Annotated in this window: 108 protein-coding genes (1 of these 108 running past the window's edge); 44 read left to right on the forward strand and 64 right to left on the reverse strand. The window is 72.1% G+C overall.

What is annotated here, in order from left to right; all coding sequences use genetic code 11:
- The 4 genes from ABZ312_RS13945 to ABZ312_RS13960 all read right to left on the reverse strand — a co-directional run.
- Positions 1 to 559: the beginning of an ABC transporter substrate-binding protein gene (locus ABZ312_RS13945; protein ID WP_500437710.1), read on the reverse strand. It extends 1,154 nt beyond the left edge of the window; only the first 559 of its 1,713 coding nucleotides appear in the window; the start codon lies at positions 557 to 559; the stop codon falls past the left edge of the window.
- A gap of 160 nt (positions 560 to 719) precedes the next feature.
- A complete protein-coding gene (locus ABZ312_RS13950) occupies positions 720 to 836 on the reverse strand; it encodes an Ms4533A family Cys-rich leader peptide (RefSeq protein ID WP_500327966.1) in 117 nt (38 codons plus the stop codon).
- A gap of 40 nt (positions 837 to 876) precedes the next feature.
- Positions 877 to 2,268 (reverse strand): DUF3152 domain-containing protein, encoded by a 1,392-nt coding sequence (locus ABZ312_RS13955; RefSeq protein ID WP_500437712.1) that lies wholly within the window; start codon positions 2,266 to 2,268, stop codon positions 877 to 879.
- Between the two features lie 4 nt (positions 2,269 to 2,272).
- A complete protein-coding gene (locus ABZ312_RS13960) occupies positions 2,273 to 3,241 on the reverse strand; it encodes an alpha/beta fold hydrolase (protein WP_500327969.1) in 969 nt (322 codons plus the stop codon).
- 185 nt (positions 3,242 to 3,426) lie between these two features.
- Here ABZ312_RS13960 and ABZ312_RS13965 point away from each other — a divergent pair, with 185 nt between their 5' ends.
- The 4 genes from ABZ312_RS13965 to ABZ312_RS13980 all read left to right on the forward strand — a co-directional run bounded on the left by ABZ312_RS13965 (position 3,427) and on the right by ABZ312_RS13980 (position 5,169).
- Positions 3,427 to 3,645, forward strand: a complete 219-nt coding sequence (locus tag ABZ312_RS13965) for a hypothetical protein (RefSeq protein WP_499513808.1) — start codon at positions 3,427 to 3,429, stop codon at positions 3,643 to 3,645.
- A 100-nt stretch (positions 3,646 to 3,745) separates the two neighbouring features.
- Positions 3,746 to 4,381, forward strand: a complete 636-nt coding sequence (locus tag ABZ312_RS13970; protein ID WP_499513807.1) for a TetR/AcrR family transcriptional regulator — start codon at positions 3,746 to 3,748, stop codon at positions 4,379 to 4,381.
- 134 nt (positions 4,382 to 4,515) lie between these two features.
- Positions 4,516 to 4,746 carry a DUF3107 domain-containing protein gene (locus ABZ312_RS13975; RefSeq protein ID WP_499513806.1) on the forward strand — a complete coding sequence of 77 codons (231 nt, stop codon included), beginning with the start codon at positions 4,516 to 4,518 and terminating at the stop codon, positions 4,744 to 4,746.
- Positions 4,747 to 4,893: 147 nt separating this feature from the next.
- A complete protein-coding gene (locus ABZ312_RS13980) occupies positions 4,894 to 5,169 on the forward strand; it encodes a hypothetical protein (protein WP_500327971.1) in 276 nt (91 codons plus the stop codon).
- Between the two features lie 60 nt (positions 5,170 to 5,229).
- Here ABZ312_RS13980 and ABZ312_RS13985 read toward each other — a convergent pair whose 3' ends face one another.
- Positions 5,230 to 5,964, reverse strand: coding sequence for a ferritin-like fold-containing protein (locus ABZ312_RS13985; protein WP_499513804.1), 735 nt, complete (start codon positions 5,962 to 5,964; stop codon positions 5,230 to 5,232).
- A gap of 485 nt (positions 5,965 to 6,449) precedes the next feature.
- Between ABZ312_RS13985 and ABZ312_RS13990 the strand changes: the two genes are divergently transcribed.
- Positions 6,450 to 8,117, forward strand: a complete 1,668-nt coding sequence (locus tag ABZ312_RS13990) for a DEAD/DEAH box helicase (protein ID WP_500437714.1) — start codon at positions 6,450 to 6,452, stop codon at positions 8,115 to 8,117.
- A gap of 128 nt (positions 8,118 to 8,245) precedes the next feature.
- A complete protein-coding gene (locus ABZ312_RS13995) occupies positions 8,246 to 9,127 on the forward strand; it encodes an alpha/beta fold hydrolase (RefSeq protein WP_500327973.1) in 882 nt (293 codons plus the stop codon).
- On the opposite strand, the gene ABZ312_RS14000 is transcribed toward ABZ312_RS13995, so the two are convergent.
- The gene (locus ABZ312_RS14000; protein ID WP_431960347.1) at positions 9,124 to 10,032 is read right to left on the reverse strand and encodes an NYN domain-containing protein; all 909 of its coding nucleotides are present in this window, start codon (positions 10,030 to 10,032) and stop codon (positions 9,124 to 9,126) included. The two genes, ABZ312_RS13995 and ABZ312_RS14000, sit on opposite strands and share 4 nt — an antisense overlap.
- A gap of 231 nt (positions 10,033 to 10,263) precedes the next feature.
- Here ABZ312_RS14000 and ABZ312_RS14005 point away from each other — a divergent pair, with 231 nt between their 5' ends.
- Positions 10,264 to 10,404: a DUF8834 family protein gene (locus ABZ312_RS14005; protein WP_086020735.1), complete on the forward strand. Its 141-nt coding sequence runs from the start codon at positions 10,264 to 10,266 to the stop codon at positions 10,402 to 10,404.
- Between the two features lie 107 nt (positions 10,405 to 10,511).
- Here ABZ312_RS14005 and ABZ312_RS14010 read toward each other — a convergent pair whose 3' ends face one another.
- The 4 genes from ABZ312_RS14010 to ABZ312_RS14025 form a co-directional block, all read right to left on the reverse strand.
- Positions 10,512 to 11,126: a MarC family protein gene (locus tag ABZ312_RS14010; RefSeq protein ID WP_499513801.1), complete on the reverse strand. Its 615-nt coding sequence runs from the start codon at positions 11,124 to 11,126 to the stop codon at positions 10,512 to 10,514.
- A gap of 35 nt (positions 11,127 to 11,161) precedes the next feature.
- Positions 11,162 to 12,031: a PHP domain-containing protein gene (locus ABZ312_RS14015; RefSeq protein WP_500437716.1), complete on the reverse strand. Its 870-nt coding sequence runs from the start codon at positions 12,029 to 12,031 to the stop codon at positions 11,162 to 11,164.
- Between the two features lie 82 nt (positions 12,032 to 12,113).
- Complete coding sequence (locus ABZ312_RS14020) at positions 12,114 to 12,752, reverse strand: DUF6758 family protein (RefSeq protein ID WP_500327976.1); 639 nt, start codon at positions 12,750 to 12,752, stop codon at positions 12,114 to 12,116.
- A 163-nt stretch (positions 12,753 to 12,915) separates the two neighbouring features.
- Positions 12,916 to 13,506, reverse strand: coding sequence for a suppressor of fused domain protein (locus tag ABZ312_RS14025; protein ID WP_500327977.1), 591 nt, complete (start codon positions 13,504 to 13,506; stop codon positions 12,916 to 12,918).
- Positions 13,507 to 13,947: 441 nt separating this feature from the next.
- Here ABZ312_RS14025 and ABZ312_RS14030 point away from each other — a divergent pair, with 441 nt between their 5' ends.
- Positions 13,948 to 15,063: a magnesium and cobalt transport protein CorA gene (locus ABZ312_RS14030; RefSeq protein WP_499513797.1), complete on the forward strand. Its 1,116-nt coding sequence runs from the start codon at positions 13,948 to 13,950 to the stop codon at positions 15,061 to 15,063.
- A gap of 11 nt (positions 15,064 to 15,074) precedes the next feature.
- Here ABZ312_RS14030 and ABZ312_RS14035 read toward each other — a convergent pair whose 3' ends face one another.
- Positions 15,075 to 16,019, reverse strand: coding sequence for a DMT family transporter (locus ABZ312_RS14035; protein WP_500327979.1), 945 nt, complete (start codon positions 16,017 to 16,019; stop codon positions 15,075 to 15,077).
- Between the two features lie 136 nt (positions 16,020 to 16,155).
- On the opposite strand from ABZ312_RS14035, the gene ABZ312_RS14040 reads away from it, so the two are divergent.
- Positions 16,156 to 16,683 (forward strand): hypothetical protein, encoded by a 528-nt coding sequence (locus tag ABZ312_RS14040; RefSeq protein WP_500437718.1) that lies wholly within the window; start codon positions 16,156 to 16,158, stop codon positions 16,681 to 16,683.
- 9 nt (positions 16,684 to 16,692) lie between these two features.
- On the opposite strand, the gene ABZ312_RS14045 is transcribed toward ABZ312_RS14040, so the two are convergent.
- Positions 16,693 to 17,394 (reverse strand): hypothetical protein, encoded by a 702-nt coding sequence (locus ABZ312_RS14045; protein WP_500437720.1) that lies wholly within the window; start codon positions 17,392 to 17,394, stop codon positions 16,693 to 16,695.
- Between the two features lie 173 nt (positions 17,395 to 17,567).
- Between ABZ312_RS14045 and ABZ312_RS14050 the strand changes: the two genes are divergently transcribed.
- From ABZ312_RS14050 to ABZ312_RS14060, 3 genes are all read left to right on the forward strand, one after another.
- Positions 17,568 to 18,827: a magnesium transporter MgtE N-terminal domain-containing protein gene (locus tag ABZ312_RS14050; protein ID WP_500327982.1), complete on the forward strand. Its 1,260-nt coding sequence runs from the start codon at positions 17,568 to 17,570 to the stop codon at positions 18,825 to 18,827.
- On the forward strand, positions 18,791 to 19,318 hold the full coding sequence (locus tag ABZ312_RS14055; RefSeq protein ID WP_499516935.1) for a DUF1003 domain-containing protein: 528 nt from the start codon (positions 18,791 to 18,793) through the stop codon (positions 19,316 to 19,318). The genes ABZ312_RS14050 and ABZ312_RS14055 overlap by 37 nt, the downstream gene beginning before the upstream one ends.
- 79 nt (positions 19,319 to 19,397) lie before the next feature.
- Entirely contained in the window at positions 19,398 to 20,555 is a 1,158-nt protein-coding gene (locus tag ABZ312_RS14060; protein WP_500327984.1) for an Mrp/NBP35 family ATP-binding protein, read from the forward strand.
- Positions 20,556 to 20,644: 89 nt separating this feature from the next.
- Here the strand turns inward: ABZ312_RS14060 and ABZ312_RS14065 are convergent, their stop codons facing one another.
- The 5 genes from ABZ312_RS14065 to sigE all read right to left on the reverse strand — a co-directional run bounded on the left by ABZ312_RS14065 (position 20,645) and on the right by sigE (position 25,210).
- Positions 20,645 to 21,256: a hypothetical protein gene (locus ABZ312_RS14065; protein WP_499513791.1), complete on the reverse strand. Its 612-nt coding sequence runs from the start codon at positions 21,254 to 21,256 to the stop codon at positions 20,645 to 20,647.
- 78 nt (positions 21,257 to 21,334) lie between these two features.
- Positions 21,335 to 21,772, reverse strand: coding sequence for a sec-independent translocase (locus ABZ312_RS14070; RefSeq protein WP_500327985.1), 438 nt, complete (start codon positions 21,770 to 21,772; stop codon positions 21,335 to 21,337).
- Positions 21,773 to 21,905: 133 nt separating this feature from the next.
- Positions 21,906 to 23,402: a S1C family serine protease gene (locus tag ABZ312_RS14075; RefSeq protein WP_500327987.1), complete on the reverse strand. Its 1,497-nt coding sequence runs from the start codon at positions 23,400 to 23,402 to the stop codon at positions 21,906 to 21,908.
- Between the two features lie 69 nt (positions 23,403 to 23,471).
- Positions 23,472 to 24,437, reverse strand: a complete 966-nt coding sequence (locus tag ABZ312_RS14080; RefSeq protein ID WP_500327988.1) for an anti-sigma factor family protein — start codon at positions 24,435 to 24,437, stop codon at positions 23,472 to 23,474.
- The gene (gene sigE, locus ABZ312_RS14085) at positions 24,434 to 25,210 is read right to left on the reverse strand and encodes an RNA polymerase sigma factor SigE (RefSeq protein WP_500327989.1); all 777 of its coding nucleotides are present in this window, start codon (positions 25,208 to 25,210) and stop codon (positions 24,434 to 24,436) included. The genes ABZ312_RS14080 and sigE overlap by 4 nt, the downstream gene beginning before the upstream one ends.
- Positions 25,211 to 25,345: 135 nt before the next feature.
- Here sigE and ABZ312_RS14090 point away from each other — a divergent pair, with 135 nt between their 5' ends.
- A complete protein-coding gene (locus tag ABZ312_RS14090) occupies positions 25,346 to 26,011 on the forward strand; it encodes an O-methyltransferase (RefSeq protein WP_499516934.1) in 666 nt (221 codons plus the stop codon).
- Between the two features lie 109 nt (positions 26,012 to 26,120).
- On the opposite strand, the gene ABZ312_RS14095 is transcribed toward ABZ312_RS14090, so the two are convergent.
- On the reverse strand, positions 26,121 to 26,288 hold the full coding sequence (locus ABZ312_RS14095) for a DUF3117 domain-containing protein (RefSeq protein ID WP_018561471.1): 168 nt from the start codon (positions 26,286 to 26,288) through the stop codon (positions 26,121 to 26,123).
- Positions 26,289 to 26,550: 262 nt separating this feature from the next.
- On the opposite strand from ABZ312_RS14095, the gene chcB reads away from it, so the two are divergent.
- The gene (gene chcB, locus ABZ312_RS14100; RefSeq protein WP_500328046.1) at positions 26,551 to 27,342 is read left to right on the forward strand and encodes a 2-cyclohexenylcarbonyl CoA isomerase; all 792 of its coding nucleotides are present in this window, start codon (positions 26,551 to 26,553) and stop codon (positions 27,340 to 27,342) included.
- A gap of 37 nt (positions 27,343 to 27,379) precedes the next feature.
- On the opposite strand, the gene ABZ312_RS14105 is transcribed toward chcB, so the two are convergent.
- Positions 27,380 to 27,970, reverse strand: a complete 591-nt coding sequence (locus ABZ312_RS14105; RefSeq protein ID WP_499513786.1) for a DNA-3-methyladenine glycosylase I — start codon at positions 27,968 to 27,970, stop codon at positions 27,380 to 27,382.
- Positions 27,967 to 28,347, reverse strand: a complete 381-nt coding sequence (locus ABZ312_RS14110) for a cell division protein DivIVA (RefSeq protein ID WP_499513785.1) — start codon at positions 28,345 to 28,347, stop codon at positions 27,967 to 27,969. Before ABZ312_RS14110 ends, ABZ312_RS14105 begins: the two co-directional genes overlap by 4 nt.
- 123 nt (positions 28,348 to 28,470) lie before the next feature.
- On the opposite strand from ABZ312_RS14110, the gene folP reads away from it, so the two are divergent.
- Entirely contained in the window at positions 28,471 to 29,331 is an 861-nt protein-coding gene (folP, locus tag ABZ312_RS14115) for a dihydropteroate synthase (protein ID WP_499513784.1), read from the forward strand.
- 10 nt (positions 29,332 to 29,341) lie between these two features.
- Here the strand turns inward: folP and ABZ312_RS14120 are convergent, their stop codons facing one another.
- On the reverse strand, positions 29,342 to 30,139 hold the full coding sequence (locus tag ABZ312_RS14120) for an LOG family protein (protein WP_500327991.1): 798 nt from the start codon (positions 30,137 to 30,139) through the stop codon (positions 29,342 to 29,344).
- 81 nt (positions 30,140 to 30,220) lie between these two features.
- Entirely contained in the window at positions 30,221 to 31,288 is a 1,068-nt protein-coding gene (gene dapE / locus ABZ312_RS14125) for a succinyl-diaminopimelate desuccinylase (protein ID WP_500356702.1), read from the reverse strand.
- 64 nt (positions 31,289 to 31,352) lie between these two features.
- Here dapE and ABZ312_RS14130 point away from each other — a divergent pair, with 64 nt between their 5' ends.
- Together ABZ312_RS14130 and ABZ312_RS14135 are read left to right on the forward strand one after the other, a co-directional pair.
- The gene (locus ABZ312_RS14130; RefSeq protein WP_500327993.1) at positions 31,353 to 32,354 is read left to right on the forward strand and encodes a VldE C-terminal domain-containing protein; all 1,002 of its coding nucleotides are present in this window, start codon (positions 31,353 to 31,355) and stop codon (positions 32,352 to 32,354) included.
- A gap of 285 nt (positions 32,355 to 32,639) precedes the next feature.
- Entirely contained in the window at positions 32,640 to 33,056 is a 417-nt protein-coding gene (locus ABZ312_RS14135) for an ATP-binding protein (protein WP_500327994.1), read from the forward strand.
- 79 nt (positions 33,057 to 33,135) lie between these two features.
- Here the strand turns inward: ABZ312_RS14135 and dapC are convergent, their stop codons facing one another.
- Together dapC and fdxA are read right to left on the reverse strand one after the other, a co-directional pair.
- The gene (gene dapC / locus ABZ312_RS14140; protein ID WP_500327996.1) at positions 33,136 to 34,248 is read right to left on the reverse strand and encodes a succinyldiaminopimelate transaminase; all 1,113 of its coding nucleotides are present in this window, start codon (positions 34,246 to 34,248) and stop codon (positions 33,136 to 33,138) included.
- Positions 34,249 to 34,342: 94 nt separating this feature from the next.
- Positions 34,343 to 34,663, reverse strand: coding sequence for a ferredoxin (gene fdxA, locus ABZ312_RS14145; protein ID WP_018561461.1), 321 nt, complete (start codon positions 34,661 to 34,663; stop codon positions 34,343 to 34,345).
- Positions 34,664 to 34,776: 113 nt separating this feature from the next.
- Here fdxA and ABZ312_RS14150 point away from each other — a divergent pair, with 113 nt between their 5' ends.
- A complete protein-coding gene (locus tag ABZ312_RS14150; protein WP_500328047.1) occupies positions 34,777 to 35,802 on the forward strand; it encodes a GNAT family N-acetyltransferase in 1,026 nt (341 codons plus the stop codon).
- 10 nt (positions 35,803 to 35,812) lie between these two features.
- Positions 35,813 to 36,637 (forward strand): transglutaminase family protein, encoded by an 825-nt coding sequence (locus tag ABZ312_RS14155; protein ID WP_500327997.1) that lies wholly within the window; start codon positions 35,813 to 35,815, stop codon positions 36,635 to 36,637.
- Between the two features lie 80 nt (positions 36,638 to 36,717).
- On the opposite strand, the gene ABZ312_RS14160 is transcribed toward ABZ312_RS14155, so the two are convergent.
- From ABZ312_RS14160 to ABZ312_RS14195, 8 genes are all read right to left on the reverse strand, one after another.
- A complete protein-coding gene (locus ABZ312_RS14160; RefSeq protein WP_500327998.1) occupies positions 36,718 to 37,326 on the reverse strand; it encodes a response regulator in 609 nt (202 codons plus the stop codon).
- Positions 37,256 to 38,503: a sensor histidine kinase gene (locus tag ABZ312_RS14165; RefSeq protein WP_500356697.1), complete on the reverse strand. Its 1,248-nt coding sequence runs from the start codon at positions 38,501 to 38,503 to the stop codon at positions 37,256 to 37,258. Before ABZ312_RS14165 ends, ABZ312_RS14160 begins: the two co-directional genes overlap by 71 nt.
- Positions 38,504 to 38,516: 13 nt before the next feature.
- Positions 38,517 to 39,230, reverse strand: coding sequence for an ABC transporter permease (locus ABZ312_RS14170; RefSeq protein WP_500437723.1), 714 nt, complete (start codon positions 39,228 to 39,230; stop codon positions 38,517 to 38,519).
- The gene (locus ABZ312_RS14175) at positions 39,227 to 40,141 is read right to left on the reverse strand and encodes an ABC transporter ATP-binding protein (protein ID WP_500328001.1); all 915 of its coding nucleotides are present in this window, start codon (positions 40,139 to 40,141) and stop codon (positions 39,227 to 39,229) included. The genes ABZ312_RS14170 and ABZ312_RS14175 overlap by 4 nt, the downstream gene beginning before the upstream one ends.
- 136 nt (positions 40,142 to 40,277) lie before the next feature.
- Entirely contained in the window at positions 40,278 to 42,350 is a 2,073-nt protein-coding gene (locus ABZ312_RS14180) for a VanW family protein (RefSeq protein ID WP_500328002.1), read from the reverse strand.
- Between the two features lie 194 nt (positions 42,351 to 42,544).
- The gene (locus tag ABZ312_RS14185) at positions 42,545 to 42,901 is read right to left on the reverse strand and encodes a DUF6113 family protein (RefSeq protein WP_499513773.1); all 357 of its coding nucleotides are present in this window, start codon (positions 42,899 to 42,901) and stop codon (positions 42,545 to 42,547) included.
- On the reverse strand, positions 42,898 to 43,791 hold the full coding sequence (gene mshB / locus ABZ312_RS14190; RefSeq protein ID WP_500328003.1) for an N-acetyl-1-D-myo-inositol-2-amino-2-deoxy-alpha-D-glucopyranoside deacetylase: 894 nt from the start codon (positions 43,789 to 43,791) through the stop codon (positions 42,898 to 42,900). Before mshB ends, ABZ312_RS14185 begins: the two co-directional genes overlap by 4 nt.
- Positions 43,792 to 43,841: 50 nt before the next feature.
- Positions 43,842 to 44,036 carry a hypothetical protein gene (locus ABZ312_RS14195; protein ID WP_431950994.1) on the reverse strand — a complete coding sequence of 65 codons (195 nt, stop codon included), beginning with the start codon at positions 44,034 to 44,036 and terminating at the stop codon, positions 43,842 to 43,844.
- A gap of 188 nt (positions 44,037 to 44,224) precedes the next feature.
- Here ABZ312_RS14195 and ABZ312_RS14200 point away from each other — a divergent pair, with 188 nt between their 5' ends.
- Complete coding sequence (locus ABZ312_RS14200; protein WP_500328004.1) at positions 44,225 to 46,357, forward strand: S9 family peptidase; 2,133 nt, start codon at positions 44,225 to 44,227, stop codon at positions 46,355 to 46,357.
- Here ABZ312_RS14200 and ABZ312_RS14205 read toward each other — a convergent pair.
- A complete protein-coding gene (locus ABZ312_RS14205; protein ID WP_500328005.1) occupies positions 46,354 to 47,370 on the reverse strand; it encodes a hypothetical protein in 1,017 nt (338 codons plus the stop codon). The genes ABZ312_RS14200 and ABZ312_RS14205 overlap by 4 nt on opposite strands.
- Before the next feature lie 435 nt (positions 47,371 to 47,805).
- Here ABZ312_RS14205 and ABZ312_RS14210 point away from each other — a divergent pair, with 435 nt between their 5' ends.
- The 5 genes from ABZ312_RS14210 to ABZ312_RS14230 all read left to right on the forward strand — a co-directional run bounded on the left by ABZ312_RS14210 (position 47,806) and on the right by ABZ312_RS14230 (position 53,995).
- The gene (locus tag ABZ312_RS14210; protein WP_500328006.1) at positions 47,806 to 48,834 is read left to right on the forward strand and encodes an ABC transporter permease; all 1,029 of its coding nucleotides are present in this window, start codon (positions 47,806 to 47,808) and stop codon (positions 48,832 to 48,834) included.
- A gap of 86 nt (positions 48,835 to 48,920) precedes the next feature.
- The gene (locus ABZ312_RS14215; RefSeq protein ID WP_500437725.1) at positions 48,921 to 50,702 is read left to right on the forward strand and encodes an ABC transporter substrate-binding protein; all 1,782 of its coding nucleotides are present in this window, start codon (positions 48,921 to 48,923) and stop codon (positions 50,700 to 50,702) included.
- Between the two features lie 80 nt (positions 50,703 to 50,782).
- A complete protein-coding gene (locus ABZ312_RS14220; protein ID WP_500328009.1) occupies positions 50,783 to 51,760 on the forward strand; it encodes an ABC transporter permease in 978 nt (325 codons plus the stop codon).
- Positions 51,761 to 51,797: 37 nt separating this feature from the next.
- On the forward strand, positions 51,798 to 52,889 hold the full coding sequence (locus ABZ312_RS14225; RefSeq protein WP_500328010.1) for an ABC transporter ATP-binding protein: 1,092 nt from the start codon (positions 51,798 to 51,800) through the stop codon (positions 52,887 to 52,889).
- Positions 52,890 to 52,924: 35 nt separating this feature from the next.
- Positions 52,925 to 53,995, forward strand: coding sequence for an ABC transporter ATP-binding protein (locus ABZ312_RS14230; protein WP_500328048.1), 1,071 nt, complete (start codon positions 52,925 to 52,927; stop codon positions 53,993 to 53,995).
- A gap of 86 nt (positions 53,996 to 54,081) precedes the next feature.
- On the opposite strand, the gene ABZ312_RS14235 is transcribed toward ABZ312_RS14230, so the two are convergent.
- Genes ABZ312_RS14235 through ABZ312_RS14255 form a run of 5 tightly spaced genes read right to left on the reverse strand, consistent with a single transcriptional unit; the run spans position 54,082 to position 59,685 of the window.
- Positions 54,082 to 55,131 (reverse strand): ABC transporter ATP-binding protein, encoded by a 1,050-nt coding sequence (locus tag ABZ312_RS14235; protein ID WP_500328011.1) that lies wholly within the window; start codon positions 55,129 to 55,131, stop codon positions 54,082 to 54,084.
- Positions 55,115 to 56,140 (reverse strand): ABC transporter ATP-binding protein, encoded by a 1,026-nt coding sequence (locus ABZ312_RS14240; protein ID WP_500356691.1) that lies wholly within the window; start codon positions 56,138 to 56,140, stop codon positions 55,115 to 55,117. The genes ABZ312_RS14235 and ABZ312_RS14240 overlap by 17 nt, the downstream gene beginning before the upstream one ends.
- Positions 56,140 to 57,141, reverse strand: a complete 1,002-nt coding sequence (locus ABZ312_RS14245) for an ABC transporter permease (RefSeq protein WP_500437727.1) — start codon at positions 57,139 to 57,141, stop codon at positions 56,140 to 56,142. The genes ABZ312_RS14240 and ABZ312_RS14245 overlap by 1 nt, the downstream gene beginning before the upstream one ends.
- Complete coding sequence (locus tag ABZ312_RS14250) at positions 57,134 to 58,057, reverse strand: ABC transporter permease (RefSeq protein WP_500437729.1); 924 nt, start codon at positions 58,055 to 58,057, stop codon at positions 57,134 to 57,136. Before ABZ312_RS14250 ends, ABZ312_RS14245 begins: the two co-directional genes overlap by 8 nt.
- Positions 58,058 to 58,062: 5 nt before the next feature.
- On the reverse strand, positions 58,063 to 59,685 hold the full coding sequence (locus ABZ312_RS14255) for a peptide ABC transporter substrate-binding protein (RefSeq protein WP_500328016.1): 1,623 nt from the start codon (positions 59,683 to 59,685) through the stop codon (positions 58,063 to 58,065).
- Between the two features lie 409 nt (positions 59,686 to 60,094).
- Between ABZ312_RS14255 and ABZ312_RS14260 the strand changes: the two genes are divergently transcribed.
- The 5 genes from ABZ312_RS14260 to ABZ312_RS14280 all read left to right on the forward strand — a co-directional run bounded on the left by ABZ312_RS14260 (position 60,095) and on the right by ABZ312_RS14280 (position 67,038).
- Complete coding sequence (locus ABZ312_RS14260) at positions 60,095 to 61,075, forward strand: ABC transporter permease (RefSeq protein WP_500335013.1); 981 nt, start codon at positions 60,095 to 60,097, stop codon at positions 61,073 to 61,075.
- Positions 61,076 to 61,129: 54 nt separating this feature from the next.
- Entirely contained in the window at positions 61,130 to 62,116 is a 987-nt protein-coding gene (locus ABZ312_RS14265) for an ABC transporter permease (protein WP_500437731.1), read from the forward strand.
- Positions 62,113 to 64,185, forward strand: a complete 2,073-nt coding sequence (locus ABZ312_RS14270) for an ABC transporter ATP-binding protein (RefSeq protein WP_500328018.1) — start codon at positions 62,113 to 62,115, stop codon at positions 64,183 to 64,185. The genes ABZ312_RS14265 and ABZ312_RS14270 overlap by 4 nt, the downstream gene beginning before the upstream one ends.
- Before the next feature lie 31 nt (positions 64,186 to 64,216).
- Entirely contained in the window at positions 64,217 to 65,914 is a 1,698-nt protein-coding gene (locus ABZ312_RS14275; RefSeq protein WP_500328019.1) for an ABC transporter family substrate-binding protein, read from the forward strand.
- A gap of 155 nt (positions 65,915 to 66,069) precedes the next feature.
- Complete coding sequence (locus ABZ312_RS14280) at positions 66,070 to 67,038, forward strand: phosphotransferase enzyme family protein (protein ID WP_500328020.1); 969 nt, start codon at positions 66,070 to 66,072, stop codon at positions 67,036 to 67,038.
- Between the two features lie 63 nt (positions 67,039 to 67,101).
- Here the strand turns inward: ABZ312_RS14280 and ABZ312_RS14285 are convergent, their stop codons facing one another.
- The 7 genes from ABZ312_RS14285 to ABZ312_RS14315 form a co-directional block, all read right to left on the reverse strand.
- Positions 67,102 to 68,214, reverse strand: coding sequence for an ABC transporter ATP-binding protein (locus ABZ312_RS14285; RefSeq protein ID WP_499513755.1), 1,113 nt, complete (start codon positions 68,212 to 68,214; stop codon positions 67,102 to 67,104).
- Entirely contained in the window at positions 68,207 to 69,262 is a 1,056-nt protein-coding gene (locus ABZ312_RS14290; protein ID WP_500356686.1) for an ABC transporter ATP-binding protein, read from the reverse strand. Before ABZ312_RS14290 ends, ABZ312_RS14285 begins: the two co-directional genes overlap by 8 nt.
- Positions 69,263 to 69,273: 11 nt before the next feature.
- Positions 69,274 to 70,236, reverse strand: coding sequence for an ABC transporter permease (locus ABZ312_RS14295; protein ID WP_500328023.1), 963 nt, complete (start codon positions 70,234 to 70,236; stop codon positions 69,274 to 69,276).
- Positions 70,229 to 71,161, reverse strand: coding sequence for an ABC transporter permease (locus ABZ312_RS14300; protein WP_500328025.1), 933 nt, complete (start codon positions 71,159 to 71,161; stop codon positions 70,229 to 70,231). The genes ABZ312_RS14295 and ABZ312_RS14300 overlap by 8 nt, the downstream gene beginning before the upstream one ends.
- A gap of 154 nt (positions 71,162 to 71,315) precedes the next feature.
- Entirely contained in the window at positions 71,316 to 72,950 is a 1,635-nt protein-coding gene (locus ABZ312_RS14305) for a peptide ABC transporter substrate-binding protein (protein WP_500356684.1), read from the reverse strand.
- A 705-nt stretch (positions 72,951 to 73,655) separates the two neighbouring features.
- Complete coding sequence (gene typA, locus ABZ312_RS14310) at positions 73,656 to 75,551, reverse strand: translational GTPase TypA (RefSeq protein WP_499513750.1); 1,896 nt, start codon at positions 75,549 to 75,551, stop codon at positions 73,656 to 73,658.
- Positions 75,552 to 75,801: 250 nt separating this feature from the next.
- Positions 75,802 to 77,562 (reverse strand): ABC transporter family substrate-binding protein, encoded by a 1,761-nt coding sequence (locus tag ABZ312_RS14315; RefSeq protein WP_500356683.1) that lies wholly within the window; start codon positions 77,560 to 77,562, stop codon positions 75,802 to 75,804.
- Between the two features lie 352 nt (positions 77,563 to 77,914).
- Between ABZ312_RS14315 and ABZ312_RS14320 the strand changes: the two genes are divergently transcribed.
- From ABZ312_RS14320 to ABZ312_RS14335, 4 genes are read left to right on the forward strand one after another with little or no spacing between them, the layout of a single operon-like run.
- Positions 77,915 to 78,208: an Rv0250c family protein gene (locus ABZ312_RS14320; protein WP_499513748.1), complete on the forward strand. Its 294-nt coding sequence runs from the start codon at positions 77,915 to 77,917 to the stop codon at positions 78,206 to 78,208.
- Between the two features lie 9 nt (positions 78,209 to 78,217).
- Entirely contained in the window at positions 78,218 to 79,063 is an 846-nt protein-coding gene (gene sdhC / locus ABZ312_RS14325) for a succinate dehydrogenase subunit SdhC (RefSeq protein ID WP_500356681.1), read from the forward strand.
- Positions 79,063 to 80,976: a fumarate reductase/succinate dehydrogenase flavoprotein subunit gene (locus ABZ312_RS14330; RefSeq protein WP_500437733.1), complete on the forward strand. Its 1,914-nt coding sequence runs from the start codon at positions 79,063 to 79,065 to the stop codon at positions 80,974 to 80,976. The genes sdhC and ABZ312_RS14330 overlap by 1 nt, the downstream gene beginning before the upstream one ends.
- On the forward strand, positions 80,973 to 81,740 hold the full coding sequence (locus ABZ312_RS14335) for a succinate dehydrogenase/fumarate reductase iron-sulfur subunit (RefSeq protein ID WP_500328032.1): 768 nt from the start codon (positions 80,973 to 80,975) through the stop codon (positions 81,738 to 81,740). The genes ABZ312_RS14330 and ABZ312_RS14335 overlap by 4 nt, the downstream gene beginning before the upstream one ends.
- Positions 81,741 to 81,774: 34 nt before the next feature.
- On the opposite strand, the gene ABZ312_RS14340 is transcribed toward ABZ312_RS14335, so the two are convergent.
- The 9 genes from ABZ312_RS14340 to ABZ312_RS14380 all read right to left on the reverse strand — a co-directional run bounded on the left by ABZ312_RS14340 (position 81,775) and on the right by ABZ312_RS14380 (position 93,076).
- Positions 81,775 to 84,393 carry a SpoIIE family protein phosphatase gene (locus ABZ312_RS14340; RefSeq protein ID WP_500328033.1) on the reverse strand — a complete coding sequence of 873 codons (2,619 nt, stop codon included), beginning with the start codon at positions 84,391 to 84,393 and terminating at the stop codon, positions 81,775 to 81,777.
- A gap of 145 nt (positions 84,394 to 84,538) precedes the next feature.
- Positions 84,539 to 87,160, reverse strand: a complete 2,622-nt coding sequence (locus ABZ312_RS14345; RefSeq protein WP_500328034.1) for a SpoIIE family protein phosphatase — start codon at positions 87,158 to 87,160, stop codon at positions 84,539 to 84,541.
- A 140-nt stretch (positions 87,161 to 87,300) separates the two neighbouring features.
- Entirely contained in the window at positions 87,301 to 87,717 is a 417-nt protein-coding gene (locus ABZ312_RS14350; RefSeq protein ID WP_499513742.1) for a (deoxy)nucleoside triphosphate pyrophosphohydrolase, read from the reverse strand.
- Between the two features lie 50 nt (positions 87,718 to 87,767).
- Positions 87,768 to 87,935: an SPOR domain-containing protein gene (locus ABZ312_RS14355; RefSeq protein ID WP_326572633.1), complete on the reverse strand. Its 168-nt coding sequence runs from the start codon at positions 87,933 to 87,935 to the stop codon at positions 87,768 to 87,770.
- Complete coding sequence (locus ABZ312_RS14360; protein ID WP_500328035.1) at positions 87,932 to 88,369, reverse strand: RpiB/LacA/LacB family sugar-phosphate isomerase; 438 nt, start codon at positions 88,367 to 88,369, stop codon at positions 87,932 to 87,934. Before ABZ312_RS14360 ends, ABZ312_RS14355 begins: the two co-directional genes overlap by 4 nt.
- A gap of 253 nt (positions 88,370 to 88,622) precedes the next feature.
- The gene (locus ABZ312_RS14365) at positions 88,623 to 89,378 is read right to left on the reverse strand and encodes a GntR family transcriptional regulator (RefSeq protein ID WP_500328037.1); all 756 of its coding nucleotides are present in this window, start codon (positions 89,376 to 89,378) and stop codon (positions 88,623 to 88,625) included.
- Positions 89,379 to 89,468: 90 nt separating this feature from the next.
- Entirely contained in the window at positions 89,469 to 90,755 is a 1,287-nt protein-coding gene (locus ABZ312_RS14370; protein ID WP_500328038.1) for a M14 family zinc carboxypeptidase, read from the reverse strand.
- A 162-nt stretch (positions 90,756 to 90,917) separates the two neighbouring features.
- Positions 90,918 to 91,883 (reverse strand): LAETG motif-containing sortase-dependent surface protein, encoded by a 966-nt coding sequence (locus ABZ312_RS14375; RefSeq protein ID WP_500328040.1) that lies wholly within the window; start codon positions 91,881 to 91,883, stop codon positions 90,918 to 90,920.
- Positions 91,884 to 92,035: 152 nt separating this feature from the next.
- Positions 92,036 to 93,076, reverse strand: a complete 1,041-nt coding sequence (locus ABZ312_RS14380; protein WP_500357274.1) for a carboxymuconolactone decarboxylase family protein — start codon at positions 93,074 to 93,076, stop codon at positions 92,036 to 92,038.
- A 211-nt stretch (positions 93,077 to 93,287) separates the two neighbouring features.
- Between ABZ312_RS14380 and ABZ312_RS14385 the strand changes: the two genes are divergently transcribed.
- A complete protein-coding gene (locus tag ABZ312_RS14385) occupies positions 93,288 to 94,493 on the forward strand; it encodes a sensor histidine kinase (RefSeq protein WP_500357276.1) in 1,206 nt (401 codons plus the stop codon).
- Positions 94,490 to 95,194: a response regulator gene (locus ABZ312_RS14390; protein ID WP_500332257.1), complete on the forward strand. Its 705-nt coding sequence runs from the start codon at positions 94,490 to 94,492 to the stop codon at positions 95,192 to 95,194. The genes ABZ312_RS14385 and ABZ312_RS14390 overlap by 4 nt, the downstream gene beginning before the upstream one ends.
- Here the strand turns inward: ABZ312_RS14390 and ABZ312_RS14395 are convergent.
- Positions 95,133 to 96,203 carry a DUF4190 domain-containing protein gene (locus ABZ312_RS14395; RefSeq protein WP_500332256.1) on the reverse strand — a complete coding sequence of 357 codons (1,071 nt, stop codon included), beginning with the start codon at positions 96,201 to 96,203 and terminating at the stop codon, positions 95,133 to 95,135. The genes ABZ312_RS14390 and ABZ312_RS14395 overlap by 62 nt on opposite strands.
- A gap of 128 nt (positions 96,204 to 96,331) precedes the next feature.
- Here ABZ312_RS14395 and ABZ312_RS14400 point away from each other — a divergent pair, with 128 nt between their 5' ends.
- Positions 96,332 to 97,480, forward strand: a complete 1,149-nt coding sequence (locus ABZ312_RS14400; RefSeq protein WP_500437734.1) for an SMI1/KNR4 family protein — start codon at positions 96,332 to 96,334, stop codon at positions 97,478 to 97,480.
- Positions 97,477 to 97,971 (forward strand): hypothetical protein, encoded by a 495-nt coding sequence (locus tag ABZ312_RS14405; RefSeq protein ID WP_500437735.1) that lies wholly within the window; start codon positions 97,477 to 97,479, stop codon positions 97,969 to 97,971. Before ABZ312_RS14400 ends, ABZ312_RS14405 begins: the two co-directional genes overlap by 4 nt.
- Positions 97,972 to 97,992: 21 nt before the next feature.
- On the opposite strand, the gene ABZ312_RS14410 is transcribed toward ABZ312_RS14405, so the two are convergent.
- From ABZ312_RS14410 to ychF, 3 genes are all read right to left on the reverse strand, one after another.
- Entirely contained in the window at positions 97,993 to 98,400 is a 408-nt protein-coding gene (locus ABZ312_RS14410; RefSeq protein WP_500332253.1) for a hypothetical protein, read from the reverse strand.
- Positions 98,401 to 98,483: 83 nt separating this feature from the next.
- Positions 98,484 to 99,464, reverse strand: coding sequence for a class I SAM-dependent methyltransferase (locus tag ABZ312_RS14415; RefSeq protein ID WP_500332252.1), 981 nt, complete (start codon positions 99,462 to 99,464; stop codon positions 98,484 to 98,486).
- A 217-nt stretch (positions 99,465 to 99,681) separates the two neighbouring features.
- The gene (ychF, locus tag ABZ312_RS14420; protein WP_500437736.1) at positions 99,682 to 100,770 is read right to left on the reverse strand and encodes a redox-regulated ATPase YchF; all 1,089 of its coding nucleotides are present in this window, start codon (positions 100,768 to 100,770) and stop codon (positions 99,682 to 99,684) included.
- A 190-nt stretch (positions 100,771 to 100,960) separates the two neighbouring features.
- Here ychF and ABZ312_RS14425 point away from each other — a divergent pair, with 190 nt between their 5' ends.
- Positions 100,961 to 101,506 carry a DUF6542 domain-containing protein gene (locus ABZ312_RS14425; RefSeq protein ID WP_500332251.1) on the forward strand — a complete coding sequence of 182 codons (546 nt, stop codon included), beginning with the start codon at positions 100,961 to 100,963 and terminating at the stop codon, positions 101,504 to 101,506.
- 40 nt (positions 101,507 to 101,546) lie between these two features.
- On the opposite strand, the gene ppgK is transcribed toward ABZ312_RS14425, so the two are convergent.
- From ppgK to ABZ312_RS14440, 3 genes are all read right to left on the reverse strand, one after another.
- Positions 101,547 to 102,290 (reverse strand): polyphosphate--glucose phosphotransferase, encoded by a 744-nt coding sequence (ppgK, locus tag ABZ312_RS14430; RefSeq protein WP_500332250.1) that lies wholly within the window; start codon positions 102,288 to 102,290, stop codon positions 101,547 to 101,549.
- A gap of 29 nt (positions 102,291 to 102,319) precedes the next feature.
- The gene (locus ABZ312_RS14435; protein WP_499513726.1) at positions 102,320 to 103,315 is read right to left on the reverse strand and encodes a 4-hydroxy-3-methylbut-2-enyl diphosphate reductase; all 996 of its coding nucleotides are present in this window, start codon (positions 103,313 to 103,315) and stop codon (positions 102,320 to 102,322) included.
- 125 nt (positions 103,316 to 103,440) lie between these two features.
- Entirely contained in the window at positions 103,441 to 103,632 is a 192-nt protein-coding gene (locus ABZ312_RS14440) for a hypothetical protein (protein ID WP_500332249.1), read from the reverse strand.
- 162 nt (positions 103,633 to 103,794) lie between these two features.
- Here ABZ312_RS14440 and xseA point away from each other — a divergent pair, with 162 nt between their 5' ends.
- The 3 genes from xseA (at position 103,795) to ABZ312_RS14455 (ending at position 106,056) form a co-directional block, all read left to right on the forward strand.
- On the forward strand, positions 103,795 to 105,003 hold the full coding sequence (gene xseA, locus ABZ312_RS14445) for an exodeoxyribonuclease VII large subunit (RefSeq protein WP_500332248.1): 1,209 nt from the start codon (positions 103,795 to 103,797) through the stop codon (positions 105,001 to 105,003).
- Between the two features lie 75 nt (positions 105,004 to 105,078).
- A complete protein-coding gene (locus ABZ312_RS14450) occupies positions 105,079 to 105,321 on the forward strand; it encodes an exodeoxyribonuclease VII small subunit (RefSeq protein ID WP_500437737.1) in 243 nt (80 codons plus the stop codon).
- 141 nt (positions 105,322 to 105,462) lie between these two features.
- The gene (locus ABZ312_RS14455) at positions 105,463 to 106,056 is read left to right on the forward strand and encodes a malonic semialdehyde reductase (RefSeq protein WP_500332246.1); all 594 of its coding nucleotides are present in this window, start codon (positions 105,463 to 105,465) and stop codon (positions 106,054 to 106,056) included.
- Between the two features lie 60 nt (positions 106,057 to 106,116).
- On the opposite strand, the gene ABZ312_RS14460 is transcribed toward ABZ312_RS14455, so the two are convergent.
- Positions 106,117 to 106,653, reverse strand: coding sequence for a DUF4245 domain-containing protein (locus tag ABZ312_RS14460; protein ID WP_500332245.1), 537 nt, complete (start codon positions 106,651 to 106,653; stop codon positions 106,117 to 106,119).
- A 161-nt stretch (positions 106,654 to 106,814) separates the two neighbouring features.
- Here ABZ312_RS14460 and glpX point away from each other — a divergent pair, with 161 nt between their 5' ends.
- Entirely contained in the window at positions 106,815 to 107,858 is a 1,044-nt protein-coding gene (gene glpX, locus ABZ312_RS14465) for a class II fructose-bisphosphatase (protein WP_500332244.1), read from the forward strand.
- A gap of 78 nt (positions 107,859 to 107,936) precedes the next feature.
- On the opposite strand, the gene ABZ312_RS14470 is transcribed toward glpX, so the two are convergent.
- Both ABZ312_RS14470 and ABZ312_RS14475 read right to left on the reverse strand, forming a co-directional pair.
- Positions 107,937 to 108,290: a WhiB family transcriptional regulator gene (locus tag ABZ312_RS14470; protein ID WP_018561404.1), complete on the reverse strand. Its 354-nt coding sequence runs from the start codon at positions 108,288 to 108,290 to the stop codon at positions 107,937 to 107,939.
- Between the two features lie 243 nt (positions 108,291 to 108,533).
- Positions 108,534 to 109,211, reverse strand: coding sequence for a DUF1707 SHOCT-like domain-containing protein (locus ABZ312_RS14475; RefSeq protein ID WP_500332243.1), 678 nt, complete (start codon positions 109,209 to 109,211; stop codon positions 108,534 to 108,536).
- 129 nt (positions 109,212 to 109,340) lie between these two features.
- Between ABZ312_RS14475 and ABZ312_RS14480 the strand changes: the two genes are divergently transcribed.
- Positions 109,341 to 110,999 (forward strand): fumarate hydratase, encoded by a 1,659-nt coding sequence (locus ABZ312_RS14480; RefSeq protein ID WP_500332242.1) that lies wholly within the window; start codon positions 109,341 to 109,343, stop codon positions 110,997 to 110,999.
- Positions 111,000 to 111,089 lie beyond the last annotated feature (90 nt).

Genomic DNA, 111,089 nt, shown 5'->3' on the forward strand with positions numbered 1-111,089 from the left:
TCAGGTGGAAGACGATGGTCTTCGCGTCCGGGGTCTCGATGGAGGCCAGGCCGCCCTTGTCCTTGTACGGGCCCTGGTACTCCTTGCCGCCGACCAGCCAGTCGCGCAGGTAGGGGGCGCCGCCGGACAGCTCGGCGGCGAAGGAGCGCTCGATGCCGTACTTGACGTCGGCGGTGGTGATCGCGCTGCCGTCCTCGTACTTCAGGCCGTCCTTGAGGTGGTACGTCCAGACGGTGGCGTCCTGGTTGGGCGTGCCGGTGTCGGTGGCCAGGTCGGGGACGACCTTCGCGCCGTCCGCGCCGTTCTCGCGGTTGCGGGTGGTCAGCGTGCGGAAGACCAGGCCGGGGACGTTGCCGCCGCCGGAGGTGTAGAGCCGCGCCGGGTCGAAGTCCTCCTGCGGGGACTGGTTGAGGACGTAGAGCGTGCCGCCCTTGGCCGGCTTGCCGTCGGCCGCCTTGGCCCCGCTGTCCTCCGGGCCGCAGGCGGCGGCGCCGCCGGTGATCGCCAGGACGACGGCTGCCGCTGCGAGGCGGCGAGGTGTGACGGACAGGTGAGACATCGAAGATCCCTTTCGCGGCTGCGAGGTGGAGAGGGCGGGGCTGGGGAAGGCCCGCAGGCAGCGGCGACGGCCTCATGAGGAGGCCGTGAAGGATCGATCGAATGTCGAGCACTGTGCCCACGGGCGGGAAGGTCCGGGGCGGGAGGGAAGAACGTGCCCTTTACGCGCCCGGCACCGTGGTGCGCCGACACAGGATGTCGGCCACGCTGTGCCCGGCCACGCCGATGAGCGCCAGCTCGATGCTGGCGTCGGCGTCTGTGGCGGGGCTGTGCGGCATGCCGAAAACATTGAACGATTAATCGCCCGATGTCAAAAAGCTAGCCCCGGGGGTAGGGCCAGGCGTTGGGCTTGCAGGTCAGGCCCCCGTAGGAGAGGAACTTCGTCTGCTGCATCATCACCGGGGCGAGGGCACCCTGCTTGGGGCAGAGCACATGGTCGTAGCCGAGCCGGTGCCCGACCTCGTGGTTGATCAGCATCTCGCGGTAGGCGGGCATGCGGTCCGGGCCGTAGGTCTCCGACCCCTGCGCCCAGCGGTACGCGTTGATCATCGTCCGGGGAGTCGACGCCGCGTCACATGACACGTTGTCAACCGTCGTGTCCAGGCCGGACTTCGCGCACCAGGTGGCCGTGGTACCGGGACTGGCCAGGGTGATCACGATGTCGGCCGGGCCCGTTGAGACCCGCTCGAAGGTGCGGGACCCGGCGTGCGCCCAACTCCGCTTGTCGTTCAGCGTCTTGTAGACCGCGTCGGCGAAGAGCCGGCCGTCCAGCGGCAGGCCCTTCTCGACGTCCACCCGCACGCGCAGCAGCTCGCCCTTGCCGGGGGCCTTCTCGTGGCCGGCCACGGTCTGGAACTTCCCCGCCAGGCTCAGGTCCTGGTCGAGCGGGTAGCGCCGGACCATCGCCTGGTCGTAGGTGAGCGGGGCGGTGACCGCGGACGGTGAGGTCGAGGGGGTCGCCCGGCCCTGGGAGCGGGACGCGGAGTCGTCGGTGCCCCGGCTGCCGCCCGGTGCCGCGGCGGCGGACGAGTGACGCTTCTCACCTCCGGCGGCCATCTGGCCCGCGACGACGACGGCCAGCACCGTCACGACCGCCGCGGCGCCGGCGCCGCTGAGCGCGCGAGTCCTGACGCCCTTCTTGGGCCGTTCGGGTTGTCCGTCGCTCTCCCCTGCCTCCGCGGCACCCTCCACGGGTGCCCCGGGTCCCGTGGTGGCGGAGGGTGCGTCGAAGGCCGCGACGAAGTCCCGCCGTGGACCGGGGCCGCCACGGGCTCCCGTGCCGGGCGCCCGGCGCTGGCGCGGGAAGCCCGGTATTCGGGGCGCGGTGAAGAGGTCCGCGTCGAGGGGGTCGTCGTCCTCCGGGTACTCCGTGCCGAGCGCGGTGTCCGCCAGCTCCGCGGGCCGGGTCCCGCGCGGCGTGCGCGGCGGGGCCCAGGAACCGGCCCGGCCCCAGGCCGAGTGCTCGCGGTGCTCGGGGTGGGAGTGGCCCGGGACGTCCTCGTGACCGTGCCCGGCGTCCCCGGGCCGGAAGCCGTCCCGCCCGCCCGGCACGGAACCACCGGGCACCTGGCCCGGTCCGCCCGGCCGCTGCGGGGTCGTCGTCCCCGGGCCGGAACGCCGGCGGCGGCCGGTGCCCGAGTTGCCGCCGGCTATGCCCGGTACGTCGTCGCGGCGGCCGTCGCGGCCGCCCGGTGCGCTGTGCCTGCCCATGAAGTCAGTGATCCGTCCGCGCGTCCGTGGCGTCCAGCAGTTCGCGGAAGGCCCGCTCCACCGCATCGGGGTGCTCCATCATCGCGACGTGCCCGCTGTCGGGGAGCGTCAGCAGCCGCGAGTCACGGAACGTCCGGGCGGCACGGTACGCCATCCGGGGGGCCACCAGCTTGTCCTTGCCCCCGTACACCAGCAGTGTCGGCGCGAGCACCCGCTCGGCCTGCCGCCACAGGTTGTGCTGGCCGCCCAGCGTGTAGGCGTCCACGATGCCGCGCGCCGAGCGGGTCAGCGCGTCCCAGAAGTACGGCAGCGCCAGCCGGCGCTCGTACTCCGTGGCGTGCTCGGCGAAGGACTCCTCGCTGACCTGCGACGGGTCGCCGTAGCAGAGCCACAGCAGCTGCCGGGTCCGCCGTTCCACGGACCAGTCGCGGGTGGCGCGGGCCACCAGCGCGGTCGCACCCGGCAGCCCCAGGAACGCGGTCGGCCAGGCGCCGTACTGGGGCGGCACCTCCGGCAGCGCGGGCGAGATCAGCGTCAGGGTGCGGACCAGGTCGGGCCGGGCCGCGGCGACCTTGGTGACGACGGCTCCCCCCAGCGAGTTGCCGAAGAGGTGCACGGGCCCGCGCCCGGAAGCCTCCAGCAGGCGCACGACGGCGCGCGCGTGCCCCCCGATCGAGTAGTTGCCGTCGTCCGGCGGCGGGGAGTGCCCGAAACCGGGCAGGTCCAGGGCCTCGCAGGACACCCGGTCCGCCAGCAGCCGCATCAGCGCCGACCAGTTGGAGGACGACCCGCCCAGGCCGTGCACGAAGAGCGCGGGCGGCAGCCCTTCGGCCTGCTCCGCCCGCGATCGTACGGTCAGCGTCCGGCCCGGCAAGGCCACGGTCCGCACCGTCTCCCCGTCCCCGGCTCTGGCTCCCGAAGGCGGTACGGGCACGGCGGCGAACGCGGCTTCAGGCGACTCCGTCGAGGACATGGGGCAATGTTACGAGGTGATCACGCGTGCGCTCGTGTGTTCGCACTCACACGCGTCGTGGGGATTTTCCGCCCCATCCGTCACTCTGCACACCCCGTCCCTGTCTCCTACGCTCGCAGAAGGGGAAAGAGGGGGACAGTGGTAGCAGCGGGGGACGGCAGCGCACGACCAGACGGGAGGTGCCCGTGTCCGACGACATCGAGACCTTCGACGACGACGTCATCGACGACCTGGAGGATGCCGAGACCGACATCGAGGCGCCCGAGGCGGACATCGCCGAACAGCACCTCGAACTGCTGCAGCACCGCGATGTCCCGATCACCGAACGCCCCGACGACGCCGATCCGGCGGACGTGGCCGAGCAGCGCAGGGTGGTGGAACTCGACGAGGACGACTATCGCTGAGTTCCACTTGGTGAGAATGTGCGTTCGCACAGCGCATGCCCCCGCTACCGAAAAGTACGATGGCACCCGCAGCGCAGAACGACATCACATGGGAGGCGGCGTGACAGCCATCGAGCAGACTGAGGCGCGCCCTCGCGGCACACGCCTGCCGCGCCGGGCCCGGAGAAACCAGCTGCTGGGCGCAGCCCAGGAGGTGTTCGTCGCCCAGGGCTACCACGCCGCCGCGATGGACGACATCGCGGAGCGCGCGGGCGTCAGCAAGCCCGTGCTCTACCAGCACTTCCCCGGCAAGCTCGAGCTCTACCTGGCCCTGCTGGACCAGCACTGCGAGGCCCTGCTGGACGCGGTGCGCACCGCCCTGGCCTCCACCAGCGACAACAAGCAGCGCGTGGCGGCCACCATGGACGCCTACTTCGCGTACGTGGAGGACGAGGGCGGTGCCTTCCGCCTGGTCTTCGAGTCCGACCTCACCAACGAGCCGGCCGTCCGCGAGCGCGTCGACAAGGTCGCGCTGCAGTGCGCCGAGGCGATCAGCGAGGTCATCGCCGAGGACACGGGGCTGACCACCGAGCAGTCCATGCTGCTCGCCGTCGGCCTCGGCGGCGTCTCGCAGGTCGTGGCCCGTTACTGGCTCTCCAGCGGCAGCTCCATGCCCCGCGAGACCGCGGTGCAGTTGCTGACGTCGCTGGCCTGGCGCGGCATCGCGGGCTTCCCGCTGCACGGCGCCGAGCACTGACCCTCCGCACGACGGCTGTTCGCTCTGGGCGTGCCCGTCGGCCGGTGCCCCGGTGCCGGGCGCGGCTAATGTGTCCTGCGTACGGCGCGATTTCCAACCGCGCACACCGCAGACCGTTCGGAGGGACAAAAGCCGTGGAGGTCAAGATCGGCGTGCAGCACGCGCCGCGCGAGATCATCATCGAGAGCGCGCAGACGGCCGAGGAGGTCGAGAAGGCCGTCGCCGAGGCGCTCACGGGCACCGCCAAGCTGCTCAGCCTCACCGACGAGCACGGAAAGCGCGTGCTCGTGCCGGCCGAACGGCTGGCCTACGTGGAGATCGGTGAGCAGGCGGCGCGCCGGGTGGGCTTCGGCGCCCAGCTCTAGGGCAGGGCAGAGCAGGTCAGAGCCTCGCCGCTCGCGCACCGGGACGACGCACGGCGGGTCACCCCCGAATGGGGTGACCCGCCGTTTCGCTGTGCGGGCCCGCGGGGTAGGACCCGTGCGACCGAAGTCTCCGGGAGGGGCCGCACGATGATGTGGGAAGCGCTCGCGTTCGCCGCCGTCGGACTGTCCGTCGCGTACGCCGCGACCCGGATGCTCCCCCGGCGCCTTCTTCCCGCGGCGACGCTGGTGCTCGCCACGGGAACGGTCGCCGCCGTCCTCGGCGGTCTCGTCACCCGCACCGTCCTCGGCTCGGACCGGTTCCTGATCAGCCTCGCCGTGTCGGTGGGGGTGGCGGCCGCCCTGCTCTCGCTGCTGGTGCGCCCGCCGCGGAGCGCCCGCCGGTCGGCGCCGCGCACGGCCTGAGCCGCACGGCCTCCGTACGGCTGCTCCCCACGGCTCCCCCACGGCTACGGCCCGGACCGCTCAGGCGGCCAGGCCCAGCGCCGCCATCCGCTTGGTGTGGGCCTCGGTGATCCGGGTGAACATCCGGCCGACCTCCGCGAGGTCGAAGCCGTCCGCGACCCCGCCGACCAGCATCGTGCTGAGCGCGTCGCGGTCCGCCACGACCCGCTGCGCCTGCGACAGCGCCTCGCCCATCAGCCGGCGCGCCCACAGCGCGAGCCGCCCGCCGACCCGCGGGTCGGCCTCGATGGCGGAGCGCACCTTCTCCACCGCGAAGGAGGCGTGGCCGGTGTCGTCCAGCACGGCCAGCACCAGCTCGCGGGTGTCGGCGTCGAGGCGGGCGGCGACCTCGCGGTAGAAGTCGGACGCGATGGAGTCGCCGACGTACGCCTTGACCAAACCCTCCAGCCAGTCCGACGGCGCGGTCAGGCGGTGGAACTCGTCCAGTGCGGCAGCGAAGGGCTCCATCGCCGCGGTCGGGTCCGCCTCGACGGTGGTGAGCCGCGCGCGGAGCTGCTCGAAGTGGTGGAACTCGGCGGACGCCATCGCCGCGAGCTCCGCCTTGTCCTCCAGGGACGGCGCGAGCTTGGCGTCCTCCGCGAGCCGCTCGAAGGCGGCCAGCTCGCCGTACGCGAGTGCCCCGAGCAGGTCCACGACCGCCGCGCGGTACTGCGGGTCCGCGGACGCGGCGGCCCAGTCCTTGGCGGCGATGGTCGTCTCGGCGGGGGTGTCGGCGGGGGTGTCAGGCGTCTCCATGCTGCGCACAATAGCCAACCCCACCAGCGCGGCAACCATCCCGTGCGGGCCCGGCGCGCGGAAGCCGCGGCGTGACCTGTCCCACGTACCCCGAAATCCATCCGCCGCAGGTGTGTGATTCCGGGGTACAGTGATATGGACCCGCCAGGTGACCCGGCGGGTCACGCATGAATGGATGCCCGGTCGGTGGCCCGATCGGCTCCTACCGACCGCCCTCCCCACGTGGGGAGGGGCCCGTATCGCGGCGCGCGCGAGGGCAGCGGTCCCGCGCACCTCGGCCACCCAGGGCCGTACGACACCTCGCGCGGTCAGCGCAGTTCCCTGCGCTCGACCCTCCCCCGTTCACACGCTCAGCGCCGCGTCCCAAACAGAAGAGGCAGAGCATCCTGACCACCATCACGACTTTCCGTGACCTGGGGATCCTCCCCGAGACCGCCGAGGCCCTCGAGGCCGTCGGCATCACCACCCCCTTCCCGATCCAGGAGATGACGCTCCCGGTCGCCCTCGCGGGCAACGACGTCATCGGCCAGGCCAAGACCGGCACCGGCAAGACCCTGGGCTTCGGCCTCCCGATCCTGGAGCGGGTCGTCGTCCCGGTCGACGTCGAGGCCGGGCGCGCCAAGCCCGAGGACGTCGTCGACGGTCCCCAGGCCCTGGTGATCGTCCCCACCCGCGAGCTGTGCACGCAGGTCACCAACGACCTGCTCACCGCCGGCAAGGTGCGCAATGTGCGCGTGCTGGCGATCTACGGCGGCCGCGCGTACGAGCCGCAGGTCGAGGCCCTGAAGAAGGGCGTCGAGGTGGTCGTCGGCACCCCGGGGCGTCTGCTGGACCTCGCGGGCCAGAAGAAGCTCAACCTGCGCAACGTCCGCGCCCTCGTCCTCGACGAGGCCGACGAGATGCTCGACCTGGGCTTCCTCCCCGACGTCGAGAAGATCATCGAGATGCTGCCGGTCAAGCGGCAGACCATGCTCTTCTCCGCGACGATGCCCGGCGCCGTCATCGGCCTGGCGCGCCGGTACATGTCGCAGCCCACGCACATCCGCGCCACCTCGCCGGACGACGAGGGCGCCACCGTCGCCAACATCACCCAGCACGTCTTCCGCGCCCACTCGCTGGACAAGCCGGAGCTCGTCTCCCGCGTCCTGCAGGCCGAGGGCCGCGGTCTGGCGATGATCTTCTGCCGTACCAAGCGCACCGCGGCCGACCTCGCGGAGCAGCTGGAGCAGCGCGGCTTCGCCTCGGGCGCCGTCCACGGCGACCTCGGCCAGGGCGCCCGCGAGCAGGCGCTGCGCGCCTTCCGCAACGGCAAGGTCGATGTGCTGGTCTGCACCGACGTAGCCGCCCGCGGCATCGACGTCGAGGGCGTCACCCACGTGATCAACTACCAGACGCCAGAGGACGAGAAGACCTACCTCCACCGCATCGGCCGCACCGGCCGCGCGGGCGCGTCCGGCACGGCGATCACGCTGGTCGACTGGGACGACATCCCGCGCTGGCAGTTGATCAACAAGGCGCTGGACCTGCCGTTCAACGCCCCGGAGGAGACGTACTCCACCTCCACCCACCTCTACGAGCTGCTCGGCATCCCCGAGGGCACCAAGGGCGTCCTGCCGCGGGCGGAGCGCACCCGGGCCGGCCTCGACGCGGAGGAGATCGAGGACCTCGGCGAGACCGGCGGCCGCGGGCGCGGCCGTGGTGGCCGCAAGTCCGGCCCGGCCGCCTCGGCCGAGGCGGAGGAGCGTCCGGCCCGCACCCGTACGCCGCGCCAGCGCCGCCGCACCCGCGGCGGACAGGCGCTCGACGGGGCGTCCGCCGAGGCGGAGGCGGTCGTCGAGACCGTCGAGGCCCCGGCCGCCGAGGCTCCGGCTCCGCGCCGCCGTCGCCGCACCCGTACGGGCTCGGGCACGTCGGGCACGTCGGGCGCCGAGACCGTCGCGGCCGCCGCGGCCGCCGCCCCGGTGGCCGAGGAGGTCCCGGCCCCCCGCCGTCGCCGTACGCGGTCCGGCGCCGCCACCGGTGCCGAGACTGCGGCCGCCGCCGAGGCGGCGACCCCGGAAGCGGCTCCCGCAGAGGGCGAGGGCGCGGCCAAGACCGTCCGCCGCCGTCGCCGCACACGGACGGCCAAGCCGGCCGACGAGGCCACCGGCTGACGCGACACCCGTACCCGGACGGCCGGGCGCCCCTCGTGGGGCGCCCGGCCGTCGGCGTTCGCCCGCGCGGCGCCGGAGGTCGGGGCCCGCGTCGTGTGGGGGCAACCCGGCCCGGCTAGCCTCGGCGCATGAGCCGACCGCCGTTCCTGACGCTGCCCGAGAACGCCACCGCGTACCCCCTGGAGACGGCCCGCGGCCCCTTCGCCGTCCTGGACGCCGTCCCACCGGCCGGCACGCCGCGGCGCGGCACGGCCCTGCTGGTGCCCGGGTTCACGGGCAGCAAGGAGGACTTCGTCGCGCTGCTCGAACCTCTCGCGGCCGCCGGCTACCGCACGGTCGCCGTGGACGGCCGGGGCCAGCACGAGTCGCCGGGCCCGCGGGACGAGGCGGCGTACGCACAGGCCGAACTGGCCGCCGACGTCGTCGCGCAGACCGCCGCACTGGGCACCGCTCCCGGCGAGCCGGTGCACCTGCTGGGGCACTCGATGGGCGGCCTGGTCGTCCGCGCCGCCGTTCTGGCCGAGCACGGCGACGGCGCCGCCCTGCCCTGGGCGTCGCTCACCCTCATGAGCTCCGGCCCGGCCGCCATCGAACCCGCCCAGCAGGCCCGTACGAAGCTGCTGCTCGAGGCGCTGTCCGCGATGGACATGGAGGGCGTGTGGCGCGCGATGCGCGAGCTGGACGCCGAGGACCTCGAAGGCACGGCGAACGCCGAGGGCGCGGTCGAGGAGTTCCTGCACCGCCGCTGGCTGGCGACGGCGCCCGAGCAGCTGACGGCCACGGGCCGGCAGCTGCTCGACGAGCCGGACCGGGTGGCGGAACTCGCGGCCGTACCGCTGCCGAAGCTGGTGCTCTCCGGCGCGGTGGACTACGCCTGGCCCGTCCCGTGGCTGGACGCGATGGCCGAGCGCCTCGGCGCCCGCCGCGTGGTGATCGAGGGGGCCGAGCACTCCCCCAACGCCGAGCAGCCGGCCCGCACCGCCGGCGCACTGACCGGCTTCTGGGGTTAGAGCCGCGCCTGCAGGTGCTCCCAGAACCCGTCGCGCAGCACGCGCCGCAGGTCGGCGTGGCCGCGCAGCGAGATGTTGAGCATGCCCTCGGCCTCGACGAGCAGTTCCTGGTCGTAGGCGGGCGGCAGGTACGGGTGGCCGGGCAGCAGCTCGGCCAGGGAGTCCCGGCCGCGCGTCGCCAGCCACTGCGAGGCGACCCGGGCCCCGACGAAGTGCACGTCCTCACGGGTCGGGATGGGCCCGGTGGGGATCGGCGCGTCGCCGTAGACGGGGGCCGTGCGCCGGGTGATGTACGGCTTGCAGAAGTCGAGGTCGAGGGTGCGCAGGCTGTCGACCTCCCACAGCAGGGGGTCGGCCTGGTTGCGGCCGTCGGCGGCCTCGATGCCCCACAGGTGGACACGGGCGCCGTAGCCCTGGGCGGCCTCGACCGCGGAGACCAGGTCCTCGTCGCCGCCGATCAGGACGGCGTCGCTGATGGCGCGGTGCCGGGCCAGTGACTCCAGGTCGCTGCGGATCAGCGAGTCGACGCCCTTCTGCTGGCGGCTGGCGTTGAGGTTGCCGAGCCGCACCTTGACGTCGGGGAGCTCGGCGATGCGTTCCTGCTCGGCGGTGTGGATGCGGCGGCGGGCACCGTCGTACCAGTAGACGCGCAGCAGGCGGCTGTCGGCGAAGAGGGTGCGGGCCCGGTCGATGAAGGCCTCGATGATGCCCTCGGCGTCGAGTTCGAAGGCCCTCCGGTCCTCGGTGCCCGCGACGAGGCGACCGGCCGCGGCGTACACGTACCCGGCGTCGACGAACACGGCGTGGGTCGCCGGGGTCGTGGCGACCTCGGCGAGCACCCGCTGCAGGAGCTCGTTCGTGCGCTCGATGCCGGCGGCGATGGCGGAAAGGGCGTCGTCGTTCATAGAGATCACATTGTCCGGCGGTTCCGTCCGCACACACAACCGGAACCAGGACCGCCGGTACCGGTGGCTACCCACCGGTAGATGCGTGGGAAAAATTTTCTTTAGGACAGGGAAGGTTTTCGCGGGGGCAACTGTTGTTGATACATGAATGACCCAGGCAAGTAACGGCTGCGAAGCAGCCCCGTACTCCAATGGAGGAGTGCCCGGACGAAGGGAGAAGCCGTGAACACCATGCGCTTCGAGATCATGCGCCTCAACGACCAGGACGGTCGTGCCGTCGACTGCACGGTCGTGGACGCCGCCTCCGTCGACCAGATCGTCCAGCAGGCCGCCGCGATCGGCCAGCGCATCTACATCCGCCCGGCCCAGTAAGGCCCCGTCACCCCGGCGTGGCCGCACGGCCGGACGCCATGAACGCGAAGGGCCCCGTGCACCACGGTACGGGGCCCTCGTCGCGTCCGGATTCCGCCGACGGTCCGTCAGCCCTCGCCGCGGATGAAGCCGAAGACCCCGTTGGCGATCTGCTGCACCGCGATCGCGGAGAGCAGCATGCCGGAGAGCCGGGTGACCAGCACCACACCGCCGTCCTTGATCAGACGGATGATCACCAGCGAGTAACGCATCGTCAGCCAGAGCACCACGTGCATCGCGACGATGGCGACCCACACCGACAGCTGCTGCCCGAACCCGTGCGCGCGCTGCACCGCGAGGATCACCGTCACGATCGCGCCCGGCCCGGCGAGCAGCGGCATGCCGAGCGGCACCAGCGCGACGTTGACGTCCTTGGTCTGGGTGGGCTCGTCCGCCTTGCCGGTGAGCAGGTCGAGGGCGATGAGCAGCAGGAGCAGACCGCCGGCGATCATCAGGGCCGGCACCGAGACGTGCAGGTAGTCCAGGATCTGCTGGCCGCAGATGCCGAAGACGGTGATGACGCCCAGCGCGACGGTGGCGGCCTGCCAGGCCATGCGGCGCTGGACCTTGGCCGCGCGGCCGGAGGTGAGGGCGAGGAAGATCGGGGTGATCCCGGGCGGGTCCATGATCACGAAGAGCGTGACGAAGACCGACCCGAACAGGGTGAGGGAGAACAGATCCATGGGCCTTGCGAAGGGTTGCGGGGGTGGGTGGGGGTTCAGGGACGGGTGAGGGGCGCCGCGCCGGTGGCCCGGCGGACGAGCTCCCGGTAGACCTCGGGGTCGGTGGTGTACTCACCGAGCCGGACGGTCTTGCGGGTGCCGTGGTAGTCGCTGGACCCGGTGGGGAGCAGTCCAAGCTCCGCGGCGAGGGCGCGCAGGTGGGCACGGGCCGGCTCGTCGTGGTCCATGTGGTCCACCTCGATGCCGTCGAGCCCGGCCGCGGCCAGGTCGTGGATGACGCCCTCGGGCACGCAGGTGCCGCGCTTGACGGCGGCGGGATGGGCGAAGACCGTCACCCCGCCCGCGTTCTTGACGAGCCGAATCGCCTCGAAGGGGTCGAGTTCGTGCTTCTCGACGTAGGCGCGCCCGCCCGGCCCTATCCACTCGGGCGTGAACGCCTCGGCGATGCTGTCCACCAGTCCCGCCTCGATCAGCGCCTGGGCGATGTGCGGCCGGCCCACGGCACCGTCGCCGGCGATCTCGGCGACGCGGTCCCAGGTCACCGGCACCCCGTGCTCGCGGAGCCGGGCGACCATGGCCATGGCGCGGGGCACCCGGTCGTCGCGCACGAGCTCGCGCTCCCGGTGGAGCTCCGGTTCCTGCGGGTCGAAGAGGTAGGCGAGCATGTGCAGGCCCACCCCGTCGATGCGGCAGGAGAGTTCGGCCCCGGTGACCAGGACCGGCGCCGCTGCGCCCGCGGCGTGCAGTTCGGCCAGCGCCTTCTCGGCCTCGGCGTAGCCGCCGACCGTGTCGTGGTCGGTCAGGGCGACGACGTCCAGTCCGGCCGCGGCCGCGGCCCGGACCAGCTGAGCGGGGGTGTCCGTGCCGTCGGAGGCCGTGGAGTGGGTGTGCAGATCGATTCGCACGCAGGTCACTCCAGGCGCTCGGTGCTCGGACGGATTCAGGGGTTGTGATTACCAGGATAACTGCCCGGACAACCTGTGAATCTCAGGAGAGCAGGCGAGGGGAGAGCGCCCCGCACGGTACGAGATCGACTTCGGCGCCGGCCTCGCGCAGATCGGTCAGTATCAGCTCGTCGTACATGAGCAGGCCCGACTCCTCCGGCCACACGACCGCCCAGAGCCAGAGCCCGAACGACTCGCCCGCGAAGACCGCGCGGTCCGGTGGCGTGCCGTTCACATGCCACAGGCCGGTCGGCCTCCCGGCCGCGATCACCTTGGCGGCCGGTGGCTTGCCGATGCACATCGCCGGACCGGGGTCCGGCCCCGGGATCCCGGCGAACCTCGCCCCGAGCCCGACCCCGAGCTCCTCCGCCACCAGCACCATCTCGCCCTGCCCGCCGAGCGGCCCCGGACCCGAGCACGCCACCGCCGTGGCCCGTCCGCCGCTGCGGTCGTCCCCCGCGGACGCGACGCCGGTGAACAGCCAGCCCACCGGCAGCGGCCAGGGCATCCACACCGGGACGCGCGACCGGCTCACGACCACGCCGAGGGCTTCCACGCTCGGTGGCACGACAGGCTGCAACGGATACACGGCGCCGTGCTCGTCGCACTGCCAGGAGTCGGCGAAGAGCCCGGGCGCTCGGACCCGGCCACCGCACTTCGGGCAACTGGGTTCGCCCCTCATAACGCCCCACGGTCCTCCGGCGGCGTGCCCGCGTCAAGGACGATCACCCGTCCGAGTTCGACGCGTGGCGTCGCCGCACGGCACACCTCCCCCGCTGGTCACACCTGTCGCCCGGCGGTGGTCCCTCGGGGACCGCTGAGGGGGCGTCACCGACCGCCGGGGCTCAGTCCGTCAGCGGGACCGCCGCGCGCTGCGGGTCGCGCAGGTCGGTGCCCGCCTGCAGCCAGCGCTCCTGGAGCGCCCCGGCGCCGCGCACCCGCTTCCAGGCGGCCTCGTTCGCCGTCATCGGCAGGAGCGGGAAGAAGCGGACCGGGTCCATCGGGTCGTCGAGTTCCAGGTCCTCCACCAGACCACCGGGCTCGGCGACCAGGACGGCCGAGAACGCCGCCCCGGGCCACAGCGGTTCGCTCACGTCCAGCGAGTTCCCCGGCGCGACGACGACGCCCTCGACCTGGGGGCTGGCGGCCAGTACGGCGAGCGGCCGCAGGACCTTGTCCGTGTCGGCGCCGCGCCCGCCGCGCAGGGTCAGCACGAGCTCCGCGCGCGGGCCGCGCACCGGGTCCGCGACGACGGTGACGGGGTCGTTCATCGGTGCGCGCGACATGCCCAGGGTGACGTACCGCAGCAGCTCACCCTCGCGGAAGCGCAGCACCTCGATCCGTTCGGTGCCCAGGAAGGTGACCGCGGCGCGGGCGTCCGGCTCACCGAAGGCCATGTGCAGCCGCGCCTCAACGAGCCCCAGTACGTCGACCATGAAGTGAGCATAGAGCGCGTATGGAACGTGCAAAGCCGCGGCTTCGCGCAGGAGGCGCCTGATAAGGTGGGCCGTCGGCTACGCCGGTAGAGGCGTGCCATTTTCCCCCAGCGGGGATCGGCCGGAGGAGGTGGGGCTGCAATGGATCCTAGTCGACCGTGCAGTACTGGCAGCTCTTCCGCCCGGCAACCCTCCTGATCCCCCGCGTTCCGTACCCGGTCACCCGGGCGTGAAACCAAAGAACCACGGAACCGACGGGGATTCTCGAATTCTCCACGAGCACGAGCACGAGCGCGTGACGGCGCCGCGTGTCCGCTCGAACGGCCTGCCCGGGTCCGCCCTGCCGCCTCCGGAAGAGCTCCCTGAACTGCGCAGTGATCAACGGTGATCACCCTGCCCTGATCCGCATTTCAGCCCGGCCAGTCCGTGAAGGAGCTTGCCATGTCGATGATCCGCGACCTGCGCGCGGTCGTCCGCCCCGCCCTGCGCAAGAGCAGCACGTCATACGACTACGGCCCGGACCGCTCCCGCACCTCGTCCGCCGTGCCCAGCTCGGTCGTGGACTGCGCCGTCTACCGGGACGGCCGCCGCGGCAGCGACCACATCTCGCCGCGCGAGGCCCTGGAGAAGGTGCGCGGCGGCAACGAGGGCTTCGTCTGGATCGGCCTGCACGAGCCGTCGGAGCGGGAGTTCGCGGAGATCGCCGAGGTGTTCGGACTGCACCCGCTGGCCGTGGAGGACGCCGTCCACGCCCACCAGCGTCCGAAGCTGGAGCGCTACGACGACACGCTCTTCATGGTCTTCAAGACCATCCGCTACGTCGAGCACGCCGAACTCACCGCCACCAGCGAGGTGGTGGAGAGCGGCGAGGTGATGGTCTTCACCGGCCGGCACTTCGTCATCACCGTCCGGCACGGCGGCCACGGCTCGCTGCGCGCCCTGCGGCACCGCCTGGAGGACGACCCCGAGCTGCTCGCCAAGGGCCCCTCCGCCGTGCTGCACGCCATCGCCGACCAGGTCGTGGACGACTACCTGGCGGTCAGCGAGGCCGTGCAGGACGACATCGACGAGGTCGAGATCGACGTCTTCTCCGCCCAGGGCAAGTCCCCGCGGGCCACCGACGCGGGGCGCATCTACCAGCTCAAGCGCGAGGTGCTGGAGTTCAAGCGGGCGGTGTCCCCGCTGCTGCGCCCGATGCAGATGCTCAGCGAGCGGCCGATGCGCGTGGTGGACCCGGAGATCCAGAAGTACTTCCGGGACGTCGCCGACCACGTCGCCCGCGTCCACGAGATGGTGGTCGGCTTCGACGACCTGCTCAACTCCATCCTGCAGGCCAACCTCGCCCAGGCGGCCGTCGCGCAGAACGAGGACATGCGCAAGATCACCTCATGGGCGGCGATCATCGCGGTCCCGACCATGATCTGCGGCGTGTACGGCATGAACTTCGAGCACATGCCGGAACTCCACTGGCGGTACGGCTATCCGATGGTGCTGGTCGCGATCGGCGGGATCTGCCTCGCCATCCACCGCATCCTGCGCCGCAACGGCTGGCTGTAGGCCCGAGCCGGCTAGGCCTTCCTGCGGTCCGCCAGGATCACCAGGGCCAGCCCGGCGAGGATCACCGCGAGCGCCGGGTAGGCCGCCACGGGCGGGGTCTGGCCCAGCCAGACCGCCGCCACCAGGGCGGCGCCCGGCGTCTCCAGCAGGATCGCCGTGGACGTGGTCGACGCCCCGAGCCCGCGCACCACGCGGTTGAGCAGGCTGTGGCCGAGCAGTTGCGCGGCCACGGTCAGGGCGACGAGCTTCGCCCAGGTGCCGCCGTCGTAACCGCCGAGCGCCGAGCCCGAGGCCAGGCAGACGGCCAGCAGGGCCACGGCCGTGGTGGAGTAGCAGACGTAGGTGTACGCGGTCGTGCTGACGGTCCGTCGCACCTCCGCGCCGAGCAGGACGTACCCCGCCGCCGCGATGCCGCCGCCCAGCGCCAGGGCGTCCCCGACCAGGGCGCGCGGTGACAGCGACAGGTCGACGCCGGTCAGCAGGACCACGCCGGCGACCGCCAGCGCGGAGCCCAGCCACACCATCCGCGGCGGCCGGTGGCCGCGCATGAACAGGATCAGGGTGGTCCACACCGGCGTCGTCGTGCCCAGCGCCGTCGAGGACGCGACCGAGGTCATGGTCAGGCTCGGCAGCCACAGCCCGAAGTGCAGCGCCAGCACCAGGCCGGACGCGATCGACAGCCAGAACGCCCGGCGGCCCATCCCCCGCAGTTCCCGCCGGTGCCGCAGCCAGGCGAACGGGCTCAGCACGCCCACGGCCATGGCGTTCCGCCAGAAGGCGATGGCCAGCGCGGGCGCGGCGGTGGCGGCGATCAGCGGCGCGGACAGGGAGACGCCGGCGATGGCGACGGCCAGGAGCGCGAAGTCCAGTGGCGGCTTCCCGTGCGGGGCTGCGCCGGAGTCGGTGTCCGCCTTCGGTACGGCGGGCGTGGTGCTGGCGGACGGCGCGGCGGACACGCGGTGGCTCCTCGGGGCACGGTGGGACGGTGGCCTCCTTAGCGTAAGGCCCGTCCGGGCCCCGAGCTCCTGTCGTCTCACCATGTGTGCGGCACCACGGCGGCGGCCCGCACGGCCCACGCCATAGGCTGGGCGCATGACGGACACCGTGACGCAGCCGCAGCTGGACCAGGCCCTGATCGAGGAGGCCGTGAAGAAGTCCGGTCTGCTGTGGGCCGACGGTCAGGCCCTGTGGCACGCCTGGGTCGACGGTGCCGTGGTGGTCGTCGGCGGCGGCCCCGGCGAGCAGCCGCTGCCCGGGCCCGGACTCACCGACGGCGGCACCGCCACGGTCACCGTCCGCAGCAAGGACAAGGGCGGCCGGCTGGTCGTCTTCCCGGTCCGGGTCACCGAGCTGCGCCCGGACGGCGAGGCGTGGACGGCCGCGGTGGAGGAGCTCAAGGGCAAGCGGCTGAACGCGCCGGACGCGGAGACGATGACCGGACGCTGGGCCCGCGAGTGCCGCGTGCTGCGCCTGGAGCCCGCTGGCGAGCCCCTGGAGCGCCCCGGCGCGATGACGGACGCCAGTGGCGCGGCGGCCCCGGTGCCGACGGCCGCGACCACCCGCCACCCGATCCCGGCCGGTCTGCCGAAGCTGCTGCTGCGGCGCCGCAAGAGGGCCTGAGCCCCGGGCCTACTGCGTCACGGCCTTGCCGTAGTCGACGACGTCGTCCTCGTCCGGCGCGCGCAGCGTGAAGTCCTTGCCCCAGTCGGCCATGGTCAGGGTGCCGGCGCCGCCCGCGCGTTCGTAGCGCAGCGGGTACGGCTTGCCCTCCAGGGACACGTCGATCGTGCCGCCGTTGCCGCCGTCCGCGGTGACCGCGATGGTGCGGACGCCGCCGACCGAGCGGTGGTCCCCGACGGCGAGCTCGCCGTGCAGGACGAACAGGCCCTCCAGCAGCACCTCCTTGTCGGTGAAGCCGCTGAACTGGTCGTACGTGGGGTCCCCGGCGGGCACCTTGACGTACTTGTTCTTGAGCTTGGCGCCGACCTGGTCGCCGTAGAAGCCGGCGCCCGCCTTGAGGTAGAGGTCGTCGCCCACCCGCAGCAGTTCGTAGGTGCTGCCGTCGGAGGTGACCTCGCCGAGGCCTCCGTTGCCGCGCAGCCGCATGTCGAGCGTGTAGGTACGCCCCTTGCTGATGACGGTGCCGGACAACCGCACCGTGTCGGCCGCGGCGGCGGCGGTGCGGGCGCGCTTCTCGATGGTCCCGGGCGGCAGCTTGCCGACACCGTTGGTCCCCGCGTCCGGATCGCCCGCGCACCCTGTCGCTCCGGCGAACACCAGGACCGCGCCCAGAAGGCTCACGAGGACGGCTGACCTGCGGCCGGGGATCACGTGTTCTCTTCCTCCTGCAGTTGTACGCACCCGTCACACGAGGGCGGCGGCGAAGCGGAGCCGAAGCTACCGCAGCGTACCGCTGGCCGGGTGAACGGCTGTGAACGCGGTGCGAAGCCCCCGTGGAGCATTACCGCGCGCCCGGGGGGCGGGGGCGGCGTTAGCCTGGCGGCATGCCAGCGGGAACCTCCCGGGTCTTCGTCTCGCACCTCTCCGGGGTGCGGGTCTTCGATCCCAACGGCGACCAGGTCGGCCGGGTCCGGGACGTGGTCGTGATGCTGCGGGTCGGGGGCCGGCCGCCGCGTGTGCTGGGCCTGGTGGTGGAGGTCGTCAGCCGGCGCCGGATCTTCCTGCCGATCACGCGGGTGACGGGCGTGGAGTCCGGTCAGGTGATCACCACGGGTGTCGTCAACATGCAGCGCTTCGAACAGCGCCCGACCGAGACCCTGGTCCTCGGCGAGCTGCTTGACCAGCGGGTGACGCTGGTCGAGACCGGCGAGGACGTGACCGTGCTGGACGTGTCCATGGTGCGCCTCGCGGCGCGCCGCGACTGGGAGATCGACAAGGCCTTCGTGCGCCGCGGCAAGGGCGGCCCGCTGCGGCGCAGCGGAGAGACGCTGACCGTGGTGTGGTCCGCGGTCACCGGCTTCGCGCTGGACGAGCACGCGCAGGGCGCGGAGGCGCTGCTCGCCACCTTCGACCAGCTGCGCGCGGCCGACCTGGCGAACGTCCTGCACCACCTGTCGCCCAAGCGCCGCGCCGAGGTCGCCGCGGCCCTCGACGACGACCGCCTCGCCGACGTTCTGGAGGAGCTGCCGGACGACGACCAGGTGGAGATCCTCGGCAAGCTCGAGGAGGAGCGGGCCGCCGACGTGCTGGAGGCGATGGACCCGGACGACGCCGCCGACCTGCTGGCCGAACTGCCGAAGGAGGAGCAGGAGCGGCTGCTGGGACTGATGGAGCCGCACGAGGCGGCCGACATGCGCCGGCTGATGTCGTACGAGGAGCGCACCGCCGGCGGTCTGATGACCACGGAGCCGATCGTGCTGCGCCCCGACGCCACCGTCGCCGACGCCCTGGCGCGGGTCCGCAACCCGGACCTGTCCCCCGCGCTCGCCGCCCAGGTGTACGTCTGCCGGCCGCCGGACGAGACCCCGACCGGCAAGTACCTGGGCACGGTGCACTTCCAGCGGCTGCTGCGCGACCCCCCGTTCACCCTGGTCAGCGCGCTCCTCGACAGCGACCTGCAACCACTGTCGCCGGACACCCCGCTGCCGGCGGTCACCAGCTTCCTCGCGACGTACAACATGGTGTCCGTGCCGGTCGTCGACGACAGCGGATCGCTGCTGGGCGCCGTCACCGTCGACGACGTCCTGGACCACCTGCTGCCGGAGGACTGGCGCGAGACGGAGCTGCACGAGGCGGCGCAGTGAGCGACGAGCGCCCCCGCGTCCGCCTCGACCAGCCGCGGGTACCGCGGATCAGCTTCCTGCCCTCCTACGACCCGGAGGCGTTCGGGCGGCTGTCGGAGAAGATCGCCCGCTTCCTGGGGACCGGGCGGTTCATCGTCTGGATGACGGTGGTGATCATCGCGTGGGTGGCGTGGAACGCGCTGGCGCCCCGCCACCTGCGCTGGGACTCGTACCCGTTCATCTTCCTCACCCTGATGCTGTCGCTTCAGGCCTCCTACGCCGCCCCGCTGATCCTGCTGGCGCAGAACCGGCAGGACGACCGCGACCGGGTCAACCTGGAGCAGGACCGCAAGGCGAACGACCGCAGCATCGCCGACACCGAGTACCTGACCCGCGAGGTGGCCGCGCTGCGGCTCGGCCTGGGAGAGGTCGCCACACGCGACTGGATCCGCTCCGAACTGCAGGAGCTGCTGAAGGACATCGACCAGCGGCAGCGTGCCGAGGCGGAGTGACCGCCGGGGGCGTCCCGCTGCCGTGTGAACCCGCCCACCGGGGGTCCTGCGGGCACGGTGCGGGACGTACCATCGACGCATGGCTACCGAAGCGTACGGCTCCTCCCCTTCGCCCGACGCGGTGCGCGCCGCGCTCGCGACGGTGAACGACCCCGAGATCCACAAGCCGATCACCGACCTCGGCATGGTCAAGTCGGTCGACATCGCGGACGACGGCGCGGTGCGGGTCGGCGTGTACCTGACGGTGTCGGGCTGCCCGCTGCGGGACACCATCACCAACCTGGTGACCACCGCCGTGTCGAAGGTCGCCGGGGTCACCGCGGTGACCGTCGAACTGGACGTGATGAGCGACGAGCAGCGCCGCGAGCTGACCACCTCGCTGCGCGGCGGGCAGGCGGAGCGGGAGATCCCCTTCGCCCAGCCCGGCTCGCTGACCCGGGTGTACGCGGTAGCCTCCGGCAAGGGCGGCGTCGGCAAGTCCTCGGTGACGGTGAACCTGGCCGCCGCGATGGCCGCCGACGGCCTCAAGGTCGGTGTGGTCGACGCCGACATCTACGGCCACAGCGTGCCGCGGATGCTGGGCGCGGACGGCCGTCCGACCCAGGTCGAGAACATGATCATGCCGCCCTCAGCCAACGGTGTGAAGGTCATCTCCATCGGCATGTTCACCCCGGGCAACGCCCCGGTCGTGTGGCGCGGACCGATGCTCCACCGGGCGCTGCAGCAGTTCCTGGCCGACGTGTACTGGGGCGACCTGGACGTGCTGCTGCTCGACCTGCCGCCCGGCACGGGCGACATCGCGATCTCCGTCGCGCAGCTGGTCCCGAACGCCGAGATCCTCGTGGTCACCACGCCCCAGCAGGCGGCGGCCGAGGTCGCCGAGCGGGCGGGCACCATCGCCGTGCAGACCCACCAGAAGATCGTCGGCGTCATCGAGAACATGTCCGGGCTGCCCTGCCCGCACTGCGGCGAGATGGTCGACGTCTTCGGCAGCGGCGGCGGCGAGCGGGTCGCCGAGGGCCTGACCCGCACCACCGGCGCGACCGTGCCGGTGCTCGGCCAGATCCCCATCGACGTGCGGCTGCGCGAGGGCGGCGACGACGGCCGCCCGGTCGTCCTGACCGACCCGCAGTCCCCGGCCGGCTCGGCGCTGCGGGCCATCGCGGGCAAGCTGGGCGGGCGTCAGCGCGGACTGGCCGGCATGTCGCTGGGCATCACGCCGCGCAACAAGTTCTGAACCGGCGGGCCGGCCGCGACCGGCCCGCCGAACGGCTCAGGGGCGCCCTCCCGGTCCGGGAGGGCGCCCCTGAGCCGTTGCTCACGGCCTCACGGCCGGTACGTGGTGATGTCCTTCACCTGGGCCAGGCCGAGGCCGTAGGCGCTCATCCCGCGCCCGAAGGCACCCAGGTGCACCCCGCGCGCCGATCCGGCCATCACCCAGCCGTACTCCGACTCCCGGTAGTGGAACGGCGTGGGGACGCCGTCCACCGGCAGGCTGAGCGCCGACCAGTCGGGGCCCTCGAGGTTGTCCGCGAGGTCCCAGGCGATGGCGGTCTGCTGGTCGAGCCAGTTCTGCCGCAGGTGCCGCTCCATCTGGGTGGGCCAGGTGCAGGTCAGCAGTCCGGAACCCGCCAGCCAGGCCGCCGAGGCGACCGAGGTGGCGTCCAGCACGCCGGTGCCGTCCGAGCTGCGCCGGACCGGGCGGTCGGCGACCGTGACGACCACCACGAAGCGGCGGTGGTCGGGGGTGGGCTCGACCTTGACCGACGGTTCGTCGCCGTGGCCGGTGGAGCCGTGCTCGACCGTGCCGTCGGCGCTCATGCCGACCGGGGCGAGCCAGCGGTCGCCGGTGAACGCCTCGTCCAGTCCGTACCAGGTGAAGTCGGCCTTGAGATAGCCGCCGGTCGTACGATCCGCCGGATCAGCTGTGGTCTCCATACGCGCGGCGCCTCCTCCATAAGGGCAAACAAAGGGAGAATAGCCACTCGCGCTACGTGATCGGGGCAGGCCCCTGCATCAGGTGGCGTCGGAGTCGAACGGCGGGGCCTCGCCGGGCGTCAGGCCGTCGCGCTTGCGCAGCCGGTCCGGGGTGCCCGGGGAGCCCGCGGCGGAACCCGAGCCGCCGCTGTCGCGGCCGTGCACGGCGTCGGTGACCGCCGACATCTCCTCCTTGAAGTCGAATCCGTTGCGGATCTCCTTCAGGCCCAGCTCGTCGTTGTCCAGCAGCTGCTTCCGGACGAAGTTCTTCGGGTGCAGGTCCTCGAATTCGAAGTCCTTGAACTCCGGGCCCAGCTCGCTGCGGATGTCCGCCTTCGCGCTGTCGGAGAACTCCCGCACCTTGCGGACGAACTGCATCACGTCCTTGATGACCTTGGGCAGCTTGTCCGGCCCGAACACGAGCACGGCAAGGATCACGAGCGCGACGACCTCCAGCGCGCCTATGTCTGAAAACACCGTGCAGCTCCTCGTGGTCCTCGGCCGGCGGACGGAATCCGGCGGATCTCACCGTACCTGCCCCAACCGTCCGCACGGGAGTGGGCAGGGTCAACAGTAGGTCGCGCCCCGGTAAATCCCGAATGCGCCGTGCTCAGTTCCCGCTGGCCGAGCCCAGGGTCAGCTCCATGGCGCGCTGCTTGCCGTCCCGCTTCACGGTGAGCTGCAGCGTGTCGCCGGGCCGGTGGGCGCGGATCCGCACGATCAGCTCCTCGCCGTTGTGCACCCGCTTGCCGTCGATGGCGGTGATCACATCACCGGGTTCGATGCCCGCCTTGGCGCCGGGGCCGTTCGGGGTCACCGAGTCCCCCTCGCCCTGGCCCTCGGGGCTGACCTGGGCGCCGTCGCCGGAGTACTGCAGGTTGATGCTGACGCCGATCACCGGGTGGGTGGCCTTGCCGTCGTTGATCAGCTGCTCGGCCACCCGCTTGGCCTGGTTGACCGGGATGGCGAAGCCGAGGCCGATGCTCCCGCCCTGGGTGCTGTTGCCGAAGGGGTCGGAGCCGCTGTCCGCCGAGCGGATGGCGCTGTTGATCCCGATGACCAGGCCCTTGGCGTCCACCAGCGGACCGCCGGAGTTGCCGGGGTTGATCGGGGCGTCGGTCTGGATGGCGTCGACGTAGCTGACGTCGCTGCTGTTGGTCTCCCCGCCCGCGGTGATCGGGCGCTGCGTGGCGCTGATGATGCCGGAGGTGACGGTGCCCTCGAGACCGTACGGGGCGCCGATGGCGACGACCGGGTCGCCGACCTGGGCGGCGTCGGAGTCGCCGAGGGTCAGCGGGTGGAGCCCCTTCACCCCGCTGACCTTGATGACCGCCAGGTCGTAGCCGGTGTCCCGGCCCACGATCGTGGCGGGCTTCACCTGGCCGCCGTTGAAGGTCACCGAGATGGTGCCGCTCTTGGCGACGCTCTCCACCACGTGGTTGTTGGTGAGGATGTGGCCCTCACCGTCCAGCACGAACCCGGTGCCGGTGCCCTCACCGGCGTCGCCCTTGACGTGGATGTAGACGACGCCGGGCAGGACCTGGGCCGCGATGCCCGCGATGCTGTCCGGGGCGCGGGTGCCGGCCTCCGCGGTGGCCTGCGGCAGGGTGACCTCCGGCGTGCCGCCGCTGTCGTGCACGTAGGCGCCCAGCGCCCCGCCGACGCCTCCGGCGATCAGGGTGACGGCGATCAGGGCGGCCGCCAGCGGGGCGCGCCGGCTCCCCGTGCGCCGGGCGGTCGGCTGCTGCCCCGTGGAGCCGCCCGGGGGCGCCCAGGGGTCGTAGCGGTGCCACTGGCCGACGGACAGCGGTGCCGGGGGTCCGGGCGGGCCGCTCGGCGGCGGGGGCGGGGGCGCGGGCTGGTGCGGCGGTGGCGCCGCGCCGGCGGGAGGTTGTACGGGCGGCGCGGGCGCGAAGGGGCCGGGTTCGCCGTACGGCGGGGTGTCGTACGGGTCCGGGGTGTGCCGGGGGGCCGCTCCGGCGGGGGGCCCTGCGGGTGCGTCGGGGACCGTGTCCGGGGCGGGCCGGTCCCGCGGCTCAGGGGGAACCGGCGCGACCGTCTCCGGCCGGCTCCACCACTTCGGCCCTTCGGCCTTCCCCTCGTCCACGGTGCTCCCCTACGACGACCAGTCCTCCCTGGATTGAACCAGGAGTCGGCGCCGCCCGCAGCCGACCGCTCAGCGGGTCACGGGGAAGTGGCCGACCAGGGGGACGACCGAGTCGAACGGAACGGGCACGGCCGGCGAGGCCGTCGCGCCGCTCGACGAGGCGGGCGAAGCGGAGGGACTCGCGGTCGCCGGCGGGGCCAGGGCGGGTGCCGGGGTGACCCCCGGGACCGCGGACGCGGCCGAGCCGGTGACCGACCGGTCGTCGCCGGACAGACCCAGCGGCCGGGTGACGGTGCCGGCGGGCACCCGGCCGTCCGTGCCGACGCCGAACGGATGCATGCCGCGGGAGTCGGGGTGCAGCAGGTCGCTGGTGGCCGTGCTCCACACGTCGGCCGCCGCGCGGGCGGTCGCGCCGCTGAACGGCGTCGCGGGGGCGCCCGGGCCGCTGCGGGAGAGCGGGGTGCCGCCGGCTCCGTCGACCGCGGCGTCCAGCGGCAGCGCGCCGCCGAGCGCGATGGCCGCCATGGAGACCGCGCCCGCCGCGGCGAAGGCGAACCGGCGCCGGCCGCGGGCCGCTGCGGCGGACGAAGCGGGGCCGACGGGCGCGACCGCCGCGCCGGAGCGGCCGCTCTCGTGGATCCGGAAGCCGCGCGACGCGGACGCGGACAGGGGAAGCGAGAACTCCTCGCGCGCCTTCCCGAACAGACCGCCGCCGAGGCGCTCACCGCCGAGGCTGGCCGTCTCCATCAGTCCGCCGTCCCCGAAGGGCCCTCTTCCGCCGTCCCCGTCACCCCCGGGCAGCTCCTGGAGGCGGGCGAGCAGGCCTGCGGAGAGGGCGGGCGGCGCCGAGGCGGCGACCACGTCCTTCATCCGGCGCTGCTCGTCGGCAGCGGCCTTGCAGTCGGGGCAGGTCGCCAGGTGCGCGAGCACCCGGTCGCGGGCGTCGTCGTGCAGCTCGCCGTCGACGAAGGCGGCGAGGTGGTCGCCCAAGTGCTGGTCGGCACACGTGAGATGCCGGCTGACACCGCTGCTCACGTGCTCCCGCCCTCCAGGGCCGGCCGGCCGGTGGCCAGGACGGGCGCGCGGCCCGCACGGGCGGCCGGCGCACGGTGCTCCAGCGCCTTGCGCAGGTGCGAACGACCGCGGTGGATACGGCTGCGCACGGTGCCCAGCTTCACGCCGAGCGTCGCGGCGATCTCCTCGTAGGACAGTCCCTCGATGTCACAGAGCACGACGGCCGCACGGAACTCCGGGGCGAGGGTGTCCAGCGCCTGCTGGATGTCCGCGTCGAAGTGGGTGTCGGCGAAGTGCTGCGCCGGGGACGGCTCGCGGCTCGGCAGCCGCTCCGCGGCGTCGTCGCCCAGGGCGTCGAAGCGGATGCGCTGACGGCGGCGAACCATGTCGAGGAAGAGGTTGGTGGTGATGCGGTGCAGCCAGCCCTCGAAGGTGCCGGGGGTGTACGTCGACAGCGAGCGGAAGACGCGGACGAAGACCTCCTGGGTGAGGTCCTCGGCGTCGTGCTGGTTGCCGGTGAGACGGTACGCCAGGCGGTAGACCCGGGCACTGTGCGTACTGACGATCTCCTCCCACGAAGGGGGGGTCCACGCCTGGTTGTCCCCGTCGGTGGCGAAGGTCGCGTTGGCGGCCACAGTCACGGACTCGTCGTTGCGCGGACGGTCGTCAGCTGTATCGGTCACGGATTTCGGCTCGCCGGCCGACCTGCGGAAGCGCGACAGCACTCCCCGGTGACCCGCCGCAGCCGCACCTCCCCTGTCGGCTCTGGTGGTGTCCAGTAGAGCCCCTACCATAGCCACCTCGCCCGTTAGCTCCGGATAAGTGCCGGGCGCATCGCTCCCGGCCCTGACGTTCAGGTCCGTCGCAGGTACCAACGAGCGGTCCCATCTGCGGGTTCCCGACCGCAACGGATACAGTCGCCAGGCGGGCTGCAACCGTCAGGCGGACAGGAGAGGGCAATTACCGGCAACCGGCAGGCGAGCTGGGCGTTCGCGGACGCTTTCGTCGCCGAGGACGACGCGCTGATACGAGCCCGCGGGCGAGCTCGTGAGGCAGGCGTGCGCCCCGTCTCCCCCGGCACCGGCGCGGCACTGCGACTGCTGGCCGCCGCCACGGACGCCAAGGCGGTGGTGGAGATCGGCACCGGCACCGGGGTCTCCGGCATCCACCTGCTGCAGGGCATGCGCCCCGACGGCGTGCTGACCACCGTCGACACCGAACCGGACCGCCAGCAGCACGCCCGCACCGCCTACCGGGAGGCGGGGTTCGCGGGGAACCGCGCCCGCTTCATCCCCGGCCGGGCGCTGGACGTCCTCCCCCGGCTCGCCGACGGCGGCTACGACCTGGTGTTCTGCGACGGGGACCGGCTGGAGTACCCGGACTACCTGGGCGAATCGTTGCGCCTGCTGCGCCCCGGGGGGCTGGTCTGCTTCGAGGGGGCCTTCGCGCAGGGCCGGTCCATGGACGCCGCCCACTCCGAACCGGAGGTCATCCGGCTGCGCGAACTGATGCGGACGGTACGGGACAACGCGGCCCTCGCCCCCGTCCTGCTGCCGACCGACGACGGCCTGCTCTGCGCGGTACGGCGCGGCTGACAATTTCCCCGCCCGGAATGCACCTGTTTCCGGAGCGGCGCGCAAACGGACAAACAAGTGGGCCCCCGGCGCATGCCGCCAGGGGCCCAAGGCTTGGATTGGCCGGTTGTCAGGCGATGGCCTTCTTCAAAGCCTCGCCGAGTGCATCCGCCTCGTCCGGAGTCAGCTCGACGACAAGCCGTCCGCCGCCCTCGAGCGGAACGCGCATGATGATGCTCCGCCCCTCCTTGGTCACCTCGAGCGGGCCATCACCCGTCCGCGGCTTCATGGCCGCCATGCTCGTTCCCCTTCCTGAAACCAGCTCTTCGCACACGGTGGCCCAGGCGCCACCGGACTCGAACACATTGGTTCTCGGCCATTATCCCGCATCGGGTGACCCGATGACCAACATCGGTTCCCATCCGTTCGAGAACCCGGTCCCGCAAAACCGTCCATTTCGGTGATCGCACTCTCGGCCGCGTTTGATGGGGGTCACATGTCCGTGCCCGGCGATCTCCGGCATGCTGGCCCCGAACGTGAGCCGCGACGAAGGGGACCACATGGCCGACACCGTGCTGTACGAGGTGAGTGACGGGCTCGCCACCATCACCCTGAACCGCCCCGAGGCGATGAACTCGCTGAACGTGGAGACCAAGGTCGCCCTGCGGGACGCCCTGGAGGCGGCGGGCGCCGACCCCGCGGTGCGGGCCGTGCTGCTGACCGCGAACGGCAAGGCCTTCTGCGTCGGCCAGGACCTCAAGGAGCACGTCGCGTTCCTCCAGCAGGAGGGCGGCGGGCCTGCCATGTCCACGGTGCGCGAGCACTACAACCCGATCGTCACCGCGATCGCCACCATGCCCAAGCCCGTCGTCGCCGGGGTCAACGGGGTCGCCGCAGGCGCGGGCGCCGGCTTCGCCTTCGCCTGCGACTACCGCGTGGTCGCCGACACCGCCGCCTTCAACACCTCCTTCGTCGGCGTCGCCCTGACCGCCGACTCCGGGGCCTCCTGGACGCTGCCCCGGCTGGTGGGCCGCAGCCGCGCCGCCGACCTGCTGCTCTTCCCGCGCACGATCAGCGCGCAGGAGGCCTTCGAGCTGGGCGTCGCCAACCGCCTGGTCCCGGCCGGCGAGCTGGCCGCCGAGGCCGCCTCGGTCGCCCGCACCCTCGCCGAGGGCCCGACGGTCGCCTACGCGGCGGTGAAGGCCTCCCTGGCGTACGGCGAGGGGCACTCGCTGGTCGACACGCTGGCCAAGGAGGACGAGCTGCAGACGGCCGCCGGCGCCTCCGAGGACCACCGGATCGCCGTCGACGCGTTCCTGAAGAAGGACAAGCCCCGCTTCCTCGGCCGCTGAGCCGCGGCGGGCGGGGCGGCCGGGACGGGCGGGACGCTCAGCGGCGGGCGCAGCAGTCGGCCAGGTGGTCGTCCACCAGGCCGCAGGCCTGCATCAGCGCGTAGGCCGTGGTGGGGCCGACGAAGCGGAAGCCGCGCTTCTTGAGGTCCTTGGCCAGCGCGGTGGACTCCGCCGTGACGGCCGGCACGTCCGCGACCGTGCGGGGTGCCGGGCGTCCGGCGGGGTCCGGCGCGTACGACCAGACCAGGGCGTCCAGACCGCCCTCGTGGGCCTCGCGCAGCGCCAGGGTGGCCTGCGCGTTGCCGATGGAGGCGTCGATCTTGGCGCGGTTGCGGATGATGCCGGTGTCGGCGAGGAGCCGCTCCCGGTCGTCGTCGGTGAAGGCGGCGACCGCCTCCGGGGAGAAGCCGGCGAAGGCCTTCCGGAAGCCCTCGCGGCGGCGCAGGATCGTGATCCAGGACAGGCCCGACTGGAAGGCCTCCAGGCACAGCCGCTCGAAGAGGGCCGCCTCGCCGTGCACCGGGCGCCCCCACTCGGTGTCGTGGTATTCGACGTAGTCGTCGGTGGACAGCCCCCACGGACAGCGGGCCAGGCCGTCCGGCCCGGTCACCACGCCGCCGTCGCTCACAGCCCGCTCCCGGGGGCGCGCGGGTCCTCGGGGGCCCGCGGGGCCTCGTCGGCGTCCTTGAGTAGCGAGTGGCCGCCGAGCCGGGTGGCGTGGGCGCCGGCCAGCGCGGCCTCCAGGTCGGCGATGTGGGCGTCGCGCTGGGCCAGTTCCGCGCCGAGGCGCTCCAGCACGTCGTCGACGTCCACCATGCGGTAACCGCGCACGGTCACCGGCAGGCGCAGCCGCTCGACGTCCGCGCGGCCCACCGGCCGCTGCGGCGGCAGCCGGTCCTCCACCCGGTCCGGCTCCACGTCACGGAGCACCCCGCCGTCGCCGAGCACCGCGAGGGCGACCGCGGCGACCACCGCGACCAACGCGATGAGCATGAACCAGAACAAGACCTCTCCCGGGGTCGGCCCGACGTGTACGCCACGATCGTGCCACGTCGCGCCGTGCGCGCGGTGTGCGGTCGGCGACTATCTTCGATCGGCGTACGACATTTCGAGGGAGGCAGGCGCGACATGCTGCGGCTGGGCACACGGGAATTCGGCGAGCACGAGCCCGTGATCATGGCGATCGTGAACCGGACGCCGGACTCGTTCTACGACCAGGGCGCCACGTTCACCGACGCACCGGCCCTCGAACGCGTCGGGCGCGCGGTCGCGGAGGGCGCCGCGATCATCGACGTCGGCGGGGTGAAGGCGGGCCCCGGCGAGGAGGTCTCGGCGCAGGAGGAGATCCGCAGGACCGCCGGTTTCGTCGCCGAGGTGCGCCGGCGCCACCCCGACGTGGTGATCAGCGTCGACACCTGGCGCCACGAGGTCGGCGAGGCGGTCTGCGAGGCCGGGGCGGACCTGCTCAACGACGCCTGGGGCGGCGTCGACCCCCGGCTCGCCGAGGTCGCCGCGAAGCACGGCGTCGGCCTGGTCTGCACCCACGCGGGCGGCGCGCTGCCGCGCACCCGGCCGCACCGGGTCGGCTACGAGGACGTGATGGCCGACATCCTGAAGGTGACGGTGGGCCTCGCGGAGCGGGCGGCCGCGCTCGGGGTGCGGCGGGACGCCATCCTCATCGACCCCGGCCACGACTTCGGGAAGAACACCCGGCACTCGCTGGAGGCGACCCGGCGGCTGCCGGAGATGACGGCCACCGGCTGGCCGGTGCTGGTCTCGCTGTCCAACAAGGACTTCGTGGGCGAGACCCTGGACCGCCCCGTCAAGGAGCGGCTGATCGGCACCCTGGCGACGACCGCCGTCTCGGCGTGGCTCGGCGCCCGGGTGTACCGGGTGCACGAGGTCGCCGAGACCCGTCAGGTGCTGGACATGGTGGCCTCGATCGCGGGACACCGGCCCCCGGCGGTCGCCCGGCGGGGGCTGGCGTAGGGGCCGCGGTTCAGTCGCCGGTCTCCTTGGTCACCAGGGCGACCGCCTCGTCGACGTCGTCCGTGACGTGGAGGAGTTCCAGGTCGACCGGGGACGCCTTGCCGCCGTCCACGACGGTGTCGCGGACCCAGTCGACCAGGCCGCGCCAGTAGGCGGAGCCGAACAGGACGATGGGGAACTGCGTGACCTTGCGGGTCTGGACCAGCGTGAGGGCCTCGAAGAGCTCGTCGAGGGTGCCGAAGCCGCCCGGCAGGACGATGAACCCGGAGGCGTACTTCACGAACATCGTCTTGCGGACGAAGAAGTAGCGGAAGTTCACGCCGATGTCGACGTAGGGGTTGAGCCCCTGCTCGAAGGGGAGCTCGATGCCCAGGCCCACCGAGACCCCGCCGGCCTCGCAGGCACCCCGGTTGGCCGCCTCCATGGCCCCGGGGCCGCCGCCGGTGATGACGGCGAAGCCCGCCTCGGCCAGGGCGCGGCCGATGCGGACGCCAATCTCGTAGTCGGCCGAGCCCTCCGCCATACGGGCGGACCCGAAGACGCTGACCGCCCTGCCGAGTTCGGCGAGCGCACCGAAGCCCTCGACGAACTCCGACTGGATGCGCATCACGCGCCACGGGTCGCCGTGCACCCAGTCCGAGGGTCCACGGGTGTCCAGCAGCCGCTGGTCGGTCGTCGACTTCTGCACCTGGCCCCGGCGTCGTACGACGGGACCGGTGTGGCGCTCGGGCCAGCCGCGCCCCGTGGGGCTGCTGCCCTCCGCCGCGGCTGTCTCGGCGGCGGACGCCTCCTCCGCGTCACTGTCCATGTCGCGCTCCTTTCGCTGCCGTCCGGTCAGGGTACGACCGCGTCCGCCGGGCGGATCAAGAACGCGCCGCTGAATTGCTCGTTACGACAGCCAGGCGCGCAGCTTCTCCTCCGCATCCAGGACGGCGGCGACGGCGACGTGCTCCTCGCGGGTGTGGGCGAGCCGGGGGTCGCCGGGGCCGTAGTTCACGGCCGGGACGCCCAGCGCGGAGAAGCGGGCCACGTCGGTCCAGGCCTCCTTGGGCGCGGGCTCGGTGCCGATGGCCTCGACGAAGGCGGCCGCCGCCGGGTGGGACAGGCCCGGCAGGGCGCCGGGGGCGCTGTCGGTCAGCCGCACCTCGTAGCCCTCGAAGACCTCGCGGACGTGGGCGAACGCCTCGGCCTCGGAACGGTCGGGGGCGAAGCGGAAGTTGACGATCACCGCGCAGGAGTCGGGGATCACGTTCCCGGCGTGACCGCCCTCGATCATGACGGCGTTGAGGCCCTCGCGGTAGGTGAGGCCGTCGACGACCGCCCGCCGCGGCTCGTAGGCGGCGAGCCGGGCCAGCACGGGCGCGGCCTTGTGGATGGCGTTCTCGCCCAGCCAACTGCGCGCGGAGTGGGCGCGACGGCCGGTGGTCTCCACCCGGAACCTCAAGGTGCCCTGGCAGCCGCCCTCGACCTTTGCGTCGGTGGGCTCCAGCAGGACGGCGAAGTCGCCGGCGAGCCACTGCGGGTGGTTCTCGGCGAGCCGCTTGAGGCCGTTGTGCTCCGCCGCGATCTCCTCGGCGTCGTAGAAGACGAAGGTCAGGTCGCGGTTGGGCTCGGTGAGGGTCGCGGCGAGCCGCAGCTGGACGGCGACCCCGGACTTCATGTCGGAGGTGCCGCAGCCCCACAGGACGCCGTCCTCGTCGAGGCGGGAGGGCACGTTCGCGGCGATCGGCACGGTGTCCAGGTGACCGGCGAGTACGACGCGCTCGGGCCGGCCGAGCCGTGTGCGGGCGACGACGGCGTCCCCGTCCCGGTCCACCGTGAGGTGGGGCAGGGCGCGCAGGGCGCTCTCCACGGCGTCCGCCAGCGGCTTCTCGGCGAGGCTGACGGAGGGGATGTCGACGAGCTGCGCCGTCACGGCGGCGGCGTCCTGACTGAGATCGAGCACGGGCCGTTCCATGCCGCCGACCCTACCGGGGGCCTGACGAGGCCACCGGCACAGCGGGCTTCGGTACGGTGTGCGCGTGCCGAAGCCACCGTCGACCTCGACACCCGCCGCAAGCGCCCCCCGCAGGCGGGGGCGCGCAGCCCGTCTGATCACCGCAGGACTGGTCCTGCTGGGGGTCGCGGGCTACTCCGCGTACCACCTGGCCGGCGTCGGCGGCGGTCCGCGCCATCCGGCCTGCACGGTCACCACGGAGGCCGGCAGCCTGACCCTGGAGCCCCAGCAGGCGGCGAACGCCTCCACGATCGCCGCGGTGGCGACCTCGCGCGGGCTGCCGGAGCGGGCGGTGACGATAGCGCTGGCCACGTCCATGCAGGAGTCGGCGCTGCGCAATCTCGACCACGGGGACCGCGACTCGGTGGGCCTGTTCCAGCAGCGCCCTTCGCAGGGCTGGGGCACGGCCGCGCAGATCATGGACCCGGTCTACGCCTCCAACGAATTCTTCGACGGCCTGGTGAAGATCCACGGCTATTCCCGGCTGCCCCTCACGGTGGCCGCGCAGAAAGTGCAGAAGAGCGGCTTCCCGCAGGCGTACGCCAAGCACGAGGCGGACGCCGCGCTGCTCGCCGGCGCGCTGACCGGCCGGCACGCCGGGGCGCTCACCTGCGTCACCCCCCTGGCCGCGGGGACGGTCTCCGGGGGCGACCCGGCGAAGGTGCGGGAGCGGCTGGTGCGGGAGTTCGGGGCCGACGTGGCGCCGCGCACCACCGAGACGCCCGCGGACCCGGACGGCGAGGCCGCGCGGGACGCCAAGAACGGTGCGCGGGGCCGGGGTCCGGCGCGGCGCACGGTGGCCGTGCCGTCGGCCCCGGCGGGGAACGAGGCGCGCGGCGACGAGGGCCGGCGGGGCTGGGAGCTGGCCCAGTGGGCGGTGGCGCACGCCCATGAACTGAAGGTGGAGAAGGTGTCCTTCGGGAACCGCGAGTGGTCGGCGGAGGCCTCCGACCGGGGCTGGACGGCATCGAATTCCGACGCCGCGCACGGGGCCGGCGGCGACGTCAGGATCACCGTCGCGCAATAGTGCGGGCATTCACCCCCAGGCGGGTGATTGATACGCCAAAACCATCAGATGCGAATCCGCTCGTTCGGGGGTGCGAAAAAAGCTCCTGATCAAGGGCTGTGACGTTTCCGCGGCACTTCCGGCCCCGTCCGAATTGCTCCGCTTTACCGTCCCGGGAATCCTTTCGCATTACCAATTCTTTACTCTTGGGGGCCGCAACCTTCGGCCCCCTTCACGCGGTAGTCACGACGTCCGCCCCGCGGACATGTCACGTCGAAACCGTCGTCTCTCCGTAAAAGGAGCACCATGTCTCTCCCCCTCGCGCGTCGGATCGCCCGGGCTGCCCTGCTGGTCGGCGCGGCCGCGGCTCCTCTCATCGGTGCCGGTGCCGCGTCCGCCGCAGCGCTGCCGCAGGTCGGCGACCTGGGTGGGCTGACCAACGTGGACAAGACCCCCGAGCTCACCGGCACCGTGAACGGCGTGGCCAAGCAGTCCGGCGCCGTGAAGACCGTGCAGGAGGCGCTGCCCGCGACGACCGACACCGTCAGCGACCTGGCCAAGGACGCCCAGCCCGCCGTCAAGGGCGCGGCGACGCAGACCGCCAGGACCGTCGGCGGCACCGCCCAGGAGCTCGGGAAGACCGCCGCCAAGGGCTCCGGGCTGCCGGGCGGGCTCCCCTCCACCGGGCAGCTGCCCCTCCAGGGGCTCCCCATCGGCGGCTGACCCCCCACAGCCGCACCGAAAGGGCCCGGGGAGCGGTGCTCCCCGGGCCCTTTGCGCCCGCGTCGTGGCCGCCCGCGCCTCAGGAGGACAGCCGGCGCACCGCCGCCGCCACCCGCTCGTCGGTGGCCGTGAAGGCGATCCGCACGTACCGCTCCCCCGCCGCGCCGTAGAAGTCGCCGGGCGCCACGAGGATGCCGTGCTTGGACAGGTCCGCGACGGTGTCCCAGCAGGACTCGTCACGCGTCGCCCACAGGTACAGGCTCGCCTCGCTGTGCTCGATGCGGAAGCCGGCCGCCTCGAAGGCCTCGCGCAGGGACGCCCGCCGCCGCGCGTAGCGCTCGCGCTGCCGGGCCACGTGGGCGTCGTCCCCGAGCGCGGCGACCGTGGCGGCCTGCACCGGGGCGGGCGTCATCATGCCGCCGTGCTTGCGGATCTGCAGCAGCTCGCCGAGCACGGCCGGGTCGCCCAGGAGGAACGCTGAGCGGTAGCCGGCCAGGTTGGAGCGCTTGGACAGCGAGTGGACGGCCACGATGCCCTCGTAGGAGCCGCCGCAGACGTCCGGGTGCAGGACCGACACCGGGTCGGCGTCCCAGCCCAGCTCCAGGTAGCACTCGTCGCTGAACACCAGCACGCCGTGCTCGCGCGCCCAGGCGACGGCACGGGTCAGCTCGTCCTTGGACAGCACGCGACCGGTGGGGTTGGAGGGGCTGTTGAGCCACAGCAGCCGCAGCCCGGCCGGGTCGGGCTCGGTCGGTTCGTCGTAGACGACCGCCTCGGCGCCCGCCAGCCGCGCGCCGACCTCGTAGGTCGGGTAGGCCAGCCGCGGGTACGCCACCTTGTCGCCCGCGCCGAGACCCAGTTGGGTCGGCAGCCAGGCGACCAGTTCCTTGGAGCCGACGACCGGCAGCACGTGCGCGTCGGTCAGGCCGGTGGCGCCCAGCCGGCGGCCGGCCCAGCCGGTGATGGCGGCGCGCAGCTCGGGCGTCCCCCACACGGTCGGGTACCCGGGGCTGTCCGCGGCCCCGGCCAGGGCCCGCTGCACGATGTGCGGGACCGGGTCGACCGGGGTGCCGACCGACAGGTCGACGATGCCGCCGGGATGGGCGGCGGCCGTGGCCTTGTACGGTTCGAGCCGGTCCCAGGGGAAGACGGGGAGCCTGGACGAGACTGGCTGCGCCACGGTGGTGCTCACTTTCCGTTCCTCGCAGGCACGCGGCCTGCCACTACCTGAAACACGGCGGTCCCGTACGGCGGTGTGCCGTACGGGACCGCCCGCAACGGTCGGGTCACTCGCCCTGCGGCGGCAGGGCGGCGATGAAGGGGTGGTCGCGCTCGATCAGCCCGAGCTTGGAGGCACCACCGGGCGAGCCGAGCTCGTCGAAGAACTCGACGTTCGCCTTGTAGTAGTCCTTCCACTCCTCCGGGGTGTCGTCCTCGTAGAAGATGGCCTCCACCGGGCAGACCGGCTCACAGGCTCCGCAGTCGACGCATTCGTCCGGGTGGATGTACAAGGACCTCTGGCCCTCGTAGATGCAGTCGACGGGGCACTCCTCGATGCACGCCTTGTCCTTGACGTCGACACAAGGCTGCGCGATGACGTAGGTCACGCTGTCGTTCCTCCTCGGTAGGGCTGTCTCGCGCGGGAGCGCGGCGTCGTCGATGCCCGCCCCTAGTATCTCCGTTCTTGGGCAGCAGACGAACAGGAGGGGCGGTCATGAGCATGGATTTCACCGCCGGAGGCCGGCTCGAGGTACGCATAACCCCTTCTGACGTGGGCAAACGCGTTTCGGTCCGAAGGATCGCGGAGATCGTCGAGGGGCGGCCGGTGTTCGCCGACGCCGTCGGGATTCTCACATCGTGGAACGAAGGGGTGCTTGTTGTCACCCGTCGGGACGGGGAGACCGTCCGCATCGCGGAATCGTCCCTGGTCGCGGGCAAGATCGTGCCCGACGCACCGGCGCGCCGCGGCGCCCGTGCGCCCCGCGCGACGGCCAGGGAGCTGCAGGAATCGGCCTCCCGCTGCTGGCCCGCGCAGGAGGCCGCCCGGCTGGGCGCGTGGACGCTGCGGGCGGCCGGCGGCTTCACCCGGCGCGCCAACTCCGTGCTGCCCCTGGGCGATCCGGGTGTCCCGCTGACGGAGGCCGCCGCGCGGATCGCCCGCTGGTACGGCGATCGCGGACTGCCGGCGTACGTGCAGGTCACGACCGGCAGCGAGGACTCCGACGAGACGCTGGCGCAGGCGCTGGGCGGCCTCGGCTGGACAGCGGAGGGCCACGCCCTGCTGCGCACGGCCGCCCTGGCGCCGATCGCGGACCTGCCCGGCGCCGAGGCCGTACGCCTGTCCCGCGAGGCCGACGCGGCGTGGCTCGCCCGCTACCACCGCACGGGTGACCTCGGCGACGCGGCCCTGAAGGTGCTCACCGGCGGCCCCTCGGTGTGGTTCGCCACGGTGCCGGGGGACGGCGACCCCGCCGACACCGGGCCCGCGGCGATCGGGCGCTGCGTCGTCGACGGCCGCTTCGCCTCCTTCGGCGCCGTCGAGGTGGCCCCCTCCCACCGGCGGCGCGGACTGGCCCTGGCCGTGATGGCCGCGCTCGCCCGCAAGGCCCTGGACGAGGGCGCCTCCGGCGCGTACCTGCAGGTCGAGACCGACAACGAGGGCGCGCGCGCCCTCTACGACCGGATGGGCTTCACCACCCACCACGCGTACCACTACCGGCGCGGCCCGCTGTCCGCGGAAGGGTGAGAACCCCGGTATGGACGACTCCACCAGGCAGCGCTTCGCCGAGGCCGCCCGCGAGGTGCGCCCCGACCTCGCGGACCTGTGCCTGCTCATCGGGGCCGAGGCCGACCCGTCCCTCGACGAGGCCGGGACGGACGCGGCGCAGATGGAACTCGACCGTCTCGCCGGGCTCCTGCCGTACGGCCTCACCGGCCCCGCCGAGTGGGCCGACGCCACCGCCGAACTGCTCGCCGGCCGCTGCGGGTTCGGCGGCTCCCCGGCCGACTACCAGCGGCTGGAGTCCTCGCTGCTGCACGAGGTGCTGCAACGACGGCGCGGGCTGCCGATCCTGCTGTCGGTGGTCTGGATGGAGGTCGTCCGGCGCGCCGGCGGCCCGGTCCACGGCGTCGCCCTCCCCGGGCACTTCGTCGTGGGCTTCGGCGACCCCGCGGGCGTCTTCGTGCTGACCGACCCCTTCAACGGCGGCCGGCGGCTCGGGGAGGAGGACGTGCGCCTGCTGGTGGCGGGCGCGACGGGGGCCGCGCCCTCCCCGGCGATGCTGGAACCCGCGGATCCCCTGGACATCGTGCTGCGGGTGCTCAACAACATCCGCGCGTGGGCCTCGGCACGGCCGGAGCACCTGACGACGCAGCTGTGGGCGGTCGAACTGGCGCTGCTGCTGCCCCACCATCCGGCACGGCTGCGCCTCGAACACGCCCAACTCCTGGTGCGGAAGGGGGACTTCGCGCGGGGCGCCGCGGAGATGGAGGCGTACGCGGACGTGCTCGCCGAGGCGGAGCCCTCCGCCGCGACCGCGATGCGGCGGCAGGCGCGGGCCGCCCGGGCGCTCCTCAACTGACCGGGGGGTGCCGGCACGCAGGCGGGTTGTGGCAGGCGGTCCGCCGCGAGGCGGAACGGGTGGGCACGGGCGGCGGGCGGCTAGAGCCAGCCGCGTTCGAGGGCGATGCGGACCGCTTCTGCGCGGTTGCGCGCGGCGGTCTTCTGGATCGCGGTGGAGAGGTAGTTGCGGACGGTCCCCTCGGAGAGGTGGAGGCGCCGGGCGATGTCCGCGTTGAGGGAACCGTCGGCCGCCGCGCGCAGGACGTCGCGCTCGCGCGGGGTGAGGGGGTCGGCCCCCTCCGAGAGCGCGGCGGCGGCGAGCACCGGGTCGATCACCTTCTCCCCCCGCAGCACCCTGCGCACCGCCTCCGCGAGTTCCCCCGCGGGCGCGTCCTTGACCAGGAACGCGTCGGCGCCCGCCTCCATGGCCCGGCGCAGGTACCCGGGCCGGCCGAAGGTGGTGACGATGACGACGCGGACCCCGGGCAGTTCCGCCCGCACCACGGCGGCCGCGTCGAGGCCGGTCATCGCGCCGGGCATCTCGATGTCGAGGAGGGCGACCTGCGCCCCGGCGTCGCGGGCCGCTCCGACGACGTCCTCGCCGCGCGCGACCTGCGCGACCACCTCGATGTCCTCCTCAAGCCCCAGCAGCGCGGCCAGGGCCTCGCGCACCATCGACTGGTCCTCCGCCAGCAGCACCCGGATCATGGCCGTGAGCGTAGTCGGCAGGGACGACGGCGTGGAGGGTGAAGCCGCCGTCCGCGGCGGTCTCCAGACGGCCACCGGCGAGCATCAGGCGCTCCTCCAGGCCGGTCAGCCCGTTGCCGCGCCGTGTGCCGCCGGGGCCCGGGCCGCGCCCGTCGTCGGCTACGGTGAGCCGTACCGTGCCGTCGTCCTCGGCGACGGTCACCACGCAGCGGGCGGCGCCGCTGTGCCGTACGACGTTGGTGACGGCCTCGCGCAGGGCCCAGGCCAGCGCGCCCTCGGCCTCCGGGGCGAGCGGGGCGGCCACGGTCGCGGGCAGCTCGGCGCGGACCCCGGCGGCCTGCAGCGCGCCACGGGCGCCGGCGAGCTCGGCGGCGAGGGTGGGCCTGCGGTAGCCGCTGACGGCCTCCCGCACGTCCACGAGGGCCTGCCGGCTGACCCGCTCGATGTCGGCGACCTGCGCGGCGGCGTCCTCGGGACGGCCGGGCAGCATGCGCCCGGCCAGTTCGCTCTTGAGGGTGATCAGCGAGAGCGAGTGGCCGAGCAGGTCGTGCAGGTCGCGGGCGAGCCGCAGGCGTTCCTCCGTGGCGGCCAGCTGGGCCACCGCCGCCCGGGCCTCGCGCAGTTCGCGGGTGGTGCGCACCAGCTGGCGCACCCCGGTCATGGCGTAGCCGCCGAGCAGGCACGGCACGAGCAGCGAGACCACCGTGGCCTGGTTCGCCCCGGTGAGCCCGGCGACGGCCGCGAGCACCGCGGTCACCAGCGGGATCGCCCAGCGCGCCTGCCGACCGGGCAGCACTGCCCCGCAGCCGACGGCCAGGTAGACGAACAGCACGAGGAAGGCGTCGCCCAGGGTGAACGTCATCAGCAGGCCCAGCGCGCCGAGCAGCAGGAGCTGCCCGTACACCCACCGCGGCTGGTGTTCCGCGTTGGTCCGCAGGAAGACGATGCCCAGGTAGGCGGCGACGAAGGCGGTGAGCCCGAGCCAGCCGAGCACGGTCGCGGTGAGGCCGTGCCCGCCCTCGGCGAGGTCGCTGACCGGGGCGCCCAGGTAGAGCATCCACATGGCCACCCAGACCAGCTTGACCACGGCCTGGCGGCGGTTCTCCGGGGCCCTGCCGATGGCCGGGGCGTCCCGGGGCTCGGCGGCCTCCCGCTGCTGTGTCGTTCCGGCGGCCACGATCGTTCTCCTCTCAGGCCTTCGCGGTGTCCTTGCGGTACATCCAAGCGGCCGTCCCGGCGAAGACCAGCCCGTAGACCACCAGTACGGCGATGTCCCGGGCGCGCGGGGCCTGGCCGAGTTCGACGGCCTGGCCGAGCGCCGCATACGGCCGGGCCGGCAGCAGGTTCGCGATGTCGCGCAGCCAGCCGGGGAAGGAGCTGAAGGGCATCCACAGGCCGCCGAGCAGCGCGAGCCCGAAGTAGGCGATCATCGCGATGGGGCGGGCGGTCTCCGCCGAGGCGACGTAGCCGATGGCCACGCCGAGCGCGGCGAAGACGAAGCTCCCCGCCCAGCTGGTGAGCAGCACCCCGGCCCACTGCCAGGCGGCCATCCGCACGCCCTTCACGGCGCCGCCGGCGAGCAGCACGAGCACGATCGAGGGCAGGCTGACCGTGGCGGCCGCGGCGATCTTCGCCAGGACGTAGCCGCGCCCGGGGAGGGCGGTGAGCCGCAGCTGGCGCACCCAGCCCTTGTCGCGCTCCCGGGCGATCCGCTCGGAGTTGCCCATGAGCACGGCGGTCATGGCGCCGAAGGCGCACATCGCGACCATGTAGTACGGCACCATCGCGGCCTTCTGCCCCGCCGTGAGGATCATGAAGAGCAGCACCGGGTACAGCACCGAGAAGAACATGAACCTGCGGTTGCGCAGGACGCGCAGGATCTCCAGCCGGGCCAGCGTCCTCATCGCGCCGCCACCTCCTCCGTGGACTCCTTGGACGACTCCGTGATGGCCAGGAAGGCCTGCTCCAGGCCGAGCCCGGCGACCTCCAGGTGCCGGGGGTAGAGCCCAGCCGCGTAGACCGCGTGCACCGTCGCGTCGGCGTCCGTGGAGCGGATGCGCACCGTGCGCCCGGTGACCTCCACGTCCGTGACCCGCGGCAGGGCCCGCAGGGCGGGCTCGTCCGGCGGGGTGTCCAGGTCGAAGACGATACGCCGGGCCCCGGCCCGCGCCTTGATCTCGGCGGCGGTGCCGTCGGCCACCAGCCGGCCGCCCTGCAGGACGAGCACCCGGTCGGCGACGGCGTCCGCCTCCTCCAGGTAGTGGGTCGCGAAGAGCACCGCACGGCCCTGCTTCACCTGGCCGCGCATGGCCTCCCAGAAGGCCTGCCGGGCGGAGACGTCCATGCCGGTGGTCGGCTCGTCGAGGACCAGCAGGTCGCTCGCGCCCGCCGTGGCCAGGGCGAAGCGCACGCGCTGCTCCTGGCCGCCGGAGAGCTTGTCGACCTTGCGGTCGGCGATGGACTCCAGCCCGGCGGCCGCCATCACCTCGGCGACGGGGTGGGCCCGCGGGTGCAGGTCGCAGGCGAGCCGTACCAGCTCGCGCACGGTGACCTCCTCCATGAGGCCGCCGCTCTGCAGCACGGCCCCGACCCGGCCCTCGGTGATCGCCCGGCGCGGGGTGGTCCCGAAGACCTCGACGGTGCCGGAGTCGGGCGTGCGCAGCCCCAGCAGCAGGTCCAGCGTGGTCGACTTGCCGGCGCCGTTGGGGCCCAGCAGGGCGACGGTCTCACCCGGGTGGAGGGTCAGGCTCAGGTCGTCGACGGCCCGGACCTGACCGAAGCTCTTGCTCACGTGCGTGAACACTGTTGCGGTCATGGCAGCAGCGTCGCCGACGGCACGGTCCGGGCGGCAGTGCCGGGCGTCCTGTCCCCCGGATGACAGATGTCATGGGTGTGGCCCCGGTACGGGTACCGGGGCCACACCCTTCACGCGTGGATCGGGCGACCGGGGGTCAGGACGTGCCCTCGATGGTCACCGTCTTCTTGGCGGTGTCGGTGGTCTGCAGGGCGGGCAGCATCGCGGAGGCGACGTCCTCCGGGGTGACGGCGGTCTTGCTGCCGTCCCCACGCTCGACCAGGACACCGTCGAAGGCGCCGCCGTACAGGCCCTTGAGCACCTTGCGGTCGATGTACGGCGTCAGGTTGCCGTCCTGGTCGGGCACCATCGTGAGGATCTTCGACAGCGAGTTCTGCGGGCTGAACGGGACGGGTTCCGCGGCGCCCGCTCGGACCATGACGTATCCGGACATGGCCGTCTTCCCGAAGCCGCTGACGGCCTTGTCGAGCGCCTCCTGGGTCACCTTGGGCTGGACGGTGGTGACCTTCAGGCTGACCGCGCCGGCCTTGCCGGTGGCGACCTGCGTGGCGTAGGCGGCGGTGACGGTGTCGATCGAGGCGGCCACGTCCACGCCCTCGTGGGGCTTGCCGGGGACGGCGACGGCCTTGCCCTTCACGAACTTGACCATGCCCTCGGAGCCCGAGCCGCCGAGCCCCCGGGAGAGCTTCTCCAACTGGGCGCGGAGCTTCTCGCTGTCCGTGGTCAGCACGGGTTCGGCGGCGCGCGAGCCGCCGAACAGCGAGCCGATGACGGTGACCGGGTTGTAGTCGCGGTGCGCCACGTTGCGGACGGTCGCGTCGGTGTCGAGGACGAGACCGGCGGCCGCGGGCTTCAGCGACGTGCGCTGGTCGCCGACGGTGACGGTGATCGGCGCGTTCTTCCGGGAGCCGAGCGCCTGGTCGAGGACCGCGACGGCCTGGTCCTTGGTCTTGCCGCCGATCCCGACGCCGTAGACGGTCGTACCGGCCGGGACGTCGGAGTGGTCCATCAGCAGTCCCGCGCCGTAGGCGATGCCCAGCACACCCAGCACGCCGACGCCCGCCAGTATGAGCTTGGAGCGGCCCTTGGCCTCGGGCTGCGCCGCGCTCTGACGGCCGGCGGGCGGGGCCGGCCGGTTGGCGGACGGTCCCGCGGGGGGAACCGCCGGGATGCCGCTGACGACGGTGTCGCCGGACATCCGGTCGGCCGCGGAGGACGGGAACGGCGTGGGGAACGGCGGCCGGGCGGCGGCAGGGCCCGCCGGGGGCACCCGCATCTCCCCGGTGACCGGGCCCGTGGTGGGGCCGGCCGGTGGCTGCTGCCCCGGGAAGGGCGCGCCTGCTCCGGGACCGGCGGGCCCCGCGCCGGGGCCGCCGGGGAACGGGCGTGGTGCCGGCGCGGGGCGTCCGGGACCCGCGGGGCCCCCAGGGCCGCCGGGGCCGCCCGGCATCACGGGGCCACCGGGACCCGCGGGGCCGCCGGGGCCACCCGGCGCCACCGGACCGCCGGGACCGGCCGGGCCGACCGCTCCGTCGTTCAGGTACGGGATGCCACCGCGTCGCGGGCCGCCGGGGGCGGCGCCAGGTCCCGGGACCGGTCCGCGCTCCATGGGGCCCGGCTGGGCGGGGATGTCGCCGAGCCGCATCGGCTGGGTGACCTCGGGAGCGGAGAACCCCTGCGTCGCCTCGGGACCGGGCGCCGGGCCCGGCCCCGGGCCGGCCTCGGGCCTGGGTGCGGCCTTCCGCGGCGCGAACCAGTCGCTGGCCGGCTTCTCGCCCTTGGGCGCGGGCGCGGGCTCCGCGGCGGGTTCCGGCGCGGGCGCCGGAACGCCCTGACCGGCCCCGGTGCCGCCGCCGGCGGCCCAGCCCGTGGACAGCGGGGCCGGCTCGGCCTCGGGGGCCGACGGGGCGGACCCGGCGGGCGCCCCTCCCTCCGCGCCGCCCTCGACGGGCGTGCGGACGACGACCGGCGGGATCGGTCGGGACCCGGGGATGTTGATGCGCACCCGGGTGGTCAGCGTGGTCTCGGTCTTGGTCTCCTCCGCGGCGGGAGCCGCAGCGGGCTCCCCGGTCGCGGCCCCGTCGCGCGGGTCCTCCTGCGGATGCAGCGACGGAAACGGTCGGGTTCCGTACGGCGGGGTACCCGACGGGTACGCGGCTCCGCCCCGGCCCTGGGGGCCGGGGGACGGACGATCAGTTTCACGACTCAAAGCAGGCTCTCCCGGTTCGCTTCGCCACCCGTCACGGCCTTTCCGCGGGCGGCCCGGCGGCGCGCACCACCATACTGGGCGCCGCGTCGGAGCCGCCTGCCCGCCGGATGGAGACCGCCCTGATCAAAGGGGTTTATGTGACGTCAACCGCCAAAACGGGCGACGCTCGCTCCGTAACGGACGCAACGTGGCGCCTATGGTGCCTCAAGTGATCCACCGGCGGGAGGACGGGGTTGCACAAGCGTGGCCGACATCACGCCGGCCATCGCTCCGCCCAACAGGTAGACGTACGGACTGATTCCGTTGGCGAACAGGAAATCACCCTCCGGGCGGGCGGAGCTCAGCAGCATCACGGTGATCAGCCACACCGCCGCCGGCACCACGGCGCCCAGCCGCGTGCCGGTCAGCCGGGCGCCGCCGTGGAAGAGCGCCGCGCTCCCGGCGAGCGCGAGCAGCAACCCGCCCGGGAACCAGGCGGCCTGGACCAGCGACCCCGCGACGGCGACCAGCACGCCCAGGACCACGAGCAACGGGTAGGCGGCGCGCCTCATGCCCCGGTCCCCGCGAACAGATCGTCCTCCAGGCTCCCGGCCGGCGCGGGCACGCCCTTGACCAGACGGTAGAACTCGGCACCGAACAAGGGCTGTCCGAGGTCGTTGGAGAGCGCGAAGAACGGGCCGTCCACCGCGATCTGGGTGACGTGGGCCTTCATCGCCGCGGCCTTCTGCCCGGCGTAGCGGGCCTCCACGTCGATGGCGGCGGTCACCAGGCCGTCGTCCACCACGCCCGGGACGTCGTCGGCGGTCGCGATGCCCTCGAAGGGGATCTGCCGGCCGGCCCCGCGCAGCCGGGCGAAGCCCTCCTCGACCACGCGGCGCGGGATGCAGTTCCAGTAGATCTTGGCGATGGAGTGCGGGCCGCCGAGGTCGCGCCGGTAGGCCGGTTCCGCGGCCAGTTCTGCGGCGCGCATGGAGACCCGGTGCGTCTTGATGTGGTCGGGGTGGCCGTAGCCGCCGTCGGGGTCGTACGTGACCAGGACCTGCGGACGGACCTCGCGGATCACCTCCACGAGGTACGAGGACGCGAGGTCGAGGTCCGCCTGCCAGAAGCTCTCCGGCCGGTCGTTCTGCGGCACGCCCATCATCCCGGAGTCCCGGAAGCGCCCGGGGCCGCCCAGGAAACGGTGGTCGGTGACGCCGAGCTGCGCCATGGCGTCGGCGAGTTCGCCGGTCCGGTGCGCGCCGAGGGTGTCGTCGCGATCGGGGGCCAGGTGCGCCAGCTCGGGCGGGATGACCTCGCCCTCCTCGCCGAGGGTGCACGTCACCAGCGTGACGAGCGCGCCCTCGGCGGCGTACTTGGCCATGGTGGCGCCGTTGTTGATCGACTCGTCGTCGGGATGCGCGTGGACGAGCAGCAGTCGGCGGGCGGGCGGTGCGGTCATGAGGAGAGCCTAGGGCAGGCCCCGCGGCTCACCAGGGGGAAGCCACGGGCTCAGAACTTGAAGTCGCCGATCATGCCCGCGACGTTGGTGGTGAGGTCCCGGATCGTCGGCGCGATGGAGGAACTCGCCAGGTAGAACCCGAGCAGTACGCAGACCACCGCGTGCCCCGCCTTCAAACCGGCTTTCCTGACCAGCAGGAAGACGACGATCAGCAGCAGCAGCACCGCCGAAATCGAAAGTGCCACAGCGGCACACCTCCAGGGCCTCAGAGTCCGACAGCACTTGCCAACCGGTTGTTACCCACTCTCGGCAGTGGATCATAACTTTGTGGCGCACCGCATAGCTCGTCGCACGGGAGCACGCGGGGGCGCATGGCCGGATCTCGTGGTTGGCGTGCGCCGGGCTCACCGGCGGGCGGTGGCACACTCCCCCCATGACGCAAGCGCTCTCGTTCCCGCGGCAGTACGCCCGCACGCAGCGGTTCTCGCTCGGCGCCCCGCGCGCCTTCACCGTGTCGCCGGACGGCGGCCGGATCGTCTTCCTGCGCTCCCGTTCCGGCACCGACCGCTCGCACCTGCTGTGGGTGCTGGACCCGCAGTCCGGTGCCGAGCGGGTCGCGGCGGACCCCGGGGTGCTGCTGTCGGGCGCGGCGGAGGAACTGTCGCCGCAGGAGAGGGCGCGCCGGGAGCGCAGCCGGGAAGGTTCGGCGGGAATCGTCGGCTACGCGACCGACGACGCGGTGGAGCTGGCCGCGTTCGCCTTGTCCGGAAGGCTCTTCACGGCGGAGCTGCGGGCCGGCACGGCCCGTGAGATCGCCGTGCCCGGCCCCGTGGTGGACCCGCGTCCGTCGCCGGACGGCCGCCGGGTGGCCTACGTGGCGGACGGCGCGCTGCGCGTGGTGGGCGCCGACGGCGGCGAGGACCGGGCGCTGGCCGAGCCCGAGGGCCCGGACGTCGGCTACGGACTGGCGGAGTTCATCGCCGCCGAGGAGATGTCCCGCAGCCGCGGCTACTGGTGGGCCCCGGACGGTGCCTCCGTACTGGCGGCCCGCGTGGACGCGTCCCCGGTCCGCCGCTGGTGGATCGCCGACCCCGCGAACCCCGCGCAGCCGCCCGCCGAGGTGGCCTACCCCGCCGCCGGCACCCCGAACGCCGAGGTCACGCTGGTCCTGCTGACGCTGGACGGGGCGGCGACGCCGGTGGAGTGGGACCGCGAGCGCTATCCGTACCTCGCTCAGGTGCACTGGTCGGCGGCGGGCCCGCCGCTGCTGCTGGTCCAGACCCGGGACCAGCGCGAGCAGCTGTACCTGACGGTGGACACCGCCACCGGCGGCACCCGGGAGGTGCACCGGGACAGCGATGAAATCTGGCTTGATCTTTTCCCCGGGGTGCCCGCCTGGCTGTCCGGCGAGCGCCTCGTGCGCATCTCCGACGAGAACGGCTCGCGAGCGCTGTTCGTCGGCGAACAGCCCTGGACGGGACCGGAGTTGCACGTGCGTGCGGTGCTCGGGACGGACGGCGACGGCGTCCTGCTGTCCGCCTCGGCGGGGCACGGCGCCAAGGACCCGGAGACCGGCGAGATCCATGTGTACCGCGCCGACGGAGGCCCCGCCGGAGCGGTCCGGCTGAGCGGCGGCCCGGGCGTGCACTCCGCGGTGCGCGCCGGGGCCGTGACGGTGCTGTCGTCCGCGTCGCTGGAGTCGGCCGCCACGGCCGTCCGGGTGCTGCGGGACGGCGAGCCGGTGACGCAGATCGCCTCGCACGCCCAGACCCCGGTCCTCACCGCGCGCCCGGTGCTCGTCAGCGCGGGCGAGCGCGGCGTCCCGGCGGCGGTGCTGCTCCCCTCGGGGCACCGGGAGGGCGACGGACCCCTGCCGGTGCTGATGGACCCGTACGGCGGGCCGCACGGCCAGATGGTGGTGAGCGCCCAGCGCGGCTACCTGCAGGCGCAGTGGCTGGCCGACCAGGGCTTCGCGGTGGTCGTCGCGGACGGCCGGGGCACCCCCGGGCACTCCCCCGCCTGGGAGAAGGCGATCGCCGGCGACTTCGCGGGCGTCACGCTCGACGACCAGGTCCACGTGCTGCACGCCCTGGCCGGCCGCTACCCCCTGGACCTGACCCGGGTGGGCATCCGCGGCTGGTCGTACGGCGGGTACCTGGCGGCGCTCGCCGTGCTGCGCCGCCCGGACGTCTTCCACGCCGCGGTGGCGGGCGCGCCGGTCACCGACTGGCGGCTGTACGACACGCACTACACCGAGCGCTACCTCGGCCACCCCGAGGAGCAGCCGGCGGTGTACGCCGCCAACTCCCTGGTCACCGACGCCGGACTGGCGGACCCGGCGGACGAGGTCCGGCCGCTGATGATCATCCACGGCCTCGCCGACGACAACGTGGTGGCCGCGCACACCCTGCGGCTGTCCTCCGCACTGCTGGCCGCGGGCCGCCCGCACGAGGTGCTCCCGCTGTCCGGGGTCACGCACATGACGCCGCAGGAGGAGGTCGCCGAGAACCTGCTCCTGCTCCAGGTCGCGTTCCTGAAGCGTTCTCTGGGCGTCGTGACAGGTTAGGGCGGGTCCTGCAGGTACGCCGCCCGCGCCTCAGAGGCGGGGCCGGGCGGCGGCGGCTGCGGGTAGGAGCCGAAGACGGGGAGGACGGCGGTCTGCTCGTACAGCGGCATGGACAGGTTGTCCGCCGCCGTGGGGACCTCCGCCTCCACGTACGGATCGCCGCCCGGTACGCCCACCGCCGCCAGGTCGCCGGGGACGAGCAACAGCGTCACCACCAGCGCGGCGCCCACCGCGAAGGCGGCGGCGAAGTCGTCGGCGCCCGGGGCGTCGATCCTCGAGGTGCCGATCACCGGGACCGCGGTCACGGCGAGCAGCCCGGCCACACAGATGCCCAGCGGCCGGGCGAACGGGGCCCGTACGAACGCGGCGAAGCCCGCGGCCGCGGCCAGGCCGGCCGTCGCCCAGACCAGCCACTCGTAGGGCGCCCCCAACTGGGAGTCCACCAGGTAGCCGCCTCCCACGGTGCGCCAGAAGAAGCCCGGCGGCAGCGGCGCCGCCGGGTCCGACCGCCGGGAGAACTCCAGGACGCCGGTGATGAGCGCCACCACGAGCAGCAGCATCCCCGCCAGCACGCCCGCCGCGGGCCGCGGCGGGGCGGGCGCGTCCTCGCCGGTGCGCCGTACGACGACCAGCAGTACGAGGGCACCGGCGATCTGCCCGCCCGCGGTCACCAGCAGGGCTCCCTGCAGTCCGGGCGGGCTGCCGCCCGAGGAGGGGGCCAGGAGGTACGCCGTGGGGGTGCGCAGCGCCAGGGTGAGCACCGCGGCCGCCCCGAGGACCCCGACGCCGCCGGGCTTGAGGGACGCGACCGCGGCGGCCACGTAGAGCCCGAGCAGCAGCAGGTCCACCGTGGAGGTCACCAACGGCGCCCCGCCGACGGGTACCGCGAGACCCGCCCACACCCTGACGGCGCCCTCCGCCCGGAACTGGACGAGGTCCTGGCCCAGCCAGGCCGCCTCGGCGGCCGCCAGGGCGGCACAGACCGTTCCTCCGAGCCGATACGCCTGCCGCATGGCCACCTCCCCGGCCCCTCCGGCAGCACTGTCCTTTGGCCTTCCGAGGGGATACGTACCGGGCCGGTCCAGCGTTCACCGCGGACGTACGGCGGCCGGCCGGGGCGATGTGCGATCACCCCGGCCGGCCCACGGCACCCGCACGGCCGTACGCTGCTCAGCGTGGCGCGTCCGTATATCGGTGATGCGTCGATCAAGTTGCCTGCGTGTAAAAGAATTTCATCCCGAATCCTCCGCATTCGCGGATGGACCGCGGAAGCTGTCAAGCACGCGTTCGCGACGATATCCAAAACCTTGCCCCAAGATAACGGCGATCTCGTCTCCCGATCGCTTCACCCCCTTGACTGGCCGCCAAATCCATTGCCCAATACCGGCTAGCTAGCCACGGGCGTTCACATGCGCCACCAAAACTCCTTGGTGCGGGGGCAGATGACCATGTCCAGTCCGAGCACGGCCGCGAACCGGCCGGAACCCGTTCCGGCAGAGGCGCCCGCCCCCGTCGAGGGCACCGGCAAGGAACCCTCCGAACTCGTCGGGCGCTCCCCGGGCCGGCTCGCCTGGATGCGCTTCCGCCGCGACCGCACCGGAATGGTCTGCGCCGGCGTCGTGCTCTTCTACCTCGTCGTGGCGCTGGCCGCGCCGCTGATCTCCAAGGTGTACGGCAAGAACCCCTACGAGCTGTACGGCCAGGACCTGGGCCTGCTCAACAGCTACGGGATCCCGCTCAAGCCCAACGGCGGCATCGACGGCGACTTCTGGTTCGGGCTCGAACCCCAGCTCGGCCGGGACGTGTTCACCCTGCTGATCTATGGAATCCGCACCTCGCTGGGCATCGCCCTCGCCGTGACCACGGTCTCCGTCGTCGTCGGCGTGCTCATCGGGCTCGTCCAGGGGTATCTCGGCGGGCGCACCGACTACCTCGTGGGCCGGTTCTCGGACCTGATGCTGTCCTTCCCGCAGCAGCTGTTCTTCATCGCCTTCACGCCGGTGATCGTGGCCCTCTTCGTCTCCCCGCGCGACGAGGAGCCGACCTACGTGCGCATCGCGGCGCTGGTCATCGTCCAGTTCGTCCTCGGCTGGATGAGCGTGGGCCGGCTGGTGCGCGCCCAGGTGCTGAGCCTGCGCGAGCGCGAGTTCATCGAGGCCGCGCGGATCAGCGGCGCCTCGTCGGCGCGGATCATCCGCAGGGAACTGCTGCCGAACATCTGGTCCACGATCCTGGTCCAGTCGACCCTGCTGCTCCCGGTGAACGTCACCGCCGAGGCGGGCCTTTCCTATCTCGGCGTCGGAATCCTCCCGCCCACCCCGGACTGGGGACTGATGTTCCAGCAGGCCGCGGCGTACTACGAATCCGACGTCACCTTCATGTTCTTCCCCGGCATCGCCATGGTGATCTTCGTGGTCGCCTTCAACCTGCTCGGGGACTCGGTCCGGGACGCACTCGATCCCAAGACCGTGCGCTAGGTGTCCAAGCCGCCGCGCCGGGCCCCTGTGGGGGGAGACCGGGCGCGTCGGTATCCGCAGTTCGGTTCACTGACAGGCAGGGATCAATGAGAATTCGCAAGGCGCGTTACGCCTCCGCGTTCCTGGCGTTGGGGGCTCTGACACTGTCCGCCGCATGCAGCAGCGGTGGCGGCGGGGGGACGGGCACCGGCGGCGGGGAGGGCAAGCAGGCCACCGTGCAGAACTTCGGCATCGGCACGGCCGCCGACTCCAAGGGCCCCGCCCCGGAGGTCCCGGGGGCCGAGAAGGGCGGCACGGCGTACGACCTGGACCAGGCGGGCTTCGACTACCTGGACCCCGGCCAGCAGTACGTCAGTGACCAGCTGTCGGTCCAGCTGCTCTACAACCGCTCGCTGACCGGCTACAAGATCGACGCCAAGACCGGCAAGACGATCCTCGTGGGCGACCTCGCCACCGACACCGGCAAGTCCTCCGACGGCGCGAAGACCTGGACCTTCACCCTCAAGGACGGCCTGAAGTTCGAGGACGGCACCCCGGTCACCTCCAAGGACGTCAAGTACGGCATCGAGCGGCTCTTCGCCGACTACCAGACGCAGGGCCCGCAGTACATCCAGAAGTGGCTCTACGGCGCCGACTACCGCAAGGCGTACACCGGCCCGTACGAGGGCAAGGAGATCCCCTCCGACAAGATCGACACCCCGGACGACAAGACCATCGTCTTCCACTTCCTGGAAGCCCACGCCGACACGCCCTACGCGGCCGCGATGCCCAACATCTCGCCGGTGCCCAAGGCCAAGGACGACAAGCAGAAGTACAACAACCACCCGGTCGCGACCGGCCCGTACAAGATCGCCAGCTACAAGCCGGGCAAGGAGCTGGTCTTCGAGCGCAACACCAACTGGGACCCGAAGACCGACCCGATCCGCAACGCCTACCCGGACAGCTGGAACTTCCAGCTCGGCATCGCCGAACCGGGCCTGACCAACCGGCTCGCGGCCGAGGACGGCAACGACAAGTACGCGGTGAACCTGTCCGGCTCCTCCGACCCGTCGAAGATGCAGACCCTGACGACGGACGCGCAGTACAAGTCGCGGACGGTGAACCAGTACCAGCCGTACGTCGAGGTCATCAACATCAACACCAAGCGGATCACGGATCCGAAGATCCGCCAGGCGATCATGTACGCCTTCCCCATGACCCAGGTCCAGCAGGCCTTCGGCGGCGGCGCCCAGGGCGAGCTCGGCACCACCCTGATCAGCCCGACCGTGGCCGGCTGGAAGAAGTACGACCCCTTCGGCAAGCTCGACAAGCCCACCGGTGACGTCGACAAGGCCAAGGAGCTGCTGAAGGAGGCCGGGGTCACCGGCAAGGTCAAGCTCTCCTACGCCTACGCCAACACCCCGCGCTGGCAGAACGTGTCGCTGACCATCGAGAAGGCCCTGGAGAAGGCCGGCTTCGACGTCCAGCGCAAGGCCATCGACCCGACCTCGTACTACACGGTCGTCGGCAAGCTCGACACCCCGTACGACATCTACCGCACCGGCTGGGGCGCGGACTGGCCCAGCGCCTCGACCGTGGTCCCGCCGACCCTGGACGGCCGCAACCTCGCCGACGGCACCAACAACTACTCGTTCCTCAACGACGAGCACGTCAACTCCGAGATCGACCGCATCCTGGCGATCACGGACATCAACAAGCAGAACGACGAGTGGCGGACCCTGTCCGAGTACGTGCTGAAGAACGACACGTCGCAGATCCCGTTCATCTTCGACAAGTACTTCAACATCCACGGCTCGGGCCTCGGCGGCGTCACCTACAACGAGGTCTACGGGACCATCAACCCGAACACGATCTTCGTCAAGCAGTAGTCCCCGCGCAGACACGCCGGTCCCGGCCTCTCCCCGGGCCGGGACCGGCGCCCCGACGGAACCGACGGAGAGCCTGACCCATGCTGCGTTTCCTGGTACGCCGTGTGCTGGGCGCGCTGGTCATCCTGCTGCTGATCAGCGCCATCACGTACTTCCTCTTCTTCTTCCTGCCCTCCGACCCGGCGCTGCTGTCCTGCGGCAAGAACTGCAGCCCGCAGAACGTGGCCCTGATCCGCAAGAACCTCGGCCTGGACCTGCCGATCTGGACCCAGTACTGGCACTTCATGGTCGGCATCTTCGCCGGCCGCGACATGCCCATCGGGTACTGCCCGGCGCCGTGCTTCGGCTACTCCTTCGCCGACCAGCAACCCGTCTGGGGCACCATCGCCGACCGCTACCCGACCACGCTGTCGCTGGCGGTCGGCGGCGCCACCGTCTTCCTGTGCGTCGGCGTCGGCCTCGGGCTGATCGCCGCCTGGCAGCAGGGCAAGGCCTTCGACCGGATCGCCAGCGGCATCTCGCTGGTCGGCAACTCCGTGCAGATCTACTTCCTCGGACCGATCGCCATCGGCTTGTTCGCCAGCAGCTGGCACCTGCTGGACCGCGGACACGACCCGGACTGGTCGCACGACCCGTGGGGTTCGGTGCAGGGGCTGATCCTGCCCTGCATGGTGCTGTCGGTGATCTTCTGGTCCAACTACAGCCGGCAGACGCGCTCGCTGATGGTGGAGCAGATGTCCGAGGACCACATCCGGGCCGCCCGCGCCAAGGGCATGTCCTCCCGCTACGTGTTCCTGCGGTACGCGCTGCGCGGCGCCGCCGCCTCCATCATCACCATCTTCGGCATCGACCTGAGCGCGGTCCTCGGCGGCGCGATCATCACCGAGGTCACCTTCGGACTGCACGGCCTCGGCCTGCTGTCCGTGCAGGCCGTGCTCCGCAGCGACCTGCCGCTGGAGATGGCCGTGATGCTGATCGGCGCCACGATCATCGTCGCCTGCAACATCGTCGTCGACGCCGCCTACGCCCTCATCGACCCCCGGATCAGGCTTTCGTGAGCCGGGACGCTCCCCGGCACGCAGAGGAGAAGCACCGTTGAACATCCTCACCAAGACCGAGGCGGGGCCGCCCGGGCCCGGGGACCCCGCGCCGTCCGGGCCGTTCCTGTCGGTCCGTGACCTGTACGTGCAGTTCGCCACCGAGGACGGCGTGGTCAAGGCCGTCGACGGGCTCTCCTTCGACCTGGAGCGCGGCAGGACCCTGGGCATCGTCGGCGAGTCCGGCTCCGGCAAGTCGGTCACCAACCTGGCGGTCCTCGGTCTGCACAACCCCCGCAACACCACCATCCGCGGCGAGATCGTGCTGGACGGGCAGGAGCTGACAGGCGCCCCCGAACGGACCCTGGAACGGCTGCGCGGCCGGAAGATGGCGATGATCTTCCAGGACTCGCTGACCGCGCTCTCCCCGTACTACACGGTCGGCCGGCAGATCGCCGAGCCGTACATGAAGCACATGGGCGCTTCCAAGAAGGCCGCCCGGGAGCGGGCGGTCGAGATGCTCGCCCGGGTGGGGATCCCGCAGCCGCGGCTGCGGGTGGACGACTTCCCGCACCAGTTCTCCGGGGGCATGCGGCAGCGCGCGATGATCGCGATGGCGCTGGTCTGCGACCCGGCGCTGGTCATCGCGGACGAGCCGACGACGGCCCTGGACGTCACCGTGCAGGCGCAGATCCTGGACCTGCTGAAGGACCTGCAGCGGGAGACGGGCACGGCGATCGTCATCATCACCCACGACCTGGGCGTGGTGGCCAACACGGCGGACGACGTGATGGTGATGTACGCGGGGCGCTGCGTGGAGCGCGGCACCGTGCGCGAGATCCTGAAGACGCCCGAGCACCCCTACTCCTGGGGCCTGCTGGCCTCCATCCCTCGGCTGTCGGCGCCGGTGGACCTGCCCCTGTCCCCGATCCCCGGCACACCGCCCAGCCTGCTCAACCCGCCCTCAGGGTGTCCCTTCCACCCGCGGTGCACCTTCACCGAGGAGGTCGCCGGCGGGCGCTGCGTCACCGAGCGGCCCGGCATCCCCGAGGGCGAGCGGCGCGGCTCCGCCTGCCACCTGGGCCAGGACCGGAAGCGGGAGATCTTCGCCGGGCAGATCCGGCCGCGGCTGGGCGGAGGTGCGCGGTGAGCGCCCCGCAGCAGGACGACACGCCGAGGGAGACCATGAGCCCGCTGCTCGAAGTGACCGGCCTGCGCAAGTACTTTCCCGTGCGGAGCGGCTTCCTGGTCAAGCGCCACGTGGCGGACGTGCGGGCCGTGGACGGGATCGACCTCGCCGTCGCCGAGGGCGAGAGCCTGGGCCTGGTCGGCGAGTCGGGCTGCGGCAAGTCCACCACCGGGCGGCTGGTGACGCGGCTGCTGGAGCCCACCGCGGGACGCATCGCCTACCGGGGCCGGGACATCACGCACGCCTCGCGAAAGGAGCTGGCCCCGATCCGCTCCGAGATCCAAATGATCTTCCAGGACCCGTACGCCTCGCTCAACCCGCGGCAGACCGTCGGGCACATCGTGTCGGCGCCCCTGGAGATCAACGGGATCAACCCGCCGGGCGGCCGCGAGAAGCGGGTGCGCGAGCTGCTGGAGACCGTGGGCCTCAACCCCGAGCACTACAACCGCTTCCCGCACGAGTTCTCCGGGGGCCAGCGGCAGCGCATCGGGGTGGCCCGGGCACTGGCGCTGGGGCCCAAGCTCATCGTGGCGGACGAACCGGTGTCGGCGCTGGACGTGTCGATCCAGGCCCAGGTGGTCAACCTGCTGCAGCGCCTGCAGCGGGAACTGGGGATCGCCTTCCTCTTCATCGCCCACGACCTCGCGGTGGTGCGGCACTTCTCGCACCGCGTGGCCGTGATGTACCTCGGGCGGATCGTGGAGGTCGGCGACCGCCGGGACATCTACGAACGGCCCCGCCACCCGTACACCCACGCCCTGCTGTCCGCCTCGCCCGAGCCGGACCCGGACGAGCGGGAGGCGAACGAGCGGATCCGGCTCGCCGGCGACGTCCCCTCGCCCGTCTCCCCGCCGTCCGGCTGCCGCTTCCGCACACGCTGCTGGAAGGCGCAGGACAAGTGCGCGACCGAGGAACCGCCCCTGGTACGCCTGGAGGGGAACCGGGAGGGGCACCTGAGCGCGTGCCACTTCCCCGAGGAACCGACGACCGCGGCACGCGGCGAGGACGTCGTCCTCGACCCCGCGCTCGCCGCGGCCGAGGAGACGCCCGCCGACAGGACCCTTTGACCCGGGCCGACAGACGTCTCCGTTCGGAGCCCCGACCCGCGCCCACACCCCTGCACCACCGGGCGCGGGTCGTGCCTTTCCGTGGCTCACCCGCCGGGCGGCTCGGGCGGCACCACCGTCTTCTCCTCGGCGAAGTGGCACGCGCTGTCGTGCGCCGCCGGGGAGTCCACACCGCGGAACACCGCGGGCACCGCCAGTTCCGGCACCTCCAGCGTGCAGCGTTCCTGCGCCTTCCAGCACCGGGTGCGGAAGCGGCAGCCGGACGGCGGGTTGGCCGGCGACGGGACGTCACCGCTGAGGATGATGCGCTCACGGTGCTCGCGCGCCCCGGGGTCGGGCACCGGCACCGCCGACAGCAGCGCCTGGGTGTACGGGTGGGTGGGGTGCTCGTAGATCTGGGTGCCGTCGCCGGTCTCCATGATCCGCCCGAGGTACATCACCGCCACCCGGTCCGAGATGTGCCGGACGATGGACAGGTCGTGCGCGATGAAGACGTAGGAGAGGTCGAACTCGTCCTGCAGCCTCTCCATCAGGTTGACGACCTGCGCCTGCACCGAGACGTCCAGCGCCGAGACCGGCTCGTCGGCGACGATCACCTCGGGCCGCAGCGCCAGCCCGCGGGCGATGCCGATGCGCTGCCGCTGGCCGCCGGAGAACTGGTGCGGATAGCGGTTGATGTACTCCGGGTTCAGGCCGACGACGTCCAGCAGCTCCTGCACCCGGCGGCGCCGGTCACCCTTCGGGGCCACCTCGGGGTGGATCTCGTACGGCTCGCCGATGATGTCGCCGACCGTCATCCGCGGGTTGAGCGAGGTGTACGGGTCCTGGAAGACCATCTGGATGTTCCGGCGCACGGCCTTCAGGGCCCTGCCCGACAGCTTGGTGATGTCCTGCCCCTTGTAGAGGATCTGCCCTCGGGTGGCCCGTTCCAGGTGGACCAGCAGCCGGGCCACGGTGGACTTGCCGCACCCGGACTCGCCGACGACGCCGAGGGTCTCGCCCCGGTACAGGTCGAAGTCGACGCCGTCGACCGCCTTCACCGCGCCGATCTGCCGTTTGAGGAGGATCCCCTGGGTGAGCGGGAAGTGCTTGTACAGCCCGCGCACCTGGAGCACGGGCTCACCGCTGGTGCTCACCGAGGCACTCCCTCCAGAAGTGGCAGGCGCTGCCCCGCCGCGCGCTGATCCGGTACAGCTCCGGCTCGTCGGTGGCGCACACCTCCTGGGCCAGGGGGCAGCGCGGGTGGAAGGAGCAGCCGGTGGGGATGCGCAGCAGGTTCGGGGGCAGGCCCTTGATCGCGTAGAGCTCCCGGCCCTTCTGATCCAGGCGCGGGATCGAGTCCAGCAGGCCCTTGGTGTACGGGTGTGCGGGCCGCTTGTAGATCTCGTGGACCGGCGCGGTCTCCACGATCCGGCCCGCGTACATCACCGCGATGTGGTCGGCGACGTCGGCGACCACGCCGAGGTCGTGGGTGATCAGGATCAGGCCCATGCCGTACTCGCGCTGCAGCTCGGCCAGGAGCTCCATGACCTGCGCCTGCACGGTGACGTCCAGCGCGGTGGTGGGCTCGTCCGCGATGATCAGCTCGGGCTCCAGGGCCAGCGCCATCGCGATCATGATGCGCTGGCGCATGCCGCCGGAGAACTGGTGCGGGTACTGCCCGACGCGTTCGCGCGCCGCGGGGATCCGCACCCGGTCCATCAGCTCCACCGCCCTGGCCCGGGCGTCCTTGCGGGACATCCCCCGGTGGACGCGGAACATCTCGCCGAGCTGCTCGCCGACGGTCAGCACGGGGTTGAGGGCGGACAGCGCGTCCTGGAAGATCATCGCCATCCTGGCGCCGCGCACCTTGCGGCGCTCCTCGGCGCCCATGGTGAGCAGGTCCTCGCCGCGGAAGAGGATCTCGCCGCGGGTGACGAACCCGGGCGGCGAGTCGAGGATGCCCATGACGGCCTGCGCGGTCACGGACTTGCCGGAGCCGGACTCGCCCAGCACGGCGAGCGTCTGACGGGGACGCACCGCGTAGGAGACCCCGTTGACGGCCCGCGCGACGCCGTCCCGGGTGCGGAACTCCACGTGCAGGTCGCGGACGTCGAGCAGGGGCGGCTCGTCCCGGGCTGCGGCGGCCATCGTTCCTCCGTCCATCAGCGCAGCTTGGGGTCGAGGGCGTCACGCACCGCGTCACCGAGCATGATGAAGGCCAGCACCGTCACGCTCAGCGCCCCGGCCGGCCACAGCAGCATGTGCGGTGCGTTGCGGATCTGGGTGGAGGCCTGGGAGATGTCGATGCCCCAGGAGACAGTGGGCGGTTTCAGCCCGACGCCGAGGTAGGACAGGGTGGCCTCCAGGGAGATGTACGTGCCGAGCGCGATGGTCGCCACGACGATGACGGGCGCGACGGCGTTGGGCGCGATGTGCCGCAGCAGCAGACGGGTGGTGCCGGCGCCGAGGGCGCGGGCGGCCTGGACGTAGTCGTTCTGCTTGGCGGTGATCACCGAGCCGCGGGCGATGCGGCCGATCTGCGGCCAGCCGAGCAGCACGATGAAGCCCACCACCGGCCAGACGGTGGTGCTGGTGACGACGGACAGGAAGACCAGGCCGCCGAGGACGATCGGGATGCCGAAGAAGATGTCGCTCACCCGGGACAGCACCGCGTCGGCCCAGCCGCCGTGGTAACCGGCGAGGCCGCCGAGCAGCGCGCCGAGCAGGGCCGCTCCGACGGTGGCGCAGACGCCCACGGTGACCGAGGCGCGCGCCCCGTGGACGACCCGGGTGTAGACGTCGCACCCCTGGGTGTCGAAGCCGAAGGGGTGGCCGGGCGCGGAGCCCTTCTGGGAGTTGTCCAGGTTGCAGCTGAGCGGGTTGCCGGGGGCGATGAGCTGTGGCCAGACGGAGATGACGACGAGGAAGAGGATCACCAGCGCGGCGATCACGAAGACCGGGTTGCGCCGCAGGTCCCGCCAGGCGTCCGACCACAGGCTGCGCGGCCGGTCCGCCCCGGGGAGGGCGGCCGGGGCGGGCGGCGTCGTTCCGGGGCCGGGCGCCCGCTCCAGGGTGCGTGCCTCGTCCTGCCCCAGGCCCATGGCGGCTCCCGTCCCGCCGGCCGGCTCCATGGCCTCGTCGGGGTGGTTGCGCGGCTCAGGCATAGCGGATCCTCGGGTCGAGGACGGCGTAGAGCAGGTCCACCAGCAGGTTCGCGAGGAGGAAGACGATGACCAGGATGGTCACGAAGCCCACCACGGTGGCCGAGTCGAGCCGCAGGATGCCCTGGTAGAGCTGGTAGCCCACGCCGTGGATGTTGAAGATGCGCTCGGTGACGATGGCCCCGCCCATCAGTGCCCCGATGTCGGTGCCGATGAAGGTGACCACCGGGATGAGGGAGTTGCGCAGCAGGTGACGGATGATCACCCGGCGGCGCGGCAGCCCCTTGGCGACGGCGGTCCTGACGTAGTCGGCGTGGACGTTCTCCACGACGGAGGTGCGGGTGAGCCGGGTGACGTAGGCGAGCGAGGTCAGGGCCAGCACGAGCGCCGGCACGATCAGTTCGTCGAACCGGGCCTCGGAGGAGACCGAGGGCGCGATGAGGTTCCACTTGACGCCGAGCAGGTACTGCAGCACGTAGCCGGTGACGAAGGTCGGCACGGAGATGACGACGAGGGTGCCGAGCAGCGTCGCGGTGTCGGCGGGACGGCCGCGGCGCAGCCCGGTGAGGACGCCGAGGGTGATGCCGATGACGATCTCGAAGAGGACGGCGAGGACCGTCAGCCGCAGCGTGACCGGGAGGGCGGTGGCCAGCAGCTCGGTGACCGGCTGGCCGTTCCACGCGACCCCGAAGTCGCCGCGGAAGATCTGCCCCATGTAGTGCAGGTACTGCTGCCACAGCGGGTGGTCCAGGTACAGGTCGTGGCGGATCTGCGCGGCCGTGGCGGGGTCGCAGGCGCGGTCCCCGCACCGGGCCTGGACCGGGTCGCCGAGCGCGTACACCATGACGAAGATCAGCACGGTGGTGCCGACGAAGACCGGGATCATCTGCACCAGACGGCGGATGACGTACCGTCCCATGGGCGTCAGCTGACCTTGATCTGGTTGTAGACGGGGACGCTGAAGGGGTTGAGGGCGACGGCGGAGAGCCGCCCGGACCAGCCCGCGCTGCCGTTCTGGTACCACAGGGCGATCGCCGGGACCTGCTGCGGCAGGATCCGCTCGGCCTGCTGGAAGGTGTCGACGGCCTTGGCGGTGTCGCTCTCGGCGTTCGCCCGGTCGACGAGCTCGTCGAACCGCGGGTCGCTGAAGTGCGCGTCGTTGGACGAGGCGTCGGTGTAGTACAGCGGCTGCAGGAAGTTCTGGATCAGCGGGTAGTCCATCTGCCACCCGGCCCGGAACGGGTTCTTCATCCGCTTGTTGACGATCTGGTTGCGGAAGTCGGCGAAGGTGCCGACGGGGTCCCCGACACAGGCGTCGTCCTTGCCCAGCGCGTTGTTGATGCTGTTGCAGACCGCGTCGACCCAGTCCTTGTGGGAACCGCTGTCGGCGTTGTACGTGATCCTCATGGTGCCTCCGGGGAGGCCGCCGCCCTCCTTGACCAGCTGCCTGGCCCGGGCGGGGTCGTAGTCGCACGTGCGGCCGCAGAGGGTGTCGTCGAAGCCGCCGTCCGCGCCGAGCACGGGTGAGGTCCAGTCCCGCGCCGGGATGCGGGTGTTCTGGAAGATCTGCCGGGTGATCTGCTTGCGGTTGATCGCCATGGAGATTCCCTGGCGGAGCTTCTCGGAGTTCTCGCCCGACCAGGCCTTGTCGTAGAGCGGGAAGGCGAGGGTCTGGATGATGCCGGCCGGGGTGTTGAGGTAGCGGCCCTCCAGGTCGCCCTTCACGTTCTTCAGCTGGGAGGCGGGGACGTCGTCGACCAGGTCGAGGTTGCCGGCCTGCAGGTCGGTGTAGGCAGTGGTGTTGTCCGTGTAGACCTTGAGGTCCACGCCACCGTTGACGGCCGCGTCACCGCCCTTGTACCCCGCCCACGTCCGCAGGCGCATGCCCTGGCCCTTGGTGTAGGACTCCACGCGGTACGGGCCGTTGCCGACGGGCTTGCGCAGCCAGGCGGCGTGGTCGGTGAAGAACGCCCGGGGCAGCGGCATGAAGGCGGCGTAGCCGAGGGTGTCGGGCCAGGTGGAGAACTTCTGGTTGAGCTTGACGGTGAAGTTCAGGTCGTCCTGCCTGGTCAGGCCGGAGAGCTTCCCGGCAGCCGGCCTGCCGGACCGAGGGTGGACCTTGTCGTAGCCCTCGACGTACCGGAAGAAGGACGCGTTGATCTGCTTGTTCGTCACCAGCGCCCCGTAGTTCCAGGCGTCGATGAACGAACCGGAGGTGACCTTCTCGCCGTTGCTGAAGGTCCAGCCGTCCTTGAGCCTGATCCTGAACGTCCGCTGGTCGGTGGTGGTGATCGCGTCGGCGATGACGTTCTCGGCGGCCGCCGTCCTCGGGTTGTACTTCTTCAGGCCGCGGAAGATCATGTCCAGCACCTTGCCGCCCTGCACCTCATTGGTGTTGGCGGGCTCCAGCGGATTCTGCGGATCGGTCCACGAGGCGCTGAACACCCCGGAGGCGCCGGTCGAGCCGCCTCCTGCGCCCCCGCAGCCGGTGGCCACCAGGGCGGCCACGGCCGTGCCGGCGGCCCACCTCGCCGCGCTCCGTCGCATCGGATGCCTCCTCGGGGAGCTCTCTACGCCATGAAGGACACGAGACTCACCATGACATCGCAAACCCATACATATTGCACAGCGGCTCACCGGCCCGGGGGTTCCCGAGGGGGGACAGAGGGTTTTCCCTATGCGCCGGCCCGTCAATGAGGGTTATCCCGATAGTCGGGTTAAATTTCGACCAAAAAAATAAAGGATCCATCACGACGAACCGGCGCTCGTTGACGCGGCCATAATTCGGTTGCGAAAGTCCCATCAACCCTTCAAGCCCGAGTGGAATGCGCACGACCTGCGCAGACGGCCCGGGTGCAAATGTTTCGGCCGTGCTACACAACTATGTCAGACGCGGCCGGCAAAGAAAGTTCAACCTTGTTATTTGTTCGAAACGAACCGACTGAGAGTGTGAGCCGTGGGCCGTTACCTGCTGCGCCGACTGATCAACCACGTGGCGCTGGTTCTCATCGCGGCTTCCCTCACGTACTTCCTGGCGGCGATCAGCCTCAACCCGCGGGCCAACTTCGCAGGCCGCAACCCCCCGGTGGCCGCGTCCTCTGTGACGGCCACCCTGAACGACTACAACCTCAACCCCGACACCCCGGTCGTGGTCCGCTTCGCCCACTGGGCGAACGGCGTGGCCCACGGGGACCTCGGACGGACCGTCACGGGCGGTGAGGTCAACGACGAGTTCGGCCGGCGCGTCGGGGTGAGCACGCGCCTGCTGCTGATCGCCACCATCCTGGGTTCCATCGGCGGTGTCCTGGTGGGCGCCTGGGGGGCCATCAGGCAGTACCGGACATCGGACCGGGTCGCGACGCTGGGCTCCTTCTTCATCCTGGCCATGCCGGTTCCGGTGATCGCGGTGACGCTCAAACTCTGGTCGATCAACCTCAACGACGCCGTGGGGTTCAAACTCATCGAGTACACCAACGAGTACGATCCCGGCCTGACCGGGACCGGTGAGATCCTCCTCAGCCGGTTGCAACACCTGCTGGTACCCAGCCTGACCTTGATCCTCATTCAGGTCGCCCTGTACAGCCGCTACCAGCGCAGCACCATGCTGGACGTCCTCGGCAGCGACTTCCTCCGCACCGCCCGGGCCAAGGGCCTGTCGCGGCGGGCGGCACTGATGAAACACGGCCTGCGCACCGCGGTCCTCCCGGTGGTCCCGCTGCTGGTCTACAACGTCGTCCTGCTCTTCACCGGCGCGACCTTCACCGAGAAGATCTACGGCTGGCACGGCATGGGCGAGTGGCTGGTCGACTCCATTCGCACGAACGACGTCAACGCGGTCGCCGCCGTCGGCATGTTCACGGCGTCCGTGGTCCTGATCGCCGGCCTGCTGTCCGATGTGCTCTACGCGGCGCTCGATCCCCGCGTACGGGTGCGCTGAGACCCACCGCACCCCTCCGCCGCCCCGATCCCGCGTTCCCAGGAGCCTCCACCCATGGCCGTCCAGACCCCCTCCGTACAGCCTCCGGCGCAAGTGCCCGCCGCCGCGCCGGGCGACCAGCCCGCCAAGCGCCGCGCGAGCAGCCGGCTCCGGCTCACCGCAGTCCGCTTCGCGCGCAACCGCATGGCCCTGTTCGGCCTGGTCATGCTGGTCCTGCTCTTCCTGATGGCGTATGTCGCGCCGCTGTTCTACAAGTGGGACTACACCGAACTCGACTTCACCGCATTCCAGAAGCCGCCCTCGCCGGACCACTGGTTCGGCACCGACCAGACGGGCACCGACATCTTCGCGCTCACCGCGCGCGGTATGCAGAAGTCGCTGGTCATCGGCATCCTGACCGGCCTCATCTGCACCTTCATGGCCGCCGCGGTCGGCGCGGCCGCCGGCTACTTCGGCAGCTGGAGCGACCGCTCCCTGATGTGGGTGGTCGACCTGCTGCTCGTCATGCCCAGCTTCCTGATCATCGCGGTGCTCTCGCCCCTGTTCCAGGGCACCACCTGGCTGGTGTTCGTGGTGCTGCTGGCGGCGTTCAGCTGGATGATCAGCGGCCGGGTGGTCCGCAGCATGACGCTCACCCTGAAGGACCGTGAATTCGTCAAGGCTGCCAAGTACATGGGCGTGTCCTCGCCGGTCATCATCTTCCGGCACATCCTGCCGTCGATGGCCTCGTTGCTGATCATCGACGGGACGATCCAGGTGGGCGCCGCGATCATCGGGGAAAGCAGCCTGTCGTACTTCGGCTTCGGGGTGCAGGCCCCCGACGTCTCGCTGGGCACGCTCATCGCCACCGGCACCCCCGCCGCCCCGTCCTTCCCGTGGCTGTTCTACTTCCCGGCCGGCTGCCTGGTGCTGATCTGCCTGTCCATCGCCTTCATCGGCGACGGCCTGCGCGACGCCCTCGACCCCAACTCCAGCGGCGCCAAGGCCCGCGCACCCCGCACCACCAAGAAGAGCACGTCCAAGGAAGGACGCACGTCGTGAGCGAGACGCCCCCCGCCCTTGAGGTCACCGACCTCCACGTCTCCTTCCCGAGCGAGGCCGGGCCGGTCAGGGCCGTGCGCGGCGTGTCCTTCTCCGTGCGTCCCGGCGAGGTCCTCGGCATCGTCGGCGAGTCCGGCTCCGGCAAGTCGGTCTCCTCCCTCGCGGTCCTCGGACTGCTCCCGGAGACCGCCGACATCAAGGGCTCGGTCAAGCTGCACGGCCGCGAGCTTCTGGAGCTGGACGACCGGGACATGACCGAGATCCGCGGCAAGGACATCGCGATGGTCTTCCAGGACCCGCTGTCCGCGCTGACCCCGGTCTACTCCGTCGGCAACCAGATCGTCGAGGCGCTGCGGATCCACCAGGACCTGGACAAGGACACCGCCCGCAAGCGCGCGATCGAGCTGCTGGACCTGGTGGGCATCCCGGACCCGGCGCGGCGCGCCGACGCCTTCCCCCACGAGTTCTCCGGCGGCATGCGCCAGCGCGCGATGATCGCCATGGCGATCGCCAACGACCCCGAGGTGATCATCGCCGACGAGCCGACGACCGCCCTGGACGTGACCATCCAGGCGCAGATCCTCGACGTCCTGAAGAAGGCCCAGGAGGTCACCGGCGCCGCCATCGTCATGATCACCCACGACCTGGGCGTGGTGGCCGGCTTCGCCGACCGGGTCCAGGTGATGTACGCGGGCCGCCCGGTGGAGACCGGGACCGTGGACGACGTCTACTACACCCCGCGCATGCCGTACACCATCGGTCTGCTCGGCTCGATCCCGCGGCTCGACGACGGCGGGCGCCACGCGCTGACCCCGATCGACGGCAACCCGCCCTCGCTGGTGGACCTGCCGACCGGCTGCCCCTTCGCGGCCCGCTGCCCCATCGCCATCGACGTGTGCCGGCGCATCGAGCCCGAGCTGACGGTGCGCGAGGGGGGCAACCACCCCACGGCCTGCCACCGCAGCCACGAGCTGGTGGCGGGCGGCTCCCTCGACCCCGCGACCATCTACCCGGTACCGCCCGTGCCGCAGGCCCCTGCCGACTCCGTGCCCCGCGCGGACCGCGCCCCGGTGCTGGAGGTCGACGGGCTGGTCAAGCACTTCCCGCTGCTCCACGGTGCGGTCATCAAGCGCAAGGTCGGCGAGGTCCGCGCGGTCGACGGCATCAGCTTCGACGTCCGCGAGGGCGAAACGCTCGGCCTGGTGGGCGAGTCGGGCTGCGGCAAGACCACGACACTGCTGGAGATCCTCGACCTGCCCTCCGGGCAGTCCGGCACGGTCACCGTCTTCGGCAAGGACATCCGGGGCCTGAAGGGCGCCGACCGCAAGGCGCTCCGTCGCGACCTTCAGGTGGTCTTCCAGGACCCGATGGCCGCGCTCGACCCGCGGATGCCGGTCGGCGACATCCTCGCCGAGCCCCTTAGGACCCACGGCTGGTCCCGGGACCGCATCGCCGCCCGGGTGCCGGAACTGCTGAACCAGGTCGGCCTCGACCCGGACCACGTGGACCGTTTCCCGGCGGAGTTCTCCGGCGGGCAGCGGCAGCGCATCAGCATCGCGCGGGCGCTGGCGCTGGAGCCCAAGCTGGTCGTCCTGGACGAGCCGGTCTCGGCCCTGGACGTGTCCATCCAGGCCGGTGTGCTCAACCTGCTGGACGAGCTCAAGGCGCGCATGAACCTGAGCTACCTCTTCGTGGCGCACGACCTGTCCGTCGTGCGGCACATCGCCGACCGGATCGCGGTGATGTACCTCGGCAGGATCGTCGAACTCGGGTCCGCCGAGGCCGTCTTCGAAGCACCCTCCCACCCGTACACCCAGGCGCTGCTCTCCGCGGTGCCGCTGCCCGATCCCCGCAAGGAGCGCGATCGCAGGCGCATCCTGCTCACCGGTGACCTTCCCAGCCCCGCGGACGTGCCGACCGGCTGCCGATTCCGCAACCGCTGCCCGAAGTTCGCCTCCCTCGACGAGTCCGACCGCGGCCGGTGCCGCGAGGAGGACCCGGCACCGACCGGACTGGCGGGCGACCACACCGCGGCCTGCCACTTCGCCGCCGCCGTCACCGTCGTGTGATTTCCCACCCCGTAAGAGGAGAGAGAGTCCGTTGAACAGAACACGTATGTCCGTCGCCGTGGTGGCGCTGGCCACGGCGAGCGCGCTGACCCTGACCGCGTGCGGCGGCGGGGACGGGAAGAGCGACGCCGCGTCCAAGAAGAACTCGGTGCCCAAGTCGAGCGCCAACAACATCAAGGCCACCGACCGCGACCAGCTCAAGCAGGGTGGCACCCTGAACTGGCCGCTGGGCGAGATCGCCGAGAACTTCAACTACAACCAGATCGACGGCACCCTGGCCGACGGCTACGACGTCGAGCGCGCCGTGATGCCGATCATCATGATGTCGGACGCCGCCGGCACGGTCACCCCGAACCCGGACTACCTGACCTCCGCCGAGGTCGCCGACACCGCCGGCAAGCAGGTCGTCACGTACAAGATCAACCCCAAGGCCAAGTGGTCCGACGGCACCCCGCTGTCCTGGAAGGACTTCGAGGCCAGCTGGAAGGCGCTGAACGGCAAGGACGCCAAGTACAAGATCTCCTCCAGCACCGGCTACGAGCTGATCAGCAGCGTCGCGAAGGGCGCCAACGACCAGGAGGCCGTGGTCACCTTCTCCAGCCCCTACGGTGACTGGAAGGGCCTGTTCAGCCCGCTCTACCCGGCCAAGGTCGTCGGCACCGCCGACGGCTTCAACACCGGCTACCTGGGCAAGTTCCCGGTCACCGCGGGCGCCTTCAAGTTCCAGGGCATCGACAAGACCACCAAGACCCTGACCGTCGTGCGCGACGACAGCTGGTGGGGCAACAAGGCCATCCTGGACAAGATCATCTACCGCGCGCTGGACTCGGACGCCACCGCCGGCGCCTTCGCCAACGGCGAGGTCGACTTCTTCAACGTCGGCCCCGACTCGGCCGCCTACAAGCAGGCCAAGGAGGTCAAGGGCGCCGACATCCGCAAGGCGGCCGGTCCCAACTACCGCCACGTCACCTTCAACGGTGCCCGCGGCGCGCTGAAGGACGTCAAGGTCCGCCAGGCCATCATGTCCGCCCTGAACCGGCAGGCCATCGCCGAGTCCGACCTGCAGGGTCTGGACTGGGACGCCAAGCCGCTGAACAACCACTTCTTCGTCACCAACCAGAAGGGCTACAAGGACAACTCCACCGGCATCGGCACCTTCGACCAGGCCAAGGCCAAGAGCCTGCTGGACGAGGCCGGCTGGAAGCAGAGCGGCGAGTTCCGCACCAAGGGCGGCAAGACCCTTGAGCTGGACTTCGTCATCCCGGCGAACGTCAGCACCTCCGCCAACGAGGGCAAGCTGATGCAGCCGATGCTCAAGGCGGTCGGCATCAAGCTGAACATCAAGTCGGTGCCGCTGCAGGAGTTCTTCGACAAGTACGTCAACACCGGCAGCTTCGACCTGACGGCCTTCTCCTGGCTCGGGACGTCCTTCCCGGTGTCGTCGACCAAGTCGATCTACGCCAAGCCCGTGGGTGACAACATCCAGCAGAACTACACCGGCGTCGGCAGCGACGAGCTGGACGCGGCCATGAACAAGGCCGCCGCCGACACCGACCCGGCCCAGGCGATCGACGACGCCAACGCCGCGGACCTGCTGATCTGGCAGCAGGCCAACCTGCTGCCGCTGTACCAGCGTCCCGACATCTACGCGGTGAAGAAGGACCTGGCCAACATCGGCGCCTACGGCTTCCAGGACCTGCGCTACGAGAACATCGGCTACCTGAAGTAAGCCGCGCCGGCTCCCGGCACCGCGTCCGCCCCGTCACCGCACCTCGGTGGCGGGGCGGACCGCTCTATATGCGTGGCCGAAGTGGGCGCCGCCATGGGACCGTTGACCGCCCCGCACGCCGCGGCCGGGTCTCCCGGCAGGACAGGATCCCCGCCATGCCCCTCGCGCGCTCCCGGCCCTTCGCCGACGTCTTCGCCCATTTCGGGGTGGCCGAGGGCGACCGTCCCGCCCGCTCGGTCCACCCGCACTCGCCGGTCTTCCGCTGCCGTGTGGCCGGTACGGAAGCGGCGCTGAAGAAGGCCGCATCGCCGCAGACCGCGGCGGCGGCCGTCGCCGGCTGGACGCGCGCGCTGGCGGCGCGGGGCGTCCCGGTGGTCACCCCGCTCGACGGGGCGGCCGCGAACCCGGCCAGGATCGGCGAGGGGGACTGGGTGGCCTACCCCTGGGTGGAAGGCCGGCCCTACCGCGGTACGGGGGCAGACATCGAGGCGGCGGGCGACCTGCTGGGACGGCTGCACGCCCACAGCGCCGACGGCCCCGCCGCGGTCCCCGCCTTCATCTGGCCGGACCACGAAGCGGCGGACCTCGAAGCCGAGCTCGACGCGCTGCGCCCCGCCCTGGCCCGCCACGCCCCGGCGGTCCGCGAGGCCGCGACGGCCCGGCTGGAGCTGTGGTCGCGGACCTTGATGACGCATCTGCTGCCCGCCCTGCGCGACGCGGGCCTGCCCCGTGTCGTCGCGTCGATGGACTTCAAGGCGAACAACCTGGTCTACGCCGAGGGCGGCCCGGTCCTGATCGACCCGGAGAACGCCGAGTACGCGCCCCGGCTGCTCGACCTCGCGCTGGCGCTGCTCCTCTTCCACACCGAGTCCCCGGGCGCCCCGCCGCGGCCGTTCACGCCCGGCGAATGGGCCGTCTTCCACGACGCCTACCGCCGCCACTGCACGCTGACCGCGGCCGAGGTGGCCCTGTGGCCGGTGGCCGTGCGCTACATGCAGGTCGAGTGGGGCATCTGGACGCTCCTGGACGCCACGGAGAACGACGACTGGGCCGACCCGCACCAGGGGGCCTTCCTCACCGCTCTCGCGCTCGCCGGGCCGGACGGCCGCCCCGTACGGCCGTGAACGCCCGAGGGGCACCCGCACGGCAATCGTGCGGGCGCCCCTCGTGGGTGGTGCGGGCGGTGCTCAGTTCACCGCGTGGACGACGTCCTTCTCCTCGGCGAAGTGGCACGCCGACTCGTGCGCGGCCGGGGTGTCCTCGCCCTTGAAGCGCTGCGGGATGGCCAGCAGCGGCTCCTCGGTGGCACACCGGTCCTGTGCCTTCCAGCACCGGGTGCGGAAGCGGCAGCCGGACGGCGGGTTGGCCGGCGACGGGACGTCACCGCTGAGGATGATGCGCTCGCGGTGCTCGCGCGCCTCCGGGTCCGGCACCGGCACGGCCGAGAGCAGGGCCTGGGTGTACGGGTGGGTCGGGTGGTCGTAGATCTCGGTGTCGGTACCGATCTCGGCCATCTTGCCCAGGTACATCACGCCGACACGGTCGGAGATGTGGCGGACGATCGACAGGTCGTGCGCGATGAAGATGTAGGAGAGGTTGAACTCGTCCTGCAGCTTCTCCATCAGGTTGATGACCTGCGCCTGCACGGAGACGTCCAGCGCCGAGACCGGCTCGTCGCAGATGATGATCTCCGGGTTGAGCGCCAGGCCGCGGGCGATGCCGATGCGCTGCCGCTGGCCGCCGGAGAACTGGTGCGGGTACCGGTTGATGTACTCCGGGTTCAGGCCGACGACGTCCAGCAGCTCCTGCACCTTGCGGCGCCGGTCGCCCTTCGGTGCCACCTCGGGGTGGATGTCGAAGGTCTCGCCGATGATGTCGCCGACCGTCATGCGCGGGTTCAGCGAGGTGTACGGGTCCTGGAACACCATCTGGATGTTCCGGCGCACGGCCTTCAGGGCGCGGCGGGACAGCTTGGTGATGTCCTGCCCCTTGTAGAAGACCTCGCCGGCGGTGGCCCGCTCCAGGTTCATCAGCAGCTTGGCGACGGTGGACTTGCCGCAGCCGGACTCGCCCACGATGCCCAGGGTCTCGCCCTGGTACAGGTCGAAGGAGATGCCGTCGACGGCCTTGACGGCGCCGATCTGCTTCTTGAAGAGGATGCCCTGGGTCAGCGGGAAGTGCTTGACCAGGTTGCGCACCTGGAGGATCGGCTCGCCCCGCTTGACCGGCTGCGCGATCGCGGCCTCGACCGCCGCCACCTCGTCGGAGACGGCCTCGTCGTTCTTGGTGACGTCAGCCATGGATCGTCTCCTTCCAGAAGTGGCACGCGCTGCCGCGGCCCGGCAGCTCGCTGCCGTCCTGCTCGGTCACCCGGTGCAGCGTGGGGACCTCGGTGCGGCAGATGTCCTGCGCCATCTCGCAGCGCGGGTTGAAGGCGCAGCCGGTGGGGATGCGCAGCAGGTTCGGGGGCAGGCCCTTGATCGCGTAGAGCTCCTGGCCCTTCTGGTCCAGGCGCGGGATCGACTCCAGCAGGCCCTTGGTATACGGGTGCGCCGGGCGCTTGTAGATCTCGTGGACCGGCGCGGTCTCGACGATCCGGCCCGCGTACATCACGGCGATCTTGTCCGCGACGTCGGCGACCACGCCGAGGTCGTGGGTGATGAGGATCAGGCCCATGTTGTACTCGCGCTGCAGGTCCGCGAGCAGGTCCATGACCTGCGCCTGCACCGTCACGTCGAGCGCCGTGGTGGGCTCGTCGGCGATGATCAGCTCGGGCTCCAGGGCGAGCGCCATCGCGATCATGATGCGCTGGCGCATACCGCCGGAGAACTGGTGCGGGTAGTCGTTGACCCGCTCCTTCGCCGCCGGGATGCGGACCCGGTCCATCATCTCGATGGCCTTGGCCTTGGCTTCCTTCTTGGACAGGCCCTGATGGACCCGGAACATCTCGCCCAGCTGGTAGCCGACGGTCAGCACCGGGTTCAGCGAGGACAGCGCGTCCTGGAAGATCATCGCGATCTTGCGGCCGCGGATCTTCCGGCGCTCCTCGCCCGACATCTTGAGCATGTCCCGGCCCTGGAAGAGGATCTCGCCCTGCGGGATCCTCCCGGGCGGCATGTCGAGGATGCCCATGATCGCCTGCGCGGTGACGGACTTGCCGGAGCCGGACTCGCCCAGCACTGCCAGGGTCTCACCGGCCGACACCGTGTAGTTCACACCGTTGACGGCCTTGGCGACGCCGTCACGGGTGTGGAACTCCACGTGCAGGTCGCGCACTTCCAGCAGCGGAGCGGCGGCGTCCCCGGTACGGGGCGCGGGCACGTCCGCGTTCTTGTCGATGGTGGTCACGTACGCCTCCCTCAGCGCAGCTTGGGGTCGAGGGCGTTGCGGACCGCATCGCCGAGCATGATGAACGCCAGGACCGTGATGCTCAGCATGATCGACGGGTACAGCATGATGTGCTGCGCCGTACGGATCTGCTGGGCACCGCCGGAGATGTCCTGACCCCAGGAGACCACGGACGTGGGCAGACCGAGGCCGAGGTAGGACAGGGTCGCCTCGGCCGAGATGTAACCGCCGAGCGCGATGGTGGCGACGACGATCACCGGGGCGACGGCGTTCGGAAGGATGTGCTTGAACAGGATCCGGGTGGTGCTCGCGCCCAGCGCCTGGGCCGCGTGCACGTAGTCGGCCTGCTTGATCGTGATCACCGAGCCGCGCATGACGCGGGCGATCTGCGTCCAGCCGAGGAAGGCCAGGGCGCCGGAGACCACCCAGACGGTGCGGTCGGTGAAGGAGTTCAGGACGACCAGCGTGCCGAGCAGGAAGGGCACCGCGAAGAAGACGTCGGTGAGCCGGGACAGGATCGTGTCGACCCAGCCGCCGAAGTAGCCGGCGATCATGCCGATCAGGCCGCCCAGCACGGTGACCAGGAGGGTCACGCTGACGCCGACCGTGATCGAGGCGCGGGTCCCGTAGATCACACGGGCGTAGACGCTGCGGCCCTGCCCGTCGTAGCCGAGCCACTCCGCGGAGAAGACCTTGCCGTACTCGGGCTTGCCCAGGTAGTGGTTCCGCAGGTCGGCGTAGGTCGGCGAGGCACTGGTGAACAGGCCCGGGAAGACCGCGATCAGCAGGAGGAGCAGGATCAGGATGCCGGAGACCACGAAGTAGGGGTTGCGGCGCAGGTCCCGCCAGGCGTCGCCCCACAGGCTGCGCGCCTTCTCCGCCGCGGGCGCGGGCCCGGTGGCGGCAGCGGCGTCCGCGGCCGTGGCCCCCATCGGGTCCGCGTTCTCGACGGCGGTCTTGGTGACGTCAGGCATAACGGATCCTCGGGTCCAGGACCGCGTAGAGCAGGTCGACGAGCAGGCTGGTGAAGAGGAACACCAGCACGAGGACGGTGACGAGGCCGACCAGCGTGGTCCCCTCACGGCGCAGGATGGACTCGTAGATCGTGCCGCCGACACCGTGGATGTTGAACAGGCCCTCGGTGACGACCGCGCCGCCCATCAGGGCGCCGATGTCGGTGCCGAGGAAGGTGACGACGGGGATCATCGAGTTGCGCATCAGGTGCACACCGATCACGCGGCGCCGGGGCAGGCCCTTGGCGATGGCGGTCCGCATGTAGTCGGCGCGCAGGTTCTCGGCTATGGAGGTACGGGTGAGGCGCGCCACGTACGCCAGCGAGAGCGCGGCCAGCACGATGGCGGGCATCAGCAGCTGGTTGTAGTTGCTGTCGTCCTGGACGTTCGGTGTCATCCACCCGAGCTGGAAGGCGAAGACCAGCTTGAAGATGAAGCCGAGGACGAAGACCGGGACCGAGATCAGCAGCAGGGTGAAGATCAGCACCAGCGAGTCGGCGAGCTTGCCCGCCCGCATGCCGGCCCAGACACCGAGGGCGATGCCCACGACCAGTTCGATCGCGAAGGCGAGCGAGGCGAGCCGGATCGTCACCGGGAAGGCCTCGCCGAGCACGTCCCGCACCGGCCGACCGCTGGCGATCTGGTTGCCGAAGTCGAAGTGCAGGATGATGCCCGTCATGTAATCCCAGTACTGCTTCAGGATCGGCTGGTCGAGACCGAGGTCGTGACGGATCCGCGCCACGGTCGCCGGGTCCGCGCCCTTGTCGCCGAAGAGCGCCCGTACGGGGTCGCCGGGGAGGGCGTAGACCATGAGAAAGATAAGCAGAGTCGTCCCGATGAAAACCGGGATCATCTGGAGCAGTCGCCGCGCGACGTAACGCCCCATCGTGCCTCCATGTCAGTCGCTGTGGCAGCAGAGATGGGCCCTTCCCCCGTCCTCCTCTTCGGGAAGACGGGAGAAGGGCCCCCCAGCCGTTGCCTGCACCCCGCGCGTCCGACGTCTCCGTCAGCCCCGCGCCAGCGTGCTCACTACGCGATGGTTACTTCTTGACCTCGACGCCGGTGAGGATCGGGTCACCGTTCTGGGCGTACTGGACGTTGGTGACGTTCTCCGAGTAGCCGGCGTTGACCTTGTAGTACCAGAGCGGGATGGCGGGCATGAGCTCGACCATCTTCTTCTCGGCTTCCTGGTACTCCTTGACCGACTCGTCGAGCGTGGCCGCGGTGTCGGCCTTCTTGATCAGCGCGTCCAGCTCCTTGTTGGAGAAGCCGGACTGGTTGCCCGCCGAGGTGGTGCCGTAGAGGTCACGGATGAAGTTGGCGTTCACGGGGTAGTCGAGCACCCAGCCACTGCGGTAGATCGACTTGACCTCGTGGGCCTCACGGGCGTCCAGGTCGCTCTGGAAGTCGGCCTTGGAGTCGCCGGCGCACTTGATGCCCGTCGCGTTGGTGATGCTGTTGCAGACGGCCTCCACCCACTCCTTGTGGCCGCCGTCGGCGTTGTACTGGATGGAGATCTTGTTGCCGGGGACGCCGCCGCCGGCCTGGATGAGCTCCTTGGCCTTCGCGGGGTCGTACTTGAAGACGTCGCCGCCCACGTTGTCCTGGTAGCCCAGCACGCCCTTGGCGACGAAGCCGGTGGCGGGCTCACGGGTGCCCTGGAGCACGGTCTTGGTGATGGTGTCGCGGTCGATCGCCATCGACAGACCCTGGATGACCTTGGGGTCGACGTTCTTCCACTGCTTGGAGTAGAAGGCCGGGACGATGGACTGGATGGCGGAGTACGCCTGGTCCACGGCGCGGTCGCCGAGGTCGTCGCGGTAGACCGGGAGGTCCTTCGGGCCGATCTGACGCAGGACGTCGACGTTGCCGGACTTCAGGTCCTCGTACGCAGCCTCGAGGCCGGTGTAGTTCTTGAAGATCACACCGCCGTTCTTCGCCTTGTCCGGGCCCTTGTAGCCGTCGAAGCGCTTGACCTCGATCTGCTTCTTGTGGTCCCACTTGACGAACTGGTACGGGCCGTTGCCGACCGGGTTCTCGCCCGCGGCCTTCGGGTCCTTGTAGAAGGACTCCGGCAGCGGCGAGAACACCTCGTAACCGAGCTTGTACACGAAGTACGGGATCGGGGTGGTGAGCTCGATGGTGAAGGTCTTGTCGTCGACGACCTTCAGGCCGGACATGGCGTCGGCCTTCGGCTTCGCACCCTCCTTCTCGGGGTGGACGTCCGCGAAGCCCTTGATGTCGGCGAACCACGACGCGTTGGTCTGGGCGTTGTTGATGTTGGCGGCCCAGTTCCACGCCTTGACGTAGGACTCGGCGGTCACCGGGGTGCCGTCGTGGAAGGTCCAGCCGTCCTTCAGGGTGACCGTGAAGGTCTTGTTGTCCTTGGTGTCCACCGACTTGGCGTTCACCATGACGATGTTGCCCTTGGGGTCGTAGTCCACGAGCTGCGCGAACAGCGAGCGGACGACGATGCTGCCGTTGGACTCCATGGTGTTGGCAGGCTGCAGGGGGTTCTGCGGCTCGCCGACCTCGACGGAGAACTTGCCGTTGGGGTTGACGCCGCCAGCGTCGTTGCTGCTGCCCTTGTCACCACCGCCGCCACCGCAAGCGGTAGCAGCCATAGCGACGATGATCGCACCTGCGACCCAAGTGGCGCTCTTGGCACCGCGCATGGGTTTGCCTCCTCAGGAGTCACTGTTCTTACGTGAAAGGGCCGGCCTCACTGACACCCCTGACAGTGATACCGGTCACCTGTGCTCGTGAGTCGGCGCTCCCCATAAGCGCTTGGACCCATTGACCCGAGCTCAACGGCTCCAACTATCGGTCACGTTGGGCCTACGAACCACACACTTACGATCTCGTTTTGGTCACAACCGGTCCAAAACAATCCCGCAATTCGGACATTTAGATTGTAGACAGACACCGACGAAACGGACTTGTAACACAAGTACCGGTGAACGTCGTCCGGTATCCGGACGTCGCAGGACTGAAATCCGGTTGCCCTCAAAGCGCGTAGATTCCACGCGAATGTACGTGCCTGACGGGCCGACAGGGAACGAGCTGTCGCGCCCACGCCACTGGCGCAACCGCGACACATCGCCGCGCCGGGAACCGAACCGCGCGCAACGGGCGGAGCCCCGGTGAGTTCGGTCACAACCGGCCCGGAAAGGGCCCTCGATGTGACCGCCCTCACGGAGAACGGCGCTCCACGCACGCCGTGATCGACGTGGATGTCCCGTGATGTCGCATCCGCGCTGCACTCGTCCGGGAGCGGCCGCGAAGCGGCCCGGCGCCCCCGTGGGACGGGGACGGCCGGGCCGGTGTCCGCGCAACCGCCGAGGGTGCGGTCCGCGCCGCCGGCGCGGACCGCAGGGTCCTCAGCGCTTGGCGCGGGAGGCGGTGCGGCCGCGCTCCTTCTGGTCCAGGACGACCTTGCGGATGCGGACCGTCTCCGGGGTCACCTCGACGCACTCGTCGTCGCGGCAGAACTCCAGCGACTGCTCCAGGGAGAGCTTGCGCGGCGGGACGATCGCCTCGAACGAGTCGGCCGACGAGGACCGCATGTTCGTGAGCTTCTTCTCCTTGGTGATGTTGACGTCCATGTCGTCGGCGCGGGAGTTCTCGCCGACGATCATGCCCTCGTACACCTCGGTGCCCGGGTCGGTGAAGAGCACACCGCGCTCCTGGAGGTTCGTCATCGCGAAGGCGGTGACGGCACCGGCACGGTCGGCGACCAGGGAGCCGTTGTTACGGGTCACCAGGGGGCCGAACCAGGGCTCGTGGCCCTCGTGGATGGAGTGGGCGATACCCGTGCCGCGGGTGCCGGTCAGGAACTCGGTGCGGAAGCCGATCAGACCGCGGGAGGGCACGACGAACTCCATGCGGACCCAGCCGGAGCCGTGGTTGGACATGTTGTCCATCCGGCCCTTGCGGGTGCCCATGAGCTGCGTCACGGCGCCCATGTGCTCCTCGGGCACGTCGATGGTGATGCGCTCGACCGGCTCGTGGACCTTGCCGTCGACCTCGCGGGTGACCACCTGCGGCTTGCCGACGGTCAGCTCGAAGCCCTCCCGGCGCATGGTCTCGACGAGGATGGCCAGGGCCAGCTCACCACGGCCCTGCACCTCCCAGGTGTCGGGGCGCTCGGTCGGCAGCACGCGGAGGCTGACGTTACCGATCAGCTCGCGCTCCAGGCGGTCCTTGACCAGGCGGGCGGTGACCTTGCGGTCCTTGACCGCCGACTTGTCGGCGCCCTTGCCGCCGGGGCCACGGCCGACCAGCGGCGAGGTGTTCGCACCGATGGTCATGGAGATCGCCGGCTCGTCCACCGTGATCAGCGGCAGCGCGATCGGGTTCTCCGGGTCCGCCAGCGTCTCGCCGATGGTGATGTCGGCGATGCCGGCGACGGCGCAGATGTCGCCCGGGCCGGCCTTCTCGGCGGGCTTGCGGGTGAGCGCCTCGGTCATCATCAGCTCGGTGATGCGGACGTTCGCGATCGAGCCGTCACGCTTGATCCACGCGACCGTCTGGCCCTTCTTGAGCTCGCCCTGCTCGACGCGGAGCAGCGCGATACGGCCCAGGAAGTTGTCGGCGTCCAGGTTGGTGACGTGCGCCTGCAGCGGGGCGGCCTCGTCGTACACCGGGGCCGGGACGTGCTCCAGCAGCGTGGAGAAGAACGGCTCCAGGCTGTCGCTGTCGGCCGGGACGGTGCCGTTCTCCGGCTTGGTCAGCGAGGCCACGCCGTCCCGCGCGCAGGCGTAGACGATCGGGAACTCGATCTGGTCCTCGTCCGCGTCCAAGTCCAGGAACAGGTCGTACGTCTCGTTGACGACCTCGTCGATCCGGGAGTCCGGGCGGTCGGTCTTGTTGATGCAGAGGATGACCGGCAGCTTCGCGGCCAGCGCCTTGCGCAGCACGAAGCGGGTCTGCGGCAGCGGGCCCTCGGAGGCGTCCACCAGCAGCACGACCGCGTCGACCATCGACAGGCCGCGCTCGACCTCGCCGCCGAAGTCGGCGTGGCCGGGGGTGTCGATGATGTTGATCGTGATGGGTTCGCCGCCACCCTTGGGGTGGTACTTCACGGCCGTGTTCTTCGCGAGAATGGTGATGCCCTTCTCGCGCTCCAGGTCGTTGGAGTCCATCATCCGGTCGTCCAGATGCTGGTGCGCGGCGAAGGCTCCGGCCTGCTTGAGCATGGCGTCCACCAGCGTCGTCTTGCCGTGGTCGACGTGGGCGACGATGGCGACATTACGAATGTCGTTACGCGTGGGCATACTGGGGCGCTTCTCCCGGGTAGGTAGGTGGGGCGGCGTGCCCTCGTCGGCACACCTAGCCCGCCGGGCGAGTCAAGCCACGGCCTCACCCCATGGTACGGGGCCCGGGCGGCAAGGGCCGCCCGGGCATGATCGTCCCGGGTCGGTCGGGGCCGGGCCGCCTCCCCGATCCGCAGGGCGGGGGGAGGACGGCACCTCGCACGGTGGAAGCGCGGGCCCGGCCACCGTGACGGACGTCACGTGTGCGGCCCTACTTCCTGAAGCCGATGTCCTGGAAGCGCGGCGTCGCGAAACCGAAGGCACCCGCGTTGAGGACGTCCTTGCGCAGGGCGACCAGCTCGGGGCGCTGGTAGAGGGGGATGGAACCCGCGGCCGCCCAGATCCGGGCGTCGGCGCGGGCGGCGAAGTCCCGGGCCTCGGCCGGGTCGAGCTCGCCGGCGGCCTGGTCGAAGAGCTGGTCGATGAGGTCGGTGCCGACCCGGGGGTAGTTCTGCTCGACCACCAGGGAGCCGTCCGGCGCGGGCTCGGGCTTGGCGAAGATCGGGCGGGTGTCGGTCGCCGGGAAGGCCGTGCCGGGCCAGCCGTACAGGGCGAGGTCGAAGTCGCCGGCCGCGATGTGGTCGCGGAAGAAGCTGTCGTCGGAGACCCGCTGCAGCTCGGTGCGCACGCCGATGCCGGAGAGCATCGTGGCGATGCGCTCGCCGACCGTGTTCAGGGTCGCCGAGGACTTGGGCAGGACGAAGCGCAGCGTCAGCGCCTTGCCGTTCTTGCGCAGCACCGTCTTGTCCGGTTCGACGACGCTGACCTCGACCTTGTGCGCGGGCGCCGCCTGGTTGCGTTCCGCCGCCCCGGCACCGCCGCCGCCCGCCCCGGCCCCGGGGTCCAGGGCGGTGCGCTGCCAGCCCGCGTCGGCGAGCAGGGCGCGGGCGGCCTTAGTGTCGGACGTGCCCAGGGCCGAGCTGTGGTCGGCGTACCCGGCCTGGGTGAGCAGCAGCAGGTGGTTGCCGAGCGGTTCGTCGGGCAGGCCGAGGGGCGCCAGCACCGCCTTGGCGATGGCCCGGCGGTCCACCGCGCGGGCCACGGCGTGCCGCACCTGCTCGTCGGCGAGCGGCCCGGTGGAACCGTTGAGGGCGAGCTGCGTGTAGGAGGCGGCGCGCGTCCGGTAGACGGCCACGTGCTTGCCGGTCACGTCACGGTCGACCTCGGCCACGTCCAGCGCGCCGGAGGCCAGGTCGGCGGCCCGCTGGTGGGCGGGCGTGGCGGCGAGGACCAGCTGGGACAGCTTGGCGCGGTCGCCCCACCACTTGGTGTTGCGGACCAGCGTGACGGACTTCCCGCTCGCGCTGCGGACGGCGAAGGGCCCGCCGGCCACCGGCAGCTCGCGGCGCGCCCCCTCGTTGAAGGCCTTGGCGGTGCCGGTGACGGCCTTGGGGTACAGCGGGGTGAACAGCGACTGCCAGTCCGCGTACCGCTTCTCGAAGGTGACCTTCACCTCGTGCGCGTCCTTGCCGGCCTTGACCGAGGAGATCCGGTCGTACCCGGCGTTGCGCGCGGTCCAGTAGGCGTCCTCGGTGCCGCGCAGCGCCTTCCACTGGGCGGCGAAGTCGGCGGCGCCGATCGGGCGGCCGTCGCTCCAGACCGCCTTGGGGTTGAGCCGGTACGACACGACCTGCTGCGGCTCGCTCCGCACCACCGTGGCCGACCGCAGCAGGTCGGTGTCCAGGTACGGGCGGCCCTTCCCGTCCAGCCGGAAGGCGGCGGGCAGCACGGCCGCGGCGACCAGGGCGGTGGCGTCGTTCGCCCCGGACTGGAACGCGTTCAGGGTGCCGGGCGCCGCGTCCACGGCCCAGCGCAGGGTGCCTCCGTCGCGCACCCCGTCCCGGGGCGCCGAGGCAAGGTCGGTCCCTGCGAGGGGGTCGTCCTTGCCGGCGGAGCACCCGGCGGAGGCGGCGACCACGGCGGCGAGTGCCACGGCGGTCGCGGAGCGGATCAAGGTGGCGCTGCGGGCCATGCGTGCGTACCTCCGCGAGGGGGCCATGATCACAGGACGGCCTATTTGCCGCTTATCGCACCTACTGAAAGCCATTCCGCGACCGCGGACGCCGTCGACACGTCGCGTGCCCCCGCCTCCCACCCGCCCGGCGCAACGCCTGCGCGGGCCCCGGCCCCGTGCGCCGGACACCACCCCCGCACGGGTGCGCGGCCTTCGGGGGAATCACGCGCCACGGCGCGTTCGCACCGGGCGCGCGCCACCCGTAGGTGGGACAATCCCTGCAGATCTCTTCCCAAGCGCGACTGTGACGCGCGACACTCGCTTGGCGTTAGCGTCGTGCACCCGCAACGTGGCGGAGGTGAGGACAGCCATGTCCCTGCAGGACGAACTTGCATCGGTACAACGCCGGCTGGATGAACTGGGCCGGGCCGTGTCCAAGCTGGAGCAGCACGTCGGCGACAGCCTGGACATGAGGCGTGTCCGTGCCGACACCAAGCACCTCAGCGACGACCTCGCGCTGCTGCGCGACAGCGTCGGCACCACCCCGGCCGGGCAGAAGGCGCGGCAGGAGATGGTGACGATCCCGGATACGCCGTACGACCCCAGTCTCTGGTCCGGCGCGGAAGACGAAGGGCTGGGGGCGCCGGACCGCCGAGCGCCCTAGGAGTAGTCCTTGGCCACCGACACACAACCGCCCGCTCCACCGACACCACCCGCTCCACCCGCGCGCCACGGCGTCCTTTCCGCCGGGCGCGCGGCCATTCCGGCACGACACCTGCGCACCGACCGCTGGTGGCTGCAGCCGCTGCTCACCGCGCTCGGCCTGGGCGCCTTCGTCGTCTACTCGACGTGGCGGGCCTTCGCGAACGCGCACTACTACGCCGAGCCGTACGTCTCGCCGTTCTACTCGCCCTGCCTGGGCTCGAACTGCGTGGACATGCCGCTCGGCGCACGCTGGCCGCTGTTCGGCGACTGGTGGGGGCTGTCCCCCGCCCTGCTGGTGCTGATCTTCCCGCTGGGCTTCCGGCTGACCTGCTACTACTACCGCAAGGCGTACTACCGCGGCTTCTGGGCCTCGCCACCCGCCTGCGCGGTGGCCGAGCCGCACGAGAAGTACACCGGTGAGACGCGGTTCCCGCTGATCCTGCAGAACATCCACCGGTACTTCTTCTACTTCGCCATCCCGGTCGCCGGGATCCTGACCTACGACGTCGTGCTCGCCTTCCGGGACGAGCACGGGGCGTGGGGCCACATGGGCCTCGGCACCCTGGTGCTGCTGGTGAACATCGCCCTGATCTGGGCGTACACCTTCTCGTGCCACTCCTGCCGGCACATCGTCGGCGGCCGGCTGCGGCACTTCTCCCGGCATCCGGTGCGCTACCGCATGTGGACCTGGGTGGGGAAGCTCAACTCCCGCCACATGCTGCTGGCCTGGCTGTCGCTGGTGAGCGTGGCGCTCGCCGATCTCTATGTCTACCTGGTCGCCAGTGGGGCGTTCGACGATCCGAGGTTCTTCTGATGGCACAAGTCGAACGGCACACGTACGACGTCGTCGTGGTCGGCGCGGGCGGGGCGGGGCTGCGCGCCGCCATCGAAGCGCGCGAGCAGGGCATGCGCACCGCCGTGATCTGCAAGTCGCTCTTCGGCAAGGCGCACACGGTGATGGCCGAGGGCGGCATCGCCGCGAGCATGGCCAACGTCAATCCGCACGACAACTGGCAGGTCCACTTTCGCGACACCATGCGCGGCGGGAAGTTCCTCAACCAGTGGCGGATGGCGGAACTGCACGCCCGCGAGGCGCCGGACCGGGTGTGGGAGCTGGAGACCTGGGGGGCGCTCTTCGACCGCACGAAGGACGGGAAGATCTCCCAGCGCAACTTCGGCGGTCACGAGTACCCGCGCCTGGCGCACGTCGGCGACCGTACGGGCCTGGAGCTGATCCGCACCCTCCAGCAGAAGATCGTCTCGCTGCAGCAGGAGGACTACCGGGAGCACGGGGACTACGAGGCCCGGCTGAAGGTCTTCCAGGAGTGCACGGTCACCCGGGTGCTCAAGGACGGCGACCGCGTCTCCGGGATCTTCGGCTACGTCCGCGAGTCGGGGCGCTTCTTCGTCGTCGAGGCGCCGGCCGTGGTGCTGGCGACCGGCGGCATCGGCAAGTCCTTCAAGGTGACGTCGAACTCCTGGGAGTACACCGGCGACGGGCACGCACTGGCGCTGCTGGCCGGGGCACCGCTGATCAACATGGAGTTCGTGCAGTTCCACCCGACGGGGATGGTCTGGCCGCCGTCGGTGAAGGGCATCCTCGTCACCGAGTCGGTGCGCGGCGACGGCGGGGTGCTGCGGAACTCCGAGGGCAAGCGGTTCATGTTCGACTACGTCCCGGACGTCTTCAAGGAGAAGTACGCCCAGAGCGAGGACGAGGGCGACCGCTGGTACGAGGACCCGGACAACAACCGCCGGCCCCCGGAACTGCTCCCCCGCGACGAGGTGGCCCGCGCCATCAACTCCGAGGTCAAGGCCGGCCGTGGTTCCCCGCACGGCGGGGTCTTCCTGGACGTGTCGACCCGGCTGCCGGCCGAGGTCATCCGGCGCAAACTGCCCTCGATGCACCACCAGTTCAAGGAGCTGGCGGACGTCGACATCACCGCCGAGGCCATGGAGGTCGGCCCCACCTGCCACTACGTGATGGGCGGCGTGGACGTCGACCCGGACTCGGCTGCGGCGACCGGGGTGCCCGGGCTGTTCGCGGCCGGCGAGGTGGCCGGCGGCATGCACGGCTCCAACCGGCTGGGCGGCAACTCGCTCTCGGACCTGCTGGTCTTCGGGCGCCGGGCGGGCCTGCACGCGGCGCAGTACGCGGCCGGGACCGGCGGCACGCGTCCGGCCGTCGCGGAGTGGCAGGTCGACGCCGCCGCGGCGGAGGCGCTGCGGCCGTTCAGCGCGGAGGCCGGGGCCGTGCCGGACGAAGTCCCGGAGAACCCGTACACGCTCCACCAGGAACTGCAGCAGACCATGAACGACCTGGTCGGCATCATCCGCCGGCAGGGCGAGATGGAGGAGGCGCTGACCCGGCTGGACGCGCTGCGGGTACGGGCCCGGCGGGCCGGCGTCGAGGGGCACCGGCAGTTCAACCCGGGCTGGCACCTCGCCATCGACCTGCGGAACATGCTGCTGGTCAGCGAGTGCGTGGCCCGGGCGGCGCTGGAGCGCACGGAGTCCCGGGGCGGCCACACCCGCGACGACCACCCGGAGATGGACCGCCGCTGGCGCAAGCTCAACCTGGTCTGCGAACTGGCCGAGCCGGCGGACGCGTTCGGCGAGGTGTCGGTCACGCGGCGCGAGATGGACCCGATCCGGCCCGACCTGCTCGCGCTCTTCGAGAAGGACGAGTTGCTGAAGTACCTGACGGACGAGGAGCTGGACCGGTGAGCACGTACACGGCGCACTTCAGGGTCTGGCGTGGCGACGCGGACGGCGGCGGGCTGCAGGACTACCAGGTCGAGGTCCACGACGGCGAGGTGGTCCTCGACATCATCCACCGGCTGCAGGCGACCCAGGCGGGCGACCTGGCGGTGCGGTGGAACTGCAAGGCCGGAAAGTGCGGCTCGTGCAGTGCGGAGGTCAACGGCAGGCCGCGGCTGATGTGCATGACCCGCATGTCGGTGTTCGGCCGGGACGAGACCATCACGGTCACGCCGATGCGGACCTTCCCCGTGGTGCGGGACCTGGTGACGGACGTGTCCTTCAACTACGAGAAGGCGCGGGAGGTGCCGTCCTTCGTCCCGCCCGAGGGCGTGGCGCCGGGCGAGTACCGGATGCTCCAGGAGGACGTGGAGCGCTCGCAGGAGTTCCGCAAGTGCATCGAGTGCTTCCTGTGCCAGGACACCTGCCACGTGGTCCGTGACCACGAGGAGAACAAGAAGGCGTTCGCCGGTCCGCGCTTCCTGATGCGGGTGGCGGAGCTGGACATGCACCCGCTGGACGCGGCGGAGGAGCAGGGCCTGGACCGCAAACGGTCCGCCCAGGACGAGCACGGGCTCGGCTACTGCAACATCACCAAGTGCTGCACCGAGGTCTGCCCCGAGCACATCAAGATCACCGACAACGCGCTCATCCCCCTCAAGGAGCGCGCGGTGGACCGCAAGTACGACCCGCTGGTCTGGCTCGGCAACAGGATCCGGCGCAGGAGCTGACCCCTGCGGTGCTCCCCCGCGGTGGAGGCGCTGCTCAGAAGAGGCTGAGCAGCGCCTCTATCGTGTCCTCGCCGGTGCTGCCCTCGCCGTCCGAGGGCAGGTCCAGCTCGAACCAGACGGTCTTGCCCCGGTGGGTGCGCCGGGAACCCCAGCGGGTGCTGAGCAGGGAGACCAGCTGCAGTCCGCGGCCGCCCTCGTCGGTGGCCCGGGCGCGTCGGCGGCGCGGCTGGGCGAGCGCGTCGTCCCAGACCTCGCACACCAGGGTGCGGTCGCGCAGCAGGCGCAGCCGGATGTCGCCCTGGCCGTGCCGCAGGGCGTTGGTGACCAGTTCGCTGACGAGCAGTTCGGTGGTGTCGACCAGCGCGGCCAGGCCCCAGGCGACCAGGCAGTCGCGGGCGAGCTCGCGTGCGCGGGCCACCGAACGGGGGTTGGGCTCCAGCGTCCAGTCCCCCACGGAGTCCTCGGGCAGGCCGTGGACGCGCGCCATGAGCAGGGCGATGTCGTCCTCGCCGTGGGCGGTGTCGAGCCGGGCGAGTATGTGGTCGCAGACGTCCTCCAGCGGGCGCTGGGGTTCGTCGAGCGCGGCACGGAAGGCGCGCAGGCCCTCGTCGAGCGGGTGGTTGCGGGACTCGACGAGACCGTCGGTGTACAGGGCCAGGAGGGCGCCGTCCGGCAGGTCGACCTCGACCTCCTCGAAGGGCTCGCCGCCGACGCCCAGCGGCATGCCGGTGGGCACCTCCAGCATCATGGCCTGCTCGCCGGGTTCGACCAGGACCGGCGGCAGGTGGCCGGCGTTGGCGATGGTGACCCGCCGGGTGATGGCGTCGTAGACGGCGTAGACGCAGGTGGCGAGGTAGACCTCGGACAGGTCCGAGCCGTCGGCCTCCTTGCCGCGCCGGTTGCTGCGGCCGTCGCCGCTGCCCCCGAGGCCGCGGGCGACCTCGTCGAGGGCGGAGAGCACGTCGGCGGGCTCGATGTCCAGGAGCGCCAGGGTGCGTACGGCGGTGCGCAGCTCGCCCATGGCGACGGCGGCGCGCAGTCCGCGGCCCATGACGTCGCCCACGACGAGCGCGGTGCGGTGGCCGGGGAGCTCGATGACGTCGAACCAGTCGCCGCCGACCTCGGTCTCCATGTTGCCGGGCAGGTAGCGGCAGGCGATGTCGAGTCCGGCGGCCTCGGGGTTGCCGGGCGGGAGGAGGCTGCGCTGCAGGATGAGGGCGCGTTCGTGCTCGCGCCGGTAGAGCCGGGCGTTGTCGATGAAGACGGCGGCGCGGGCGGCGAGTTCCTCGGCGAGCATCCGGTCGCGCTCGGAGAACGGTTCGCTGCCCTTGGCGCGGGCGAACTGGACCAGGCCCAGGACGGTGTCGCGGGCGACGACGGGCACGGCGAGGGTGGACTGCACCAGGCCCCCGCCGAGTTCGCCGAGCTCCACCTCCGGATCGCCGCCGTCGGCGCCTATGACCTGGGTCTGGGCGGTGCGCAGGGCGCCCGCCCAGGGGGAGTTGAAGGGGTAGCGGTGGACGGCGCCCACGGAGACCGGGCCGCCCGTGTGGCCGCCGTCCAGGGGGGCGACGGGCGCGTCGGAGACGGCGCTTGCGAAGGCGACCCGGCGGACCTCGCCGCTGCCGTCCGCGGTGCCGACCGGGCCCTCCTCGCCGACCAGGAGCGCCTGGTAGAGGTCGACGGAGGCCAGGTCGCAGAAGTGCGGCACGGCGACGTCGAGCAGTTCGCGGGCGGTGGTCTCCAGGTCCAGGGAGCTGCCGATGCGCCGGCTGGCCTCGTTGAGCAGGGCCAGGTTGCGCCGGGTGTGCGCGGCCTCCCGCTCGGCGCGCTGGCGTCCCGTGACGTCCTGGGCGAGGCCGGCGACGCCGATGGGGCGGCCGCTGCCGCTGTGCAGCCGGTACAGCGAGATCGCCCAGCGCCTGCGGTTGTTGGCGCCGGACCCCGAGGAGACGGTGCCGACGATCGTCATGTCGAGCACCGGGTCGCCGCTGTCGAGCACCTGCTTGAGCGCGGCGGTGAGCCGGTCCGCCTCGACGCGGGAGAGGAAGTCGTGCGGGGTGCGGCCCCGGTGGTCGCCGGGGCTGCGGCCGAAGACGGTGGCGAAGCGCTGGTTGACGCGGAGCAGCTTGAGGTTGGTGTCGAAGAGGATGAAGCCCATCGGCGACTGGCCGAACACCGCCTGCGAGGAGGCGAGATCGGTCTCGATCTGACGCAGGACGCGGACGTCCACGGCGATGCAGAGCGCCCCGCGCCCGCCGGTCTCGCTCCGCGAGGGCATGACGTAGACCTCGGCCAGGCCCTCCTGGCCGGCTTTGTCGCGGTACGGCACGGTGCCGATCCACTCGCGCCCGTCGAGGATCTCCGCGATGCGCTCGTGCGCCCGGGTACGCCGGTCCTCGGGGACGAAGGCGGTGATCGGGTCCTGGCCCAGCGCCTCGGAGGCGGGTACGCCGAAGAACTCCTCGGCGCGCTCGCTCCACTGCTCGATCCGCCCGTCGGGGCCGAGGGAGAACGAGGCCACCCGGATGTAGTCGTAGAGGGAGCCGGGCGGACTGGACTGCCAGGCGCTCTGTGTCACGGCCTCAGGGTTCCGGGGCCCAACAACCCCCGACGGCTCATCGTTCACGCCCGACCCCTCCAGCTCACACATACGGACCGGCTGGTGCCGAGTATTCAGCATTACCCCCGTTCCGCACATGCACTTGTCGATCACAGCATCATCTCGAGGCGTACGAATTCCGCCGACGCCCCACTTCAACTACCCTGCTCCGGCCCGCCGAACCGTGCGTGACCGGTCATCCGCGCGGGCCGCCCGGGGCGGTCACCGGGGCGGGGAGGGCGAGCTCGAACCAGACCGTCTTCCCCAGCGGCCCGTGCCGCGTGCCCCAGCGACGGGAGGTGCGGGCGACCAGTTGCAGCCCGCGGCCGCCCTCGTCCTCCTCGCCCGCGGCGCGCCGGCGGGGCGGGTCGGGCAGCGGGTCGGAGACCTCGACCAGCAGCGAGGTGCCGCGCACCATGCGCACGCCGATGGGTCCGCGGGCGTACCGCAGGGAGTTGGTGACGAGTTCGCTGACGAGCAGCACGGTGACGTCGGTGAGGTCGCGCAGCCCCCAGTCCCGGAGGGTCTCCCGTACCTGGCGCCGGGCACGGCGGACGGCGCTCGGCTCGGCCGCGAACGTCCAGTGGGCGGTGCTGCCCTCCGGGAGGCCGCCGAGGCGGGCCATGAGCAGGGCCACGTCGTCGGGTTCACGGCCGTGGGCGAGGGTGGCCAGCAGGTCGTCGCAGGCCTCCTCCAGGGAGCGCAGCGGACGGCGGGCGAGCACCGACCGGAGCCGGTCCATGCCGATCCCGATGTCCTCGCCGCGCGCCTCGACCAGGCCGTCGGTGTAGAGCACGAGGACGGAGGAGTCGGGCACGTCGAGCTCGACCGACTCGAAGTCCACGCCGCCGACGCCCAGCGGCACCCCGGCCGGGGAGTCCAGCAGCCGGGCCCGGCCGCCCCCGTGGGCGCCGGGCTCCACCAGGACCGGCGGCGGGTGCCCGGCGCGGGCCACGACGAGCCGCCGGGTGGAGGGGTCGTAGACGGCGTAGACGCAGGTCGCGGTCCAGCCCTCGGCGGTGCCCGCGGCCAGGTCGTCGCCGAGGTCGTCGACGCGGCGCAGCAGTTCCTCCGGCGCCATCTCCAGGGCGGCAAGGGTCCGTACGGCGGTGCGCAGCCGGCCCATCGTGGCGGCGGCGCGCAGCCCGTGGCCGATGACGTCCCCGACCACGAGGGCGACCCGGCCGCCGGCGAGCGGGATGACGTCGAACCAGTCCCCGCCCGCCGCCGCCCCGGTGCTGCCGGGGACGTAGCGGAAGGCGAGGTCGACGCCGGGCGGCTCGGGCACGCTCTGCGGCAGCAGGCTGCGCTGCAGCATCAGGGCGCCCTCGCGTTCGCGGATGTAGAGGCGGGCGTTGTCCAGGGCGGCGGCGGAGCGGTCGCACAGTTCCATGGCGAGGGCGACGTCGTCGGCGTCGAAGGGTTCGCGCCCGCCGGCGCGGCTGACGACCAGCAGCCCGAGGACGATGCCGCGGGCCCGCAGCGGGGCGACCATCAGCGAGTGGATGCCGAGGTCCAGGGCGGCCTGCACCTTGGGGTCGCCCGGGAAGGTGGCGACGGTGTCGCGCAGTTCGTCCGCGCTGCGCACCAGGGCGGGCCGCGCACTGTGCAGCACGGAGCCGAAGACGGACGCCCGGTCGACCTGGATGACCTTGCCGATGCCGATCATCCGGTCGACCAGGGGGCCCTCCTTGGCCGCCCCGATGCCGAGCTGGCGCATCTCGGTGCGCTCCCCATACGGGGCGCCGGGCAGCTCCCCGCCGTCCGGCACGGCCGCGTGCAGGATCACCCCGCTGTAGTCGCTGAACCGCGGCACGACGGTCCTGGCCAGTTCCTCGGCGATCCGCCGTACGTCCAGCAGGTCCGCCAGGCGTGAGCCGACGTCGTTGAGCAGCGCCAGCCGGCGCCGGGCCCGCTCGATCTTCTCGGCGCTCTGCTGGCGCTCCGTCACGTCCATCACGGTGCAGCTGATGCCCAGCACCCGGCCCGCCCGGTCCTCCAGCCGGTGGTACGACACCGAGCGCCACCCCCCGGCCGGGCCCGGCACCACGACGTCGATGACCGCGCGCCCGGTGGCCAGCACGTGCCGCTGGAGGGTGGCGAGCTCGTCGGCGGCCTCGGCGGCCACGATCTCCTCGACGCGGTGCCCGAGGGTGTCCTGGGCGGGGACGCCGTTCATCCGCGCCAGGGCCTCGTTGACACGGACGTAGCGCAGCTCGGTGTCGAAGATCGCGACGCCGAGGGGCGAGGAGCCGAAGAGCGAGTCCAGTGCCGCCAGGTCGTGCTCCATGCTGCGGATCCGGCTGGTCTCGGCGATCGACACCAGGACGAAGGGCCGGCCGTCGCCGTCCACGAGGAGCGAGGCGCGCGCCTCGACCTGCACCTGGTGGCCGTCGCGGTGCCGGACGGAGAGGATGCCCTCCCAGCGGCCGGTGCGCAGCAGCTCGGCGAGGATGCGTTCGGCGGGACCGGGGCGGGGCACGGAGGCCGTCCGGCGGGCGGCGGGCGGTGTCCTCCACGGCCGGCCGTCCTCGCCGGGGCCGATCAGGGCGGAGACCCGGCGGCCCACGATGTGCTCGCCCGCCCAGCCGAGCATCTCCTCCGCGAGCGGGCTCCAGAGCAGGACGCGGCCGGAGGTGTCGAGCATGACCACGGCCAGCCGCAGTGTGTCCAGGAGCCTCCCCGAAGCGGTGGGCCCGCCCGGCGCCGGTCCCGCGGGTCCGGGCTGGAGACCGGCGTGGGCACGTCCGTGCCCGGCCGGGGACTCGGGGGGTCCCGGGTCCTCGCCCTTGCCTGTGCCGTCCTCGCTCCCGCTCACGTGTGGGGACCCCAGACCATTGCAGGGCCACCGGCTCAGGGCCGGCCGACCGTCGGCGGATCAATCCCCCCATACCCGATATTCCGCGCCGCATATCCGTCCTGGCGCGCCGTGGGGCGGTCCCGGGGGAGCCGGGTCGGTCAGCCCGGGGTCGGCCCCTGGACGGCCCGGGCCGCCGCCCAGGCGGCCGCGGGACGGTCCTGGTCGAGCCAGTCGACCTCGTCGAGACGGTCGGGGGTGAGCCAGCGCAGCTCGTCGTGGTCCTCCAGCGGCCGGGGCTCCCCGGACAGGATGCGGGCCGTCCACACCTGCAGGACGTAGCCGCGACCCAGTGGCCATTCGCCGGGGACCCGCTCCAGCGCCTCGGCCTCCACGCCCAGTTCCTCGCGCAGCTCACGGGTCAGCGCCTGCGGCGCCGTCTCCCCGGGTTCGAGCTTGCCGCCGGGCAGTTCCCACCGCCCCGCCAGCTCCGGCGGCGCACTGCGCCGCGCCGCGAGCAGCCTGCCCCGGTCGAGCACGGCCGCGCCGACCACCACCGTCACGTCGTGCGTCGTCATGGGCGGCACCCTATCCGTGGCGGCTGTCCGCGGCGGCCGTCGGTGGACGGCTACGACGCGCGGCGGTCGATCCGCTCGATGAGGTACAGCTGCTTGTGGCCGCGCGCGTCCAGGGTGTCGGCGACATGTTCGGCCTCCTGCCGGGTGGCGTAGCGGCCGACCCGGTATCGGTTGCCGTTGTCGTCCTGACGTATGACGACCCAGACCAGCTCGCTCATCGGATGTCCTCCAGGTGCGCCACGTTGGCCCGGTCGTCGTCCTCGCCGCTCGGGACGCCGGCGAACCAGGCGTCGAGGATCTCCTTGAGCAGGGGCTCGCTGGTCAGACGCAGGCTCAGGGCGAGGGCGTTGGCGTCGTTCCACTTGCGGGCGCCGTCCGCGGAGTAGGCGTCGACGCACAGGGCGGCACGGACGCCGGACACCTTGTTGGCGGCGATGGCGGCCCCCGTGCCCGTCCAGCAGCACACGACGGCCTGGTCCGCGCGGCCCTCCGCGAGGTCCCGGGCGGCGCTCTCCGCGCTCCACGCCCAGTCCTTGCGGTCGCCGGCGCGCAGGGCGCCGTAGGCGATCACGGTGTGGCCGCGGCGGCGCAGTTCGTCGACGACCAGCCGCGCAACGGGCTCGTCCATGTCCGAGGAAACGGCGATGCGCATATGCCGGAGCCTACGCCCGAACGTGACGCGCCGGACACGTTCGGGCAGTATTCGACTCGATCGGGCCATGTTCGATTGGGAGTTGACTCAGAAGGGGCTCTTGTCCGCGCCTCGCACGCATCGGCGCGCGCCCCGGAGCCGCCCTGCACACCCCGCGCACCGCCGGCGCCCCGCGCCCACGCGGCCCACCAGCGGATTTGCGGACACCGGCGCGGAAGCGGCGCTGCCCGCCTCGCCCGGCGCCCGGGCGGCGTCACTTCACCGGCATCCGGTACGACACCCGGTAGCGGTCGGCCGGGATGACGATGTCCGCGGTCTCGACGGGGAGCCCGGAGGCGTAGTACGTCCGGTGGATCTCGATGACCACGTGACCGGGCACCCCGCCCAGCACCGCGGTCTCCTCGGCGAGTCCTGGCCGGGCGCCGACGTCCTCGGCCACGTTGTCGACCACGACGTCGAGCGCGGCCATGCGATCCACCACGCCCTGACCGGCCAACGGGCCCTCCTCCGGTAGCAGGACGGGCGAGCGGCCGGTCACCGACAGCGGCTCCCAGGAGGTGGCCATCATCATCGGCTCGCCCTCCGTCCGGTAGAGGTAGCGCGTGCGCATCACGCGGTCGCCCGGCTTGATGCCGAGCCGCTCCGCGACGCGCGCGTTCGCCGCCTCCTGGAAGCTGTTCGACTCCCAGGTGCCCTTGAAGCCCTCGTCGGCCTGCTCCTGCCGGAACGGCGTCGCCTGGCCGCTGCCCGGCCGGTAGCCGGTGCGCACGACCAGCCGCGGGTCGGGGCGTTCGCGCACGTACGTGCCCGAGCCGGACCGGCCCTCGACGAAGCCCTCGGCCATCAGCACCTTGCGGGCCTCCAGGGCGACGGTGTCCGACACCCCGTACTCCGCCCTGATGCGGGCCTGCGAGGGCAGGCGGGTGTGCGGAGGGAGGCTGCCGTCGAGGATCTTGCGGCGGAGATCCTCGGCGACGCGCAGGTACGCGGGCTGCTCACCGAAAGGCACGTGCCCCTCCCTCGGGTTGACTGTGTGCAACAGCTTGACAACTCAGGGTTGCCACCCGCAAGCCTTCCGCAAGGCTTTACCCGTGTCGCGTCACCCGGGCAGCAGATCGAAGGCCGCGAGCACCACCCGTGCGTGCTGCTCCGCCTGCTGGCGCACCGGGATCCAGCGGGCCCGGTGGGCGGTCTCGTACGCCTCGCACCAGTCCGCCACCAGCCCCTCCAGCAGTTCACGCACGGCCACCAGCGGGGTCGGCCCGTGGTCCACGGTACGGACCACCCGCAGCAGCATCGCGGCGGCGCGCAGCGGCAGTCGCTGCGCGTAGATCTCGACGCTGCTGACCCGCGCCCGGGTCATCGCGGGCAGCGGCGGCGCGGCCGCGGTGCGCAGGGCCGGGTCCCAGTCCGCGGCCAGCGCCGGGCCGACCGCGACGATCTCCCGCGCCGCGCGCAGCAACGGCCCGCCGTCCCCGGGCAGGTGCGGGCCCACCTCCCCGATGAGCCCGCCGACCAGCAGGCTCGCGCGGCGCAGCGCCTCCCCCGCCGTGCGCAGCGCGCCGTCGGCACCCGGGTGCGGCGAGGTGTCGGCGGCGCGGTCGCACGCCCACATGGGCACCTCGACGATCGCGGTGACCCCGCCGTACCGGTGGGCGTACGTCCAGGTCGAGTTGGAAGCGTCCTCGCGCGGGCCGCCGGGCGGCGGCAGCACGTACACCCCCGGGCCGGGGCTCGGCCAGTGGAAGGCGTCGGAGGAACCGGCCTCCAGGGGGATGTCGAACTCGGCGGCGGACTTGGCGATCCGCTCCGCGAGCCGTGGGATCTCCCGGGTCACCTGGATGAAGGTGCCGCCCACGTCGATGCCGTGCAGCGAGCACTGCAGCACCGGCCGCAGCTCGTCGATGACCCCGATCAGCGCGCGGGTCTCGGGCAGTGCGCCGTCCAGCGTGCCGTCGTCCGGCAGCCACTCGGGCTGCTCGGCGGCGCGCGGGCGGAAGAAGTGCCGGTAGTGGCCGAGCATGGTGAACCGGGCGTCGGGGACGGCCTCGTTGAGCCGGGCGCCGTCCGGGTCCGCGCAGAGCAGGAAGTGCCAGGCGGCGTCGGCCCCGTCCCGCAGCACGGGGTCGGCGGTGACCCGCCGGGCCAGCAGCAGCACGGTGGCACCGCCGACCATCTCGTTGGCGTGCGGGCCGGCCACGACCAGGACGTTGCGCGATCCGTGCCCGACCGAGAGCAGCAGCAGCGGCTCCCCGGCCCGGGAGAGGCCCACCGTCCGCAGCCGGCAGACGTCGGGCCGGCGGAGCGCCAGGGCCCTGGCCTCCGCGGCGACCTCGTCCACGGTCGGGTAGCGCTCGCCGACAGCGGTCTCCCCCGGAGATGTCATGCAGCCCCCCGCATCGGTCCCTACGGTCAGGTTCGGATTGTTCCAATCCGTACGGAGCCGGGGCTAGAGCGCGTCGGGCGGCTGTCGGACCCGACACGGCGAAGGGGTACGGCTGCTGACGCAGCCGTACCCCTTCTCCGCCCGGCGGGTGCCGGTGCGCGGTCAGTGCCGGCCGGCGGCCTGACGGCGACGGGTCGCGAGGACCACACCGCCACCGGCGGCCAGCAGCACGGCCGCGGCGGCCGAGATCATGCCCACGTTGCTGCTGCCGGTCTCGGCGAGGTCACCCGAGCCGCCGTTGGGGGACTCGGAGGTCGCGGCCTCGACGGACTCGGACGCCGAGGCGGACGCCGACGCCGACTCCGAGGCCGGGGCGGTGGCCGAGGGGGTCTCGGTCGCGGCGGGGGTGGTCTCCTCGCCGCCGGCCGGGGTGGTCTCGCCACCGGCGGGGGTGGTCTCGCCGCCCGAGGGGGTGGTCGGGGTCGAGGTGGCGGGGGTGGACGGGACGGTCTGCGTGGTGCAGTCCTTCGTGCCGCCGTTCCACCAGGCGATCTTCTTGTCGCCGATGACCGCGTGGTCCGGGCCCTCGGGCAGGTCGCCGTGCTCGTAGCCGTCGTTGGCGTCCAGGACGCCGTCGTACTTCTTGTTGCCGTAGTACAGGTCGATCTGCGCGAAGCAGGTGACGTCCGGCACGGCCACGTCGAGGGTGTCGGTGCCGGTGGTGATCTTCACGGTGTCCCAGTCGTGGAACACCTGCTTGCCGGAGGTCTGGAAGGTGGCGCCGTGGGTGCGGTAGGAGGCGAGGGACACGGTGCAGGACGAGGAGCCGTCCGCGACCCGGACCTTGACGTGGACCTTGCCGTCCTCGCCGGGCTTGAGGTTGACGTCGTCGACCTTGACCGACGGGTACCAGGCCGTGCCGTCGAGCGAGAACTCGCAGCGGTCGGTGGAGGTCTTGGTGCCGCCGCCCTGGCCGGGCTTGTAGCCGTGGTGGCCACCGCGGTCCCAGCCCTTGCCGCCCGGGCAGTCGCCGGCCCAGGCGGAGGTGGCACCCACGGCGGTGAGGGCGACGGCCGCGGCGCTCACGCCCAGCAGCCGTCCGACGGTGACACGTCGCGATATGGACATGCAGAACCCAATCTTGGCGTTGCGTGGCCCGGCGGGCGCGGCTGACGGCAGCTCTCCCCGTACGTGAGCAGGCCGAGGCGTCACCGGGCGAGTGGTCGAAGTGCACACGGGGCTCATCGGCCCCAGTGGCACCACGCATCGTCGTGGCTCTGTCAATGGGCTGTCAACCTGGGGCGACGCAAAGGCTCGTGGACCGAGGTCTCGATCCGGTGCACCGCGGTCATCGCGCCGAAGGCCAGCACCCTCACCAGATCGGCGTCGTAGGGGTCGGGATCGGCGATCCGCCAGGCCTCGGCGTCCGCCTCGGTGATCCGGTACGGGGCGAGTGCGGCGAGCAGCGCCAGCCGTGCGCCGGGCCGTTCGGCGGCGGGTACGGCGGCGAGCGGAGCTGCGGTCCAGTCGCCGCCGAGCGGCGGATGCGCGCCGTCCCAGGCGTCGACCGCGGCCACCACCGCCTCCCGGGCCGCGTCGCCGAGCCGCTGCCCGCCCACGGCGGCGGCCCGCCGCAGCGCGGCGAAGGCGGTGCCCACCGGGGCGTCCGCGGCCCACTCCGGCGCGGGTCCGGCCGGGCCGCGCAGCAGGGGCAGGCTGGCCCCCGGCGGCAGCGGCCGGCGGACGGTGCGGGCCAGGGCCCGGCCACCCAGGCTGCGCACCAGCCGCAGCCGCTGCAGTCCGCCGGGGAGCATGTCCTCGGTCAGCAGGGCGGACACCATCCGGTTGACGAAGTGGAAGGCGAGCGCGGTGCCGATGAACTCCGGCGCGTCCTGCGGGCCGAAGGGGTATGCCACGGCCGCGGGGGCGCCGGGGGTCGCGGTCGCCCCGCCCCAGGCGACCAGCGCGGCCTGGGCGGGGTCGTCCGGCGTGCCGCCGCGGGCGACCGTCTCGGCGAGGCGGTGGTCACCCGTGGCGTGCAGCAGGACGGTGTGCGCGTCCACGCAGAAGGGGCAGCGGTTCGCCGCCGACACCCCCAGGGCGACGAGCTCCTTGTCGGTGCGCGGCACGCGGCCGGCCAGCAGCGACTCGCGCAGCACGGCCCAGGTCGCCGCGAGCAGGTCGGGGGCGGCCGACAGCGCGACGAAGGTCGGTGCGCGGCCGATGCCGAAGTCGGCGGCGAGCTGGGCGTAGACCTCGGCGGTACGGCCCGTGGCGTCGCCGGGTGGCGCGGGAGTGGTGAGACGGAAGGGCGTGGCCATGGCCGGGCCTCCTCGCTGACGGCTCGTGGACGGCGGTGTTCTCGACGGGTCGATGGTGGCCGCCCGGGGTCCCGCCGGTCGTCCTCCGGGGGAAGGGGGATGCCACTGCTCCGGGCGCCGGGGCCGTAGGCGGGACTACTCCACCGGGAGTAGCCGCGGAGCCGTCTTCGGGGAGGACGTGCCGCCCCGCTGGGCGGCGTAGGGTGCGGGCATGGGTGGCACGCTGATCGGGCGTCAGGGGTGGGCCGGGCTGCGGGGGTGGCGTGGCGTCGCCTTCGACGCGGTGATCGGCGTCGTCCTGGCCGTCGACGTCCTGCTGCTGCCCGGGGTGCCGCGCCCCTCGAACGCCCTCGACCTGGCGCTGGGCCTGGTGGGCGCGCTGGCGGTCGCCGGGAGCCGCCGCCGGCCGGCGGCGGCACTGCTGCTGTGCACGGGCTGCATGCTGGCGTACGCGCTGCGGGTGCACCCCGGCCCCTCGGCGGCGTTCCCCGTGCTGGTCGCGGTCCACATGGCGGTCAGGTCGGGCGGGAAGCGGCTGCCGGTGCAGCTGTCGGCCCTGGCGTTCCTCACCGGCTACCTCGCCTCCGGGCAGCCCGCGCCGACCTCTGCGCAGTCCACCGCGCTGCTGCTCGGCTGGTTCCTGGCCTCGGTCGCCATGGCCGTGGTGGGCCGGCACCGCCGGGCCTACCTGGAGCAGCTGGAGCGGCGGGCGCTGGACGCCGAACGCACCCGCGAGGAGGCGGCGTTGCGCCGGGCCGGCGAGGAACGGCTGCGGATCGCCCGGGAGCTGCACGACTCGCTCACCCACAGCATCTCGATCATCAAGCTGCAGGCCGGGGTCGCCGTCCACCTGGCCCGCAAGCGCGGCGAGGAGGTGCCCGCCGCGCTGCTGGCGATCCAGGAGGCGAGCGGGGAGGCGATGCGGGAGCTGCGCGCGACCCTGGAGGTGCTGCGCGGCACCGGCGGCGGCCACGGGCTGGACCGGATCGAGGACCTGGTGGAGCGCTCGCGCACGGCCGGTCTGCCCACCAGCGTCACGGTCGGCGGACGGGAACGGCCGCTGGCCGACGGGGTCGACCGGGCCGCCTACCGCATCGTGCAGGAGGCGCTCACCAACGTCACCCGGCACGCCGGTCCTGAGCCCCGCGCCACCGTCCGCATCGAGTACGGCGACCGGGAACTGGTCGTCCAGATCGACGACGACGGCACCTCGGCACCCGGCGACGGCCCGGTGCCCGGGGTCGGGCTGACCGGGATGCGGGAGCGGGTGACCGCGCTCGGCGGGCGGCTGCACGCCGGGCCGCGGCCCGAGGGCGGCTTCTCCGTGCGGGCCGAACTCCCCCTGGACGCACTGCCGGCGGCCGACGGCAGGACGGCGCCCGGGGCGGCCGGGGCGCCGCTGGAGGAGGTGTCGTGATCCGCGTGCTGATCGTCGACGACCAGGCGCTGATGCGGGCGGGATTCCGAGCCCTCCTCGACGCCGAGGACGGCATCGAGGTGGTGGCCGAGGCGGGCGACGGTCAGCAGGGCGTCGAACTCGCCCGGCGCCACGTGCCCGACGTGGTGCTCCTCGACGTCCAGATGCCCGTGCTCGACGGGATCGGCGCGACCCGGCTGATCGCCGCCGATCCGCGGCTGGCCGGCGTCCACGTGGTCATCCTGACCAACTACGGCCTGGACGAGTACGTCTTCGACGCGCTGCGCGCCGGCGCCAGCGGATTCCTGCTGAAGGACACCGAACCCGCCGACCTCGTCCAGGCCATCCACGTCGCCGAGCGCGGCGACGCCCTGCTCTCCCCCGCCATCACCCGCAGGCTGATCGGCGAGTTCGTCGCGCGGCCGCCCGACGCCACGCACGCGGCGGGCCTGGAGGCGCTGACCAACCGGGAGCGCGAGGTGCTCGCGCTCGTCGCCCGCGGGCTCAGCAACGACGAGGTCGCCGGGCGGATGGTCATCAGCCCGCTCACCGCCAAGACCCACGTCAGCCGGGCGATGACCAAGCTGGGCGCCCGCGACCGTGCTCAACTGGTCGTCTACGCCTACGAGTCGGGGCTGGTCACACCGAAGGGTTCGCCGCCGCGACCGTCGTGGCCAGCCCCAGCGCCTCCCGCGCCCTGACGGCCTCCTCGTGGCCGCTGTGCGAGTCCGCCGCCTCGTAGTGCTCGTAGTAGGCGTCCGCGTCCTTCGCCACGGCGGCCTTGGCCCAGTGCGCGCGTGACTTCCCGGCCTCCGCCACGAGCGCGGCGACCGGTTGCTCGGCACCGGCCGGCCAGTCGTGGGCGTCCAGCGCCCGGGCCTCGGCGGCGAGGGCGACCGAGACCTCGCCGGCCCAGGTGCGGTAGCCCTCGAGGTCGTCCTCGACGTACTCCTCCTCCGGCCCCTTCGCCATGGCCTCGTTGAGGACGTTGGCGGCCTTCAGATAGGCGACCTGGTGCGCGTCGAGCGTGCTCGCGTCCTGCCGCAGGGAGCCCTTGAGCACGCCCTTCTCCTTGCCGAACACGCAGGTCACCTCCCGGTCCCCGAGCTTCCAGGTCCCCCGGTCCGGGGCGTAGTAGTACACCCTGACGTCCGCCGGCACCGCCCAGCTGTCCATGGCGTAGGTGTCGGACAGCCGTTGGCAGCGGTCCTCCACGAGGTCCTTGAGCTCCGTGTCGCCCGGGTAGCCCTGGGGCCCGGGCAGCCGGAAGGTCCCGACCACCTCGCCGGCGTGCCCCTGTGCGCAGGACACGGTGTCCATGTCGGTGGTCGGGGCCTCCAGGTCGCCGCCGGGGGTGTCGAAGCAGTCGCCCCGGCGCAGCGAGAAGGCGCCGTCGTCCCGCGCCCCTTCCCTGACGCCCTCCTTGAAGCTCTTGACGAACGCGGCGGCCCCGCCGGCGAGCACCAGGGCGCACAGCAGCGTGCCGACGGCCGACAGCACCAGGCCGGTGACGGCCATGCCCTTGCCGCGCGCGCCCGTCCGTTTGATCTGCACCAGCGCGATCGTCCCCAGCACGACGCCGACCACCGGCAGCATGCACAGCAGCCCGGTCACCAGCGCGGCGACGGCGAGCCCGTTCAGCGGCGCCCGCTGCGCCGCGGGCGGGAGCGCCGGCTGGAGGGGGTACGACGGATACGGCGGAGGCTGCACGGAACGGCTCCTCACGGGCGGATGGCGTGGCGAACGGCCGCGCGAATATATCCCGGCCTCCGCGACCCGCTGTCGGCGGCCACCGTTAGGGTTCTGCCAGCGGGGCGCCGACACCGAGGGGGAGCACGATGTCCGCCGAAGCGGCCGAACAGGCCTGGGACCGCATCGACTTCTGGCTGGGCACCCACGCCCCGGCGACGTTCGCCATGCTCCACCCGCCGGCGCCGCGGGAGGAGATCGCCGCGGTGCAGCGGCGCATGGGCGTCACCTTCCCGCCGGACCTGGTGGCCACGCTGCGCCGGCACGACGGGGCGGACGAGGACTTCCTCCTGCCGACGCACGACGGTCTGCTGGGCACCCACGGATGCGAGGAGCGGTCCGGTTTCCTGCGCGGCATGCTGGCCGAGGTCCTCGACGAGGACGAGGCGGAGAACGACGGCGCCTACTGGCACCACCGCTTCGTGCAGTTCGCCTCCTACGCCATCACCGCGGACGGCCTGACCGTGGACTGCCGCCCCGGCGCGTCCTTCGGCGCGGTCGGCCGCTTCTTCGACGGGTCCGGCACCGACTTCGGCCACGCCCCGTCGCTGGGCGCGTACCTGGGCGACGTCGCCGACAGCCTGGAGCGCGGGCTGCCCTTCCAGGGCGGCCGGACCTGGCCCGTCGTCAGCGACGGCGTCCTGGAGTGGGACGACTCCGAGCGCGCCCACCCCGAGTGGGGCGATCCCTCGGACCCGCTGCCCTCCTCCGACGACGCCTCGCTGCCGCCGCTGCCGCCGCGCGGCTCCGAGGAGCCGCTGCGCGCCGTCCACGTGCGCAAGCTGGGCGGTCTCGGCGCACTCGTGGCCACGCTCCCCCGCGCGACGGTCGCCACCGCCGCGGCCCGGCAGATGCGCCGGCTCGCCGAAGAGTCCGGCCTGGCAAGGTACCCCGAGGTCGCCGCCGCCCTGGACACCCTCGACGGCGGCCGCACCGTCGGGCTCACCGGCACCGGTCCGCTCGGGCTCAGGCTGCGCCAGGTCCGCCGCGAGGCGTCCGCCCACCACGACGGCGTCCGCACACAGGCCGTCATGTGCTTCGTGCTGCTGCTCACCGACCTGCCCCACCGGGCGCTGGTGAGGACCGCCGACGTCCGCTCCCGGATCTCCCCCGGCTGGCGCGCCGCGCTCCACGCCGACCTCGGCTCCCCTCCGTTGCCGCCGGAGCCGGACGCCGCCTTCTGGACGACGCTGGAGAACCCGGCGATCGAAGCGGGCCGTCAGGGGGCGGGCGCATGACGACACGACGGACGGTGCTGGCCGCGGGTGCGGCGGTGCTCGCGGCCGGGTGCGGCTCGCGGCGTCCGGAGGCGGAGCGGCGCGAGGCCGCGGAGGGCCCGGTACGGACGGACACCGCCCCGCTGGAGCGGCGTTTCCCGCTGCTGGGTCGGCTCCACGGCGCCCACTGGCTGGGGTACGACCTGGTCGCGGGCAACGACGGCAGGTCGGTCCCCGGTCCTTCGGACGTACGGGTGGTCGGCGTCGCCGCCCTCACGGACGGCCGGGTCGCCGCGCTCACCGCGCACCACGACTTCCGCCCGGCGAGCCTGCCCGTGCTCCCGGGCCGGCTGGCCGGCTTCCTCCCGGCGGACGCACGGTGGCTGCGGAGCGGGTCCTTCGACGCCGAGATCACCGTGGACGCCTACAGCGGCTCGTTCCTGCTGTCGCAGGCCCGGGGCCTGGTCTGCTTCGACAGCATCAACCCGGTGGCCGCCGCCCCGTCCCCGTAGACCGGGGCGGGGCGGGGCGGCTCAGGACGTGCAGAGCGTCTGCTCCAGCACCTCGTTGACGGCCTTGGCCTGTTCCTCGGTGAGCTGGTGGCCGGCGCTGCCGAAGCGCGACTGCGCGGCGGCCACCGCGTTGCCGCCGCCGGTGATGGTGGCGCACTGCTGACGCGCGTTGGCGACGGCCTTGTCCGCGTCGGCCGCCAGGGCCGGGTCGACGGCCTTGAGCGCGGCGAGCAGCGCCGCGCGCCGGGCCCCGGTCGGCTCCTCGGGGATGCCCTCGCTGATGTCCGGCACCTTCGAACCGGACGCCGCGACGGACGGCGTGCCACCGGCGTCGGGCTTGCTGCCGGAGTCGTCGGTGCCGGAGCTGCAGGCGGGGACCGCGAGGAGCACGGCCGCGAGGAGCACTCCGGTGCTGAGGCGTGTACGCATGCCCGCCATGGTGGCCCGCGGCACCCGCCGGCACCCCCCGGTGCGCGGTTTCCGTCGCCGTGCTGTGACCTGCGGGAGGGCGGTCAGCCGCCCGTCACCTTGCGCAGCAGCCGCCGCACCCGGGACGGCGCGGGGGCGGCCTCCTGGTCGAGGGCGCGCTGGAGCTGGGCGAAGTGGTCGGCGCGGGTCTCCGAGAGGTACGGGTCCTTCAGCAGCGGCTTGGCGATCTTCCAGGCGCGCTGGTGGTCGCCCGCGTAGTGGCACACGTACGCCTTGGCCAGCTCCAGGACCTGCTTGAAGGGGACCCGTCCGGTGTGGTCGAGGTCGACCTGGTCCTGCACCGCGGTGATCAGGGCCAGCTTCTCGTCCACCGTGTGGTCGTCCTTGGCGATGCGTTCCAGCAGCTCGGCCGGGACCGGCCGGACGACCTCGAAGGCGAGGGTGGAACGGATCGGCGCACCGGCGATCTCGATGTACGGGAGCAGGGCGCCGGTGCTGTGGTGCAGCCACGGCAGGCGGGGGCTCGCGAAGTCCTGGTGCAGCACGACCGCACCGGGCTCCAGGCGCGGGAGGAAACGTTCCGCCACGCACCGGAACACCCGCGCCGTCTTGGCGATGTCGACGTGCAGGAACTCGATGGGGCTCTTGTCCTCCGGGTCGGAGGTGGTCCATATGTCGCCGGCGTGGACCTCGATGAACCCCATGAACGGGGCCAGCGCCGCCTCGAAGTCCTCCCGGAAGGAGCTGTCGCCCTCCGGCGCCTTGCCCGCCTTGAAGAACCGCTGCGTGGCGAAGGTTCCCTTGCCCACGCGGAAGAAGTCGAAGGCGTGCAGCCGGCCCTTCTGCTCGTCGAACGCGGGGTTCTCCCGCAGCCCCTTGGCGATGGCGTAGGTGGAGCCACCGCCGCCCGAGCCCAGCTCGACGAGGGCGCCGGTGCCGTTCACGTGGTGACGCGCCACGAGGTAGAGGAACCTCTGCTCCCAGACGCTCATCTGGGCGTACGGGATCTCCTCCGGGAGTACCACGTCGTCGAACATCGAGTAGAGCCTGCCGAGGGACGCCATCGTTTCCTCACATCTCGGAGCCGGGATGCGCCGATTCCACCCCGCGTCCCACACATCCCAAAAGGACCTGCACACACTGTGCATCCCCGCGACCGAAACGATTCACCATCCGGCGGCCTCCCGTACATCCGCCGACCATCGCCTGGCATGTACGCGCGAAACGACGAAGGGCCGGACCCCGGGGGGCCCGGCCCGTGACACCGGAGGGAACGGCAGGTCAGACGTTGAAGCGGAACTCCACGACGTCGCCGTCCTGCATGACGTAGTCCTTGCCCTCCATGCGGGCCTTGCCCTTGGCGCGGGCCTCGGGGATGGAGCCGGCCTCCACCAGGTCGCCGAAGGAGACGATCTCCGCCTTGATGAAGCCCTTCTGGAAGTCGGTGTGGATCACACCGGCGGCCTCGGGGGCGGTGGCGCCCTTCTTGATCGTCCAGGCGCGGGCCTCCTTGGGGCCCGCGGTCAGGTACGTCTGCAGGCCGAGGGTGTCGAAGCCGACCCGGGCGAGGGTCGCCAGGCCCGGCTCCTCCTGGCCCATGGACTGCAGCAGTTCCAGGGCCTCGTCGTCCTCGAGCTCGATGAGCTCGGACTCGATCTTGGCGTTGAGGAAGATCGCCTCGGCCGGGGCGACCAGGGCGCGCTGCTCGGCCTTGAAGGCCTCGTCGGTCAGCTCGTCCTCGTCGACGTTGAAGACGTACAGGAAGGGCTTGGTGGTCATCAGGTGCAGCTCGTGCAGCAGCCGGCCCTTCTCCGTGCCGGCGGTGATGCCGGCGGAGAACAGGGTGCGGCCGTCCTCGAGGATCTGCTGGGCCTCCTGGACGGCGGCGAGCACCGGCGCCTTCTCCTTCTGGAGGCGGACCTCCTTGGTCAGCCGCGGCACGACCTTCTCGATGGTCTGCAGGTCGGCGAGGATCAGCTCGGTGTTGATCGTCTCGATGTCGTCCTTGGGGGACACCTTGCCGTCGACGTGGACCACGTCCGGGTCGACGAAGGCCCGGATGACCTGGCAGATCGCGTCGGACTCGCGGATGTTCGCGAGGAACTTGTTGCCTAGGCCCGCGCCCTCGCTGGCGCCGCGGACGATGCCGGCGATGTCCACGAAGTCCACGGTCGCCGGGAGCTTGCGCTGCGAGGCGAAGATCTCGGCGAGCCTGTCCAGACGGGGGTCGGGGACACCGACGACGCCCACGTTGGGCTCGATCGTGGCGAACGGGTAGTTGGCCGCCAGCACGTCGTTCTTGGTCAGGGCGTTGAACAGGGTCGACTTGCCGACGTTCGGCAGGCCGACGATTCCGATCGTGAGCGACACGTGACGACTTCCCGTAGCGAGAGGTGGGTGGAATGGGCCGCCACGCCCGGGCGGGCGACCGGCGGACCGATCCACCAGTCTACGGAACGCACCGGCTCCGGGACGGGCCGCGCCCCCAGTGGCCCCCTGCGGCGGTGAAAAGTCGTGTCCTGCCCCCGTTTCCCCCCTCCTCGGCGCCTACGTTGGGTGCGTGGAGCAACACAGTGCGCGCACACCCCACAAGAACAGCGGTGCACCCACCGCCGCCTCCCCGCTGCCGCGGCCGGTCCGCCCGCAGCGTCGCCCGCAGGGCGCGACCGCCGTCCGGGGCGGTCTGCCCCGGGGGCCGCTGCTGCTGCGGGTGGCGCGGCTGCGCCGGACGGAGCCCCGGCTGACCGGACTGGGCACGGGCGTCTTCATCACGCTGACCGCGCTCGCCGGCGGCGCCGCGGACTCGCTGATCACGGGCGAGCCCGGCACCCTCTTCGGGGTCGTCTTCCTGCTGGCCTGCCTCGCCGCCGGGGCGTTCGTACGGCCGTACGACCTGTCGGCGGCGCCGGTCAGCGCGCCCATCGCCTTCACCATCGCGCTGGCCGTGACGGCCGGCGGCGACGGCGGGGGCTTCACGGGCCACCTGATGGGCCTGCTGACCGGGCTCGCCACCCAGACGGGCTGGTTGTACGGGGGCACGGTCGGTGCCGCGGTGATCGCGGCCGCGCGGAAGGTGGCCTATGTGATGCGCGAACGGCGCCGCTGAGCGCCGCCCTCCACCGGCCGCCTCCCGCCGGCCGCCGCGGTCAGGAGCGGACGGCGGCCGCCGCCATGCCCGCGCCGACGATGCCCGCGTTGTTCTGCAGCGCGGCCGGCACGATCTCGGCCCTGATGCCGGTCAGGAGCGGCAGGAACCTGTCGGCCTTGCGGCTGACCCCGCCGCCGAGGATGAACAGCTCGGGCGAGAAGAGCATCTCGACGTGGGTGAGGTACTTGTGCAGGCGCTTCGCCCAGTGCTCCCAGGTGAGGCCCTCGTCGTCCTTGGCCTTGGTGGAGGCCTTCGTCTCGGCGTCGTGGCCGTGCAGTTCGAGGTGGCCCAGTTCGGTGTTGGGCAGCAGGTTGCCGTCGACGAAGACGGCGCTGCCGATGCCGGTGCCGAGGGTGAGCACGATGACCGTGCCCTTGCGGCCACGGCCCGCCCCGTACTCCATCTCGGCCATGCCCGCGGCGTCCGCGTCGTTGAGCAGGGTCACCGCGCAGCCGACCTTCTGGGACAGGAGCCCGGCGGCGTCCATGTCGATCCAGCCCTTGTCGACGTTCGCCGCCGTGCGTGTCATGCCGTGCGTAACCACTCCGGGGAAGGTGGCCCCGACGGGGCCCGTCCACCCGAAGTGGTCGACGACCTGCTTCACGCACTCCGCGACGGCGTCGGGGGTCGCGGGATGGGGAGTGAGCACTTTGAAGCGCTCCTCCGCCAAGTCACCACGCCCGAGGTCGACCGGGGCACCCTTGATGCCCGATCCGCCGATGTCCACACCGAAAACGCTCATGCCCCAACGCTACGACGTGGCACGGTCGGTCACCCCTCGGAGGTGCCGCCCCGCATCAATTCGGCGGCCTCGGCGCGCAGGTCCCGGCGGAGCTCCTTGGGCAGCGAGAAGGTGATCGACTCCTCGGCGGCCTTGACGATCTCCACGTCCTCGAAGCCGCGGGCGGCCAGCCACTCCAGCACCTGCTCGACGAGCACCTCGGGCACGGAGGCGCCGGAGGTGACACCGACGGTGGACACGCCGTCCAGCCACGCCTCGTCGATCTCGTCGGCGAAGTCCACCAGGTACGAGGCACGGGCCCCGGCCAGCTTGGCGACCTCGACCAGGCGCACGGAGTTGGAGGAGTTGCGCGAGCCGACGACGATGACCAGTTCGGCCTCGGCGCCCATCTGCTTCACGGCGAGCTGACGGTTCTGCGTGGCGTAGCAGATGTCGTCGCTCGGCGGCGAGATCAGCAGCGGGAACTTCTCCTTGAGCGCGTCGACGGTCTCCATCGTCTCGTCCACGGAGAGCGTGGTCTGGGAGAGCCAGACGACCTTGGACGGGTCGCGGACCTCGACCTTCTCGACGTCGCCGGGGCCGTCGACCAGGGTGATGTGGTCGGGGGCCTCGCCGGAGGTGCCGATGACCTCCTCGTGGCCCTCGTGGCCGATCAGGAGGATGTCGTAGTCCTCGCCTGCGAACCGCACGGCCTCCTTGTGGACCTTGGTGACCAGCGGGCAGGTCGCGTCGATCGTGGCGAGCCGCCCCTTGGCGGCCTCCTCGTGGACGACCGGGGCGACGCCGTGGGCGGAGAACATGACGATCGACCCGGGCGGCACCTCCTCCGTCTGCTCGACGAAGATCGCGCCCTTCCGCTCCAGGGTCTGCACGACGTACTTGTTGTGGACGATCTCGTGGCGGACGTACACGGGGGCCCCGTACTGCTCCAGGGCCTTCTCGACGGCGATCACGGCACGGTCCACACCCGCGCAGTAGCCTCGCGGGGCGGCGAGCAGGACGCGGCGGGAAGTCGTAGCGGTCATGTGCCCATCGTACGGGGCCCGGACGCGGCCCCATCGCTGCCCCGGGTGGTCCGGACGGGGGTGCGAAGGCGGTGCCGGAGCGCCGCGGGGCGCACGCGCGGACGGCACGGGAGCAGGCACGGCGCTCAGCGGCAGCCCCGCGGGCCCCGGGCGGCACGGCGGGCGGCGAGCGCCCACCCGGTCGCGAGGGCGGCGCCCGCCAGGGGAAGGCAGCTGAAACAGCCGCAGCCGGGGCCGTAGCGGCCCACGCGGAGCCCGGCGTGGACGCGCGGCGGGCGTTCGGACGGGGTCCAGCCGTACCGGCCGGGTCGGCGCATGGGAACTCCCGGGACCTGTCGGTGACGCCGGCGTCACCGACGTCAGCGGTTTACCGGGTTGCCCCCAGCCTGCGCGGCGGCCGGGCGGGGGGACAGCGGGGCGTGCCATTCGGGTCGGACGGGAGGGGCGTCACTGTCCGTGGCGGGGGCTAGTCTCGGCGTATGGCTGTGAACACGTCCGCGGAGGCGCCGATCCCTGTCGGCGAGGTGTCCCGGCTGATCGGCGGCTGGGTCGACCGGCTCGGCCCGGTGTGGGTCGAGGGGCAGATCACCCAGTTGTCACGGCGCCCGGGCGCGGGCGTGGTGTTCCTGACGCTGCGCGACCCGTCGCACGACATCTCGCTCAGCGTCACCTGCCGCCGGGCGGTCTTCGACGCCTTCGACGGGGCGGTCGGCGAGGGCGCCCGGGTCGTGGTGCACGCCAAGCCGGAGTGGTACGCACCGCGCGGTCAGCTGTCGCTGCGCGCGGCGGAGATCCGCCCGATAGGCGTCGGCGACCTGCTGCTGCGGCTGGAGCAGCTGAAGAAGCGGCTGGCGGGCGAGGGCCTGTTCGCACGGGAGCGCAAGCGGCCGCTGCCGTTCCTGCCGCAGCTGATCGGGCTGGTCTGCGGCCGGGCGTCGGCCGCCGAGCGGGACGTGCTGGAGAACGCGCGACTGCGCTGGCCCGCGGTCCGCTTCGAGGTGCGCAACGTGCCCGTCCAGGGCGCGTACGCGGTGCCCCAGGTGATCGAGGCGGTGCGCGGGCTGGACGCGCACCCCGAGGTCGACGTGATCATCGTGGCGCGGGGCGGCGGCAGCGTGGAGGACCTGCTGCCGTTCTCGGACGAGCGGCTGGTGCGGACGGTCGCGGAGTGCCGTACGCCCGTGGTGTCGGCGATCGGGCACGAGCCGGACACCCCGCTGCTGGACCTGGTGGCCGATCTCCGCGCCTCGACGCCGACCGACGCGGCCAAGCGGGTCGTGCCGGACGTGGGCGAGGAGCTGGCCCGGGTCGAGCAGCTGCGGCAAAGGTCGCTGCGGGTGATGCGCGGGCTGCTGGACCGGGAGGAGCGGGGGCTGGCCGCGGCGGTGAGCCGGCCGTGCATGGCACGGCCCCATCTGATGGTCGACGAGCGCGCCGAGCAGGTCACGGCGCTGCTGGAGCGCTCCCGCCGCCATCTGCGGCACCGGCTGGACCGGGCGGAGGACGAGCTGGCGCACACCCGGGCCCGGGTCGTGGCGCTCTCCCCCGCCGCCACGCTGCAGCGCGGGTACGCGGTGCTGCAGCGTGAGGACGGTCAGGTCGTGCGCGCCGCGGACGAGGTGGCCGAGGAGGAGAAGCTGCGCGCCCGGGTGGCCGAGGGCGAGTTCACCGTCCGCGTCACGCGCTGACCGCCGGCGCGCCGTTCCCGGGCCGGCCGCCGCGCGCCCGGCCGCCGTGTCGGAGGGCGGCCCTAGGCTGGTGCCATGGCAGATCAGGACACGCTGGGGTACGAGCAGGCCCGCGACGAGCTCGTCGACGTCGTTCGCCGTCTGGAGGCCGGCGGCTCCACGCTCGAGGAGTCCCTCGCCCTGTGGGAACGGGGGGAGCAGCTCGCCAAGGTGTGCCGCGACTGGCTGGAGGGCGCCCGCGCCCGGCTGGACGCGGCCCTGGCGGAGGAGTCCGGCGGCGGCGCCGGGCAGGGGCCGGACGCCGTGGAGGAGGAGTGACCGGGTGAGCGGGGTGCGGGCGGCGTGAGCCGCTTCACGTCCGAATAGTTGAAAGTTTAGTTGAAATTTCATCTATGCTGAGGGGAGTGTTCCGGCGCGCCCCTCCCCAGGGCGCGGTTCCACATCCCCACAGAGGTACCGATGACGCTCCAGCTCGACACCGCCGCCCAGAACCTCCTCTTCCTCGAAGCGCGCACCGCCAACGCCTTCACCGACGAACCGGTGACCGACGAGCAGGTCCAGGCCGTGTACGACCTGGTCAAGTACGCCCCGACCGCCTACAACCAGCAGCCGCTGCGCGTCGTGCTGGTGCGCTCCCCCGAGGCCCGCGAGCGTCTGGTGGGCCACATGAACGAGGGCAACCGTGCGAAGACCGCCACGGCGCCGCTGGTCGCGGTCCTGGCCGCCGACAACGAGTTCCACGAGGAGCTGCCGGCCCAGTTCCCGTCCTTCCCGCAGGCCAAGGAGGTGCTCTTCGCCGAGCGCCCGGTGCGTGAGGCGTCCGCCGGCTTCAACGCCGCCCTGCAGGTCGGCTACTTCATCCTGGGCGTGCGCGCCGCGGGCCTGGCCGCCGGACCGATGACCGGCTACGACGCCGACGCCATCGACAAGGACTTCTTCCCCGACGGCGACCACTCCGTGCTGGCCGTGGTCAACATCGGCAAGCCGGGCGAGAACGCCTGGCGCGAGCGCGGCCCGCGCCTGGCGTACGACGAGGTCGTCACCACCGTCTGACGACGACCGTCACCGCCACCGGCCCTGCCGGTGGCCGTGACGTGGTTCAGGGGTCGGGGTTCAGCCCTGGCGGCCGCCCCGCTCTTCGAGCGCGGCGGCCAGTTCCGCGAGCCGGGCCATCGGGGCCGTGCCGGTGACCATCGTGGTCACCCCGCCCTCCTCGCGCACCAGCGCGTCGTACTTGTGGCCCTCGTAGCGCTGCCAGGTCTCACCGCCGACGCTGCGGGTCCCCACCCGCTTCGCCTCGTGGCTCTTCAGCGCGACGAACTTCTCGGCGGCCTCGTTGCTCTGCTCGACGGCCGCGTACTCGTTCTTCGGGTCGACGAAGCCCAGGTGCCACCGCACCGCCCCCGGGTCGGTGGACTCGTACGTCACCGAGGTCGCCCGCCAGTCCTCGCCGAGCCCCACCGGGGCCGCCACCTGGTACGGGGCGTCGCGCCGTGCCTGGTCGAGCTCGACCCGGTAGCCGACCACCTTGACGGGGTCGTGGTTCTCGTCGTGCGGGATGAAGAGCCAGATGCCCCCGGCGACGACGCCGATCGCCGCCATCGAGAGCACCATGTCCCGCAGTGTTTCCGTGCCGCGCTTCTTTGCCACGCCCCCTATGGTCCCCCATGCCCCGGACCGTCCGTCCGCCCGGGGTCGCACCCGGCGGAAATCCGCTCATGTGACAGGTGGCCTGCTCATCCTGGCGGGGTCCGGATAAGGTCGTAACACCCTCTTATCCCGGCCGTCCTCGTACAGAAAGGTGCGCTGTGATGACCGAGCAGCATGAAAACCACAACCTGCCGCCGCAACTCGAGGTGAATCCCGAGGCCCCCGACCGCAACCTCGCCCTGGAACTCGTCCGGGTCACCGAGGCCGCCGCCATGGCGGCCGGCCGCTGGGTCGGGCGCGGCGACAAGAACGGCGCGGACGGCGCCGCCGTCAAGGCCATGCGCACCCTCGTCTCCACCGTGTCGATGAACGGCGTCGTCGTCATCGGCGAGGGAGAGAAGGACGAGGCCCCGATGCTCTTCAACGGGGAACGCATCGGCGACGGGACCGGCGCGGAGTGCGACATCGCCGTGGACCCGATCGACGGCACCACCCTGACCGCCAAGGGCATGCCCAACGCCATCGCGGTGCTCGCCGCCGCCGACCGCGGCGCGATGTACGACCCCTCGGCCGTCTTCTACATGGACAAACTGGTCACCGGCCCCGAGGCCGCCGACTACGTCGACATCACCGCCCCGCCCTCGGTCAACATCCGCCGGGTCGCCAAGGCGAAGGGCAGCGCCCCCGAGGACGTCACGGTGGTCATCCTCGACCGCCCCCGCCACGAGGGCATCGTCAAGGAGATCCGGGAGACCGGCGCGCGGATCAAGTTCATCTCCGACGGCGACGTGGCCGGTGCGATCATGGCCGTCCGCGAGGGCACCGGCGTCGACATGCTCATGGGCGTCGGCGGCACGCCCGAGGGCATCATCGCGGCCTGCGCGATCAAGTGCCTGGGCGGCACCATCCAGGGCCGGCTGTGGCCGAAGGACGAGGCGGAGAAGCAGCGCGCCCTGGACGCGGGCCACGACCTGGAGCGGATCCTGCACACGGACGACCTGGTCGAGGGCGACAACGTCTTCTTCGTCGCCACCGGCATCACCGACGGCGAGCTGCTGCGCGGAGTGCGGTACCGCGCCGAGACCGCGATCACCCAGTCGCTGGTCATGCGCTCGAAGTCCGGCACGATCCGCCAGATCGACTCCACGCACCGGCTGTCGAAGCTGCGCGCCTACAGCACCATCGACTTCGACCGCGCGCGCTGAGCCGCCGCGGCAGCCGCCGCGCACCGGCACACGAGAACCGGGACCCCGCCGTGGCGACGGGGTCCCGGCCCTTGTCGTTCAGCCGGCCGCGGCGATCCGCGTCCCGGGCCGCTGCAGCTCCGCCTCACGGCGGCGGCGCCGGGCCAGTACGACCCTGCGCTCCGCGGCGGTCATCCCGCCCCACACGCCGTAGGGCTCCGGCTGGAGCAGCGCGTGTTCGCGGCACTCCAGCATCACCGGGCAGCGCGCGCACACCCGCTTGGCGGCCTCCTCCCGGGACAGCCGCGCCGCGGTCGGCTCCTTCGAAGGCGCGAAGAACAGACCCGCCTCGTCACTGCGGCACGCCGCCTCCGAGTGCCATGGGCCGCCCAGGTCCCGGGGGTGACTCAGGGAGGACCTGGAGGCTGCCGGGGGCTCGATCGGTTGAAGCACGGGATACTCCTGACGACGGCTCGGCTTGGTGTCACCCTTGCCCGTCGCTGCGGTGCCGGTGCGTCTCCACGGGTCTGTCGGCGTGAGGAGGGCTGCGGCGAGCGACGTGTCCCCTTGCCCTACCCGCTGTGCGCGCGTTCATGCGCACCGTGCCGGGGCCGCCGCCCGGGCCACGCCTCCGTGGCACCGGCATCACGCCCCGCCGACCCCCTTGCGCGGCACGGGAGTTGACCCGCGCCGCGGTCAGCCGTCGAGTTCGGCGGGGCCGAGCCCCTTCTTCTTCACACGCTTGCCCCGGCGCGGCTTGGCCTCGACGCCGCCCCAGAAGGCGAAGCCCTGCACCTTGATGACCGGGGCGTGCGGGTCGGGCGACTCGTACGCCTTGACGTCGGAGCCGCCCATGATGCCCACGACGCCGCCGCCGTGCAGGGTCACGTTCTCCGGGACCCTGATCTCGATGCCGCCCATGATGGCCGTGCAGTTGATGACGAGCTCGGGGCTGGTGAAGGTGGCCTCGGTGAGGTCGATGACGACGCCGCCCATGATGGCGACGGCGTTGATCTTCGAGCCGACCCGCCAGCGCCCCTTGCGCTCGGCACCGCCGAGGATGCCGATCAGGTTGGGGCTCTCCCCGGAGCCGTCCGGCACCCAGTGGTGCGCCCCGGGCGACGGGGCGGGTGCGCTCGTGGCGCGTCCCGCGGGGAGGTCGCGGACGTAGGGCTCCAGTTCGCCGACGGTCTTGGCCGCGTAGACCCCGTCGAGCCGCTCGGAGTGCTCCTCGGTGGTCAGACGGCCCTCCGCGAGGGCATCGCGAAGGATGTCGGCCACCCGGTCGCGGTCCGCGTCGGACGCACGGATATCGGCTTCGGCGACGGGGCGCACGGGGTGCTGTTCACGCTTCTGGAGCGACGACTCATCCACCCGACTACCGTACACAAACGCGATAGATCGCGACTAGGGCCGGTGAGGGTCACCTCACACATCCGGTACCCCGCGCACGTTCTACGCTTGTTGGGCTTCTATGACGCAGCGCCAGTGAGGATGTCCCTTATGCCCGAGTTCGCCTATACCGACTTGCTCCCCCTCGGTGAGGACACCACTCCGTACCGTCTGGTCACCTCCGAGGGCGTCAGCACCTTCGAGGCCGACGGCCGGACCTTCCTCAAGGTGGAGCCGGAGGCGCTGCGCAAGCTCGCCGCCGAGGCGATGCACGACATCTCCCACTACCTGCGTCCGGCGCACCTCGCCCAGCTGCGCCGGATCCTCGACGACCCCGAGGCCTCCCCCAACGACCGCTTCGTCGCCCTGGACCTGCTGAAGAACGCCAACATCGCCGCGGCCGGCGTCCTGCCGATGTGCCAGGACACCGGCACCGCGATCGTGATGGGCAAGCGCGGCCAGAACGTGCTCACGCAGGGCGGCGACGAGGCGGCCCTCTCGCACGGCATCTTCGACGCCTACACCAAGCTCAACCTGCGCTACTCCCAGATGGCCCCGCTGACCATGTGGGAGGAGAAGAACACCGGCTCGAACCTGCCCGCGCAGATCGAGCTGTACGCGACCGACGGCGGCGCGTACAAGTTCCTCTTCATGGCCAAGGGCGGCGGCTCGGCCAACAAGTCCTTCCTCTACCAGGAGACCAAGGCGGTCCTGAACGAGGCCTCCATGATGAAGTTCCTGGAGGAGAAGATCCGTTCGCTCGGCACGGCCGCGTGCCCGCCGTACCACCTGGCGATCGTGGTCGGCGGCACCTCCGCGGAGTTCGCGCTGAAGACCGCGAAGTACGCCTCCGCGCACTACCTGGACGAGCTGCCGGCCGAGGGTTCGCCGACCGGCCACGGTTTCCGGGACAAGGAGCTGGAGGAGAAGGTCTTCGAGCTCACCCAGAAGATCGGCATCGGCGCGCAGTTCGGCGGCAAGTACTTCTGCCACGACGTGCGCGTGGTGCGGCTGCCCCGCCACGGCGCCTCCCTGCCGGTCGCCATCGCCGTCTCCTGCTCCGCCGACCGCCAGGCCGTCGCGAAGATCACCGCCGAGGGCGTCTTCCTGGAGCAGCTGGAGACCGACCCCGCGAAGTACCTGCCGGAGACCACCGACGAGCACCTGTCGGACGAGGACGTCGTGCGCGTCGACCTCAACCGGCCGATGGACGAGGTGCTGGCGGAGCTGTCCAAGTACCCGGTCAAGACCCGGCTGTCGCTGACCGGCCCGCTGGTCGTCGCCCGCGACATCGCGCACGCCAAGATCAAGGAGCGGCTGGACGCGGGCGAGGAGATGCCGCAGTACCTGCGCGACCACCCGGTCTACTACGCGGGCCCGGCCAAGACCCCGCAGGGCTATGCCTCCGGCTCCTTCGGCCCGACCACGGCCGGCCGCATGGACTCCTACGTCGAGCAGTTCCAGGCGGCGGGCGGCTCCAAGGTCATGCTCGCCAAGGGCAACCGCTCGAAGCAGGTCACCGACGCGTGCGCCGCGCACGGCGGCTTCTACCTGGGGTCGATCGGCGGCCCGGCGGCGCGCCTGGCCCAGGACTGCATCAAGAAGGTCGAGGTCGTCGAGTACGCCGAGCTCGGCATGGAGGCGGTCTGGAAGATCGAGGTCGAGGACTTCCCGGCCTTCATCGTCGTCGACGACAAGGGCAACGACTTCTTCACGGACCCGGCGCCCGCGCCGACGTTCACCAGCATCCCGGTGCGCCCGGGGGCGTGACCCGTCCGACGGGCTGCAGGTGGGTGTGCCCGGGCACGAACTCCGTGAAGCTGTTGGCCACCGCGATGATCGGCTTGCCGATGTCCTCGC

The sequence above is a fragment of the Streptomyces sp. NPDC006207 genome, assembly GCF_040613835.1.
Lineage (GTDB): Bacteria > Actinomycetota > Actinomycetes > Streptomycetales > Streptomycetaceae > Actinacidiphila.

What these genes read in the sequence shown, in the direction of transcription:
- ABZ312_RS13950 (WP_500327966.1), bottom strand. Translation starts at nt 836, where the DNA reads ATGCCGCACAGCCCCGCCACAGACGCCGACGCCAGCATCGAGCTGGCG.
- ABZ312_RS13955 (WP_500437712.1), bottom strand. Translation starts at nt 2,268, where the DNA reads ATGGGCAGGCACAGCGCACCGGGCGGCCGCGACGGCCGCCGCGACGAC.
- ABZ312_RS13960 (WP_500327969.1), bottom strand. Translation starts at nt 3,241, where the DNA reads ATGTCCTCGACGGAGTCGCCTGAAGCCGCGTTCGCCGCCGTGCCCGTA.
- ABZ312_RS13980 (WP_500327971.1), top strand. Translation starts at nt 4,894, where the DNA reads ATGATGTGGGAAGCGCTCGCGTTCGCCGCCGTCGGACTGTCCGTCGCG.
- ABZ312_RS13985 (WP_499513804.1), bottom strand. Translation starts at nt 5,964, where the DNA reads ATGGAGACGCCTGACACCCCCGCCGACACCCCCGCCGAGACGACCATC.
- ABZ312_RS13990 (WP_500437714.1), top strand. Translation starts at nt 6,450, where the DNA reads ATGACGCTCCCGGTCGCCCTCGCGGGCAACGACGTCATCGGCCAGGCC.
- ABZ312_RS13995 (WP_500327973.1), top strand. Translation starts at nt 8,246, where the DNA reads ATGAGCCGACCGCCGTTCCTGACGCTGCCCGAGAACGCCACCGCGTAC.
- ABZ312_RS14000 (WP_431960347.1), bottom strand. Translation starts at nt 10,032, where the DNA reads ATGAACGACGACGCCCTTTCCGCCATCGCCGCCGGCATCGAGCGCACG.
- ABZ312_RS14005 (WP_086020735.1), top strand. Translation starts at nt 10,264, where the DNA reads ATGCGCTTCGAGATCATGCGCCTCAACGACCAGGACGGTCGTGCCGTC.
- ABZ312_RS14010 (WP_499513801.1), bottom strand. Translation starts at nt 11,126, where the DNA reads ATGGATCTGTTCTCCCTCACCCTGTTCGGGTCGGTCTTCGTCACGCTC.
- ABZ312_RS14020 (WP_500327976.1), bottom strand. Translation starts at nt 12,752, where the DNA reads ATGAGGGGCGAACCCAGTTGCCCGAAGTGCGGTGGCCGGGTCCGAGCG.
- ABZ312_RS14025 (WP_500327977.1), bottom strand. Translation starts at nt 13,506, where the DNA reads ATGGTCGACGTACTGGGGCTCGTTGAGGCGCGGCTGCACATGGCCTTC.
- ABZ312_RS14030 (WP_499513797.1), top strand. Translation starts at nt 13,948, where the DNA reads ATGTCGATGATCCGCGACCTGCGCGCGGTCGTCCGCCCCGCCCTGCGC.
- ABZ312_RS14040 (WP_500437718.1), top strand. Translation starts at nt 16,156, where the DNA reads ATGACGGACACCGTGACGCAGCCGCAGCTGGACCAGGCCCTGATCGAG.
- ABZ312_RS14050 (WP_500327982.1), top strand. Translation starts at nt 17,568, where the DNA reads ATGCCAGCGGGAACCTCCCGGGTCTTCGTCTCGCACCTCTCCGGGGTG.
- ABZ312_RS14060 (WP_500327984.1), top strand. Translation starts at nt 19,398, where the DNA reads ATGGCTACCGAAGCGTACGGCTCCTCCCCTTCGCCCGACGCGGTGCGC.
- ABZ312_RS14065 (WP_499513791.1), bottom strand. Translation starts at nt 21,256, where the DNA reads ATGGAGACCACAGCTGATCCGGCGGATCGTACGACCGGCGGCTATCTC.
- sigE (WP_500327989.1), bottom strand. Translation starts at nt 25,210, where the DNA reads ATGGTAGGGGCTCTACTGGACACCACCAGAGCCGACAGGGGAGGTGCG.
- ABZ312_RS14095 (WP_018561471.1), bottom strand. Translation starts at nt 26,288, where the DNA reads ATGGCGGCCATGAAGCCGCGGACGGGTGATGGCCCGCTCGAGGTGACC.
- chcB (WP_500328046.1), top strand. Translation starts at nt 26,551, where the DNA reads ATGGCCGACACCGTGCTGTACGAGGTGAGTGACGGGCTCGCCACCATC.
- folP (WP_499513784.1), top strand. Translation starts at nt 28,471, where the DNA reads ATGCTGCGGCTGGGCACACGGGAATTCGGCGAGCACGAGCCCGTGATC.
- ABZ312_RS14120 (WP_500327991.1), bottom strand. Translation starts at nt 30,139, where the DNA reads ATGGACAGTGACGCGGAGGAGGCGTCCGCCGCCGAGACAGCCGCGGCG.
- dapE (WP_500356702.1), bottom strand. Translation starts at nt 31,288, where the DNA reads ATGGAACGGCCCGTGCTCGATCTCAGTCAGGACGCCGCCGCCGTGACG.
- ABZ312_RS14135 (WP_500327994.1), top strand. Translation starts at nt 32,640, where the DNA reads ATGTCTCTCCCCCTCGCGCGTCGGATCGCCCGGGCTGCCCTGCTGGTC.
- ABZ312_RS14150 (WP_500328047.1), top strand. Translation starts at nt 34,777, where the DNA reads ATGGATTTCACCGCCGGAGGCCGGCTCGAGGTACGCATAACCCCTTCT.
- ABZ312_RS14155 (WP_500327997.1), top strand. Translation starts at nt 35,813, where the DNA reads ATGGACGACTCCACCAGGCAGCGCTTCGCCGAGGCCGCCCGCGAGGTG.
- ABZ312_RS14160 (WP_500327998.1), bottom strand. Translation starts at nt 37,326, where the DNA reads ATGATCCGGGTGCTGCTGGCGGAGGACCAGTCGATGGTGCGCGAGGCC.
- ABZ312_RS14170 (WP_500437723.1), bottom strand. Translation starts at nt 39,230, where the DNA reads ATGAGGACGCTGGCCCGGCTGGAGATCCTGCGCGTCCTGCGCAACCGC.
- ABZ312_RS14175 (WP_500328001.1), bottom strand. Translation starts at nt 40,141, where the DNA reads ATGACCGCAACAGTGTTCACGCACGTGAGCAAGAGCTTCGGTCAGGTC.
- ABZ312_RS14185 (WP_499513773.1), bottom strand. Translation starts at nt 42,901, where the DNA reads ATGAGGCGCGCCGCCTACCCGTTGCTCGTGGTCCTGGGCGTGCTGGTC.
- mshB (WP_500328003.1), bottom strand. Translation starts at nt 43,791, where the DNA reads ATGACCGCACCGCCCGCCCGCCGACTGCTGCTCGTCCACGCGCATCCC.
- ABZ312_RS14200 (WP_500328004.1), top strand. Translation starts at nt 44,225, where the DNA reads ATGACGCAAGCGCTCTCGTTCCCGCGGCAGTACGCCCGCACGCAGCGG.
- ABZ312_RS14205 (WP_500328005.1), bottom strand. Translation starts at nt 47,370, where the DNA reads ATGCGGCAGGCGTATCGGCTCGGAGGAACGGTCTGTGCCGCCCTGGCG.
- ABZ312_RS14210 (WP_500328006.1), top strand. Translation starts at nt 47,806, where the DNA reads ATGTCCAGTCCGAGCACGGCCGCGAACCGGCCGGAACCCGTTCCGGCA.
- ABZ312_RS14215 (WP_500437725.1), top strand. Translation starts at nt 48,921, where the DNA reads ATGAGAATTCGCAAGGCGCGTTACGCCTCCGCGTTCCTGGCGTTGGGG.
- ABZ312_RS14220 (WP_500328009.1), top strand. Translation starts at nt 50,783, where the DNA reads ATGCTGCGTTTCCTGGTACGCCGTGTGCTGGGCGCGCTGGTCATCCTG.
- ABZ312_RS14230 (WP_500328048.1), top strand. Translation starts at nt 52,925, where the DNA reads ATGAGCCCGCTGCTCGAAGTGACCGGCCTGCGCAAGTACTTTCCCGTG.
- ABZ312_RS14240 (WP_500356691.1), bottom strand. Translation starts at nt 56,140, where the DNA reads ATGGACGGAGGAACGATGGCCGCCGCAGCCCGGGACGAGCCGCCCCTG.
- ABZ312_RS14245 (WP_500437727.1), bottom strand. Translation starts at nt 57,141, where the DNA reads ATGCCTGAGCCGCGCAACCACCCCGACGAGGCCATGGAGCCGGCCGGC.
- ABZ312_RS14250 (WP_500437729.1), bottom strand. Translation starts at nt 58,057, where the DNA reads ATGGGACGGTACGTCATCCGCCGTCTGGTGCAGATGATCCCGGTCTTC.
- ABZ312_RS14255 (WP_500328016.1), bottom strand. Translation starts at nt 59,685, where the DNA reads ATGCGACGGAGCGCGGCGAGGTGGGCCGCCGGCACGGCCGTGGCCGCC.
- ABZ312_RS14265 (WP_500437731.1), top strand. Translation starts at nt 61,130, where the DNA reads ATGGCCGTCCAGACCCCCTCCGTACAGCCTCCGGCGCAAGTGCCCGCC.
- ABZ312_RS14280 (WP_500328020.1), top strand. Translation starts at nt 66,070, where the DNA reads ATGCCCCTCGCGCGCTCCCGGCCCTTCGCCGACGTCTTCGCCCATTTC.
- ABZ312_RS14285 (WP_499513755.1), bottom strand. Translation starts at nt 68,214, where the DNA reads ATGGCTGACGTCACCAAGAACGACGAGGCCGTCTCCGACGAGGTGGCG.
- ABZ312_RS14295 (WP_500328023.1), bottom strand. Translation starts at nt 70,236, where the DNA reads ATGCCTGACGTCACCAAGACCGCCGTCGAGAACGCGGACCCGATGGGG.
- ABZ312_RS14300 (WP_500328025.1), bottom strand. Translation starts at nt 71,161, where the DNA reads ATGGGGCGTTACGTCGCGCGGCGACTGCTCCAGATGATCCCGGTTTTC.
- ABZ312_RS14305 (WP_500356684.1), bottom strand. Translation starts at nt 72,950, where the DNA reads ATGCGCGGTGCCAAGAGCGCCACTTGGGTCGCAGGTGCGATCATCGTC.
- typA (WP_499513750.1), bottom strand. Translation starts at nt 75,551, where the DNA reads ATGCCCACGCGTAACGACATTCGTAATGTCGCCATCGTCGCCCACGTC.
- ABZ312_RS14315 (WP_500356683.1), bottom strand. Translation starts at nt 77,562, where the DNA reads ATGGCCCGCAGCGCCACCTTGATCCGCTCCGCGACCGCCGTGGCACTC.
- ABZ312_RS14320 (WP_499513748.1), top strand. Translation starts at nt 77,915, where the DNA reads ATGTCCCTGCAGGACGAACTTGCATCGGTACAACGCCGGCTGGATGAA.
- ABZ312_RS14330 (WP_500437733.1), top strand. Translation starts at nt 79,063, where the DNA reads ATGGCACAAGTCGAACGGCACACGTACGACGTCGTCGTGGTCGGCGCG.
- ABZ312_RS14340 (WP_500328033.1), bottom strand. Translation starts at nt 84,393, where the DNA reads ATGTGTGAGCTGGAGGGGTCGGGCGTGAACGATGAGCCGTCGGGGGTT.
- ABZ312_RS14350 (WP_499513742.1), bottom strand. Translation starts at nt 87,717, where the DNA reads ATGACGACGCACGACGTGACGGTGGTGGTCGGCGCGGCCGTGCTCGAC.
- ABZ312_RS14355 (WP_326572633.1), bottom strand. Translation starts at nt 87,935, where the DNA reads ATGAGCGAGCTGGTCTGGGTCGTCATACGTCAGGACGACAACGGCAAC.
- ABZ312_RS14360 (WP_500328035.1), bottom strand. Translation starts at nt 88,369, where the DNA reads ATGCGCATCGCCGTTTCCTCGGACATGGACGAGCCCGTTGCGCGGCTG.
- ABZ312_RS14370 (WP_500328038.1), bottom strand. Translation starts at nt 90,755, where the DNA reads ATGACATCTCCGGGGGAGACCGCTGTCGGCGAGCGCTACCCGACCGTG.
- ABZ312_RS14375 (WP_500328040.1), bottom strand. Translation starts at nt 91,883, where the DNA reads ATGTCCATATCGCGACGTGTCACCGTCGGACGGCTGCTGGGCGTGAGC.
- ABZ312_RS14380 (WP_500357274.1), bottom strand. Translation starts at nt 93,076, where the DNA reads ATGGCCACGCCCTTCCGTCTCACCACTCCCGCGCCACCCGGCGACGCC.
- ABZ312_RS14385 (WP_500357276.1), top strand. Translation starts at nt 93,288, where the DNA reads ATGGGTGGCACGCTGATCGGGCGTCAGGGGTGGGCCGGGCTGCGGGGG.
- ABZ312_RS14400 (WP_500437734.1), top strand. Translation starts at nt 96,332, where the DNA reads ATGTCCGCCGAAGCGGCCGAACAGGCCTGGGACCGCATCGACTTCTGG.
- ABZ312_RS14405 (WP_500437735.1), top strand. Translation starts at nt 97,477, where the DNA reads ATGACGACACGACGGACGGTGCTGGCCGCGGGTGCGGCGGTGCTCGCG.
- ABZ312_RS14410 (WP_500332253.1), bottom strand. Translation starts at nt 98,400, where the DNA reads ATGCGTACACGCCTCAGCACCGGAGTGCTCCTCGCGGCCGTGCTCCTC.
- ABZ312_RS14415 (WP_500332252.1), bottom strand. Translation starts at nt 99,464, where the DNA reads ATGGCGTCCCTCGGCAGGCTCTACTCGATGTTCGACGACGTGGTACTC.
- ppgK (WP_500332250.1), bottom strand. Translation starts at nt 102,290, where the DNA reads ATGAGCGTTTTCGGTGTGGACATCGGCGGATCGGGCATCAAGGGTGCC.
- ABZ312_RS14435 (WP_499513726.1), bottom strand. Translation starts at nt 103,315, where the DNA reads ATGACCGCTACGACTTCCCGCCGCGTCCTGCTCGCCGCCCCGCGAGGC.
- ABZ312_RS14440 (WP_500332249.1), bottom strand. Translation starts at nt 103,632, where the DNA reads ATGCGCCGACCCGGCCGGTACGGCTGGACCCCGTCCGAACGCCCGCCG.
- xseA (WP_500332248.1), top strand. Translation starts at nt 103,795, where the DNA reads ATGGCTGTGAACACGTCCGCGGAGGCGCCGATCCCTGTCGGCGAGGTG.
- ABZ312_RS14450 (WP_500437737.1), top strand. Translation starts at nt 105,079, where the DNA reads ATGGCAGATCAGGACACGCTGGGGTACGAGCAGGCCCGCGACGAGCTC.
- ABZ312_RS14455 (WP_500332246.1), top strand. Translation starts at nt 105,463, where the DNA reads ATGACGCTCCAGCTCGACACCGCCGCCCAGAACCTCCTCTTCCTCGAA.
- glpX (WP_500332244.1), top strand. Translation starts at nt 106,815, where the DNA reads ATGACCGAGCAGCATGAAAACCACAACCTGCCGCCGCAACTCGAGGTG.
- ABZ312_RS14480 (WP_500332242.1), top strand. Translation starts at nt 109,341, where the DNA reads ATGCCCGAGTTCGCCTATACCGACTTGCTCCCCCTCGGTGAGGACACC.